Below are 111,420 nucleotides of genomic sequence, written 5' to 3'. Positions count from 1 at the left end.
CCGTTGTTCTGGCGATTCATCGAGGATTGCTTCGATGTCACCCGAACACGGCCGACCGAGTAGACAGACGGAAGCACTTGACGGCCAGATGCTCAGCTCGTTGAAATATTCGAACGATGACCGAATATGAACCGATTGAACTGAACCTCGAAATTGCCCGCAACCTCTTTCCTGTCGGCGGACGCGTAACGGGCAGGGTCACACAGGTTCCGCGACCTGGCACCATCGGGCTGTTCGTCGACTTGGGGCAGCCGCCAACCGGATTCGTCGACGTGCTGAACCTTCCCGATTCGGTAGACGAATGGCCGGTGGTCGGTACCGTCACCGAGTTCGAGGTCGTTCACCATACTCATCAAGGTCATCAGGTCAGACTCCGTCCGCTTAATCCGCCTATCGCGCAAAGCCTCCGGAGCCGATCGGGGAGGTGCGACTGCGCGACCTGAAGCGCCGGTTACGGGGCGACCAGGCATAGCCGTCTCACGCTCCGCGTAGCCGGCACCGTGTACAGGACTCGGTATGTGCGTGCATCGCCGAGAACCGTAAGGCGCTCGGCCTCTTGTTCTTTTTAGCGGTTCCGTACCGGCGCTTCGGTCGGCAGCGCAGGAATCGGCATGACACTCTGTTTTGTCTAGGCTCGGTGCGTGCGGTCATCGGAAGATTTGAAGCAGCGCTGGCTGACGGAAGCGCAGCAAGTGTTTGCCCGGCCTGAGATGTGGGCCCGGTCCGGCCCGGAGATGGAGTCGGTAGCTGGTGGACGGCTTCGAGATCTTTGTTACCTGGACGAGCGCGACGATGAACACGAACACATCCGAGAGTTGTTGCGCGACTTCGGAAAACTCGGAGTCCATGGTCCATTCGCGGCGGTCTTCGGGGTGGAGGGCCGTTGCACAGCCGAGGTGGCGTCGGTGTACGCCGAGTTGTATCACCGCTTGGGGTACCTCCTGGTCGAGCGTTTGCTCACCGCGGATGAGTGGCTGCCGCTGACTCGTCTGCGGGAGTGGGTGGGTGACCGTGACCTGCGCCGCAGCGAGGTCGAGACCGCCTTCGGCGCACCGAGTTTGCGGGTGGGCAAGCGCGTGTTGTGTTACGCCCCGGCAGATGGGGGACAGTGGGTGTTTTTCGATTGCTGGGACGAGCCCCCTCTGCGGTATGTGCCTGGGAAGGGCCGTTTTGATGGTGGATTCGACCCTGATCCGTTGGTACGCGACATTCGTGTACCGGCAGCCGATTTCGAGGAGGGTCTTGTGTTGACCTTGTACGGCAAAGTGTTGCGGTGGGGGCCGGGCTGGTGGATCGATCACCCGAGCGAGACCCAGACTGACGAACAAGCGGCGATCGCGACCCAGCTCCGGCGCATCGAAGCCGCTGACCCGTCTCAGGGGCACCCCCGGTACTGACGATCCTGTCCAGGCACGGTCAGTGGATCGGTCACACTGAAAGTGTGCTTGACGTGCGCAATCAGTGAAGTTTTGGCAGTCGTTGCACTACGCTCGCTCGGCGGGCAAACGATTGACGGTGCGAGCGTAGTGCAACGAGGTTGCATTTCCCGCGTAGGGCCTATAGGCGTGTCGCGACTGAACCCTCTTTAGGTGACGATCCGCGTAGAGAACCCACAGCCAGCTCTCTGGACCGACTACGCTGTGTCCGCATGCGAGTGGGCGTCTACGTCGACGGGTTCAATCTTTACTACGGAGCTCGCGGCCGGTGCGGTCGAGGCACACCAGGGTGGCGGTGGCTTGATCTACGAGGCTTAGCAAGTGCGGCGATTCAACAACATTCGGGTTGGACCAGCGCGTCGATCGATCGGCTGGTGTACTGCGCTGCCCGGATCAGCGGTCGTGACAATCCTATTGGCGCTAACGAACAGGACACCTATCTGCGTGCGCTGAAGCGAGCCAACAGCATTGACGAACTGTCCCTGGGCTCGTATGTCCACCGGGCCACAACCGCTCCACTGGCCACGCCGGGGAACAAAGGGCGACCACAGCTGACCCATCCAAGCTGGCCGGTGATGGTAAAGAACGGAACTGGAGCTGACGAGCCGAATGCCGTCTTCATGGTCTCAATCGCGCGGCGCGAAGAGAAGGGGTCCGACGTCAACGTCGCGTCCCATCTGCTGATCGATGTCCTCGACAAGGTTGTCGATGCGGCGGTGGTGATCAGCAACGACAGTGACCTTGAGTTTCCGGTGAGGCAGGCTCGCACGCGTGTTCCGATTGGGGTAATCAACCCAAGCAAAGGTTTCCCGACTACCCGGCTCGCTGGCGCACCTACCGACGGCGTAGGGCGACATTGGTGGTACCAGTTCACCGAGGCGGACTACCGGGCTGCTCAACTTCCACAGACCGTCGGCCACCTGCACAAACCTGCCGCATGGTGATTGCAAGCTTGCGGTCCTAAGCCCTGGCAGGCATAATGCATGTCATACCGCCCATCCCCTCTGGGGATGGGCTTAATTTTTGGTCCATTCGCACCCTTTAGGGCGTTTAGGGCGCAGGCGGGTCGTGGAACAGCTTAGGCGGGAGGCAACGATCCACCGCGCTAGCCTGCGAAGCCCTCTCCAATATGATCCGCCAGCACGGGAACGCAGTCGCTGAGCCGCCGAAAGACATTGACAGGTCGCTTCAACCGGCGCAGTGATTGCTCGGCTCGGCTGATGAGAGACTTCTCGCCGACAGCGTAGTCACAGTAGGCCGTACCGCAGGTGAGGTAGATCATGTCGGTGAGGTCGTTGCTATTCCACTTCGTTCGCTCGTCTCCAAGCTTGTCATGGAATATTTCTCGAAATAGTCCCAGGCTCGGCATCTTGCAGACCTCAGTCTCCATGCGAGAAGAAACCCAAGAGCGCATCTGATCGGGCGAAACGCCGGCGTTGTACGCAGCTTCAGCGAGTTCGTTGCGTGTGTCGGCGACGAAGAAAGCAAATGTTCGCTTACGGATAAGTTCCCGGCCGCAATTCTCTTCCGCCGCCAGCCAATCGGTGAATTCCTGATTGCGCGTAACCCAGCGGGAGTCGGGGGACTGACTCACTGCCTCAGCATCCAGGAGTGTGTCGAAGCAGGAAGCTAGTGAAACTATTGCTCGAAACTCAAGGCCAACACTCGCCAAATCATCAGGGACCTGGAAGGGCGGCTGCCTCCGTCCAGCATGGGAGGCGAAGGGTTCAAGAGTAACGACATCCCCACCGGGGGGTTGGCCGCTAGTTGCGAAGATGTCGAGCAAGGACGCGGTCAACTCATCCTGACGCACGGCCAGTGGGTCGCGCAGTTGCCATCCGGCGCTGAGCCTCAGCATCTGTACTGCCAGTGCGTATCGCTCGCCATCGTTGCGCCACTGGCAAGTTTCGGCCATGTGTCCCGCGGATAGCGGCAGAATGATCCGCTTACTCTCGGATTGCTCGATTAGCCACTCGGCTGCTCGCTGTTCCCTGGGAGCCAAGCCGCCTATGACGTACTTGGATCTGTAGAGGGCGCTCCACTGGTTTTGATCGAGGTATAGCGAAGGTCGGCCCCCTCGCGGATCAGACTTGTCCCGAGCTGGCAGCTCGGCGACCATCCGATCGCCAGTAGTAGTCTCGATCGTCAGAACGCGCTCGCGCGGTCGGTAAATAGCTCTTGCGACTCGCGATGTTGATTCGAACGGCAAGCCGTCAGCCAGTGGAATGGCTACGGGCAAGCGACCAGGCCGGAGGATCTGGCCAGTTCCAGTCAGCCGATCGAGCACTACTTCATAACCATCGAGGCCTGCGATCGAACGAAAGTCGCTGGATTCACTCACGGATTGCCATGTTGCCATTCAGTATCTGTTTGCTCCAGTCGATTTCGCCCATCAGGGTCACCTCTTGGGCATGCCCCGCCGGGTAGGGCAACAGGGTCGGAATCGCTTGCTTAACCGCGCAGACGAGCCGAGTGCTGTCAGTCGTTATCGGGTGGCGGGATTTCGATCATGATGTCGCGCTCGGGTCCATCGGGGTTAGGCGTGGCTAGCTGGGTTCGGCGAGCATGGAAGAAGTCATGGATCTGTGGGTCGTGGAGCTCGAAGGCGGCTTCATTGTAGGGCTGGATCGTGGTAGGGCGGTGGTCGATCCGCGGGCCGCGTTCGGGCAGGTCGGCCAGTCGGAGCCGGTCGGTGACGACGTCGCCGCTGGTAGCCGTCCACAGGGCTCAGACCGGCCCCGCAGGGCCGTCGGGGTGGGCTAGGTCGCGGGTGGTCGTCGCGATAACCAGGCCAGGGGCGACGCCGCCGAGCCCGCGCCGGAGCGCGGTCCATAGCCCGGTTTCACGGCGCGCTGAATGGACCGAGAACAGCAGGATCCCGAAGTTGTCGGTCAGGAAGTTCTGGTAGGCGGCGAGTTTGGCGATGACGACCTTCAATGACTCTGTGCCGGTGTCGTATTCGAGGAAGAACCGCACCATGCGGCCGTTCTGTTCCCAGCAGCCGTAGCCGTCCGGGCGGAGTTGGTCGTTGCCGGAGATGGCTGTCCAGAACACGTCGGTGCATTGTTTCTCCGACCACCACTGTGTCAGCCCCTGCACCGGGTTTGCGGTCGCGAGGCTGTGGTGGTGGGCCGGGTTGCGGTGGGCCGCCAGGGCGCAGAAGAAGCCGTTGACGCCTAGTCGGTGACCGAGGGCTGGGGAGCAAGCCAGTCGCTCCAAACCGAGGGCGTACGAGGCTGGGGTGGGTGGTTTCTGGGCGCGTTGGGCGGCGATGAGGCGTGCACCGGGATAGCCGAGGGCGTGGCGGGTTTGGCTGGTGCCGCCGCCGTAGAGCGACTCGCGGAACGCGAACAGCATGCCCATCTCCCGTAGTTTCCGCAGCCGATCCTGCGCGCGGCGTACGGAGGCGAACTCAAGCGCGGCAATCTGGTCGGTGGTGAACACCTTATGTTCGGAAAGCAGAGCCAGAAGACGGCGGTCACGTTCAAGTAGACGGAACCAAGGACCGGCGTTCGGGTGCCCGCCCTGGCGCACGCAACGTCCGCTGCGCGGCACTATGGGGGAATATTCATGAGTATTGATATTCATTCTGGATTTCGCCCCCTGACCTCGAATGTGTGCCTGAGCGGCCCGTTTGTCATTGGCGTGTTCGGCGTTTGGGGTGGCGGCTATAGGACGCCGAGCACCCGCCACTCCATCCGCGCCACCAAACGCCACCCCATCCGCAGCTGGTTTGTCGCCGTGGCCGTTCATTGGGCATCACCGTCGACCGGTTGCCGGGTACCCACCGCCCGGATCACGATGTCCGGCCCGTCGACCAGCACCGCGCGGTTCGTATGCTGGTCCGTCAGGTCCACATCGAGAAGGCCGCTCCCAGTGGGAGCGGCCTTCCTTTGTGTTCAACGTGGCGAGACAGCCTGCGGCCGGGTGTAGTCGCCCGTGTCAATTGGCGGTTGCTCGGAGGTCTCCGAAGATGGCGTAGGCGTCGCCGCCCGGGTTCAGGTTGGTGACCTGGAGGCGTAGGCGGAGTGGGCGGTCGAAGTCGATGTGGATGGGGGCGGTGTCGCCGAGTTTGACGGTGGAGTCGGTGATGAGGACCTCGTCGGCATAGATCTGGAAGCGCATGGCCATGCCGGATGGGGTCGCGTCGTCACGGACGCCCAGGACGCCGTCGAGGTGCGCGTACTTCCGGGCGAGGTCGTATTCGACGAAGGCCAGATGACGGCCGTCCGGATCGAGCATGATCGAACGGGTGTAGCTGGTGCCCGACACCTCGGCGGGGCCGGTGTTGAAGTTGAGATAGGTTGCGCCGTCCAGCTTTCGCAGGTCCATCAGGTACTGCACCCCGGGGACCGGGATAACCGAGGCTCCGCTGGTGGGCGTGGTAGAGGTGCGGGAGATCGGAGACGCCGAGGTCACCGTGGTCGAGATATCCGAGCGCCAGCGTCTCCTGCCCGTCCGGCCCCATCCGCGACCAGATCGAACGACACGTCCACGCACTACGAGGGTCACCGTCCACTGACACGGCTGGCATGATCGCGGGGTGGACCTACGATTCGGTATTCAGTTGGCGCCGACGGTGACCGAGCTGCCTCAGCTGCGCGCGATGGCCAAGGTGGCGGACCGGGAAGGACTGGATCTGCTCGGCATCCAGGACCACCCGTACTCCGGCGGGCTGGCCGACACCTTCGCGGTAATCGCCACCGTGCTGGCGGAAACCGAACGGCTGCGGGTGTTTCCGGATGTGGCGAGCCTGCCACTGCGCGGGCCCGCCATGCTCGGGAAGCAGGCTGCGACCTTGGATCTCCTCAGCGGCGGACGATTCGAACTCGCCTTGGGCGCGGGCGCTTTCTGGCCCGCGATCGGCGCCATGGGCGGCCCGATGCGCTCGAATCCCGAAGCGCTGCAGGCACTCGAGGAGGCTACCGCGATCATTCGGGCCATGTGGCATCCGGGGACGAAGGCGAAAGTCGAAGGCACGCAGTACACCGTGAAGGGCGTGCAGTCCGGACCCGCGCCCGCGCATCCGGTCGGGATCTGGTTCGGCAGCGTCGGCCCCAAGGCCAACGCGCTCACCGGGCGCATCGCCGACGGCTGGGCGGCGCCCATCCCGCACTACCTCCCGTACGAGAAATGGCAAGCGACACAGGACATCATCTCTGCCGCCGCCATCGACGCGGGACGTAAACCGGACGACATCACCCGGATGGCACAGCTCGTCGGAACGATCACCGACACTCCGGGGCCGGTCACGCTCCGCGGCGAGGAACCGATTCGCACCGACGCTGCGGGCTGGGCCCGCATTCTGGCCGATCTCGCCACCGAAACCGGCTTCGACACCTTCGTGTACTGGCCGGAGTCCGCCGACGATACCCAACTCCATCGCTGGATCGGTGACGTCGTTCCTTCCACCCGCGCCCTGTGCGCCTGACCATCCAAGGTGCACCGATTCGAGTAGCTTCGCCTCGGCTCAATTCCCGAACGATCGCCCGCGACCCCTGCAGAGGTCGCGGGCGATCGTCGTTTCAGGGCTGTTGGGGATCGCGGTTGGCGGACTCGAGGTCATCCGGACTCGGGACGACATCGGGCACGGTTCCCCACTCAAAACTCGGTCGGTTGTCCGACTGTAAGATAGGTCGGGTCTATGCGGTGTGCAACAGTTGTGCGAAGTTCGTCGGCCAGCGGAGCGAGGAGAACCCGTGGTTTACGTCAAAGCGTCCGAACGCGAGGAGCAGATCGTCGCGGCGGCCGTCACCACGCTCAGCGAATTGGGCGTGCCGGCCACTACGCTGCGCGCGGTCGCCGCCCAGGCCGGACTCGCGCTCGGGACGCTGCACTACGTGTTCCCGACCAAGGACAAGCTGCTGCGCGCGGTCATCACAACGCTCATCCGCGACATCTCCGAGGCCCTGCGGGCGGAACTCGAACTCGACAAGGGCTTCGAGCACGCCCTTCGGCACGGCGTGACCAGCTTCTGGGAAAAGCTGGTGCGCAACCAGATCGGACTGCAGATCATGCAGTACGAACTGATGGCGTACTCCGTGCGCAGCGACGCGGGCGGCAGCCTCGCACAGCTGCAGTTCGAGCGCTACAGCTCGGTCGTCACCGAGTTCTGCGAGCAGGCCGCCCAGGCCGCGGGCGAACGGTGTGCCGTCGGTTTCGACACGCTCGGACGCCTGGCGCTGGCCCAGGTCGACGGGCTGATCCTGCAATACATCTCCAGGCCGGATGACGACCGAGCCAGGCGGGACCTGAACCAGGCTCTGGACATGCTCGTTCTGTTCGCCGACCCGCAGCCGGTCGCACGGAGTACCGCGCGGCGAACGAGCACGACTCACACCGACGCGTCATAGCTGTCCACGGCCTTCGCTTCACCGCCTATTGCGTCCCGGGTCACACCCGACCTATCGTAACCCGTACGGTTGACCGACTTAGTTCGAGGCGATTCCCTGTCCTCGGTCGGCCCGGTTCGCCATCTGGAGTGAGACGAAATGACCCAACAGAATCCTCATGACCTGCCCGGCCCTCGGGATCCCGCACGGACCGTCACGGTTGCCGTCATCGGTGCGGGGATAGCCGGTCTCATCGCGGCTCGCGAGCTGCACCGACGGGGCATCGACGTCATCGTGCTCGAATCCGCGGCGCGGGCCGGCGGGCGGGTGATGGCCGAGACCACCGTGCTCGGCTCGAGAGTCGACCTCGGCGGCCAGTGGATCGGGCACGGGCATCATCGTTTCGCAGACCTCGCCGCAGAGCTCGGCATGACCGTCTTCGAGATGGACACACCCGAGCAGCCCAAGATCGTCGACGGCGACAAGACCATCGGGAACTTCGGGGCGTCGGCCGCGACCGCCAATGTGGTCCTGCTGGCCTGGGAAATCGCGACGCGCCTGGGTCTTCCGCGAGCATGGACCACCCGGAGCGTGCAGTCATGGCTGCGGCGAGTACCGGGCCGGCGCGCGCGCCGGCTGCTGGAAGTTCTTGTCTCGGTGTCCACTACCGCCGACCTCGATCGTTACTCGATGCACGCGTTCCTCGAGATGGTCCGATTCCAAGGCGGACTCACCGCCATGCTCTCCACGGCGGGCGGCGCGCAGGAAAGCCTCGTCGCCGAAGGGGCTGGGACACTGGCCGAACGACTGGCGGCCGACCTCGACGACAGGGTGGTGTTCAACAGCGCGGTAACGGCGTCGCATCGCGACGAAACCGGCGTGACCATCTACTCCGCTTCCGGGGCATACCGCGCCGCCAAGGTGATCGTGACCGTCCCGCCGCCCATGGCTGCTCTCATCGAACACGCGCCCCCGCTGCCCGCCGCGCGAAATCGCCTGCAGAACACGACCTATATGGGTTCGGTGTACAAGGCGATCGCAGTCTATGACCGCCCGTTCTGGCGCGAGAACGGCCACGCCGAATCGCTGATACTGACCGATCCAGGCATGGCGGTGTTCGATACCTCGACGCCCGGCGGGCCTGGCCATCTCTGCGTTCTCATCGCGGGCCCCGAGGCGCGTGGGCTCGATGATCTCACCGCCGACGCGCGCCGCGCGTTGATACTCGGCGCCATTGCCGCACAGCTGGGCGCCGCGGTGCTCACACCACGAGGCTGGCACGAAAAGTCTTGGCACCAAGACCGATACGTCGGCGGTGGTTACTTGGCGCTGCCCGTCATCGGTCACGACGAGGGGTACCTTCCGGTCTCCGCAGAACCGGTGGGCAACATCCACTGGGCCGGCAGCGAGACCGCCGGCGAACACGCCGGATACATCGAAGGAGCAATCGAATCCGGCGAACGCGTCGCGAGGGTGATCGCCGAAATATTGTCCGCCACAAGCGGAAACGACACCGCAACCGGCTCCCGTACCGGTTCGTGACCACAGCCCCGCACTCACGCAAGGAACCCGCATTGGTATCGATCGACAACAGCGAACGTCACCGGCCGGCGGACATCTCGAAGTTCGCCGCCGACATCGAACGCATCACCAACGACGGCCTCGTCGACGAACTCCTGGCCCTGTTCACCCCCGACGCGGTCGCCGACTGGATCATGGACGGCGCCCACGACCGCCACGAAGGCATCGAGGCCATCCGCAAGGCCACCATCGAACTGGTCAGCGTCGGAAAATCACTCGGACTACACGTCCGCAAGACCGTCCAGTGCGCCGACCAAAACAGCATCGTCCTGACCTGGACCGGCGGATTCGGCCCTGCCAACCGCCAATTCGGCACCGAAATCTGGACATTCCGCAACGGTCTGGTCATCCGCCAACAGATGTACACCTACCTCGACATCCGCCCCAGCACCTCACCCCTCGCGAGCCTCCGACTCCTCGGGGTATCCCCCAAAGTTGTTGCTTCCCTGCTCAAATACCGCTGGCGAGCCGGCACACTAATTCGCCACTGACCAACCGCGCAGACCCCCACCGCGGTTGTCGGGGACCTGAATGACGGTACGCCTGCCGACCCGGTCACCCTCGCCAATACCCAAACCACGCAGGGCATGAGCGAGCCGCGTCGCCGGCGACAGCTACTCGTCCTGCATGGTGCTCTTCATCGTTGCCTCGACTCGTTCTCCTTCAGCGACCGGTGAATTGGGCCGGGCGGCGTTCGATGAACGACAACATGCCTTCCTTGGCGTCGTCGCTGACCGAGATGCGTCGCAATTGGTCGCGGATCGCGTCACCGGCGGCGACCTCACCGTCGGTCAGCGCGAGGCGGGCAGAGGCCAAGGTGGTTTGGATACCGAGCGGGGCCTGCGCACTGATCCGGTGAGCCAATTCGATTGCGCGGGTGAGTTGCTGGCCGGTCTCGACAACTTCTTGAACCAGTCCCAACCGCAGCGCCTGGCCGGCGTCGAACGGATCTCCGGTCAGCAGCCAGCGCATCGCGTTGCCCCAGCCGGCTTCCCGTGGCAGCCGGTAGGTGGCGCCGCCGAGAGGGAAGATCCCTCGTTGCACTTCCATCTGAGCGAATTGGGCGTTGGCGGCGGCAATTCGGATGTCGGCTGCCAACAGCAGCTCGATTCCGATGGTCATCGACCATCCGTGCACGGCGGCGACGATCGGGGTGGTCCGGGCGGGGCCGGTGGTGAAGACGGGGTTCCGGAGCAACCGCTGCGCGGTCGCGTAGTTAGGTGCTGGTCCGCGATACGGCCAGTTCGTCATTGCGACCGACGCTACGCAGCACAAATGCCACTGATGCGACACAGAAAGCACCCATTGCGACAAGTCGGTGTGCGGCTTCCGGGCGGCGATGAGAGAGGGCTGACTCGATCGAGATCGTCGACCGGCCTTCAAGTTTCGGTGTTGTCGCGGTCGTCGGTAGTGCTGAGTGCCTTGCGAAGCGCGGCGGTGCTTTGATAGCCGACCATCGGAGCAATCTTGCTCAAGGTGAGATTGGTCGTTCGCTGCAAGTGGCGGGCTCGCTGCGCACGCATTTGCTGCACCAAGGCGTTAGGGGTGGTGCCCAACCGCTCGCGAATGTGACGTTCGAGGGTGCGTCGAGTTGTGCCGATCGCCGCCGCACCATCGGCGATCGAGATGCGTTCAGCAAGGTGCAGCCGCGCCCAGGTCTCGAAGTCGGTGATCAGCCGGTCCGCGGTAGAGAGGTAACCCAGCGCGGATTCGACGCTGCGCGCGGGCCGCTGGTCGATGAGCAATGTCGCGGCCGTGAACTCGGCCAACTGCGGACTGACCCTCGCGACCAGGTTGATCGCGAGGTCGATATGCGCGAATGCTGCTCCCGCAGTGGTGATGTGCCCGTCCTGCACCACCATGCGGGTCATATCCAGATCGACACGGGGATAGCGTCGCTCGAACTCCGTGGTGAGCCACCAACTCGTCGTGGCCCGGCGCCCGTTGAGAATCCCTGACTCCGCGAGCAGTAATGTGCCCGTGCACGCGGCCGCGAGCTGACGACCCTGCTCGGCCCAGTCACGCAGTCGCGCACGCCAATTCGCGATATCGGGGCGCATGAGCGCATCGATCACCCCGGCGGGGCTGTTGGCTCCGAGCGCAGGAACCACCAAGATGTCGAGAGTCGCCATTCGCGAGTCGTCGAAGGTGAAGTCGATCGGGACCAGGAGCCCGCCCTGAGTGGGCACCGGTGCCGATTCGGCGGCGATGACCTGCACCGTGATCGCGGGAATGTCGCGATCGACGCGTTCGCGGGCCGCGTTCGCGGTCCGCAGCACGTCCAGCACGGTGGTCAGGCCGGAATCCCAGCCACCCATGATCGCGGCAACGCCGATCCTCATGTCGCAAACTGTAGCTGTTTTGTCGCAATAGTGATCGCCCGAGCTCATAGGGTCACGGTCATGACAACAAACACAACCAATACCGCCATCCTGGTCACCTGCACCGCAGCCGAGGGCAAAGCCGATGCCTTCGCGGAAATCCTCGAACGCGCCTTGCCCTGCATCCAGGCCGAGGAGGGGACAACCGTCTGGCTCGCTGGACGATCCGCGTCCGAACCGTCGGCGTTCTACCTTGTCGACGTCTTCACCTCTCCGGAGGCACAGCAATCACACATGTCCGGTCAGGCCGCGAAGCTGATCCTGAGTGCAGGCTCGGACCTGCTCACCGAACCGCCGGTCGTATCACCGCTCGCGGTGATCGCGGTCAAGAACGAGTCGGCATGAAAGCCGTCGTCGGCAGGACCGACACCCACTACCGCCGGGTAAACGAGACACCTGGAGTGATCCGCGCCTGGGAAGACGGTCTACGGACCGACGCAGCCGACGGGACATTCGAGTGGTGGTATTTCGACGGACACCTCGACGATGGTTCTGTCCTGACCGTCGAGTTCCACACCAAACCCCCGTACGTGTCACCCAAAGCACCACCGACCCCGTTTGTGCTGGTGACGTTGACCCGCGCTGACGGCAGCCGCGTCGAAAAGACCTACCTGGGCAATCCGGCAGAGTTCTTCGCCGCGACCGACACCTGTGACGTCCGTATCGGCGCAAATGTATTCCGCATTCAGGACCAGCGCTACGAAATCCACGCCGAGATAGACGAACTCACCGTCGACCTCACCCTCACACCGCAGGTCCCGCCGTGGCGTCCGGAATCAGGGTTCCTGTATTTCGGCCCCGACGAAGAGCACTACATTGCCTGGCTGCCAGTAGTGGCGCGCGGCGCGGTCGAGGCCACCGTGACGATGGATGGCCGCACCACTGGCCTGAGCGGGCTCGGCTACCACGATCACAACTGGGGCAATATCGCGCCGCGCAAGGTCCTCGACCATTGGTACTGGGGCCGAGCGCTTCTCGGCGACTACACGATCGTGTCGCTGACCTTCGTCGTCAATGACAGCTACGGCGGCACAACGGTTCCCGTACTGCTGATCGCCAACGGTGACCAGGTCGTCGCCGCCAGAGTGGGGGACGGTGTCGAGGTGATCACCGACGACCGATCGGTTCACCCCGACACCGGGGTTCCGGTCGACCGTCGGGTGCAGTACTCGATCGAGGAATCCGGCAGCAGCTATACCGTCACCTTCCGATACAACGCCGACCTCTTCCGGATCGACTTCGGCCAGCGTGGCGCGTACCACCGCTTCCTCGGCGACGTCGACTTTGTCGAAACCCGTGACGGGCACCGCGACTCCCTGAGTGCGAAAACCGTATGGGAACTGCTGTATTTCGGTGAACGAACCCACTCGCCCAGTGACGTCCTCGCCGATGACCGACCCGCGGTCATCGGCCACCAAGCCTGACGCTCATCCAGGCAACGCACGGTCGGTGTCCACCGGGCCACCAAGTGCCCGACCGTCCGATGCCATGTCACCACCGTCGGTGGACGCATACGCGCTCACCGACACCATGAACTCGACAGAACGATGCAGAGGAAACCTGATCGCCCACGCCAGCGCCACCAAGAATCCCCAGGTCGATGACCTGGGGATTCTTGCGATTCATGCCTCTTACCCAGGGCTGGTCGTCGAGTACTGAACGGCCGGCGTCGGGTCAGCAACCGACTGGGCGGAACGGAATATCCAGTAGTCCATGGGTTTACAGGCCTTCGGTGAGGACTGCTTGCATGTTCACTACTCAGTGTTACTATCTACTAGTAGTCAGCAACACTGAGTAGTACGAGGAGGTGATCCGTGGGCAAGCAGATGACGGAGCTGCTCAAGGGCACGCTGGAAGGCATTGTGCTGGCGATCCTGTCCGTGCGGTCGGCGTACGGGTACGAGATCACGGCGTGGCTGCGGGACCAGGGGTTCTCCGATATCGCCGAGGGCACCATCTACGCCCTGCTGATCAGGATCGAGAAAAAGGGCCTGGTCGACGTCGAGAAGGTCGCCTCGGAGAAGGGGCCGCCGCGCAAGGTGTTCACCCTCAACGCGCAGGGGCAGGAGTATCTCGACGAGTTCCGCAGGAGCTGGAACTTCCTTTCCGAACGGCTCGAACAACTTCACGAAGGCGGCAAATAGTCATGGATATCTCGAAACTCACCGCGAAGGTGATCGGCGACCTCGGCGACAAGCGACGGTGGCGGCAGTACAAGGAGCGCGCACGACGTCTGCCGGCGAACTACCGCACGGCGATCGACGCGTTCGAGCGGTACCTGATGGTGTACGGGCCGGGCGGCAGCGTTGCCATGTTCGAGGACCTCGCCGACCTTTTCGAGCAGAGTGCGGCGGATCGCACCCCGATCCGGGAGGTCGTCGGCGACGACCCGGTGGAGTTCATCGAGACGTTCGCACGGAACTACCAGGAGGACGCCTGGGTCAACCGCGAACGGAAGCGGCTGGTCGACGCCATCGAGCGCGCCATGGGCGACGACACCGGCAGCTGACCATCGCAGCCTGAAGGGAGAGCGCCCGATGGGGAAGATCGTTCATGTCGTCCACCAGTCCCTGGACGGCTACATAGAAGGGCCGAACGGTGAATTCTACTGGCCCACCATGGATTCCGACGTCGACGCGTATTGGCGCGGACTCGCCGACACAGCGGGGACTTTCCTCTACGGCCGAGTCACCTGGGACTTCATGTCCGAGTACTGGCCCCAGGCCGAGCAATGCGCATTCCATTCCGGCGACGCCGACTTCGCGCCGGTCTGGCTGGCCAAGCCGAAGGCCGTCGTGTCACGCACGCTCGACAGTGCGCCGTGGAATACTCGCGTGTTCTCCGACTTCGGGTCGCTGGCCGATGCGGCGGCGCGTGAGCAGGGGGACTTTCTCCTGTGTGGTGGATCCGAACTCGCGTCATCGTTGACTCGCGATGGATTGATCGCCGAGTACCACATTTTCGTGCACCCGGTCCTGTTCGGCGGCGGCAAGCCCGCTTTCATCGATGTGAATGTCGGTGCGGCCTTGCGATTGACCGAATCACGGGTGCTGGACAAACAAGTCGTTCTGCTGCGCCACGAGCGGCCCGAGACATCGAATACACCGGGATGACCAGCGCGACCCAACCGATCAGCGCCACGCGGAACGCAGCGTGGTCGAATGGTCGACCGGGCGGGCCTCACCGCTGATGCGGTCCACTAGTGAGGGGTCATGGCGGACTCGACGGTACCGTGATTCGCCTCGAATGCGCCGACGCCGCTAAGAAATCGAAAATTCTGTGCGCGGGTCGGTGATGGAAGCGTCAAGAGCCACGGGGCGCCTTCCGGGTGGATATCCAATGGGAGCTCAGGCCATGTCGAAGCTGGAGGCAGGTTATGGGCATTATCGGCAGGGAAGTCTGCCTGTCGTCGTTCCATGTGCAATGGTCGCCGGCGGAGGAGGTGTACATCGCGCGCTCCGACCAGCACCCCGGTCTCGCCGCTCGCGATGAGTGGTCCTCCCTCGCCGCCGTCGACACCCTGATCGATCTGATCGAACGCCGAGGGCGGCACGAGGATTGGTCGGGGCGCCCCGCCGCGTGAGATACGCCGGCCCCGGCTCCTATCTCGAGTTCGATCGTCGGCGGGGTGAACGACACGTTCACCGCGCTGACCTCTAGCGAAAACACTGGACATCCTGGGGCTCAGGCAGGCCCCAGCGGACGTCGGACCGGCCTACACCTCGATCTGCGAGCCCATGATGACCGTGCGGTCCCGGGGAAGGCCGAAGTATTCGGCGGCGTCGGCGGTGATGTGGCTGGTGGCGATGAACAGGCGTTTGCGCCAACGGGCCATGGTGGGTTCGGGGCCGGGGCGGAGTTCGATGGTGGACAGGAAATACGAAGCCTGGGCCAAGTCCAGCGGGCCTTCGGTTTCGGCGGGGTCGAGCAATGCGAGCGCGGCTGGGACATCGGGGGTTTCCATGTAGCCGTAGCGGGCGGTGACGTGGATGATGCCGTCTTCGCGGTAGTCCAGGTGGTCGATGGCGATGCGCTGGTCGACCGGAACCCGTGGGACCGGTTCGGTTTTGATCGACAGGAATACGACCTGCTGGTGCCGTACATGGTTGTGCTCGACATTGGCGCGCATGGCCAATGGAGCGGTTTCCTTGCCGCGGTTGAGGAATACCGCGGTGCCGGGGACGGTGACCGTTGCCGGCACGCCTTCCTGCAACTGGTCGATGAACACGCGCAGTGATCCTTCGCGCTGTTCACGGTCTGTGGTGACGATTTCGCGGCCGCGCTGCCAGGTGGTCATGATGGTGAACGCGGTCAGGCCGATCAGCAGCGGTAGCCAGGCGCCGTGCACGAGCTTGGTGAGGTTCGCCGCGACGAACAGTAGGTCGACGATCAGCAGCGGGGTCGCGGCGAGCGCGATCAGCCACATGGGCGTATGCCATTTCGCCCGTGCGACATAGAAGAACAGCAGGGTGGTGATGGTGATGGTGCCGGTCACCGCCATGCCGAAGGCGAAGGCCAAGGCGGCCGAGCTGCGGAAGGCGAACACCAGCGTCAGGACCGACACCATCAGCAGCCAGTTGATCCACGGCACATAGATCTGCCCGATGGTCGATTCGGAGGTGTGCGCGATCCGCAGCCGCGGTAGGTAGCCGAGCTGGGCGGCTTGGGCGGCAACGGAATACGCGCCGGTGATCACCGCCTGCGAGGCGATGACGGTGGCCGCGGTGGCCAGGATGACCATGGGCAGTCGTCCCCAGCCGGGGACGAGCAGGAAGAACGGCGCGCCGGCATTGGCTGGGTCGTCGAGGATCAGCGCCCCCTGTCCCAGGTAGCTGAGCGTGCATGCCGGAAAGACGAGGAACAGCCAGGCCCGCGTGATGGCGCGCCGGCCGAAATGCCCCATGTCGGCGTAGAGCGCCTCGGCGCCGGTGACCGCGAGCACGACCGCGGCGAGTGCGAAGAACGCGATTCCGAAGTGGCCGAACAGGAATCCGAGCGCATAGGTGGGTGAGAGCGCCTTCAGGATTTCCGGATGCGCGGCGATGCCGGTGACGCCCAGTGCGCCGATGGTCACGAACCACACGATCATCACCGGCCCGAACATGCGGCCCACCGCCGCGGTGCCGCGCCGCTGTACGAGGAACAGTCCGATGATGATCACCGCCGTGATCGGCACGACCAGCTCCGCGAGCGAGGGCTGTACGACCTTCAGACCCTCGACGGCCGACAGCACCGAGATCGCCGGGGTGATCATGCTGTCGCCGAAGAACAGTGACGCACCGAAGATTCCGAGCGCCGACAGCGCCAGCGCGGTGCGCCGCCCGCCCGGCGCGACCCAGCGCCGCAGCAGCGTGATGAGCGCCATGATGCCGCCCTCACCCTCGTTGTCGGCGCGCATCGCCAGCAGGACGTAGGTGACGGTGACGATGATCATGACCGACCAGAACACCAGCGACACGACACCGAACACGTTGTCCCGGCTCACCGGAACCGGATGCGGGTCACCGGGATCGAACACCGTTTGCAGGGTGTAGATCGGGCTGGTGCCGATATCGCCGAACACCACACCGAGCGCACCGACGACGATCGCCAGCCGGGCCGTGTCGTGCGCGGCGGATATGCCCGGTGTCGAGTGCGGGGCGGTGGTGTCACCCGTTGCCCCAGTCGGTCGCTGCTCGGTCACAGTGGTACCTCCTCCGAGCGGGCGGCCGTGCGGGTGCCCGCGAATCGTGCCGGACGTTACCGGCTCCTAGGGACAACGTCCGACACGCCCTCATTCCAGCGCGGCGGTGACCACTGCTAGGGCCGAAACGGGTCTCGGCCAACGCGATGTCAGGCTCGAGACGTCGCGGCAAGCCCTCCCGCCCTGTTGCGGCGCAAGCTCAGCACTCGGCCGGCGGCTCTTTCAAGGACCGAGCGATACTCTGCAAGCCGGCCGCCATCGTGAGGAGTCCTTCTTGCGGCGGTGTTCGACAGCGCTCGTGCGACCGCCTCGCCCCGGTCGGTCAGCCGCAGCGGCCCGGGAACCGTCAGGGGCTCGTCCCAACTGCCGTGGTTATCGGTGGCGAGGAGTCCATAGGCCGCGATCAAGCGGAGAGCCGACGCCAGATCCGCGCCCTGCGCCGGCACGAATCTCCGCAGAAGCGCTGTATTGCAACCGGATTCGGAAAGCATGTCGAGGATCTCGACGACGTGGCAATGGGTTGCCAGCTCGTCCAGCAGCATCGGGTCATCGTGATCGCCGACCATTCGAACCATCTCCTCGTTGCCCGGAAATCCTCCGGACGGAAGATGGAAGATAGGCGCGTCCGGCCGGTGACAACAGCTGCCTTGACGCACCCTTGGCGCTGTCGACCTGCTTCTTTGCAAGATCTATACGACCTGATGACGAAGCCGCCGCGGCCCATTCGGGACCGCGAACATACCGCCGGACGCAAGGCCGTCCTGGGCTGCACCACCACCCGCTGACCCTCTACCGCCACACTCTCCATCACCAGCGGCAGCAATCCCGAAAAGGCAAGCCCAACAATGTCATCCGCCTCAACCACCGAGGCATCGTGCCGTCAACCAGCCCATCCGCGCCGCGTGGCCGCAGTCGCGCTCAGCGCCTGATCACAATCAGTTCTCGTCCAGCAGGTGGTTGATCGGTCGCAGCATGGCTGGTTGATTGGTCGCAAAGTTAGTGGTTGATTCGTCGCTATCTGAGCGGTTGATTCGTCGCGATGGATCCGATGGATTGGTCGCTACCTGCCACCGAACTATTCCGGCGATCCCCGGTTCGCTGCCGACAGTGAGGACATGCTCGCCGCGGCATACGACGGGTGAGCTTCCTCGTCGTCAGCGCGTAGGCCGTCATCGCCGCCCCGGCTGCTGCTTCGGGGCGATTGAACCGCCGATAGTCATCGGTGAAAATGGACAGCGCCGCCTTGTACCGATACCGCTGAGAAGAGCGCTGAATGTGGTTGGAGCTCGTCCTCATCGCGCTGCTGGGCATTGCGGTGATCACTGTCTCGCGGCGGCTGTGGCCCGCCCGGAATCGAGGCCTGGGCACCGACGTCGCCGACAGTGACAACGACCCCGGACACGAGTGGGGCGGGCTGGCCGGGCTACTGGTCGCAGGGTTCCGACGCTTCGTAACCCCGAGAGTGTGGCCACGGATCCAGCAACGACTGGACAACCAGCGGGAGCGGCGGGAGCGGCGGCGACGCTGAGCCTCATGGCCTCTCGGCATGGATGGGTCGAATCGGGTGGGTGGTGAATCCTTTTCGCGGTTGGTTGCTCTTATGGGGGTGCGGGCATCCAGGTCGGCACGTGGAGGAAGGGTTCTCATGACCGTAGTGGTCGTTGCCGTGGTTGTTGCGGCTGTGTCGGTTTGTAGTTGTGTGCTGTTCCTGCGTAATCGGAAGCGGTCGCGTGGGTAGGGGCACGCCGTCCTCGTGGCCTGCGGCGGACATTGTGGTCGCGGCCCAGGGCGGGGATGAGGCGTCGATTGCGGCGTTGGTTTCCGGTGCGCATCCGCATGTGCGGCGGTTCGCGTATTCGCTGTGCGCGAGCAGTCAGGATGCCGAGGATGCGGCGCAGGAGGCGATGATCGTGCTGTATCGCAAGATCGGAACTCTGCGGGCCACGGGTGCGCTGGCCTCCTGGATGTTTCGGATCGTGCGCAACGAATGCTTGCGGCGAGTCGCGGATATGGCCCGGCGCTCCGAAACGAGTGCCGAGGCGTGCACCGCCTCGGCCGAGGACGATGTGCTGGCCCGGCTGGAGATCGAGCGGGTGGCCGCGGCCATCGCGTCCTTGCCCGCCGATCAGCGCCGGGTACTGATCATGCGTGACGTTCAGGGCCTGCCGGGAAGTGTGGTGGCCGAATCGGTCGGGCTGAGCACGGCGGCGATGAAGTCTCGGCTGCACCGTGCCCGCACCACCGTGCGCTCCGAGCTGGATGCCTGGAAGGAGGCGGCAGCGGAATGAACAGTCGTCTCACCTCGGGCGAAAGGTCTTTCGCCAGCACGTCCGTCCCTGCCCATCTGGCACGAGGAGTCATCGGATTCGGGCTGCTCGCCGGATCGGTCGCCCTGGCACCGGTTTTCGGCATACCGAGTCTGCTACTGCTGCCGATCGGTGTCCTGGCCCTGCGCGGCTGTCCCATGTGCTGGGCGATCGGCCTGATCCAGACGATCTCACGAGGACGCCTGCAACGCTCCTGCACCGACGGCGCCTGTCACCTGACCCGCGTCGAAGGGAGCGTCAGGCGCGGGCCGCGCGCACCGACACGGTGATCGCGGCCGCGCCCACGATCGCGCCGGCGGCGACGAGAGCCGTTGCCGCCCAGCCGAACCAGCTCACCGCGGCCGCGCCGAACGCGGTGCCCGCACTGCCGCCGACGAAGTACACCAGCATGTACGCGCTGTTGAAACGCGCTGTCGCGGCCGGATCGATGGCGAGCACGGTGCTCTGATTGGCGACCTGAGCGGCGAACAATCCGGCATCGAACAGGCCCAGGCACGCCAGCGTGACAACGGTATTCGACAGGCTCGTCGCGAGAATCACGGTCGCGGCGGCCGCGAGCCCGAGCCCGGCCAGGATCACCCGGCGCGCCCCGACCCGATCGGTCCAGGCCCCGGCGACCCGCGTCGCCACGATGCCGAGCAGTCCGGCGCAGGCGTAAAGCCCGATGCGCTCGGCGGAATACGAGAACGGCGGTTCCGACAGGGCCACCGACAGTCCGGCCCACACCGCACAGAAGGCGAAGAACCACAACGCACCTCGCCCGGCAGCCAGCCGCAACACCGGGAACCGCGCGTACAGCCCCGGCAGTCCGCGCAGCAGCCCCAGGTAGCTGGTGCCGGCGTTCCCGGTTTCGGCGGGCAGCACCGCGCGCGCCGCGACCGCCACCACCGCGCAGGCCGCCGCCAGCAGAAGCAGCATGCCGCGCCACCCGATGGCATCGGCCAGCCACCCGCCCACGATGCGCCCCAATAGAATTCCCGCCGAGATCCCCGCCGTGACCACGCCCAGCACGGTCGCCCGCCGCGCCGGTTCCGCGAATCGGCCTGCCACTGAACTTAATTGGGCCCCGACCGAGGAGCCGGCCCCGATCACGCCGATGGCGAGGCCGAGCAGCCACGGCGACCCCACCGCCGCCGCCCCGGCCAGCGCCACCCCCAGCGACCAGAACTGCGCCGCCACCACCGTCCGCGGCGGCACCCGATCCACCAGCGGCACCAGCAGCGCGAGCCCCACCAGGTACCCCACCGGCCCGCACGCCAACGCTCCCCCGACCTCGGCGAGCGATGACCCGAACGACCCGGCCACCGCCGCGATGGCCGGCTGCAGCGGATAGATACTGGCAGTCCCCAACGCTGCCGCGATGGCCATGAACCACATCACCGGCGTCCGCAAGCCCGTAACCCGTTCAACGGCAATCAGTTCCGTTTCCATACTCCCGACGCTACGAACACCCCACCCGTGCGGCTGGCAAGATTCAGACATCACCGTCACGCCGGCAGCGGCGTGGTGGCAATGTGTCAGCGCATTCCTTCTACTCCGTTGCGGGGATGTCTGTTCCGCGATGACTGGGGCGTCGAGCAGGTGGTCGGTGACGGCACGTCATCTGCCGGCGTCGGTGTCGATCTGCTGGGCACGGCGCAGCAGGAGAGGGTCGTGGGCGTTGATCAGCAGCAGGTCGGGGGACTGTCCGGCCCACAGCTCGGCGAGGCGTTCGTGGTTGGCGCGAACTGCGTTCATGTCGTGTGCGACAAAACGTTCCATTGCGGTCAGGGCTCGTGGCACCGGGGTGAGGCCGTCGATCTGGCCGTGGTGGTAGAAGGAGTCGCCGGCGTGGAAGATCCATCGTTCGCCGGTGTCGACGGCGATGGCGGCGTGGCCGCGAGTGTGGCCGGGCAGGCTGATCATGACGAGGCCGGGGGTGATCTCGGTGAGTTCCTCGGCGGCGGCGAAGCCGTACCAGGGATCGCCGTCGCCGGGGGTGTGGCAGACCAAGGTCGGGTGATGGTCGCGGTGGGTGGGCAGGTAGCGGGCCTTCTCGACGAAACCTGCCGGTTGCCGGGCCGCTTTCTCTTCATCGGCGGTGAGATGCACTCTGGCCCAAGGAAAGTCGGCGAGCCCGCCGGTGTGGTCGGCATCGAAGTGGGTCAGCACGATATCGCGGACATCACGCGGGTCGAAGCCGAGACGTTCGAGTTGCCGAACGGCGGACTCGTTCGCGTCGAACCTGGGGCGCACGTAGAACCGGGCCGGACCGAATCGGGCTGCGGGGTCGGCGGCATCGCGCAGCCCCAGCCCGCTGTCCACCAGCACGAGGCCGGTGCCGGTCTCCAGGAGCAGGACGTGACACACCAAACCTGCGGGGGTGCATGGGGGATGCATGGTGCCGCAGTTGAGGTGGTGGACTTTCATCCCAGCGCCTCGAGCATCGCCGTCATGGCTGCGGGATCGCCCCCGATGAGGCCGGCGTCGATGGTCTGGATCGGATTGCTGCCGTCCCAGTTCGCGGCTGCCATCCGGACCAGGTCGAAGACGAGCCGCTTGGTGCCGCCGACATCGGAGATCTCGATGACGGTGCCGGGGTGATGCTCCGTCTCGAGGTAGGCGAATCGGCCGTCGGCACCACCGATGCGACCCTCCTGCCCGACGGTGAATCCGGCCGCGAGCACCCGATCGTAGAGCTGCTGGTAACGGTCGCTCCAATAGGCGATGTGTTGCACGCCTTCGTGTCCCGCCTCGAGGAAGTCGCGGTACATCGAGGGCGCGTCGTTGACGGGGCTGATCAGCTCGATCTGAATGTCACCGCTGTTGGCGACCGCGACATCCATCACCATCGCCGACGGTTCACCTCGGTAGGTGAAGTCCTCCGGGCGTACACCGCGCAGGAAGAACCACGGACCGATACCGCAGGCGACGAAGTTGCGCATCGATTCCTCGATATCGCGCACCACGTAACCGATTTGGGCGATGCCGCCGAACAGGTTGGCCACCGGGTCGGGGGTCGGCGCCGGACCGGGGTGGGCGTCGGCGAACGACAGGACGATCTTGCCGGTGGCCGCGTTGTCGCGCAGGCGCTGCGCGGCGGCCCGCGCGTCGTCGACCGGGTAGACACTGTCGAGCGTGGGGGTGATCTTCCCGGCGGCGAGCGCGGGCAGGACCCGGTCGGCGAGCGCGCCGACGACGTCGGCGAGTTCGGTGCGGGTGCGAATGCTGAAGGTGGTGCCGAGCACTCGCTGACGGCGGAAGGCCAGGGTGTCGAGATCGAGATCGGTGCCCGCACCGGCGAGCCGGCCGATGCTGATGATCGTGCCGCCGATCGCGGTGGCGGCGGGCAGCTGCGCGAAGAGGTTCCCGCCGACGTGGTCGAGGGTGATGGTCGCGCCCTTGCCGCCGGTGGTCGCGAGCACCACCGCTGCCAGGTCCTCGGCGGTGGTGTCGACCACCACGTCGGCGCCCGCGCGCAGCAGGGCAGGCCGTTTACCCGCGCTGGTCGTGGTGGCGATGACCGTGCCGGCACCGAGGGCCTTGGCGAGCTGGATGCCGATCAGACCGATCGAACTGGCGCCGCCGACGATGAGCACGGTGTCGCCCGGGGTGAAACCCGCCTGGGTGACCAGTGCGTCGTGTTCGGTGATCAGGCCGACGGGCAGGGTCGCCGCGGCGTCGAAACCGAGATTATCGGGGATCGGCACCACCAGACGGGGGTGGCACAGGGCGTAGTCGGCGAAGGCTCCGGCGGTGATGCCCATGACCCGGGTACCGACGGGCAGGTGCGGTGCGAGCAGGCTGGAAGTCTCGACGACTCCGGCGACCTCCATGCCGGCGACGAAGGGCCCATCGCCCTGCGAATTGGCGGTGTAGCTGCCGTCGAGGGCGTAGAGGTCGGCACGGTTGAGACCGGCCGCCATGACCTGGATGCGGATGGCGCCCAACTGCTCTGGCAGCTCGCGGTCCTCACGAACCCACTCGGTTCCCTTGCCGCCGATGAGTGCACGCATTGTGGTCTTCTCCTTGCGTTCGTTCGAGTCCATGGCGGGAGTCAGTCGCCGAGTTCCGGAGGTGTGGTGTTCAGCAGGCGCGGGTCGGGTTCGCCGGTGGTGGTGGCGGCTCCGGCGAGGGCTCGGGCGAGGGTGAGCAGGTCGCGGGGTTTGCGGCGGTCCAGCCCGCCCAGCAGTTGCTTGAGGACGGTGAGCTGGTCGAAATAGATCCGCTCGATCGCCAGGTGCTCGTGCTCGTCGAACACGAAATAGGCCGTCATCCTGGTCCGATGGGCCGATCCGGTGGGCGGGATTTTGCCCAGCGGCCCCAAATGGGTTCCCAGCAGCCAGAATTCGACGATCACCGCGTCGTGGCTGTGGCGCAGGGCGATGATCTCGTGGTCCTGGTCGGGGAAGGCGACGCGGGTGTCGCGGTAGTAGTCGCGGACCTCGGTGTCGCCGTCGTGGACGACCATCGGTGCGATCAGCTCGTAGTGCGGGTGCGGGAACGTCGACAGCGTGGCGTCCCAGTCCTGGGCCACCTCGTCGTGGAAATGATCGAGCACCAGCTTCTCCCGGGCGCGCAGCACGGCTTCGGGCGGCAGGGTGAATCGTGAAGACATGGTTGGTCTCTCCTCAGCGCTGAGGGCCATGAGTGAGGTGGCCGTGGTGGAAGGTGGGGTGGGTACCCGGGTTGGTCCAGACGCCGGTGAGTTCGCTGGACGGGAAGAACTGCAGGAAGCGTGGGTCGGCCTGACTGCGGTCGGCCAGCGTCTTCTCGAGGATGATCGAGTTGTACTGGTCGGCGGTGGTTTCCATGGTGTTGGCGTTGAGCACGATCTCCTGTCGCCATTCCCGCGCCCACCGCGCCAGCCCCGGCAATCGGGAGTGTTCCGGGGTGAGCGCCTCGGCCGCGATCACGTTCTCGCTGCTGACCCAGATCCCGGTCGAGGTGTTGACCACCAGGCTCTGATTGCCGAACACGTGCCCGGGAGTCTTGACCACGGCGACACCGGGCCCGAGGACGACCGAGCCCTCGATGGGCAGGAACGCCTCGACGGGAACATCCCGGTACGCGGCGGGCTGGTACCACGGCTGCTGCAGCGGATGCAGCTCGGCCATGCCCGCGAGCTCGTCGCGTTGCACGATGACCTTGGCGTTGGGGAAGATCGCCGCCGGTGTGGTGTCGAGGTCGGTCTGATGGACGGTGGTCCCGATCCAGCGCCGCAGGTCCTGGGTGTGGAGATGGTCGAACATCAGATAGTCGACCTCGTCGCGCGCAATGCCCAGGCGAGACAGATGGCCCAGCACCGTACCGTGTTCGGTGACCATGCGCCGCTCGATCATCGCCGGGGTCCGCCGGGAGAGATTGTCGAAATACGGTGTGTAGCGGCCGAGTTCGACGTCGGAGGGCTCGAACAGCAGGGTGCGGGGGCGTCCGTCGGAGTCGTGCCAGCGGATCACGAGCATCCGGTTGGTGATCGACAGGAACGGCGCGATCGCCCGCGAGGCGCGGAACAGACCGAACCGCGTCGGATACGGCAGGGTCACCAGATCGCAGGTGGTGATGCTGTCGGGGGTGCCGGTGCCCGGGAATTCGCGACGGAACGCCTGCGCCTGTTCACGCGCGACCCGCAGCCGTGCGCCCGGACCGCCCTCGACGTGCGCGAGATCGGTGAAAGTGTCGATACGGGTTCCAACGGCCGGTAGATCGACCACATCGGAAGTGCCCCAGGGGAAACGCATGCCGGACTCCAATATCCACAGCGTGGGTTTTATGCAGTCGTGACGATATACCCACAGTGTGGATTTAATCAAGGGTGTGCGGCAGAATGGCCGCATGACCAGCCCAGCCCCCTCGACGCGCCGGGGACGGCCCCCGAAAGGGTCCGGCCAGCTCACCCGGGCGGGGATCGTCGCTGCGACCCTCACGGTGATCGACGGCGACGGTATCGACGCTGTCGGGATGCGCGCGGTCGCACGCGAGCTCGGTGTCGACCCGAAGAGCCTGTACAACCACGTGGACGGCAAGGACGGGCTGCTCGATGCGGTCGCCGAGCATCTGCTGGGCTCGATCGAGCTGCCCGCCCGCCGCGGCGATCTCCGAGGTGACCTGCGGGCCATCGCGGAGGCGTTCCGCGATCGGGCCCTGCTGCATCCCGCGGCCGCCGCCCTGGTGCTCACGCGGCAATTGGCATCGGTGGAGGGCCTGGCACCGATCCAGGCCGTCCTGGAAGTACTGCTCGCCGCAGGCTGCGATCCGCGGGAAGCGGTCCATCTGATGCGGACGATGGTGGCCGCCCTCATCGGCACCCTGCTGCGCGAAGTCAATGCCGGCCCCACTTACGGAACCAGCGACATCGCCGGGATCGCCGCGCGCCGGGCGACGCTCGAACAGTCGGGACTGCCCGCCGTCGCGGAAGTCGCTCCCTACCTGGCGAGATTCGACAAGCAGGAGGAATTCGACTACACGATCGATCTGGCGCTCGACGCGGTCATCGCCCGCATCGACGGTTCGACGCGGAACTCCCGGTAGTCGTCCTCACACGGATCCGAGATGAGCCAGGGCCGCCGCGGCGGCATTCGCGCCGCACATGCCGTGGGCACCCGGGCCGGGTGGGGTCGCGGCGGAGCAGATGTACATGCCGGGAATCCCGATCGCATATGGGGACAAGGTGATTCGTGGGCCGAAGACGAGCTGGCGGATGTCCTTGGATCCGGTCATGATGTCGCCGCCCGTGAAGTTCGGGTTGTGGGCGGCGAATTCGGCGGTCGGGCTGACGGTGTAGCCGATGACACGGTCACGGAAGCCGGGAGCGAACTGCTCGATGCGCCCGATGATCGCCTCGGTGGCATCGCCGGTATAGCCGTGCGGGACATGGGCGTAAGCCCAGACGGGGTGGACATCGCCCACCGAGCGTTGCGGGTCGGCCAGATATTGCTGGCCCACCAGGACGAACGGTCGCTCGGGCAGCCGACCGGCATGGATATCGCGCTCCGCGGCGGCGACCTCGGCGAACGGACCGCCCAGATGGACGGTCCCGGCGCGGCGGGCGTCCGGATTGGTCCAGGGCACACCCTCCGCGACCGCGAAGTCGACCTTGAACGCACCCGGTCCACGCCGGAATCGCCGGTACGCGTGGGAGATTCGCGACGGCAGCCGGTCGCCGAGGATCTCGGCCACCGACTCAGGGGCCAGGTCGAACATGGTGAGGTCGGCCTGCGGCAATTGGATGGCCGTCTCGATCCGGACGCCGGTCTCGATCTTGCCGCCGAGGTCGACGAGCAGGGCCGCCAGCGCGTCGGTGATGGCCTGAGAGCCGCCGGCCGCCACGGGCCACCCGTAGCGATGCCCCGCAGTCAGGATGCCCAGGCCGATGGCCGAGGTCAGCGGCAGGTGCAGCGGCCGGAAGGCATGCGCCGCAACACCTCCGAACAAGGCCCGCGCCTCCTCGGTCCGGAAGATCCGGGCCAGCGTCGAGGCGGGCAGCGGGGTCGGTGCGCCGAAGCGGGCCAGGGTCAGCGGGTGCCGGGGCACCCGCAGCAGGGGTTGCAGGATGTCCTCGGCCAGGGCGTCGTAGCGGGCGGCGGGCCTGCCGAACAATGACGTCCACCGCTGCCCGTCGCGGCCGAGCCCGGCGGCGGTGCGCTCGACCGACCGGCGCAGGACGCCGGCCCGGCCGTCGGCGAGCGGGTGCACGCAGTCGATCTCCGTTGTGCGCCAGGACAATCCGTATCGATCGAGTCCGAGTTCACGCAGGAACGGCGAGCCCGCGGCCATCGGGTGGACCGCCGAGCAGTGGTCGTGCAGCAGTCCGGGAACAATGGCCTCGATGGTGCGGGTGCCGCCCCCGATCTCCTGGTCGGCCTCCAGGACGGTGACCCGCACGCCCGCCCGGGCGAGGGCCACGGCGGCGGCGAGTCCATTGGGCCCGCCGCCGACGACGGTCGCGGTGGTCATGCCAGCGCTCCGTGACCGTGCTGCTGCTGGTCGCGAATCTCCGCCGGGCCGGGCACTTCTCGCTGCGGCCGGGTCCAGGTGACCGCCAGCGGGATCGGGCCGTTGGGCAGCCACGGCTGCTCGGCCACGGCGTCGGCGACCTTCCAGGTGCCCCGCTCGATCACCCCGAGTGCGGCGTCGATGACCTGGTAGTGCTGCACCTGGCTGCCCCACGCCTGCGATTCCACCCAGACGACGATCGCCTCGCCCGGTTCGAAGCGGGCTTCGCGCTGTACGGCGGCGATGAAGTCCGCGTTGTGCAGGTGCCCGTCGCCGAAGTTGAAGCCGATCACCGAGTTGCAGAGGAATTCGCCCTCGCGCACGGTGCGGGCATCGATGTCGGGCAGGTTCTTCAGCAGCACCGAGAACAGGCCGCGGCCCTGGCTGTGCATGGTGCGCCAGGCGACGACCTGCTGCATGGTCACCTCGGCCCACGCCGGCTCGTAGCCGAATTCGACGAACTGGTCGACCTGGTTCTTGGCAGAGCGCGTCACCCTATCCAGTTTGCCCTCCGCGCCGGGGGCGAAGGCCCACACCGCCGAGGCCCAGTTGCCGGCGTACTGCCGCATGGACGGCAGGAACGACACCTTGTCGGGCCGGAAATTGCCGAGGATCGGGAAGACCAGCAGTCCGGCGATCAGCCCGAGTGCCAGCCACGGCGAGGAGAGGTCGAAGACGCCGTAGCCGTGCCAGTTCGGGAAGCCCAGGAACAGGAACACCGTCGCGTAGGCGAAGAGCACGTTCCATTCCAGCGGCACCGCCAGCGGGAAGGTCGACACGATGAACAGGTGGAAGATCACCATCACCGCGACGGCCGCCAGGGTGAGCCAGCGGTCGGTGGAGAACAGCAGCACCAGCGGCGTGATCACCTCGACCGTGGTGCCGCCGACGTGCGCCATCACATCGGCGATGCGGGACGGGCGCAGATCGCGCGGGAAGTCCCGGTAGTGCGCGCGTTTGAACCAGGTGAACGGTACCGACGGGCTGTTGCTCACCATGGGCGGCACCACCTGCGAGAAGTGCTTGCCGAACTTGGACACACCCGCGCCCACCCACACGACGACGATGAGCAGCTTCAGCGCGATGATCATGTCGACGAAGGGCAGCACCGCGAAGAAGAACAGTGCGGGCAGATACTGTTCGCCACGGGCGGCCAGGAAAATGGTCTTGTCCCGCAACCCGTTCAGGACGAGCAGCACGATCGGCGCGACGAGCAGCGCCGGATTCACCAGGCCGGAGGTGTTGCCCGGTACCGCCGCCGACAGCGAATCACTGTGCACGCCAGGCGAGAACAGCGCGACTGCCACGCTCACCAGCAACGCGATGTACAGCGTGATGTCGGACCAGCCGCGCCGGTCGCCCGCGGTGAACGGCACCCAGGTCCACGGCCGCAGCCGGATGGTGCGCGGCCGCGCCCAGAACCGGATGCCGCCGGTCATGGGTTTCACCTTGCCCGCCAACGGACCCCACGAGCCGGCGATGCCGATGCTCTCCAGCAGGACGGTCCACAGGATGACCTTCTGGTAGACGATCGGCTGGTTCCACCACTCGCTCACGTGCCAGAACGCGGGCAGGTGCGAGGTGGTGGTGGCGACGACAACGCCGCCGAGGGCGTACATCACGATCAGTTTCAGGATGTAGATCGTGTGCACCATGCGCGGTGAGCCGAAGCCGTGTTCGGCCCAGTTGACGGCCAGGATCCGCATGCGCTCCATGAGCGGCAGCCGCAGGAAGTGCTCGGGCTGCACGGCCGGCAGATCGGGTTCGATGAATCCCATGACGAGGCTCCTTGCTGAAAAGTGGTGGGAATCAGAGCGTTTGCGCGTCGAGGCGGCGCAGCGCGGGTTTGTCGATCTTGCCGACCGCGTTCTTGGGCAGCTGGTCGAGAATCGAGATGGAGACCGGCAGTTTGTATTTCGCCAATCCCCGGCGGGCGTGCTCACGAATGCCGTCGGCGTCCAGGGCAGCGCCGGTGGTGAGGGCGGCGAACAGGATCGGCTGTTCGCCGTAGACCGGGTCGGGCCGGCCCACGACAGCCGCCTCGGCGATCTCGGGCAGCTGGTAGACGACGGTCTCGATCTCCTTGGGGTAGATGTTCTCGCCGCCGCGGATGATCATGTCCTTGGCCCGGTCCACCAGGACCAGATAGCCGTCCTCGTCCAGCCGCCCGATATCGCCGGTGTGCAGCCAGCCGTCCACGACGGTGGCGGCGGTGACCTCGGGCCGATTCAGATAGCCGCGCATGACATTCGGACCGGAGATCAGGACCTCGCCGGCCTCCCCTTCCGGCGCGTCGTCACCGTCCGGACCGAGGATGCGGATGCGCTGGCCCGGCAGCGGCAGACCGACCGTGCCCGGCTTACGCAGTCCGGCAATTGGATTGATCGTGCTGGCACACGTGCCCTCGGACAGGCCGTAGCCCTCCACCACCGGGATGCCGTAACGGGCCTCGAATTTCGCCAGTACCCCGATGCTCGCCGGGGCGGCCCCGCAGATGCCGAAGCGCACCGACGAGGTGTCCGGGCGTACGTCCGCGGGCCGGTCGGCCAGCATGGCGTAGATGGTCGGCACGGCGGAAAAGTATGTGGGCCGCGCCTTTTCGATCCGGTCGAAGAAGCTGCCCGCGTCGAACCGGCCCGCGACAGTGGTGCGCCCGCCCGCCAGTAGCGGGGACAGCACGCTCACCACGATCCCGTTGACGTGGAACAGCGGCAGGACGAGCAGGCTGTGGTCGCTCTCGTCGAGATCCAGCGCGTCGATGACCATGCCGCACATGGCGAGCAGGTTGGCGTGGTCGAGCATGACCCCTTTGGGCCGCCCGGTGGTGCCGCTGGTGTAGATGAGCAGGGCCAGCGCGGCGGGGTCCGCGTCGATCGGCTCGACGTCGATGCCAGGGCCCGCGAGCAGCTCGCCCAGCGGGACGACCGCGCACCCGGGGCCATCGAACGGCGCATCGGTGACCATCGCCTTCGCGCCGGCGTCGGCCACCTGGAAGGCGACCTCGTCGGCGACCAGCGCCGGATTCACCGGTGTGACCGCCGCGCCCAGCCGCCACGCGGCGAACAGCGTCACCACCAGGTCCGCGGTATTGGGCAGCCGCACCGCGACCACGTCGCCGGCGCCGACACCGTGGCCGCGCAGGGTCGCGGCGGCCCGCTGCACCGCCGCGAGGAACCGGGTGTTGTCGAGATCGGCCCAGTCGTCGGCGAGGGCGGGGGCGGTCGGACGGGCAGCGGCCCTGCGATCGGGTAGTGCCGGGAGGTTCATGAGTTATGTCCTTGCGGGAGGAAAAGTGATGGCGACCACGGTAGAAATGGCCGGCCCCCGCGCCACCGTCGTGTGTGAACGAAGTTCCGGGCCGCATTTGTCGCCGGGAGACAAACCCGGTCGGCGAATCCGCCGCCACCGCGCGGTCCCGGATCTACCGTGGAGGGGTGACGGTTGCGCGGCGCGACGGCGAGGTCGCGGTGAGCCGCTATGTGGAAGCGATCGCCGCCCGGTTGAACGCCAGGGTGACGCAGGTGAGCGCCGCCATTCGCGACGCGCTGGAGGACGACATCGTCGTGCTGCGCGGCGATATCCGCACGGTGGACCTGCTCGGCGCGAGCGTCGAGGCCAATGTGGACACCCTGCTGCAGGCCATGCGCCACGACATTCCGGTGGACCGCATCCAGGCCCCCGGCGCGGCCGTCGAGTACGCCAGACGCCTTGCGCAGCAAGGCATTCCGGCCAATGCGCTGGTACGTGCCTATCGGCTAGGGCAGCGCCGGATGACCGAGATGGTGTTCACCGAGCTGCACACCATGGACATTCCGGCGGCCGAGCGGGTCACCGCCATCGAGCGCATCACGGCGATCCTGTTCGAATACATCGACCGCATCACCGAGCAGGTCGTGTTGATCTACGACGACGAGCGTGAGCGGTGGCTGGAGAGCCGGAACAGCCTGCGCGCGCTACGCGTCCGCGAATTGCTGACCAGCCGCAAGACCGTCGACGTGGACGCCGTGTCCACCGCCCTCCGGTATCCGCTGCGCTGGCATCACGTGGCGCTGGTGCTCTGGTATTCGGGCTCCGAGGACGACGAGATCCCCCGCCTGCAGCAGTTCGTCCGCGAGCTCGGGCAGGAGCTGGCCGTGGAGGCGAATCCCCTGTTCGTCGCCACCGATCCGGCCGGCGCGTGGGCCTGGCTGCCCTATCGCGCGGATCCCGGCGATCCGCTCGCGCGCATTCGGGCCCGGGTCTCGGCCGAGTCCGGCCCGCCGGGTATCGCCATCGGCCCGGCCCAGCCGGGCCTCGACGGCTTCCGGGCGTCCCATCGGCAGGCCGAGCGAGCCCACGGCGTAGCGCTCGCCCGCGGACTGGCGAATCCGCTGCTGGCCGCGTGGGAACCGGGTCTCGCGGCGGCGGCGCTGCTGGGCGGCGATCTCGGCGAAACCCGCGAGTGGGTGGGCGAGGTGCTGGGAAATCTGGCCTGCGACACCGGCAATGACGAACGCCTGCGCGAGACGCTGCGCGTATTCCTGCGCAGCGGTTCGAGTTTCAAGGCCGCGGCCGGTGAACTGGATCTGCATTTCAATTCCGTGAAGTACCGCGTCGGCCGGGCCATCGAGCGTCGCGGCCGGCCGATCACCGGCGATCGGCTCGACGTCGAACTCGCCCTGCTGGCCTGCCACTGGTACGGCCCGGCGGTGCTGCGCCCGCAGGGCTGAGATCGCGAGCGGCTGCCGCACGCGGAGGACAAGACCGGGACTCATCTTCGTCTCCGCGACACAATGGCAGCAGCGCGCCGGCGGCCTACCTTTCTCGCCATGAATTCCCCCATTCCCCGAGGAGTGACTCATGGTGACCAATTCCGACTACGCCGCTGAACCCGCACAGGCCGACGAACTGGCCGCACCGCTGGATCTACTGCTGACCGGATCGGCAGTCGGCATCGGCCGTCGGATGCTGCCCAACAATTCCTGGAGCCGGCTGGCCGTGCACCTGGCCCGGCGACCCCGGGTGGTGGGCGGGCGGGTGTCGGCGCTGCGGCACGAGCTGACCGATATCGCGCGCGGACGATCCGAACGGGCTCCGGTCAAGGCCGACAAGCGCTTCGCCGATCCGGCCTGGCAGAGCAATCCCATCCTGAAGCGCAGCATGCAGGCGTATCTGGCCGCCAGCGACACCGCCGAGGAACTGCTCACCGATGCGCACCTGGATTGGAAGGACGAGCAGTGGATGCGCTTCGTGATCGACAATGTCCTCGAAGGGGTGTCGCCGAGCAACAATCCGCTGCTCAATCCGCTGGGCTGGAAGGCGCTGGTCGACACCGGCGGGGCGAGCGCGGTGCGCGGGCTGCGGCGCTTCGTCGGCGATATGGCCCGGGCGCCCCGGGTTCCCGCCATGGTGGAGCCGAACGCCTTCACGGTGGGCGAGAACGTCGCGGTCACGCCGGGTTCGGTGGTGCTGCGCACCGAGGTCTTCGAGCTGATCCAGTACGCACCGCAGACCCCGCGGGTGCACACGGTCCCCTTGCTCATGGTGCCGCCGGTGATCAACAAGTACTACATCATGGATATCGCGCCGCACCGCAGCATGATCGAGTACTTCCTGTCGCAGGGCCAGCAGGTGTTCGCCATATCGTGGCGTAATCCCTCGGCCGTGCAACGGGATTGGGGTTTCGACACCTACGGCCAGGCCATCATCGACGCGCTCGGCGCCGTCGAGACGATCACCGGTTCCGAACGCACCCACCTGCAGGCGTCGTGCTCCGGCGGCATTCTGGCGGCCATGACCGCGGCCCACCTCACCGAGATCGGGCAGGATCACCGGCTGGCCGGGCTGACCCTGATGGTGACCGTCCTCGACCAGGCCCGCGCCGGATTCGCCGCGGCCGCCATCGACGAGGAGACCGCCAAGACGGCCATCGCGGTCTCCCAGCGCCGGGGCTACCTGGACGGCCGCGCGCTGGCGGAGGTGTTCGCCTGGCTGCGGCCCACCGATCTGGTCTGGCGGTACTGGGTCAACAACTATCTGCAGGGCCGCGCGCCCGCGCCCTTCGACGTGCTGTTCTGGAATGCCGACACCACCCGCATGACCGCCGCCCTGCACCGCGACATGGTGCTGATGGGTGTGCACAACTCGCTCACCGTCCCCGGAGGGGTGCACATGCTCGGCACGCCCGTGGACCTGTCGCGGGTGACCGTGGACACCTACGTGGTGGCCGGGCTCGCCGACCACATCTCGCCGTGGCAGGCCTGCTACCGCAGCGCCCGGCTGCTGGGCAGCAAGGATTGCCGATTCGTGTTGTCCACCAGTGGCCATATCGCCGCGCTGGTGAATCCGCCCGGAAATCCGAAGGCCGCCTATCGCGTCGGCGCGCCCGACGACGCCGATCCGGCCGCATGGGTGGACAACGCTGCGCAGCAGGCCGATTCGTGGTGGCCCGACTTCGCGCACTGGCTCGCCGAACGCAGCGGACCGGACCGGGACGCACCGGCGACACTCGGCGCCCCCGATCTGCCGGCACAGGACCCGGCCCCCGGCACCTACGTACTCACTCACTGAAAGGCCTACCGTGACAACACGACTCGACTCACCCGCCGACCTGATCGGCCTGACCGGACAGCAGCTCGGTACCACCGAATGGATCGAGATCACCCAGCCGCAGGTGCAGCTGTTCGCCGACGCCACCGGCGATCACCAGTGGATCCACACCGATCCGCGGCGGGCCGCCGACGGGCCCTTCCACGGCACCATCGCGCACGGCTATCTCACGCTCTCGCTGGCGCCGGTGATGATCGCCGATGTCCTCGAGATCCGCGACCTCACCGCGGCGCTGAACTACGGCCTGAACAAGGTCCGCTTCCCCGCGCCGGTGCCGGTGGGGTCCAAGATTCGGGCGGTGGTGACGCTGAATGCGGCCCAGCGGAAGACCTCCGGCGTGGAGGCGGTGTTCGGCCTCACCTATGAGATCGACGGCAGCAGCCGCCCCGCCTGCGTCGCCGACGTCGTGGTGCTCTACCCGTGAGCACGCCGATGCCCGCCGACGACGTCGAGCAACGGCTCATTCCCGTACTGGGACAGCAGATTCGGATCCGGGTGCACTGGGGCGCGGGTGTTCCGCCGGCCCCGGTCATCGAATCCTTCCGCGCCGGCCTGAACCGGCGGACCGGGCACGGGAATCGCTGGGCGGCAACGACGTCCCGATAGGGCACACAGCGGTGCGAATCGACCGCACCGCCCGCGCCATCAGGAGCGGACGCGGGCGGCATTCGGCTGCCGGAGTGCGGCTTACCTGGTGGGTTCGGGGTGGGTCGTCGGGGTGTGGATGATGTCGAAGTAGACGGTCTTGTCGTCGGCCGTGGGATAGACGCGGTAGGTGAAGTCTTTGTCGTTCAAGGTGACGATGTCGACCGCGCGGGTGAATTGTTCTTGGCCCGCATCATTTTTCGCGACGATGGTGCGAGTTCTGCCGTCCGGGGAGACGGACCAGTCGCCGTGCATTTTCGGGGTGTCGTCGAGGTTGAACATCGTGAAGGTGCCGTCGGACTTGAAGTAGGCGAAGCCGACGTAGTTTTTGACATTGTCGTCGGTGAGGGGGACCGCGGCGCCGTGGGCGTCGGTCGCGGAGGTGGTCTCCCAGGGTGTGGCGGCCAGCATGGCGGCGGGCGAGCCCGGCGTGACCGCCGCGGATGCCGAGGTGGGCGCCGCACCGGAGGTGGTGGTCGGGATCGGCTCGCTGCTGTTGCTACTGCAAGCGCCGAGCAGGCCGACCGCCGCGAGGGCCATGGCAAGAGTCGCGATCTTTTTCGTCATCTCTTTACCTGTCATCGGACTCACTGTAGTTATCCGGTGGCGAGACTCCGCTCGACGAAACGCTGGCAAGCCTGCACCCTCGAGGATGGCGACGCTGTCGTTCTCCCGGACGAAGCGCGCCTGGATGCGCTGCGCCAGCTGGTCGACCAGCGCGGCCTTGCTGCCGAAATGGTGGTTGGCCAGGCCGCGGCTGTACCCGGCCACCTGCCCCACATCGGCCAGCGAGGTCTGGTCGACCCCACGCTGGGCGAACAGTTCTTCGGCCGCGTCCAGCAGCGCCTGCCCGGCCTGGGCGGCGCGTTCCTGCTGGGTCCGGCGCGGGGGCGGGGCCGGCCGGGTCGGGATCGTCGACTCAGTTACCCTGGGCGGCAACCGAAATCGGCTGCCACTTACGCCAGGTCTCCAAGCGCGATTCGTAGTCCGCGGTGGCGATTGCCAGCGGAATCTCGCCGAGGAAGATACGCAGCGGGGGCTCGTCGGCGTCGACCACCGCGAGAATGGCCTGACCGGTGGCGCCGGGGTCACCGCGGCGAACCGACGAACGCTGAGCGGCGCGGGCCGCACGGGAACCGTCATAGGCAGGATTCGGGGCGGCATGCCGCGAGGACGGACCGGCCCAGTCGGTGTCGAAGCCGCCCGGCTCGATGAGGGTCACATGAATGCCGAAGGGCGCGACCTCCTGGGCCAGCGACTGGGACAGACCCTCGAGTGCCCACTTCGAGGCGTGGTAGGCGCCCAGATTCTGGAAGGCGGAGATGCCGCCGATGCTGGAGACCTGCAGGATGTGACCACTGCCCTGCGCGCGCAGGATGGGCAGTGCGGCCTGGGTCACCCACACCGCGCCGAACACATTGGTCTCCAGCTGATCCCGGAGCTCCTGTTCGGTGAGCTCCTCGATCATGCCGAACTGGCCGTAGCCGGCATTGTTCACGACGATGTCGAGGCGTCCGAAATGGTCGGCCGCCTGCCGCACGGCGGCGAAGTCGGCCACGCGGTCGGTCACGTCGAGCCGCAGCGCCAGGAAGGTCTCCGGATACTTGGCGACCAGCTCGTCGAGGGTGCTCAGATCGCGCGCGGTACCCGCGACCCGATCCCCCCGCTCCAGTGCGGCGAGCGCCCATTCCCGCCCGAAACCCCTTGATACACCGGTGATGAACCACACTTTGCTCATGTTCTCCGACCCTAGACAGCTGGAGTGCACTCCAAGCAAGGGCCGAGACGGTCGCGCCCGGATATATATGCCGATTCCGCCACGCGCGCATATTGCGAGCCGGGTCACAGCTGTGGCAAAGTGAGCTCGGCAATATTGAGACTAGACGGTCTCACAATGGGGATCAGGGTGAGGAAGTGGGTCGATGAAGACCAGGCGACTGACCGGGCGGTTACTGCGGCTCGGGACGGTGTTCATCAGTGCACTGGTGGTGACGGGACTGACCGCGGGACCGGCGCCGGCCGATCCCGCCGCGCCCGTCCTGCCCTCGATTCAGCCGGCGCAGATCCTGCCGCTGCCACCGGAACTCGATCCGGGCTTCTACCAACCGCCCGCCGACGTGGTCGCGGCCGCTGTACCCGGTGAGATCATCGCCGCCCGGCAGGTCGATCTCGCCAACTTCGGCCTGATCCCGCTCAATGTGGATGCCTGGCAGGTCTCCTACCGCTCCAACAACGGTCGCGACGAGGCGATCCCGGCGGTGGCCACCCTCATCAAGCCGCGCGGGGTCGCGCCGGCGCCGCGCAAGCTGCTCTCGGTGCAGATCGCCGAGGACTCGACCCAGGGATACTGCAGTCCCTCCTATGCGCTGCAACATCTTTCGGCCGCGCCGTTCCTCGGGCAGATCGTCGCGCCCGCCGAGTTCCTGTTCGCGCAGGCCGCGCTACAGAAGGGCTTCGCGGTGGTGATCCCCGATCACGAGGGCCCGAATTCGGCCTATGCGGCGGGCCCGCTGGGTGGCCGCATCACCCTCGACGGCATTCGCGCCGCCACCTCCTTCACGCCGCTCGAGGTCGGCGCGGGCGCGCCGGTGGCCCTCTACGGCTACTCGGGTGGATCCATGCCCACCATGCACGCCGCCGAACTGCGCAAAACCTATGCGCCGGAACTGAATATCGTCGGCGCGGCCTCCGGCGGCACCGGCGCGGATCTGGGCGCGACCCTGCTCATGGCCAACAACCAGGCGACCGCGGGCCTGGTGCTCGGCGCGGTGCTGGGCCTGTCGCGCGAGTATCCGGACTTCAACGCCCTGCTCGATCAGAAGCTCAATCCGCTCGGGCAGTTGCTGCGGACGGTGAAGGCCCCGTTCTGCGTGCAGTACCAGACGGCGTTGCTGCCGTTCCTGAACATCACCGGCCTGATCGATTCGCCCGACCCGCTCCAGGAACCGGCGGTGCAGGCCATGCTCGAGGACACCCGCCTGGGCAAGAGCCTGCCGGACATGCCGCTGTTCATCTGGCACTCGCACTGGGACGAGATCCTGCCGCTGCCCTCGACCAACCAGCTGGTCGACACCTACTGCCGGCAGCCGGACGCGCAGGTGACCTACACCCGGGACTGGGCCAGCGAGCACATCCTGGCCGAGGTCACCGGCGGCCCCGCCGCGCTCATGTGGCTCTTCGATCGGCTGAACGGCGTTGCGGCACAACCGGGTTGCTCCACCACCGACATGCCGTCCATGCTCGGCACCCCGGGCGAGCTGCAGACCCTCGGCGACACCCTGGGCGAGACCTTCGCCTCCTTCTTCGGCAAGCCCATCGGGGCCTGACCGACCCGGCCCATCGGGCCCGGCCGACGGCGTCGATGCGGGCCCAGTCCAGGTGTAGCAACGTGTCAGCTACCTTGGACTGGGCAGAAGAAACAGACTCCGTGGAGGGTGAGCATGCTGCATACAGATATCCCCACGCGCGGCGAGATTCTGGCGCTGGCGTCGACCACCGGACCGTGGTGCGTATCCGTCTACACCCCGACCGAGGCGGATACCCCGACCCCGGACAAGAACCGGGTCGCCTTCGAAAACCAGGTGAAAGAGGTGCTCGACCGGGTCACCGACAAGCAGGCCCGGATCGCGCTGACCGACGCCTTCGCCGACCTCGTCGACGACGAGGACTACTGGCGCTTCCAGTCCCGCACCCTGGCCGTGCACGCCACGCCCGAGGGCATGCGCACCTACCGCCTGCCCAACCGGCTCGAACCCAGCGCCACCCTCGGTGACCGCTTCTACATCAAGCCGCTGCTGCGGGCGGTGACCTTCCCGCAAACCGCATTCGTGCTGGCCCTGTCCGAGAACGCGGTGCGGCTGGTGGAGGTCGCGGCCGAAGGCCCGGCCGCGGAGGTGGCGGTCGCCGGACTCCCGACCGATCTGAACAAGTACCTGGATCTGCCGCCGCTGGGCCGCAGCCCGCACGGCCGACTGCAGGGCAGCGAGGGCCGCAAGGTGCGGGTGCGGCAGTTCTGCCGGGCCGTGGACCAGGCACTGCGGCCGGTGCTGGCCGGTCACGACATCCCGCTCATCCTGGCTGCGGCCGAACCGACGGATTCGCTGTACCGCTCGGTCGACAGCTACCCGCTGCTGCTGGCCGAAGGCATTCCCGGCAATCCCGAGCATCTCTCCGACGGCGACCTCGCGGCCCGCGCCCGGCAGCTGCTCGATCAGCACTACGCCGCCGAATTGGCCGATGTCCGAGGCGAATTCGAGAAGCGCCGCAGCGACGGCCGCGGCGTCATCGATCTCTCCGACATCGCCCGCGCCGCCACCTACGGCATCGTGCACACCCTCCTCGTCGATATCGACGCGTCGGTTCCCGGCGCCGTCACCCAGGACGGCGCACTCGCCGCCGCCACCGGCGACGGCGAGGCCCCGGGCGTCCTCGACGAAATCTCCAGGCGCGTGCTTCTTGCCAATGGCCGCGTGCTGGCCGTCCGCGGCGACGACATTCCCGACGGCGCGCACGCGGCGGCCATCCTCCGCTACGCGCCCTAGTCCCACCCGGTAACGCCGGGATCACACCCGTCACCCGTACCCGACCGGCCGCCGGAACCGGGTGCGGGTGACCACGTTTTCGCTGCTCCAGCCGCTGTGCCGGGCCCCGGCCCAGGTCCTGATGCGGTAACGACTCATTCGATCAAGTAACGTTCGAATCTCCTGTGACGACGTCTCCGGTGGTAGACGGCCCGGACGCGCGCAGGGCCTGACAGTTCACTTGTCGGGGTGAGATGGGGATTCGGGCATGGATATTCGTGGCTTCATGAAACGACATAAGATCGCGTCGGCGGTGGCGGCGCCGGCGACGCTGGGCGTGGCGGTAGCGGTCGCGGCCACGTTCGCGATCACGTCGTCGCCGGACTCGAAGCAGGCCGATCCGGCGCTGAAGGCCTCGGTCACGGAATGTCACGACATGGTGACCATCTCGGTGGCCGGGCGCAACGATTCGCCGCAGCAGGGCACCACGAAGATGCTGGTCGACGCCAATGGCAACGAGCTGCCCGCGGCCCTGTCGGACGACTACCAGAGCCACTGGGTGGATCCGGTGGTGAACGCGCCCGGCGGATCGGTCGACTCCAACTCGTACTGGGCCGTGTACGTCTCCTATCCGGCGAACCTGAACAGCTACGAGGACGCCGTGAACACCGGTGTCGCCAATACCGAGCAAGTGATGCGCGACATCTCCGCGGCCTGCCCCAACACCAAGTACGCCATCGTGGGCTACAGCGAGGGCGCGGATGTCGCGCGCCGGGTCGCCATGGATGTCGGGCACCAGAGCGCCGGGGCGGACGGCAAGTACGGGATCGTCGATCCGGGCAATGTGGCCGGTGTCGTCATTCTCGCCGACTCGGGCCGGACTGCGGGCGAGGGTCCGTTCCCGGGCGCGCAGGACCCCAGCCATCCCGACAACTTCAACCAGAGCTATCAGACCGGCAAGGACGTCGCCGGCGGCCAGGGCGCACTACCGGACCATTCCGGTGACTTCGGCGCGCTGAACGGCCGGATCGCCTCCTTCTGCTCCGACGGCGACCTCACCTGCGCCGCGCCGAAGAACATCTCGCTGCTCCAGCTGGCCATCAATGTCGGCCGCCAGATCAATGCCGACCAGATGCAGAGCGACGGCCTCACCCCCACCACGGGCATGGATGTGGCGGTGGTGCTGGGCAAGATCGCCGGTAACGCCTTCGCCGACATCGCGCACAACCCCGGCTGGTGGACGAGCAAGGAGACCTTCCTCGACGTCCTGCTCAAGGTCTCGCAGCCGGGCTACAAGCCGAATCAGGACAACCCGACCCCGGTGGCCGCGGACTCGATTCAGGCCGAGACCATGTCGCCGCTGGCGTACCTGCCGCAGAAGGTCTTCAACGAGGTCGTCGGTCTGATCACCACCAACCAGAACACCATCCCGGTGCTCCTGAACGACCCGTACAACCTGACCCTCGGCCCCAACGGCACCGGTCACCACTTCGACTACTGGCGGGATTCCAACCCGGACAACGGCAAGCCCCTGACCTCCGCGGAGTACGCCGCCGCGTGGCTCACCGAGCTCGCCAAGGAGGCCCAGGCCGGCCAGCTGAACCCGAAGACGCTGACCTCGACCGCCACCACGGCCCCCAACGTGCTGGCCGCGGCGCCGAAGAGCGCCACGTCCGGAACCACCACTCCCGCAACCGGTTCCACGACACCGGCCGCCGGAACCACCACCCCGGCCACGACGACGCCCGCCACCACCACGACGACGCCGCCGCCGACCACCACGGTCACCCCGGATGCGGCCACCCCGGCGACCACCACGCCGCCGGTCACGACCACCCCGCCGGTGACCACCACGACGGTTCCGGTCACCACCACTCCCCCGGTGACCACCACGACACCGCCGACCACCACTCCCACGCACTGACCCACCGGCGAAACGAGCATGCGCTGGGGCGTCACCCTTCCGGGTGCGCCCCAGCGCATGCTCGTTTCCGAAGGAGCTCGCCGGTTCCGGCTCAGCGGATGGTGAACCAGACCAGGCTGCCCAGGCCCGCGACCAGGCAGTAGATGGCGAACGGGGTCAGGGTCTTGGTCTCGAAGTAGGCCGTGAGGAACTTGACCGAGATATAGGAGAGGACCCCCGCGACCACACTGCCCGCGAAGGCCGGGCCGAGGATGGCGTGGTTCTCGTGCTTGAAGAGCTCCGGCATCTTCAGCACGCCCGCCGCCAGGATCACCGGCGTGGCCAGCAGGAAGGCGAAGCGGGCGGCATCCTCGTGACGCATGCCCTTGAACAGGCCCGCGACGATGGTGCTGCCGGACCGGCTGATACCGGGGAAGAGAGCGGCGATCTGCGCGGCGCCGATCAGGGTGGCGTCGCGCATGCCGAGGCGGGACAGCCGGACATCGGAGGCGCGGGCCGGGTCGGTCATGGGGAGCACGACGGTGTCCTCCATGGAGAGGTCGCCGGTGCGGCCGGTGGGGCTGGCGAGCTGGAACTCGGGTTCGTGTTCACGCTTGCGCATGAGCTCGGCCGACAGCAGCACGAAGCCGTTGATCGCCAGGAAGATCGATGTCGGAACGGGCGTGCCGAGATAGTTGCGAACCGCCTTCTCCAGCAGCAGGCCGGCCAGGCCGACCGGAATCGTGGCGATCACCAGCAATACGCCCAATCTCGCTTCGGGCGTTCGTATTTGGCGTGTCAGCACCACATCCCACAGCCCCTGAACGATGCGTACCCAGTCCCGCCAGAAGAAGATCACCAGGGCGAGCGCGGTGGCGACGTGCATGGCCACCAGCAGCGCCAGATACGGGGAGTCCTTGGCGGACATGCTCAGATCGTCGGCCCATTTACCGCCGACCCAGGCGGGCAGCAGGATGCTGTGGCCCAGGCTGGATACCGGGAAGAGCTCACTCACCCCCTGGAGCGCGCCGACGATGATCGATTCCAGGTAACTGATGGCCATTCGAATTCCTGTCGGGGGCGGTGCGGGGATCCGAACACCCCGGGCCGATACACGGGCATTGTGTGATCGCGCCGGGGCAGCTCGCTTGGCGAGGCTACTCGATGCCGTGTCGGCGTGCGCACACGTGGTGGATCGGCGGAGGATGCGGCAGGATGAGAACGATCGGTATACCGGCGATGGGCGGGAGACGGAAATGCGAGCGGAACTCACCGAGTGGATGTCGCGGGGGAGCTACTTCGACTTCGACGGGCATCGGATCTTCTACATCCGAGAGGGGAAGGGACCGACGCTGCTATTGATCCACGGCTATCCCTTCAACTCCTACGACTGGCATCGCATCTGGCCGGACCTGACCGCCCACTACGACGTCATCGCGCCCGACATGCTCGGGATGGGCTTCTCCGACAAGCCCATTCGCCACCACTACAGCGTGCTCGAGCACGCCGATATGCACGAGGCGCTGCTGCGACGGCTCGGCATCGGCGAAACCCTGCTGCTGGCACACGATCTCGGTGTGAGCGTGGCGCAGGAGCTGCTGGCCCGCCGCCTCGACGGCACCGCGGCGGCCGACATCCGGGCCGTGGTGTTCCTCAACGGCGGTCTGTTCGTGGAGGCGTATCGCCCGCGCCTGGTGCAGAAACTGCTGGGCACACCCCTCGGCCATCTGGTGGGCCCGCTCATGACCGGCGGGGTCATCGCGCCGGCGGTGCGCGAGGTGTTCGGCCCGGACACCAAGCCCACCGCCGACGAGATGCGGACACTGCAGGAGGTGCTGTTCTACGGCAACGGCCGCTTCGTCAATCATCTGGTCGGTCGCTTCGTGGCCGAGCGCACCACCTACCGCGACCGCTGGGTCGAACCGCTGCTGCGCAAGGAGATTCCGATGCGGCTGATCAACGGCCCGCTCGACCCGAACTCCGGCGCGCACATGGTGGCCCGCTACCGCGAACTGGTCGCCGACCCGGATGTGGTGAGCCTGGACCGGATCGGGCACTGGCCGCAGCTCGAAGACCCCGCGGGGGTATTCGATGCGGCGCACGCATTCCTGCGCGCCGCGAATTCGGCCTAGACGCAATCCATTTGCGCGACGCGGAGCCCGGCTGCGTGGAATACTTCCGCGATATGCAGTACAGGGGATTCGACAATCCCGACGCCGGCGAGGATCCCGAGTTAGCTCAGGCCCGCATCTTCCTGGACGAATTGGAAAGGCATGTAGTCAAACTGACCCGGCGATTGCAGACCGCACCCACCCTCGAAGCCCGGCAGTCGATCAGTGCCGAACTCTCCACGGTGCGCCGGTATGTGGATCGCATTCACCACAGATTCCCGGGAATTGCCGTCGCGAATCCATTTCGCGGCTCACCACCCGGAGCACCCGCGCTCTAGGCCGGCTACCGGGCCGGATTCGATTGCGGCTCAACCGGTAGGCCTCGATCGCCGCTCACCGGGCCAGGTGTGCGCGCCAGCGTTCGGCGGAGCGGACCATATCCAGGCCCACCCGCTCGAGATACTCGCTCATGCCCAGCAGCCGCACCCCGGCGGGCGTGGCCGAACCCAGTGCGCCGGCGCCGTCGCGTGCCGTGGCGGCCAGCCGCTCATTCGTGCGCGCACCGGCGAGAGTAGCTCGGTACCAGGCGGATTCGTCGATCACATAGCGGTCGCGCCGACTGCCCGGATCCCGGTCCCGCCGGATCAGCGCCTGCTCCTGCAGGTAGCCCACGGCCGCGGACACCGTCGCGGGACTCACCCGCAGCCGGGCCACCAGCTCGGCGGCGGTGAGGCTGCCCGAATCCGCGGCGTACAGGCGGGCCAGCACGGCCGACGCCATGCGCGGCATGCCGGACTGCGCGAACAGCGCCGCGAACTGGGCGCTGAAATCGGCCAGCAACACCGGGTTGCGGCCGTATTCATCGACGGCAGCGGCCTTTTCGACGGGTCTGGGCCGGGATGCGCGACGGCGTGAGCGCACCACGGTGGCGGCCTGCGCCAGATCGGCGCGATAGCGACCGGGCCCGCCATTGCGGGTCACCTCGCGGCTCACGGTGGACGTCGGCCGTTCGAGGCGGCGGGCGATCTCGGCATAGCCGAGCCCATGGGCCAGCCCCGCGGCGATGAGACGGCGATCCTCCTGGCTGAGTCTTCCTCCGGGCATCGGAGCGGCTCCTTCATCAGATGCCGCCGAGGCGGCGCGGCTCACCCTATTGCAACACACCACGTGCGGAATCGGCCTGGGATATGGTCGCGTTGGGACACGAATTCCCTTGTGACACAGTCGTTATCCTGTGCATGACGGCATCTCCTCATTGCCATCGTTGTGAACGCAACGTAGCGTTCGCCCTCATTCGAACGAGCCACCCGGGGGCGAACGGCGGACGAGGACAGCCGATTCAGAGCCCGGTCAGATCGGCGATCACGCTGAAGTCCATGACATCCGTCCCCGCCAGGTACACCGGCTGGGTCGTGTGCGCCCCGCGCACCCGCACCTCACCGCGCGGACCCCCGTAACTCACCCGCGCCGCTTCGCGCTCGATGACCCGCACATCCAGGCTGCGCGCCGCCTCCGCCAGCGAGGCGAACAGCAGCAGGCCCTCGTAGCAGGATTCGCCGATATTGTTCAGCGCCGGGGCCAGTTGCCCGAAGCGGGCCGTGTAACGGCCGCCGAACGCCATACCCTCGCGCGACACCAGACTCTCGAAATAGCCACAGGCCGTGAACAATCCGCGCGCGCTCTCCGGACCGCCCGCGTACAGCACGTCCTCCCCGATCATCATGCTCAGCCGCAGCCGCCCGTCGTCCAGCCCGGCCGCCGCGAACGCCTGATTGAAGGCCGCGCAGTCCGCGCCGACCATGAACACCAGCACCCCCTGCGCAGGCGAGCGCCGGATCAGGTTCAGGGCGGCGGTGAAATCGCGGCCGCCCAGCGGGACGAACACCTCGCCGACCACGTCGATATCGGTGCTGCGCACGAATTCCCATGTGGCCCTGGATGTTTCACGCGGCCACACGTAGTCGTTGCCGACGACGCACCAGCGCCGCACCCCCAGTTCGGAGCGGAACCAGCGCAGCGCGGGGAACAATTGCTGGTCGGGCGTCTCCCCCACCATGTAGACGCCGTCGGAATCCTCGCCGCCCTCGTAGAAGGTGGTGTAGACGTAGGGCACCCGGCCCGCGGTGTGCGGCGTGATCACCTTGCGGGCATTGGACAGGTGCCAGCCGACCACCCCGTCGATCATGCCCAGGCTCACCATCCGGTCGATCTGCGCGGCCAGCACCGGCAGCGGCGCACCGGCGTCCACCGGGTGCAGCCGGACCGGCCGGCCCAGAATGCCGCCGACGGCATTGATGTCCTCCACGGCGAGCGTCGCACAGGCTTCACAGGACGGCCCGAAGATGCCCGCGGGACCGCTCAGCGGCACCACCAGCGCGAGGTCCACCGTGGCCCGGCGCGACCGGAAATCCCGTCGCGTCATCGAATATCACCACCGTCATCGCTGCCTGCGTCCGCCCGGTACGGGGCGGTACATGCCGAAGAGGCACGATAGTACCGTTTCGCCGCGAACCGGGAAATCACTACAGCCCGGCCCCGCCCTATAGTGGCCCCGGTGAACAGTCCTGACGCGCGCGAGCTGATCCTGCTCGCCGGTGAGCGCACCATCGCCGAACGCGGACCGGACGCGGCCCTGCGCGATATCGCGGTGGCGGCGGGACAGCGCAACAACTCCGCGGTGCACTACCACTTCGGTTCCCGGGACGGGCTCATCGCGGCCATCATCGAACGGCATCAACCGGCACTGGAATCCCGGCGCACCGAACTGCTGGCCGAGCACGAGGCCGCAGGTGCGCCGGACAGCGTGGCCGCGCTGGTCGCCATTCTGGTGCGGCCCATGTTCGACGTGCCCTACGCCGAGGGGTCGACGCACTACGCGCGATTTCTCGAGCAGGCGCGCGCACATCCCGCCGTGACCGGACCGAACCTGCACGAGAAGCGCTGGGCCGCAACACGAGTCCTGGTCGCCCGGCTCTACCGCGCCATGCCCGACAGCACCCCGGCGCAGCGCCGATACCGGCTGCAGGCCATGACCACCGTCATGTTCGCCCTGCTCGCCGACTACGAACGCCAGGACCTGCCCAACGCGGCCGAGCGCGCGGACGCCCGGGACAGCATCATCGCCATGATCGTCGGGCTACTGACCGAACCGGTCGGTCAGGACGCCGCGGTCCGGGCATCCGGGTCGAAGCCGCCGGGCATCTCGTAGACCATCCCGCTGAAGGTGATGCCGAACAGCCGCCCGGCCGAGAAGCCCTGGCCGCCACGGCCGTACTGCACCTCACTGGTCAGCTGCGGTCCGGAGCCGAGCACGCAGTATCGCCCCGGTGCGTCGATACGGACCACCTGACCGGACGAATTGAACGGCAGCACCGGGCGTTCCAGCGAATCCAGCGTCAGCCCGTCGGGCGCGGCGAGCAGATCACCGCCGGACAGGTCCAGTAGCGACTGCGGGGCCCACGGGGCATTGGTGGGAATCCGGCTCACGCCCGGGTTCACGAAGGTGCGCGACACGTAGAGGTACGAGTCGTCCTGGTCGAGCACCGCGCCATTGGCACTGGGGAAGCTCGCCCAGTTCGGCTGCACCACACCGTTCGGGTACACCTTGCCCACCAGGGAACCGAAATCATTGGTGGCATAGACGGTTCCGTCGTGCGCCACGTCCATGCCGTCGGCCGCCGAGAGGCCCGTCGCGAAGGGAGCCACCGCCCCGGTGTCCGGGTCGACGGTGACGATCCCGGCGTGCCGCAACGCATCACCCACGAACACCCGGGGATCCGCGCCGTAGCCGACCAGCAGCCGGCCGTCCGGCAGCCAGGCCAGCGCGCCCGCGCCGCCACTGGGCACCTTGGCGATCGGCACCGCCGGCGCACCCGGCGCGTCGATGCGAAAGACCTGCCCGCTGACCAGATCGGTGACGAACGCCCGCCCGGCGGGGTCGATGGTCAACCCCTCGAGCGCCGCGCCCGGCAACGAGGCCACCACCGCGGTCGGCTGTCCCGCGCCGGGACAGACCGGCGCGGCCGAGGCCGGCGCCGCGGCGAAAGACGACAGCGCCGCGCAGGCGAGCATCGCGCCGGCGAGCGCAGCGGATTTCCTGATCCCCATGTCGTACCTCGTCCATGTCGGCCGGTAAATCCCTGCATCGTATGACGTATCAGGAGCCCGAAGAGTTCAATTGTGGCCGTGCTCGGGATTTCGATTCGCCCCACTCGCCATTTCCGTCGCCTCGCCGCCGGTCTCGCGCTGGCAACCTCCTGGACTTTCGTCCATACGTCCCTGATTCACGCGGATACTGTTGCAGAACAACAACTTCCAGCGACGGTCCCGAGTATTCGGCATTGGACGCCGACCGGATCGGACAAGACCGGATTCGTTCTCGGCTCCGAATCCCGCATTATCGCCGACGCCGGCTCCACCGAAATCGCGGAACACCTTGCCGAGGACCTGATCCGGGCCGGAAAACCGATTTCCCTGGCCGACGGTAGCGACCGGCCGGGCGATATCGTGCTGCGCACAGGCGATATCGACGACCCGGCCGCGCAGTCGTATCGCATCGCCGTCACCGATCGGCTCACCATAACCGCCGACAGCCAGACCGGCATCGTGCACGGCACCCAGACCGCCCTGCAATGGCTGCGGCAGACCAGCACCCTGCCCGGCGGCGTCGCCGAGGACCGGCCGGACTACAGCGAGCGCGGGCTCATGCTCGACACCGGGCGCGAGTTCTTTCCCGTCGACTGGGTGAAGGCCCGCATCCGCGACGCCGCGTACCTCCGGATGAACCTGGTGCAGCTGCACCTGTCGGACTCGCAGGGCTTCCGGCTGGCGAGCGTCATGCACCCGGAGATCACCTCGCCCGAGCACTACAGCGCCGACGATATTCGCGAAATCGTCTCCTATGCACGATCTTTCGGCATCGATATCGTGCCCGAAATCGACATGCCCAGCCACATGAACACCATCCTGGCCCAGCATCAGGACCTGGTCCTGCGCCCGGCCCGCACCACACCGCGGGACGCGGTGCTGGACAGCGTGATCGTCGGCGGTGCCGGCGGCAAGATCGATCTCACCAATCCCGGTGCCCGCCAGTTGATCAGCGACATTCTGCACGAGTTCGTACCTCTGCTCCCGGGGCGCTACTGGCACCTGGGCTGTGACGAGTACATTTCCGACTACACGCGCTATCCCCAGCTGGGTGACTACGCCACACGGACGTTCGGCCCGGAAGCCGCACCCGGCGATATCCTCATCGACTTCGCCAACTGGGCCGCGGATCTCGTCGAATCGCTCGGCAAGACGCCGCGGGTCCGGAACGACGGCTTCGACCATCCGGGTGTCCTGACACCGAAACCCGAACTGGTGGTGCAGTACTGGTCGGCCGGCGCCGGTGGGCTGCCGTGGCTGCCCGGCGGTCGCACACCCGCCGACTTCACCCGGGACGGGCATCCCGTCCTCAATGCGGCCTTCACGCCCACGTACTTCACGACCGGCGGGCCGGCCGCGGCGCTCAACGCTCCGCCGGAACTGCTGTGGGCCTGGGACCCGGGGCTTTTCGTGAACGGGCAGCGGCTGCCCGATTCCGATCGCCCGCTGTTGCGTGGCTCCATGCTCTTCCTCTGGTGCGATGATCCTGCCGCCCTGGCTCCGGAGCAGATCGTCGCTCCGCTGCGGGCCCGGCTGCCGGTCATGGCCCAGCAGTTGTGGGCGGGCACCGGCGGGATCGGGTATCCGGACTTCCTCGGCCGCGCGTCCGCGGTCGGGTGGCCCTGATCAGAAGCGTCTGGCGCCGGCCATCGGCATGGTGGTCAGTGGTGAGACCTTCACGCCGGAACCGTAATCGCTGGCGTGGATGACCTTTCCGTCACCGAGATACAGAGCGGAATGGCCGCCGCCGTAATAGGAGACCAGATCACCCGGTTGCAGGTCGTCCACCGACACCGGCGTTCCGGCGGCCAGCTGTGAATAACTGGTGCGCGGCACTTCGACTCCGGCCTCACGATACGACCACTGCACCAAACCCGAGCAGTCGAAGGTGTCCGGGCCATCACCCCCCATGGCGTAGGTCGCGCCGAGCTTGGTGCGGGCGGCCTCCACGGCGCGTTCGCCGACGGTCTTCTTCGGCATGGCCGCGGGTACCGGCGCGCGGGGCGCCGCGGGATCGGTCACGCCGGGGATTCCGACCAGCGGGGGCAGGCTGCTCGGCACTGCGAAGGTGCCGAGACCGGCCACCACCACCGAGCGGGATTCCGGAGCTGGCATGACGGGGTACAGCGGAACGGGCGAAAGCGCCTGGACCGGAATCTGATCCGGTACGGGGTCGGCCGGGGCGATAGTGATGTGCCCCGGAATCCCGACCATGCGCGAGGCATCCGCCCAGCCGACAGCGGAGGTCTCGCCGACCGCGGGCAGCGGCGCGATATCCACACTCGGCGGCAAGATATCCACACTCGGCAGCGTGACATCCACACTCGGCACGGAAGCGAGGCCGAACGGGGTCGCGATCTCGGTGGGAATCTCGATCTCCCCGATACCGGGGATCGAGACCGGCGCTGCGTGCGCCTGGCCCGCTGTGAACAGCAGGGCCGCTCCGACGGCTGCCGCGCCGAGGACTCCTGTCGCCAGGGCCCGCATGCTCAGCCGCGGTAGCACTCGAACCTTCTGTCTATCACCGTTGGTTTCCATGAGCGGTCGTCCTCCGATCAAGCCGTGAAAGCTATACGGTTTCCGTCCATCACACTCGAACTCTTCGGTCCTGCAGCAGATCCGAGAGTGCATATTTCGCCCGAATTGCACAGGGTGCAACAAGTGACGTGCGTGTTATCGATAACGAAACAGTAACCATTGACGGCTGTGTCCAATTGGACACAGCCGATTTTCATCGAATTCGACGACATCGCGCGAGCCTTCACTGGCCTGGACGCGCGCCCGTGTGAGACTGATCGACGGAAAAACAGCCCTCCCCATCATCAGGAGGATGATCGATGACCAAATCCGGTGCGCTACCGAATCTTCCCGAGCCCCTGGTTGTCACACTGGGGAATCTCAAAGGCGGCGTGGGTAAAACGACCTCCGCCTTCTTCCTCGCCTCGTATTTCGCCACGGTGCACGAACTTCGGGTACTCGTGATCGACGCCGACCCGCTCAGCCAGACCGGTTACTCCTGGTATCGGCGGCTACAACGGGCCGAGGTCGGCATTCCCTTCGAATTGCTCGCCTTCCCGTCCCGGCACGTGAACGACTGCATCACCGACAATTCCGCGAATTACGACGTGATCATCGTCGACGCCGGCGGCGAATCGGCCGACATCTTCAAGGCCGCCGTCACGGTGAGCGATGAGCTCGTTCTCGTCACCAGCGTCAGCCCGTCGGAGGTCAAACGCGTGCCCAGTACCTATCGCGCCGCGGAAGAGGCGGCCGCCGAACACGAAAAGGCCATTCGGGTGCGGGTGCTCATGACCAAGGTGCCGGTCACCATGAAGAACGGCGTCAATGTCTCCACCGAATACCGCACGCAGCGCGCCAATCTGGAGGACGCCGAATACGACGTATTCGAATCCTATGTGAGCGCCTGGAAGTGGTACCGCGAAGCCGCCGACGGCGAAGTCGGCGACGGCGCCGAGAATCCGATCGAGGATCTCGGCGAATACCGTGCCGTCGGTGACGAATTGATACAGCCCTATCTGGAGGCCGCGCAGTCCACCCGCATGCCGGCGGAGGTGTCGGCCTGATGCCGCCCCAGCGCCGCAAGAGTTCCATCGGCGGGGGCCTGGGCCGTAACCCGCTCTCCGACGAGGCCGAGCACACTCCCCCGGTCTCGCCGCTGCGCGACGCCAAATGGCCGCGGACCCCGAAGCTGTCCCAGGCCGCGACCACGGTACTCATGGCCCCGGCCAAACCCGCACAGCCGGAGGCGGACTCGGCGATATCGGCACCGGAACCAGCGCAGTCGACACCGGCTCCGGAGCCGGCCGCACCCGCCCCGCCACAGCCCGAACCGGTGGCGACCGCACCCGAACCGGTTGCCGCCCCGGCCGCTTCGGCACCGTCCGGACCCGCGCCGGTCCGGGCGGCCGCCCCGCCGGAGGTCGAGTCCGCGCCGAGCGTGCTCGATCTGCCGCTGCCCAGTGCGGGTGGCGAGGGACCGCTCAGCCGGACCGAATCCGATCAGCTCGAGCTCTGCGAGTCCTCCATCGACGCGCTGCGGGTGGCCTTCTGGACCGCCGGGCGCGCCCTGCAGATCGTGCGCGACGGGCGGCTCTACCGCGCTGATCACGCCACCTTCGACGAGTACGTCGAGAAGCGGTGGGACATGCAGCGGTCCTACGCGCACAAGCTGATCCGGGCCTGGCCGCTGGCCTCCCGCCTGCACCCGCTCGCGCCCGCCATCAACGAGGGACAGATCCGCGAGCTGCTGCCGGTGGCCGCGGCCCACGGCGAGGACGCGGCGGTCACCGTCTACACCACGCTGGCCGCCGACGTGAGGGTCACCGCGGGCAAACTGCGCGAAGCGGTCGCGGTGCTGCCCGACGACTACGACGAGAGCACGGTGGTGCAGCGGCTGCGGGCGTGGCTGCGCGGCGACCTCATCGAGGAGCAGACGCAGACACCCGATCTGTTCAGCTCGGTGGAGTCGCGCCTCACCGCGCTCACCCAGAAGGTGGTCAAGGGCTCCACCGACCATCCGGTCGCGGCCCGCGAATTCGCGGCCAAACTACGGACGCTGGCCGAACTCATCGAGCGCCAGATTCCGCTTGCCGGGCGAATGCCCGACACCGAATAGCGTTACTCCGCAGCGTCACAGCGCTACTCCGCAGCATCGAAAGGGCCCGGCCGAGTGCCGGGCCTTTTCGATGTCCGCGCTCGCCGCCGCGAATTCGATAGGAATGCGATCTTTCTGAAATAGCAAAAACCTATCAACGCGGACTTTGCCCACACGGCACGACTTTGCCCGCACAGCGAAAAGGCCCCCCGATCGCTCGGGGAGCCCTCGCACTGTGTCCGGTAGGTTATTCGCCCACCGCGTGGCGTTCGCGGGCGCCGGCGGCGCGCTGGCGGGTGGCACGGGCGGCCGCGGCGTCGAACAGCTCCAGGTGCTCGAACAGCGGGTCCTCGTCATCGGATTCGACCAGGACCGCCCGGCGCAGCTGGGTACGGGTCTGCTCGCGATCCGGGCGCGGGCGTTCGCGGCGGCGCGACTCCTCCTCGTCGTCCTCGGCGCGCTTGCGGGCCAGGCGGGCGGCGCGGCGGCGGCGGATGTCCTCCTCGATGCGGACCTGTCTGCGTAGGTAACCCAGGTACGCCACCAGGACCGCGCCGGACAGGGCGCACAGCCACCACAGCACCGGCGAGACGGCGAGACCGGCGGCAGCCACGACCAGGGTGGACAGCACCAGGCCCAGCACGGCGCGCTGACGGAAGGTGTACCGGGCCGCCCGGGCGGCGGCGTCGGCCTCGGGATCGAAACCGCCGCGGCCGCGGCGGGACGGCACGAAATCCGCGTCCTCGTCCTCGTCCTCGGATTCGGGCTCCGGTTCCGGTGCCGGATCGGGCTCGCGCAGCGCGGGGGTGCGGGCGCGCTGAGGCGCCTCCTGCCGTTCTGCGCGCTCGGCCTCGCGGTCGGCGTCGTCTGCCACCGCCCCATCGTTCTCGGATTCACCCTCGGCCGTGGCGGTTTCGGGGAGCGTCTCGGACTCGGCCGGCTCGGACTCGGATTCGGCCGCGATCTCCGCCGCCTCGACACCGTCGGCCGAATCCCCCTCGGGCCCGGGCACTTCGGTGGGCGGCGTCTGCGCTTCGGCGATGGGCGCAGCCTCGGTGTCGACTTCCTTCTCGTCCGATGCAGCTGCGTCGTCCGATCTGGTCATCCGATCCTCCGGATCCTCGCTCGGGTGCTGAAGCTTTCTGCGAACCGGCACGTAGTCCGGGTCGGTGTCATGTCCGGTCGCCGGACCTTTCCTGGTGCGCTGTGCGGCACCACCGCGATGCAGGATCCGCGTGGAGAGCGCGGCGTCGGTGTGCTGCCGGATACGGGGATGACGGTTGGCCAGCATCGGAAACAGGACGAAGACCCAGAGCACCACCAAACCGATCCACAAGATCGAATTCGGCATTGCCGTCACACCTCCGTCCCGCCCAGCTCATAGTCCCTTCGACGTGCACCGCAGCGCCAACCGGCGGGTACACAGACGCACCACCGGCGTCCGTAGGTTAATTCCACACCGGGGTAATTCCCCACAGGCGCGCCGACCACACAGGTAACACTAGTAACAGCCAACCCCTCGGTCGTTCTCCGGGTCGGGCCCCGGAAACCCGATTCGGCGGGGCAATTCTGGTGAGCCGCAGGCAGAGGCGGTAATCGGGCCGCCGAAATACACAGCGAGTTATCAGGCTCTGGTGGCGCGTCCGGCGCGAATCAGCCTGTCCACCACCGTTCCTGAGACCTCTTCGACCGTCATGCCGACCAGCAGGTGATCGCGCCAGGCCCCGTCGACATCCAGGTAGCGCTCCAGCAGGCCCTCCTCGCGGAAGCCGACATTGCGCAGAACCGCCTGGCTCGCAAGGTTTTCCGGACGCACCGTGGCCTCCACCCGATGCAGGCCCACCTCACCGAAGCAGTGGTCCAGCCCCAGCGCCAGCGCCGCGGTGGCCACGCCCTGCCCGCTCAGCTCGCTCGACACCCAGTAGCCGATCCACGCCGAACGCAATGCGCCGCGCACGATATTGCCCACCGTGAGCTGCCCGCTGAACACGCCGTCGACCTCGATGACCAACGGGATCATGGCGCCGCGCCGGGCCTCGGCCTTCAGCGCCGACCACAGCGCGGGCCAGTTGCTCGAGTGGTTGCGCGCCTCCCACGGGCCGCGGCCGGTCGGCTCCCACTTCTCCAGATAGTCCCTGTCCCGGATACGAATCCGGCTCCAGGCGGAGGCATCACGCAAACGGATCGGACGCAGGGTGACGATGCCCGCGGCGACCCGCACCGGCCCCAGATGCGCCGGCCAGCCCGGATGCTGGGCGGTCCGGAAGACATTCACGCTGTGCCCATTCGACATGCTCGGGGGCCCTCCGTGGTTACGCTCGCAAGCACAGGGTGGTGGAGCGACGCCTGCGGGCCCTGACCGATCATGTCGGGCCTCACCCTCGCTGCGCAAGGAACGCGACCTGCACCTCGTCACCGGTGCGCACCTCGGTGACCTCGGGATCGATCACGATCAGGCTGTTGGCCTCCGCCATGGTCGCCAGCAGATGCGAGGACGCGCCGTTCGGGCCGCCCAGCGGCTGCACCAGGTAGTCGCCGGTCTGCTCGTCGCGCATGAGCTGTGCGCGCAGATACCCGCGCCGGCCCGGAATCGAGGCGATCGGCAGGATGGTGCGCGCCCGCACCATGCGCCGCATGGGATGGCGGCGGCCCAGCGCGATCCGGATCAACGGACGCACCATGACCTCGAAAACCACCAGCGCGCCAACCGGATTCGACGGCAGCAGGAAGGTCGGCACCTCGTCGCGGCCCAGCAGGCCGAAACCCTGCACCGAGCCCGGATGCATGCCCACCCGGGTGATCTCCAGCTCGCCCAGGCCCTCGAGGGCCTCGCGCACCTGCTCCGACGCCCAGCCGCCGACCGCGCCCGCGATCACGACCACCTCGGAGCGAACCAGCTGGCCCTCCACCACATCTCGCAGCCGCTTGGGATCGGCGCTGACGATGCCGACCCGGTTCACGTCCGCACCCGCGTCGCGCGCGGCGGCGGCCAGCGCGTAGGAGTTCACGTCATAGACCTGGCCCGGTCCGGGGGTACGGTCGATGTCGACCAGCTCGCCGCCGACCGACAGCACCGACAGCCGCGGCCGCGGATGCACCAGCACCTTGTCCTTGCCCACCGCGGCCAGCAGACCCACCTGGGCCGGGCCGATGATGGTGCCCGCACGCACGGCCAGATCGCCGGGCTGCACATCGTCGCCGATGCGGCGCACGTAGTCACCGGAGCGCACCGACTCGAAGACCTTCACCCGGGCCCGGCCGCCGTCGGTGTTCTCCAGCGGCAGCACCGCATCGGCGAGGGTGGGCAGCGGCGCGCCGGTGTCCACGCGCACGGTCTGGCGCGGCTGCAGCCGGATCGGCTGCCGCGAGCCGGCGGCCACCTCACCCACCACCGGCAGGCTCAGGTGCACCGAATTACCGTCCTCGTCACGGATATTCGCGCCCGCGCCGGCCACATCCACACTGCGCACGGCGTATCCGTCGATGGCGGCCTGATCGAAGCCCGGCAGTGGACGTTCGGTCACCACGTCCTCGGCACACAGCAGTCCCTGGGCCTCGCTGATCGCGACCCGGACCGGCCGCGGGGCCACGGCCGCAGCGGTCACCTTGATCTGCTGATCCTCAACCGAGCGCATGCCGCCCTTCCGTTGTCTCGCCCGCCGCCGTCGACGTGTCGCCCGCCGGGCCGCCCACGCGACCCCGGCGCCTGTCCTTCACTTCTGCCCGTTGCGGCTATTCGTACGAGGTCAGCTGGGGATTCCAGCCGGACCCGAGCCGCTGCTCGAGCCACTCCCGCAGGGCGGGACCGTATTCCTCGCGTTCCAGAGCGAAATCGACCGCTGCTCGAAGATAACCGCCCGGGTTCCCCAGATCGTGTCGCGACCCACGATGCACCACGACGTGTACCGGGTGACCCTCGGCGATCAGCAGCGCGATGGCGTCGGTCAGTTGCAGCTCACCGCCCGCGCCGGGGGCGATGCGGCGCAGCGCGTCGAAGATGGCGCGGTCCAACAGGTATCGCCCGGCCGCGGTGAAGGTGGACGGGGCGTCGGCGATGGCGGGCTTCTCCACCATGCCGTTGACCTTGAGCACGTCCTGCGGGCCGCCGGGCAGCTCCTCGACGTCGAAAACGCCGTAGGCACTGACCTCTTCCTTCGGCACGTCGATGGCGCACAGCACCGAGCCGCCGTAGGTGCTGCGCACCTTGGCCATCAGCTCGAGCACGCCGCCGGGCAGCACCAGGTCGTCGGGCAGCAGCACCGCGATGGCGGACTCGTCGGCGTCGAGCACCGATTCCGCCTGTGCCACCGCGTGACCCAGGCCCAGCGGCTCCTCCTGCACCACCGAGGTCACGTCCAGCAGCGCGGGCGCCTTGCGCACCTTCTCCAGCAGATGGAACTTGCCGCGCTCGGCCAGGGTGCTCTCCAGCACCAGGTCCTCGACGAAATGTGCGACCACACCGTCTTTTCCGGGCGAGGTCACGATCACCAGCCGGTTGGCGCCGGACTCCGCGGCCTCGGCGGCGACCAATTCGATGCCCGGGGTGTCGACCACCGGCAGCAACTCCTTGGGCACCGTCTTGGTCGCGGGCAGGAACCTTGTGCCGAGCCCCGCCGCGGGAACCACCGCGGTACGGAAGCACGACTCGGCTGCGCCGCCGTTCGACGACTCGGCTCCGCCGCCATTAGCTGTCATGAATTCACCCTATCCATCCGTCACACGCCCGAGACCGGCTCAGGGCCGCCTCGATATCCCCGAGAGCCTAAGGGGCGGGAGCGTCGGGAGCGCACCGAACGCCGGACCGGAGCGGAACTGGCAGACCGACCTGTTCATTTCATTTCAAGTTCGCCGCACTGTGACCTCTCACGTACCCAGCGGTTGTTAGCTGACACCTATGACCGATCGTGAGGATTCCCACAGCCCCGATTCCACCTCGGACAACCCGGCGGCGTCCGCCGCGAACTCGCCCGACGCCGCGCGCGGGCTGAGCCGCCGCCGGCTGTTCGGCGCGTCCGCGGTGGCCGGGCTGGCCGGGCTCGCGGTCGGCGCCGGCGGCGCGGTCGCGCTGCGCGGCGGCGCATCGAACTCCGAGGCGTGGCCGCGCTCGGCCGAACTGGTGACCACCCCCGACCGCGCGGCCGCGCCCCGGGTCGCGGGCCTGCACCTGCAATTCGGATCCGACACCACCCGCGAGGTGGTGGTCAGCTGGCACACCACCGGATCGGTCACCAAGCCCACCGTGCGCTACGGCACCGCCGACGCCGGCTTCGGCAAGAGCGTGCAGGCCGAGACCCGGACCTATCGGGATGCCAAGTCCGGCATCGAGATTCAGGCCCACCACGCCCGGATCACCGGCCTGTCCCCCGACACCGACTACGTGTACGCCGCCGGGCACGACGGCGCGCCGCCCGAACTCGGCACCATCCGCACCGCCCCGGCGGGCCGGGCCAAGTTCCGGTTCACCAGCTTCGGCGACCAGGGCACGCCCACCGTCGGCAAGATCGTCGACGGCAAGGCCCTCAACGACAACCTCGGCTCCCAGTACGCCGGCGACGTCACCTCGGCGGTGGAATCGCTGGCCCCGCTGTTCAACCTGGTCAACGGCGACCTCTGCTACGCCAATATCGCCACCGACCGCATCCGCACCTGGAACGACTGGTGGGCCAACAACTCTCGCTCCGCCCGCTACCGGCCCTGGATGCCCGCACCCGGGAACCACGAGAACGAGCTCGGCAACGGGCCCATCGGATATCAGGCGTTCCAGACCTACTTCACCGTCCCGGACTCCGGTGGCGAGGACCACGCCAAGGGCCTGTGGTACTCGTTCACCGTCGGCGGCGTGCGGGTGATCGCGGTCGCCAATGACGACATCTGCCTGCAGGACGGCGGCAACTCCTATGTCAGGGGCTACTCGGGCGGCGCCCAGAAGCGTTGGCTGGAGGGCGAACTGGCCCGGGCGCGGGCCGACCGGGGCATCGACTGGGTGGTGGTGTTCATGCACCAGGTCGCCATTTCCTCGGCCGACAAGTTCAACGGCGCGGACCTGGGCATCCGGCAGGACTGGCTGCCCTTGTTCGACAAGTACCAGGTCGATCTCGTGCTGTGCGGGCACGAACACCATTACGAGCGTTCGCATCCGGTGCGCGGGGTGACCGGGTCCGAGACGCTGACCCCCAGGCCCGCCGACACGCGTAAGGACGTCGTCGATACCAGTAAGGGCACCGTGCACCTGGTGATCGGCGGCGGCGGCACCTCCTCGCCGTCGAATCAGCTGTTCTTCCCCGGCGACAAGTGCCGGGTCATCACCGCGGTCGGCGAGGTGGATCCGGCGACCGGCAAGAAGGCGCCGGTGTACGTCCTCGAGGACGCGCCCTGGTCGGCCTTCAAGGACGCCGAACACCCTTACGGTTTCTGCGCTTTCGACGTGGACCCGGGTCAGCCGGGCGGTAACACCACCATCACCGGCACCTACTACGCTCTCACCGGGCCGACCAGCGACCTGAAGGCCGTCGACACCTTCACCCTCACCCGGCCGCGCTCGGACCGCTGACCCGCCCGTCCTAGGGTGGAGGCGTGACCGACGAGCGGGACAAGCGCGCCTGGCGCGAGGAGATCCTCGCGCGGCGCAAGGCGTTGCCCGTCGCCGACCGGGAGCGTGAGGCGGCGGCACTGGCTGCGGCGGCCGGGGCGCTCGCCGACGCGGAGTGGGTGTGCGCCTACGTGCCCATCGGCGGTGAGCCCGGCTCGCTCGCCATGCTCGACGCGCTGCGGGCCGCCGGGGCGCGGGTGCTGCTGCCGGTCACCGGCGAACCCGGTCCGCTGGAATGGGCCGAGTACACCGGTCCGGCGGGGCTGCGGCGCGGGCGCTTCGGACTCCGGGAACCGGAAGGCGCGCCGGTCACGAATGGGATCGCGAAGGCCGCGGCGATTCTGGTTCCGGCATTGGCGGTGGATCGCCGCGGGGTTCGATTGGGGCGCGGGGCCGGTTATTACGATCGAAGTCTGAGCGCCTGCCGCGCCGACGCGCGATTGATCGCGGTGGTGCGCGACGACGAACTCGTGGAGCGTTTGCCGGAAGAGCCGCACGACCACCGAATGGGGTGGGCACTGACCCCGCTCGGGGGCCTGCGACGGCTCGAAGATCGGGTCGGGAATTGACACCCGATTGGCAGCGTTGGCACTGCCAGCTGTAGAGTGCTAATTCGACGAAGAGCGTGGAGGTTTCCCGATGCCTACTTACTCGTATGCATGCACCGAGTGCGACAACAAGTTCGACATCGTGCAGTCCTTCTCCGATGACGCGCTGACCACCTGCGACCAGTGCAACGGCAAGCTCCGCAAGCTGTTCAACTCGGTCGGCATCGTCTTCAAGGGCAGCGGGTTCTACCGCACCGACAGCCGCAACGGATCGACCTCCTCCGAGCCGGCCAAGTCCTCGTCCACCTCCTCGGAGAGCTCCAGCTCCACGGCGCCGAGCTCCTCGACCTCGGCCACGTCGACCAGCGGCTCCAGCACCTCCGCCGCCTGATCCGAGTTTCTCCACAGGCTTTTCGTTATCCACAGCCCGGGTTCCGCCCGGGCCTGTCGGTATCGGGGCGACCGTACGCTGCCCCGCATGACGCGACCGTATCGAGCCATCCTGCAGGACTTCCGTAGCCGCCTGATCTGGGCGGACGCGGTGCTACTGCGGCGGGCCGGGGCGGTCGCGCTGCTCGTTCTGGCGGGGTTTCTGGCCGTGCGCGCCGACCCCGCGGCCGGACACACCCAGGTCCTGGTCGCCACCCGGGATCTGCCACCCGGACAGGTACTGGGCGACGGCGATGTGCGGGTCGCGGCACGGGAGACGGCGACCCTGCCCGCCGGCACCGTGCGGGAGGCCGCCCGGCTGCGCGGAGCCACCCTGGCGGGCGCGCTGGCGGCGGGTGAGATCGTCACCGAGGTCCGGGTGGTGGGGCCGCGGCTGGCGGCGGTGGCAGCGCAGTCCGCCGATGCGCGCATCGTCCCGATTCGCTTGGCGGACAATGCCGTTGCCGAAATCCTGCGGGCCGGGGACCGGGTGGACGTGGTGGCCGGCGAGGACTCGGGCGGGGGCGGCCGGCCCGCGCGGCTGCTCGCGGCCGACGCGGCCGTGGTGCTGGTGTCGGGGACGGAGAACTCACGCGGGCGCACCGACCGGATCGTGCTGCTGGCATTGGATTCCCGGCGGGCCGCCGCGGTGGCCGCGGCCTCGCTGCGGACGGCACTCACCGTCGTGTTCCACTGAACCGGCCCGCGGGTGAACTAGCATCCCGTATACCCCCATTACTCTGCGTTCGATCCCTCAGGTAGAGGAGCTTCCGCAATGCTCAAGGGTTTCAAGGATTTCCTGATGCGCGGCAATGTCATCGACCTGGCGGTGGCCGTGGTCATGGGTACCGCCTTCGTCGCCATCGTCACCGCGTTCAGCGACGGCATCATCACCCCGCTGCTCGCCGCATTCGGCGGCACCAGCCAGCTCGGCCTGGGCTTCCAGCTGGTGGCCGACAAACCGGCGACCTATGTGGCCGTCGGCCCGATCATCACCGCGGCCATCAACTTCGTGATCATCGCGACTCTGCTCTACTTCGCCCTGGTGCTGCCGTACAGCAGGGCCAAGAAGCTGTGGGGCACCGCGGAGGACCCGGTCACCGATACCGAACTGCTGACCGAGATCCGGGACCTGCTGGCCACGCGCAGCGCCGGCGGCAAACACGAGATGTGAACGGGGACATAGCAATATCGGATCGGGATACAGCAAACGGACCCGGCGCGAAAAGCGCCGGGCCCGTTGCCATTACCAGCTAGCGGGTTTTACCCCAGGCTGAAGGGCTGGCCCCACAGGGTGACCCAGCTGATGACGTTGTCGGTCTCGACCTCGACGCTCACGAAGGAGCGCGCCTGGGCGTAACCGGCACAGCCGTTCAGGCCGATGGTCTCATCCGACCAGGTCACCGAACCGTCGGTGCCCTTGAAGGCGTTGCGGGTCTTGTGGGCTTCCTTGCCGTAGTCGTCCGGCATTTCCAGGTCGAGGATGTAGAACGACTTGGCCTGGCCCGGACCCAGGGTCAGGTTGGCGCCGGTGTTGGCGCCGGCCTGCGGGGTGACATTGCCGGAGTTGTCCCAGCTGGCACCGCCGGTCGCGCCACCGTTGACGTTGCCGCCATCGATGGTGACCTGGCAGCCCACCACGTAACCCGGGTAGATCTTGCCGCCGGTGGCGGTGGTGTCACCGTCGATGTGGACCTGCGCCGACGCCGAGACCCAGGCGTTGCGGTGCACGGGGGTGGCACCCAGCGACGGGCTGATGTTGGCGGACTCGCCGACCAGCTTCACCGTGACAACGGTGCCGTCGGACAGAGTCTGGGTGATTTCGCCGCCCGGCAGCGGCACGAAGGTGTCGGCGTTCGCCGCACCGGTGGAGAGCAGGCCAAGGGCGGCGGTGGCAACGGCACCTACACCGGCCGCCCGCGCCACGGTCTTACGGATACTCATTTCTGTTGTCCCTCGTGGGTCGAATTCGCTTATGCGAGAAAGGATTTGGCGGGTCGAGACCACGGTCAGCCGATGCTGAACGGCTGTCCGTAGAGCGTGGTCTTCGAGTAGTCGTTGCCGATGATTTCGACGGTGGTGTACGCACGCGCCTGGGCGTACCCCGCGCAACCCTGAATCTGCATCTCCGCGTCCCGGTACTCGACCGAGTAGGTGCCGGACTTGGTGATGTCCTTGGAGTCGATCTGAACGAAGGCGACCTGGCCGGGGCCGAGGTTGACGCCGATGGAACCACCGACGCCCGCGCTGTTCAGGCTGACATTGCCGGAGATACCGGCGGAGATGGCGTCCTCACCGATGCTGATCTGGCAACCGACGATGTAGCCGGTGCTGATGATCGACGAACCATGGGTGGACGAATTGTTCGAACCCGGGCTGTTGGTCGGGCCGTTCCACGGACCGACGGTGCCATCCGGAGTGTCGACGACGGCGCTCGCGGCGCCGCTGACCCATACGACACGACCCGCGCCATTGGCGGCGAGCGACGGCGACACGATCGCGTGCTCACCGGTGCGGGTGATGGTGACGGTGCCCGCCGGGTTCACCTTCTGGCCGTCCGGCAACGGCACGAAGGTGTCGGCGTTAGCGGCACCAGTGGAAAAAAGGCCGAAGGCCACGGCCGCAGCCGCGCCGATGCCCGCAATGCGGGCAGCGGTACGCGCACCGTGGGTGCGGTTCTCGCTCATACTTCCCCTCATCAGGTTTCAAGCAGTTCAACCTCGACCACCGAGGTTGAAATGGGACCCTTCCGAATCCCCGGTTGAGTTTGTCGCCACATTGTTGCCACCGTGTTACTGGTCACAAATTCTTTTGGCGTAGCGACGCAGGGCACTTTACATCACAAGAGTGGGCTCTGAGACGTGAGCGAACAGAGTCGACCACTCGCCAACACAAACCCGCAGGTATGTCGAGAAAGTCGCGGATAGCAAAAGGGGCCCGGCGCTAATCGCACCGGGCCCCTTCGGAATCCGCTGAGCGGAAACTGATCAGCCGAGACTGAAGGGCTGACCCCACAGCGTGTAGGCGGTGATGACGTTGTCGGTCTCGACCTGGACCGCGACGAACGAGCGCGCCTGGGCGTAGCCGCCGCAGCCGCTCAGGTTGATGGTCTCGTCGGACCACGTCACCGAGCCGGAGTTGCCCTGGAACTTGTTGCGCAGATTGTGCGACTCCTGGCCGTAGTCGTCCGGCGCTTCCTCATCGAGCAGGTAGAACGCCTTCGACTGACCGGGGCCCAGGGTCAGGTTGCCACCGACGTTGGCGCCGGCGGACGGGCTGGAACCGTCGTAGTTGGCGCCCACGCTGGGGCCGCCACTGGCGCCGCCACCGGCGATGTTGACCTGACAGCCGACCACGTAACCGGGCACGATCTTGCCGCCGACAGAGCTGTTGGTGCCGGACAGCTGCACCTGCGCGCTGCCCGACACCCAGGCATTGCGGTGCAGCGGGGTGTCGCCCATGGACGGGTTGATGTTGGCGGACTCGCCGGTCATGGTGATGGTCACGACGGTGCCGTCGTCCATGGTCTCGGTGATGGAGCCGCCGGGCAGCGGCACGAAGGTGTCGGCATTGGCAGCGCCGGTCGAGAACAGGCCCAGGGCGGCGGTGGCGACAACGCCGACGCCGGCGGTCCGCGCCAAGGTCTTGCGAACGTTCATGATCAAATCCCTCTGGGGTCGAATTCGCTTACGCGAGAAATGAATCGAGTGGTCGACCACACGTCAGCCGAGGCTGAACGGCTGCCCGTAGAGGGTGGTCTTCGAGTAGTCGTTGCCGATGATCTCGACCACGGTGTAGGCGCGCGCCTGGGCGTAGCCCGCGCAGCCCTGCACGTCGACCGGCACATCCTGGTAGTCGATCGAGTAGGTACCCGGCTTCAGGATGTCCTTGGAATTGATCTGAACGAAGGTGACCTGACCGGGGCCGAGGTTCAGGCCGATGGAGCCGCCCGCATTGGCGCCGGTGAGGCTCACGCCGCCGGAGACGCCGGCGGAGACGGCGGTGTCGGAGATGTTCACCTGGCAGCCGATGAGGTAGCCGGTGTTGATCTGCGACGCACCGTGGGTGGACGAGTTGTTGGAGCCCGAGCCGTTCTTGGGTCCGTTGTTCGGTCCGACGGTGCCGTCCGGGGTGGCGGTGACCTCGGCGACGGCCTTGCCCGAGAGCCAGGCGGTGCGGCCCGCGCCGTTCGCCGACAGCGACGGCGAGATCACGGCGTGCTCGCCGACCCGGGAGATGGTGACGCCGGGTCCGACCTTCTGACCGTCCGGCAACGGCACGAAGGTGTCGGCGTTGGCGGCGCCGGTCGACAGGAGGCCGAAAGCCACGGAGGCCGCCGCGGCAACGCCCGCGACACGGGCGGCGCGACGCAAACCGGCGGTCCGGTTCTCGCTCATAGTTCCCTCATCAGTTTTCTTGCGGACAACCCCGACCACCGGGGCTGAAGAGGCCACTACGACACGAGATTCCGACAGAAGCAACGCTCGAGCACGCAACTCAAACTCGTTCGAGCCGCAACTTTGGTGACCAGCGAGAGATATTAGCCACAGCAGCTACCAGATGGCAACAACCAAATAACGGACGTATCAAGTCAGATAACAAGAGGCGTGGCAATTATCTGGCGAATGGCACCGCCAGACCGTGAACAGGCATGCGGGATCTACGGCGTATAGCCGGATATGAATACGTCGCGAGCGCGACTCGACCGCGATACGGCAGCAGGATCAGCCGTGATGCGGCGGAACTTGGGAGCGCAGCCAATCATCGGAGGATCGGCCGGATTCGGGCTCGGGAGTGCGCTCGTCCGTGGTCGTGGACGGCAGCTCGTCACCGAAGATGCGCGCCAGCCGGGCGCGCTCGGCGGGTGTCAAACGACGAGACCCCGCCCGGCGCTCGGCCGGACGGGGTGGTTCCGAGGTCTCGGATGACCCGGATGACTCGGAAGGCTGCTCGGCGTCGATCATTCCGACAGGCCGGACAGTTCATCGATGACCCGGCTGGCCAGCGGGCCCAAGGTGGCCATGCCGTCCCGGATCGCGGCGCGCGAACCCGGCAGGTTCACCACCAGCGTGCTGCCGGAAACCCCGGCCAGACCGCGGGACAGCCCCGCGTCCAGCGAACCCGAGGCCAGCCCGGACGAACGCAGCGCCTCGCTGATACCGGGCAGCACCCGGTCCAGCACCTCCTCGGTGGCCTCCGGGGTCACGTCACGCGGTGACATGCCGGTGCCGCCGACCGAGATGACCAGGTCGACACCACCGATCACCGCGGTATTGAGCGCATTGCGGATCTCCACCTCATCGGCCTGCACCGACACCGAGGCGTCCACCAGGAACCCGGCCTCGGTGAGTAGCTCGGTGACCAGCGGACCCAGCGAGTCCACCCCGCCATGGGCGGTTCGATCGTCGACGACCACGACAAGAGCACGGCCCGCGACAGCGGTATCGATTTCCATGGTGCTCACCGTAGCGCCCTTGTCCGACAACAGCTCCCAGCCCCCGTCACCGGTGACGCGAATCGCCGGGGTCGGTTCTCTACCGCTCTCGTGAATCATCATCGGCCGCCCTCCGCAGCTGCCTCGCCGAGGGTCACCTCGACGGTCTTGGGGTTCTTGCCCTGGTCGTCGGTGTAAGTCACCTTGACCTTGTCGCCGGGCCGGTGCGAGCGCACCCCGGCGATCAGCGAATTACCCGAATCCACAATCTGATCATCGATTTTCGTGATGATCGCGTTCTTCGGAATGCCGGCCTTGGCGGCCGGGCCGTCGGGCGACACGTCCATCACGCGCGCGCCGTTGACGTCGTCCTGCGCCCGCACGGTCACCCCGATCTGGGCGTAGGTGGCCTTGCCGTTCTTGATCAGCTCGTCGGCCACCCGGCGCGCGGTGTCCACCGGAATGGCGAAGCCGAGGCCGATGGAGCCGCTCTGCGCGCCCGCCGACTCGGCGGTGCCCATGGTCGCGATGGCGGTATTGATGCCGATCAGCTTGCCGGTCATATCGACCAGCGCGCCGCCGGAGTTGCCCGGGTTGATGGCCGCGTCGGTCTGGATGGCGTCGATGACGGTGCCCTGCGCGCCCGGCTCACCGCTGGTGGAGACCGGGCGATTGAGCGAGGACACGATGCCGCTGGTCACGGTGCCCGCCAGGCCCAGCGGCGAACCGATCGCCACCACGCCCTGGCCGACCTGGAGATTCGCCGACTGGCCCAGGTCGATCGGCTGGAGACCGGTCTTGCCGGTGACCCGGATGACCGCGATGTCCGACACCGGATCCGCGCCCACCACGGTGGCCGGGGCGGTCGTGCCGTCACTGAAGGCCACATCCATCTTGGCGTTCTGGCCCGCGCCACTGACCACGTGGTTGTTGGTGAGGATCAGGCCGTCCGAGGACAGGATCACGCCCGACCCCTCACCCTCGGCCCGCGCGCCGGCGACCCGGATCATGACCACGCTGGGCAGCACCTTCTGCGCCACCGCCTGCACCGAACCTTCCGGCGCGGGCGCGGTCTTGCCATTGCCGACCGGCTGATCGAGCGCGTTGGTCACCATGGAGCGGGTGTCGTTGTGGTGGGTGGCCAGCGCGCCGACCGCGCCGCCGATGCCGCCGCTGAGCAGCGCCAGCACCACCGCACCCGCGACCAGACCGGCGCGCCCGGATCGCTTGGGCGCGGGCGCGCCCGCGTAGGGCATCCCCGGCGCGCCCGACATACCCGGCATGCCCGGGCCGCCCGGAATCACCTGTGTCGGATGTTGTCCGGTGGCGTACCCGGCCCCCGACGCCACGTACGCCTGTCCGTAGAGGCCGGCCGGAATCTCCTCGGTCGGATGCTTCCCGGCGCCGTACTGCGCCGAATAGGGCTGTGCCCCACCGAAAGCCGCGCCGTAGGCCGGGGCGCCCTGCGGCGCACCGTAACCCGCGCCGGGCAGGATCTGGGTCGCCGGATCCGCGCCGTAGGCGGGGCCGGGGCCCGGCCCCTGGGCGGCGCCGGGGGAAAAGGACTGCGCCGCACCGAATCCGGCGGGAGCCGCGGGTGCGGGGGTGGCCGATCCGGGGGCTGCGACCGGTCCGGCGGGGGCGGGATGGCCCGGCTGCGCCGGTGGCATCATTCCGCCGGGGGCGGGTGCGACCGGCTGCGGGGCCGCGGAGGCGGCGAAGCCGTCGAAGGGCTGGGATCCGGCCTCGGGGGTGGCGGAGCCTGCGGGGTCGCGCTTGGGCAGGCCGGAGGCGGTGGTATCCGGGGCGTCGCCTTCGGGCTCGGGGCCCTGCCCGCCAGCGGGGGATACTGTCGAATCCTCGGTCATTTCTCGTTTTCTCCTCGAGTCTCGTCGCCAAGCCTGGCGGTAACGACTGAGAGTGGACTGAGACCGTGCTTGCTTTTCGCCGAGCTTTCCGGCGCTCAGTCCGGCGCCGAGTCGGGCAGCGGCGGTGCGCCTTCTCCAGGCAGCACGATACGGATCAAAGCGCCGCCGCGGTCGGAAGTATCGATGTTGATGGTGCCACCGTGTTTGGTCACCACCTGCTTGACGATGGCCAGCCCGAGTCCGGAGCCGGGCATGGAGCGCGAGGCGGTGGTCCGGTAGAAGCGTTCGAACACCAGTTCCCGCTCGGCCGGCGGAATGCCGGGCCCGGCGTCGTCGACGGCGAACTCCAGCAGCCCGCGTCCGCTCTCGCGCATGGCGACGAAGACCTTGGCGCCCTCGGGGCTCCATTTGGCCGCATTGTCGAGCACATTGAGCAGTGCGCGTTCCAGTCCCGGTTCGTCGCCGTAGATGAACCAGGGGCGCAGCTCGGCGTCGAATTCGATTCCGGTGCGCCGCCGCCGGACTCGTTCCAGCGCCCGCTCGGCCACGTCGCCGAGGTCGATCTGCTCGTAGACGGTCTCGGGCGCGTCCTCGCGGGCCAGGTCGACCAGATCGCCGACCAGCGTGGACAACTCCTCGATCTGGGCCATCACGTCGGAGCGCAGTTCGGCCATGTCCTCGTCGGGGATGCGGGGCGCGCCCGGCCGGGAGGAGGCGATGAGCAGTTCCATATTGGTGCGCAAAGAGGTCAGTGGCGTCTTCAGCTCATGACCGGCGTCGGCGACCAATCGGCGCTGCCGTTCCCGGGATTCGCCCAGGGCCCGCAGCATGGTGTTGAAACTGTCGGTGAGCCGGGCGAGTTCGTCGTCGCCGGTGACCGGGATGGGGGTGAGGTCGTCGGTGCGGGCGATGCGCTCGGTGGCGGCGGTGAGCCGGGCGATGGGCCGCAAGCCGGTGCGGCCCACGGTGGTTCCGGCCGCCGCGGCCACGATGACCCCGCAGCCGCCGACCACGAACAGCAGCCAGGCCAGCCGGTCCAGCACCTCCTTGGTGGGCTGCAGCCGCTGCGAGACGACCAGGGTGGATCCGGAGTGGGTGCGCCGCGCCAGCACTCGCTGATCCTCGACGGTGCGCAGCGAGAAGCTGATCTCGCCGCGGGCCACCGCGCGCTCCTGATTGCCGATCGGCGGAAGCGTGGTCTGCGGGGGCACGTATTGCGACTGATCCGGGAAGACCAGGGCGACGCCGACATCGCTGGAGTACAGCCCGGCGAACACCAGCGACTGGAAACCGAGGCTGTCGAGGTTGTTGTCGATCATCACCGAAGCCCGCGCCCGCAGTTGCGAATCCACGTCCGCGTACAGCGAGCGCGCCACCATGGCGTAGGCGGCGATGGAGGTGAAGGCGACCGCGACGGCCACCACGGAGGCGGCCAGCAGCGTGACCCGCCAGCGCAGCGAGACCGACCGGGTCAGCGGCATGGGCGGCCGCAGTTCGGCCGACTCCGGACGCGACCCGAGTCCGGCGACCACCGGCCGCCGGGGAACGGTTCTTCCCACGAGCACGGCTCCTACGGCGGGGTCTCGCGCAGCACATAGCCGACGCCGCGCACGGTATGGATGAGACGCGGTTCACCGTCGGCCTCGGTCTTGCGGCGCAGATAGCCGATGTACACCTCGAGCGCATTGCCGGAGGTGGGGAAGTCGTAGCCCCACACCTCCTCCAGAATGCGACTGCGGGTGAGCACACGACGGGGGTTGGCCATCAGCATTTCCAGCAGCGAGAACTCGGTGCGGGTCAGGCTGATCTGGCGTTCTCCACGGGTGACCTCGCGGGTGACCGGATCCAGCGACAGGTCGGCGAAGGCCATGGCCTCCGAGAAGGCGTCGGCCGGATCGCCGGCGGTGCGGCGCAGCAGCGCGCGCAGCCGGGCCAGCAGTTCCTCCAGGGCGAAGGGCTTGGGTAGGTAGTCGTCGGCGCCGGCGTCCAGTCCGGCGACGCGTTCGGAAACCGAATCCCGTGCCGTGAGTACCAGAATCGGCAGATCGTCGCCGGTGCTGCGGAGCCGGCGGCACACCTCGAGCCCGTCGAGCCGGGGCATCATGACGTCCAGGACGAGGGCGTCGGGTCGCTGACTGGCGGTCTTCTCCAAGGCGTCCAGACCGTCGACCGCGAGGTCGACGGTGTACCCGTTGAAGGTCAGCGAGCGACGCAGCGATTCCCGGACCGCGCGGTCGTCGTCGACTACCAGAATGCGCATGGCAACCAGTCTGCCCACAGCGACTGAGAGGTGACTGAGAAGGTCCCCTTCGACACGCCGGACGAGTGAGGCAGATGACCTGCGCGTTTCACGGCGGGCCGACGCCAAGTGGTTGCGGTGTCACCCAAATTCGCGCGAAACCCGTTGCAGGAAGGCCGCATTCGGGAACTAAACCTCAAAGTCCTACGAATTGCCGTTGGACAGCTCACGCGGTATGTTGCAGGCCGTAAAAGAAGACCCTTAGTTGGTTCCGCGCGGGTTCGACCCCAAAGCCGTACAACCGCATACGTACCCGAGGGTCAATCGTGAAGCGGAGGCGACGGAAGCGGGATGGAAGCAGCACCCCGGTCCTGGCAATTCAGCCTGTCCAACTGGCCCGTTACCCGCAAGGTCGGGATCGTGCTGGTGCTCCCGGTGCTCCTCGCCGCGACCTTCGCGGTGCTGCGCATCAACAGCGAATTGCAGACCATTTCGAAACTGAGCGCGGCGAGCGAGCAGATGGACGTGCTCCGCCCCACGATCAAATTCCTCGTCACCAGCAACGAACTCGCGGTCGCCGCGATCATCGGCGGCAATCAGGACGTCGACCCCGACCTCGACGCCGCCACGGCCAAGTTCGATCAGGCCGAGGCGGAACTCGAAACAGTCCTCAAGTCCTCCAACGCCGATCCGGGTGTCACCAAGGAACTCGGCGCCTCCATCGCCGTCGCCAAGACCATGCGCAACAGCCTGCGCACCAGCTCCCCGCAGACCATCGGAGATCAGGTCGACGAGGTGCAGACCCGGGCGCAGAACGCGCTCGCGGGCGCGCCCACCGTCGGCGACCTCCGGGTGCAGCAGTCCTTCCTGCAGTTCGGTGCCGCCGAGACCGCCTCCCGCATGCTCACCCAGGAGCGGATCATGCTCGCCGCGCCCGGGGCGGGTTCCAATCCGGCGCTGCGGACCAAGCTGCTCACCGCCATCGGCGCCGAGATCACCATGATCGAGGTGTATCGCGGCATGGCGCCGGACGCGGCGCAGAACGCGAACACGCTGAAGGACAATGCCGGCGCGCGTGTCGGCATCCTGATGCAGAACGTGCCCGATCCGGGCAGCCTGCCGGCCATGCAGGACTCGTTGCGCGGCAGTGCCGACGCCTACGAGAAGGAAGTGTCCACGGTCGCGAACTCGATGGACTCCAAGCTGGCCGCGCTCACCACCGAGGCGCGCAACAACGTGCTGCGCGACACCTCCATCGTGATCGGCATGCTGCTGGCCGGTCTCGCGCTGGCGCTGGTGGTGGCCCGCTCGCTGGTCGTCCCGGTCCGCCGCCTGCGGCGAGACGCCTTGCAGGTGGCCCACATCGACCTGCCGCAGGAACTCGAGGTGGTGCGCGCCGGCGGCGCGACCCCGGAGATCTCGCCGGTCGACGTGCACACCACCGAGGAGATCGGGCAGCTGGCCCGAGCCGTCGACGACATCCACTCCCAGGCCCTCCACCTGGCCGCCGAACAGGCGCGACTGCGCCTGCAGATCGGCAACATGTTCGAAACCCTCTCGCGCCGCAGCCAATCCCTCGTGGAGCAGCAGCTGTCGCTGATCGAGGAGCTCGAACGCGACGAGGACGACTCCGAGCGCCTGCAATCGCTGTTCCGCCTCGACCACCTCGCCACCCGCATGCGCCGCAACGGCGACAACCTGCTGGTGCTGGCCGGAACCGCGCTGCGCCGTGGCCATCTCGCGCCGGTGCCGCTGTCGGACATGCTGTGGTCCTCGGTCTCCCAGGTGGAGGACTACCAGCGCGTGGAGATCGGCACCGTGCCCGACGGCATCGTCGCCGGTGAGCCCGCCGTCGACATCGAGCACCTGCTGGCCGAGCTGATCGACAACGCGCTGCGCTACTCCCCGCCCACCACCCCGGTGGCGGTATCGGTGGCGCGGGCCGTGGACGGCGGCTACCTGATCGAGATCACCGACCGCGGCCTCGGGATGAACGCCGAGGACCTGCAGGGCATCAACGACCGCCTGGCCTCCGGTGGCGAGGTCAATGTCGAGACCGCCCGCCGCATGGGTCTTTTCGTCGTCGGCCGCCTGGCCAAGCGGCACAACATCACCGTCAGCCTGCGCCGCACCTCCGCCATGGTGCAGCAGCCGGGCATCACCGGCAGCGTGCACCTGCCGGGCAGCCTGGTCTCGCCCGCGCCGGAGCGCGTCGGCGACCCCACCGGTCAGTACCCCGTCGCCTCCCCGTTGCCGGTGCCCCCGGCGGCCCTGGTCTCCGGCCCGATCGCGATGCCGTCCGGGCCGATTCCGGTACCGTCCGCCCCGATTCCGGCGTCCTCGGGCCCGATCACGGGCCCGCAGCCCGTGCAAGCCCCGCCGCGGCTGACCCCGGTGCCGAACCTGCCCGAGCCCGCCGCGGCCACCACCGCGCGTTTCACCAGTTCCGGCCTGCCGCAGCGCAAGCCGGGCCCCGACACCGGTGAGCACCCGATCGTTCCCACGTTCACCGAGGCGCCGCAGCCGGCGCAGGTGCAGGACCGGTTCTCCGACGGCTTCACCGACGCCTTCACCGAACCCGAGGACGCGCGCGCCTACAGCGTGTCCGCGCTGCGGCCGGAACCGGCTGCGCCGCAGCAGAGTCCCGCGCCGATGCACTACTGGGGCGAGGCGCGCACGCTCGAGCCGGAGCCGGCCCCCGAGTCCGTCTGGGTGCCCGAGACCGTCGCGCCCACCCCCGAGCCGCAGATCACGGAGCCGGCGCGGGGCTGGAATCCGAACGGGCCCGACACCGGCAGCTACTTCGGCAACGGGTACAGCGCCTTCGGCGACAACGATCGGCCCACGATCCCGGCCGCCGACACCAACGGCAGCACGAACGGCAGCGGGAGCACGAACGGCAACGCCGACACCATTGTTCGCGGCGACGAGGCCGCACCCGCCGCCGCGCGGCCGGTCGCTCCCCCGCCCGGCCTGCGGCCGGTCGGCGCGGCCCCGACCCCGATCTATCAGCGCATGGTGTCCGAGTGGCTGGTGGAACCGGCCGACGGGAACCAGGACGGCGCTGCATGGTCGTCGACTTCGGACAGCGGCTGGGCCGCGGCCGAAGAGGCGGCCAATCCGACCACAACCAGTCGCACCGAGGGCGGCCTGCCGATTCGGCGACCCGGCGCCCAGCTGGTGCCCGGTGCCGTCGCCCAGGAGGACGACGGCAGCGGCCGCAATCCGGACGAGATCCGCGACAGCCTCTCCAGGCATCTCAGCGGCGTCCGCTCCGGGCGGGCCGACTCCCAGTACAACGACGGAGGGCATGCATGACCGACACCCAGCGCACCACCACCGATGAGAATCTGAACTGGCTGGTCACCCGCTTCACCCGGGAGGTACCGGGCGTCTCGCACGCCGTCCTGGTCTCCGCGGACGGTCTGCTGCAGGCCACCAGCCCGCACCTGCCGGCCGACCGCGGTGAGCAGCTGGCCGCGGTGACCGCGGGTCTGGCCAGCCTGTCCGCCGGGGCCGCACAGCTTTTCGAGGGCGGCAAGGTGATGCAGTCCATCGTCGAGATGCAGCGCGGCTACCTGCTGGTCATGAGTGTCGGCAATGGCTCGCACCTGGCGGTGCTGGCCAACAAGCAGCACGACATCGGCCGCATCGGCTACGAAATGGCCCTACTGGTCGACCGGGTCGGGTCCGTGGTCTCGGCCACCGCCCGCACTGCCTAGATGAGCTGCGCATGACCAATCCCCTTGGCGGCGGCGGTAATCGGCCACCGACCACACGTGTTCGTCCCTACGCACTGACCTCCGGCCGCACCGAGCCGGCGGTGGAGCTACCGCTCGAGGCGGTCGTCGAAACCCTGTCCTACACCGCCCATTTCGACTGGCCGGCCGGTGACGTGCGCACCGAGATCCTGCGACTCGGTACGGCGCGGCTCTCGGTTGCCGAGATCGCGGCCCATCTGGGCCGCCCACTGGGTATGGTGCGGGTCGTGATCGGCGATCTCGTCGTCGCCGGAACCCTGCGTGTGCATTCGACTTTGAGCGATCAGGCGACCTTCGACGAGCGCCGGTCACTAATGGAGAGGACACTGCATGGACTCCGCGCCCTATGACGGCGGAGGCTACCCCGGTGGCCCGCACGGGGCCCCCGGGTACACAACCGGGCAGTTCCCGAACCTGGCGCTGCAGTACCCGCCACGACCGGGTGAGGAGTCCCGCACGGCGTCGACCAAGATCGTCGTAGCCGGCGGTTTCGGCGCCGGCAAGACGACCTTCGTGGGCGCGGTCTCGGAGATCGTGCCGCTGCGCACCGAGGCCATGGTGACCGGCTACTCCGACGGGGTCGACGACCTCGCCGCCACGCCGGGCAAGGAAACCACCACGGTGGCCATGGATTTCGGCCGCATCATCCTGCCCGGCAACCTGGTGCTGTACCTGTTCGGCACGCCCGGGCAGCGGCGGTTCTGGTTCATGTGGGACGACCTGATCCGCGGCGCCATCGGCGCGGTGGTGCTGGTCGACACCCGCCGCATCGAGGACAGCTTCGCGGCCGTGGACTTCTTCGAGGCCAAGTCGCTGCCGTTCCTGATCGCGGTCAACCGCTTCCCGGACGCGCCGCGCTTCCCGGTCACCGAGCTCCGTGAGGCGCTCAGCGTGCGCGAGGGCGTGCCGATCGTGGACATCGACGCGCGCGACCCGGCCGAGGTGCGCCGGGCACTGGCCGCCGTCACCGAGTACGCGATCGAACGGCTGACGGCCGCACAGCGCGAAACCGCGCAGCACGGTTAGCGGTTCGCGCGTCCAGGGTCGCAGCAGACGAAGACAGAGGTGTCGGGATGATCTACTTCTCCATGGGCTACTGGGTGCTGGCGCTGGCCTTGATCGTGTCGTTCGCGGGCGCGGCGTGCGGTCTGGCCTGCATTCGCCAGTCCACCAAGTCGGTGACCCAGCGGTTCCGGATCGTGTGGCTGTTCGTGGCGGCGGTGTCCATCGGCGGCGTCGGTGTCGCCATGCCGGTCTTCGTGTCGATGCTCGGCTTCGACGTGCGGGGCAGCCAGCTGCGCTACGACAACGTGTCCATCACCCTGTTCTCGGTGCTGTCGGCGGCCACCGTGTTCGCCGCGCTGCTCATCAACGGGCGGCGGCTGGTCTGGTGGCGGCTGCTGGTGGCGGCGGCCGTGATGGCCTTCGGTTTCGGTGACGTCCACCAGCTGCTGCTGGGCGCCATCCGGATTCAGGGCAGCGTCGATCGCAGCCTGGTGTCCTCGGTGGCGGTGTACGTGATCGCCTTCGTGCTCTCGGCGCTGATGCTGTGGTTCAGCCTGTGGGTCGCCTCGGTGCCGATGGTGCTGGCCGGCGCGGTGCTGTACGCGATCCTGGTGATCGGCATGCACTATGCCGGGCTGACCGGGCTCGAGGTGCACGTGGACCCGGCCGCGGCCACTCCGCACGGCAACGTGCTGTTCAACTTCTTCGTGCCGACCTTCATCATCGGCACGCTGTCGCTGGCGATTCCGATCACGGCCATTCTGGTCGCCCCGGACCGGCGTGCGGCGCGGACCCCGATGAGGACCGCGAATCCGCAGGCTGCGCACGGCACTTCGCTGCAGGCGGCCTCGCAGCAGGCCACGGCGCAGCAGGGTCCGCGGCGGCCGGAATCGGTGCGCTGAACGTTGTTTTCGCGGCGCGACCGTTCCTTCTCGGAGCGCGTGACGCGCGAGTGGGTCTCGGGCCGGGTCGATGCCGATCGACCCGGCTCGACTCGTCTCCGGATCAGCCTGCGGCCGCGGGCGGCTCGGCGGTGGCGGGATCGAGCAGGCCGAACAGTTCACCCTGCGGCGCGGCCATGATGGCCATCCGGCCGAAGGGTCCGTCGGTGGCGGACATGAGCACGGTCGCGCCCAGCTCCACGGCCCGGGTGAGGCCGGAGTCGATGCCCTCGAACTGGAACCAGGTCAGCCAGTAGGGCTGGGCGGCGGCCACGCCGTTGACGCTGTCGTCGTTGATGCCGCCGACCGACTCGGTCCCGCCGGGCGGGGTGAAGGTGGCGTAGCGCATGGCCTCGTCGTCGAATTCGGTGAAGGTGAAGCCGAAGACCTCGCCGTAGAAGGCCTTGGCGGCGGCGAAATCGCCGGTGTGCAGGTCGTTCCAGACGTAGGCGCCGTGTTCGTTGTACACCGCCGCGCCGTCGTGCGCGCGGGCCTGCCAGACCGCGAAGGGCGCGCCGGAGGCGTCGGCGGCCACGAACATGCGGCCGGACTCCAGCACGTCGAAGGCCGGCACCAGCAGGCTGCCGCCCGCCGCGGTCACCTGCTCGGCGGCCTTGTCGGCGTCGGCGACCGCGAGGTACGTGGTCCACACCGACGGCACCCCGGCCTCCGGCTTGGGCCCGATGCCCGCCACCGCGTGTCCGTCGCGCAGGGCCATGAGGTATCCCCCGGCGTCCTCGCCGCCGCCTTGCATGTCCCAGCCGAAGAGCGCGGCGTAGAATTCACCGGCCTTCGCCGGATCGTCGACCTGACAGTCGACCCAGCACGGTGTTCCCGGGGGCCAGGCCTCATTGCGTATCGGCATCGGTCATCACCTTTCCGCCTCTCCGCGACTTTCGCTCATAGCCGACCAGTCAACCACCGCAATCCGGCACAGTCGGCGTGTCCGCCGAATTACAGTGGGAACCATGCGTTTCGGGCTGGACTACGCCGCAGGTCGTCCCGCACCGAGTGCCATCAGGGCGGCCGGATACGACTTCGTCATCCGCTACCTGTCCGACGGCGGGCCCACCCTGCCGGGCAAGCTCCTCACTCCCGCCGAGGCGGACGGCCTGCGCGCACAGGGCATTTCCATCGTCTCCAACTGGGAGACCACCGCCGCCCGCATGCTCGACGGCTACGGCGCGGGCGTCACCGATGCGCGTGCCGCACTGGCCCAGGTGCTGCGGTGCGGGGGCCGGGCCGACCGGCCCATCTACTTCTCCGCCGATTTCGACGCCACCCCGCAGCAGCAGGTGCCCATCGACGCCTACCTGGACGGCGCGGCCAGCGTCATCGGACGCGCGAATGTCGGGATCTACGGCGGATATTGGCCGGTGAGCCGGGCGCTGGACAGCGGGACCGCGACCTGGGCGTGGCAGACGGTGGCCTGGTCCGGGGGGAATATCGATCCGCGTATCGCCCTCTATCAGACCGGCGAGCAGGTCACGGTCGACGGCGTGCAATGCGATGTGAACCAAACCGACCGAGCCGACTTCGGCCAGTGGGATGTGGAAACGGAGGAACCCGACTTGACTCCCGAACAGGACGAGGTGTTGCGCGACATCCAGACTCAGCTGCGCGGTCCCGGTCTGCAGGGCTGGCCGCAGCTGGGCACCGATGCCCAGGGCCGCGACCGGACGGTGGTGGACGGGCTGGCGGCGGCACTCGCGCAGATCGACGAACTGCGCACCGAGATCAGCGATCTGGAGACCACGACGGCCGAGCTCAAGGACGAGGTGGCGCGGCTGTCGGGTCAGCATCGCTGGCCGTTCCCCTTCTCGCTGGTGGAGGGTCCGGCCACGGCGATCGCCGATCAGCTGGCAAAGCTCGAGCAGTTGCTGCCCGGAGTGCCGCTGCCCGGCTGGGGCACCGGCCCGAACGACCATCCGGCCGCCGCGGAACAAGCTCCGGCGGAGCAGCAGCCGAAAGTGGTATCCGACAGTTGATTTGGCCGATTTGTCGGATTTATTCCAGCATACGGCCGGCGACCGACCGGACCGCATGTTATTGCGGAACAGTGCGTGAACTGGCGTGAAAGCGAGCCTGAACCGGCCCTGAAGTGGCGATGAGCGGGTTCTTCTGTGATCAGAAGAACCCGCCCTCAAGGCACGAGAATACCGTCGCCAGGCTACGAGTTCACAACTTCGGGGAAACTTTTTCGCACCCACGCCACATTCGGACGACCGAGCGCGGTAGGGGCAACACCCGAGCAGATGCCCGGTGGGACAGCAACTTCGGGGCTATTGTCCGGATCGTCCGATCAGGCCGCGCTCCACCGCCCGCGCGAGCCGGCGCGGCACCCGGTACACCACTCCCCCGACCTCGACCGGAATCAGATCCGGCGGAGTCGCCTTCCACTGCGAGCGCCGGCTGCGGGTATTGGCCCGCGACATTCTGCCCTTCGGAACGGCCATGGTCAGTTCTCCTCATCCCTGGTCGAATTGCGATTGCCGCGAACGCGTTTGCCGTAGCGGCGCTCGAACTTCTCCACGCGGCCCGCGGTGTCGAGCACACGCTGATTCCCGGTCCAGAACGGATGCGAATCCGAGGTCACATCGACCACCAGCAGCGGGTAGGTATTGCCGTCCTCCCACTCGATGGTGCGAGTGGACACCGCGGTGGAACGGGTCAGGAAGCACTTTCCGGTGCTCACGTCCTGGAAGACCACCGGATGGTAGTCGGGGTGAATTCCCTGTTTCATCACTTCACCTTTCGTTGTTGCGCGTGGCGCCGTCCCCGGCGCTGGGCACGGATCGGGTTGTGTCACATGGCTCTTCGTGCTGATCGCCGAACGGGTCCGCCCACAGCGCGACCCGTTCGGGCGCGAAGCGCACCTGCCGCAGTTCGTCCTCGTCCACCAGCGCCCAGTGCAGCGCGTGGCGGACCTCCTCGGGATCGGCGTCGGCGACCAGGATCACCAGCGAGGTGTGGCGGTCGCCGAAGTGCTCGTGCCAGCGCAGCGAGGCCAGCGCGCGCCGCTCCGGATCCACCTCGTCCAGTTCCCCGGATGCCATGGCCGCCAGCCACTTCCCGGCGCCGCCGACCCGCAGCCCGCCGCCCGCCGACTCCAGCCACACCACCTCGTCCGGCTGGGTGGCCAGCCACACCCGGCCCCGGGCACTCACCACGCCGTCCAGCAGCACGTCGATGGCCGAGTGCAGCCGATCGGGGTGAAAGGGGCGGTCGGTGGCGAATTCCACCAGTGCCACACCGCAATCCGGCTCCAGCGGCGGACCGCCGGCCAGCAGCGGGGCGTGCGGATCGAAGGGTGCGCCGCGGCGCGCGTCCGCGGGTACCCGGCGCAGCAGCCAGGTCAGGTCGTCGGCACCCAGGGCGGGCGGCCCGGCCATCCAGGCGACCGGGGCGCGCGGGGCCAGCCGGGCCAGCACTGCGGCGGTGCGCTCGCGGTCCAGCAGATCGGCGTCGCCGTCGAAAACCACCAGGGCATCGGCGAATTCGACCTGGCCGACGGCCAGCTGCGCCACCGTGCGCTCGTCCTCCGCGGTGGCGTGGCCGCGCTCGGACAGCGTCTCGTCGCCGATGGCGTCGGCCAGCCAGTCGCGGGCGTCGACACAGGTGAGGACGGTGTCGACGCGCACGCTGCGCCCGGCCGGGCCGTCGACCCGGCCGACCACGCCGGTCACCGTCACGTCGGCGATGGCCTGGCACACCGCCTCCGCCTCGAAGGCCGGATCCAGCGCGAGCACGATGCGCCGCACCGAATCCCGCTCGGCCAGCAGGCACAGGTAGGGCAGCAGGTCGGCGCGCAAGGTGCAGGAGACGCAGCCGTGCGCGAGTTCCAGCACGGTCGTGGTCTCCCGGCCGTCGATGCGGACGATGCGCCGCACCACGCCCTGGCGTAGCTCGCTCAGGTCGTGCCGGACCACGACCGTTCCGGGCTTCCCGCCCAGCAGGCGGGCGGCCTGCTCGACACCCTCGGCGGCGCGCCCGGGGAGTCCCGCGAGGACGAGCACGGGCTTGCGTTGGGACGGCACCGGTCCCCCTTTCGACAATGATTTTCAATTACCGAGGACCGAGGGTACCGTGGAATAGATTCGTTGTCGAAAACGATTGTCATGTACATCTACCACTGGAAGGGGTGCCCATGTCGGCCATCTGCCAGGTCACCGGCCGCAAGCCGGGCTTCGGCAAGTCCGTATCGCACTCGCACAAGCGGACCAACCGGCGCTGGGACCCCAATATCCAGCGCAAGACCTACTACCTGCCCAGCGAGGACCGGCGCATCACGCTGACCGTCTCCACCAAGGGCATCAAGACCATCGACCGCGACGGCATCGAGGCAGTGGTAGCCCGGCTGCGTGCCCGCGGCGAGAAGATCTGAAAGGGAGAACAATGGCATCGAAATCGACCGACATCCGGCCCGTCGTCAAGCTGAAGTCCACGGCCGGGACCGGCTACACCTACGTCACCCGCAAGAACCGGCGCAACGATCCCGACCGGATGATCCTGAAGAAGTACGACCCGGTCGCCCGCAGGCACGTCGACTTCCGTGAGGACCGGTGACGTGGCCAAGAAATCGAAGATCGCCAAGAACGAAGCGCGCAAACTCGTCGTGGCACGGTGGGCGCAGCGGCGCGCGGAATTGAAGGAGATCATCCGCAAACCGGCGAGCAGCGACACCGAACGGGCGGCCGCTCAGGCCGCCCTGCAGAAGCTGCCGCGGGATGCCAGTCCGGTACGATTGCGCAATCGGGACGCCGCGGACGGACGCCCGCGTGGTCATCTCCGCAAGTTCGGTCTCTCGCGTGTGCGCGTTCGCGCGATGGCCCATCGAGGAGAGCTGCCCGGTGTGCACAAATCGAGCTGGTAAGCATCCACGATTCGTGAGTGAGGAACCGCTGACATGGCAGTGAAGCGAGCACCGTCGAAGAAGGTCCGTGCCGAGCAGGCCCGTCGCCCGAAGAAGAATCCCCTCATCGCCGCCGGCGTCGAGACCGTCGACTACAAGGATGTGAACCTGCTCCGCACGTTCATCTCCGACCGTGGCAAGATCCGCAGCCGCCGTGTGACGGGGCTGACCCCGCAGCAGCAGCGCCAGGTCGCCGTCGCGGTCAAGAACGCCCGCGAGATGGCGCTGCTCCCCTTCACGAGCCGCTAGCGATCGCCTGAAACGACGAAAAGAAAAGAGGCTCCGATGCTTTCGCATCGGAGCCTCTTTCTTTGATCCCGAAATCCTTGGCGGAGCGCCGATTACGGGATGGTCAGCACCTGGCCGGGCTGGATGAGGTCGGGGTTGTCGATGCCGCTGGCGTTGGCGATCTCCTGGTAGCGGTTGCCGTCGCCGTAGAAGCGCTCGGCGATGGCCCACAGGGTGTCACCCGGCTCGACGGTGTAGGTCTGGGCGGCGGGCGGCGGCGGGGGCACGTCCTCGACGACCGCGGCGGGCTGGGCCTGGACCGGCTCCGGTGCGGGGAGCGGGTTGTCGGTGTTGGTGCCCGACGACCAGACGGCGCCTTCGGGGCCATACAGCACCACATTGCGGTCGGGCTGGACGACCAGACGGTCCACGTTCTTGCCATTGGTCTCGGTGGACCAGGCGGCGCCGTCCTCCTTGTAGAGAACGAAGTTGCCGTCGTCTTGCAGGGTGGCCCGGACGACGCCCTGGCCGTTGGTGCCGGTGGCCCACACGACATTGCCGCTCGGTTCGGACAGCACCAGGTTGCCATCATCTTGCAGAGTCAGGGTGTAGGCACCGCCTTGCAGCGCCTCTCCACGACCGAGTTCTTCGCCGACCTTCAACGAGTCGCCCACGGTGCGTCCTTTCGGGAGGGGGGATCATGAGATAAGCCGATGGCGCGGAACTGCATTCGCACATCGGTCACGACACTACCGATCGCGCGCCGGTCACCGCACGGTTACGCGCCGGTTCTGCGAAGATTTCGGCGTGTCTTCGCCAGAAATTCGCCAGGGGGCCGAAACCGGCGCGCGCGCCTGCCGTGCGGTCGCGGACACTAGGGTGTCAGCCATGTACGGGACACGGGGACGCCGCCTGATCGCTGCCGCCGCAGCCACTCTGATCGGGCTCACCATCACGGCGTGCGGAAGCACGGAGAGCAACGGCGACCAATCGAAGACCGGCGCCGCCGCGACCAGCACCAAGACCACGCCCACCGAGGCGCCCAACGGGCAGATCGGACGGGCTTTCACGGCGGATCCGAGTATCGTGAGCCCACACGGCATTTCGTTCGACAGCTGGACCCGGGTCGCACCCGACCGGATCGCGGTCAACTTCCAGACCGGCTCCCCCGAGTGCTACGGCGTGAACGCCACCGTCACCGAAACCTCCTCGACCGTCACCGTCGACCTGAAGTCCGGCACCCTGCCCGACGCGGTCGGCAAGATGTGCACCATGATCGCCGTCTTCGGCACCCTCGAAATCCAGCTGAAGTCCCCGCTGGGTGATCGAAAAGTCCTCAGCGCCACCTAGTTTCCCGGCGCTGCGGCGGAGGCGGTCCATGCACGCGACAGGGGCCCGGATCGATGTGCGATCCGGGCCCCTGCCCCGATGTTGTTGCCCCGCTGCACGACTCGCGTCAGCAGGGCGCATCCTCAGTGCGCGAAGTGCCGGGAACCGGTCAGGTACAAGGTCACTCCGGCCTCACGGCACAGCTCGATGGTGTCCTTGTCACGGATCGAACCACCCGGATGCACGATGGCGCGCACGCCGGCGGCCACCAGGATCTGCGGGCCGTCCGAGAACGGGAAGAACGCGTCCGAGGCCGCCACCGAACCCTTGGCGCGGTCACCGGCCCGCTCCACCGCCAGCTTGCAGGAGTCGACCCGGTTGACCTGACCCATGCCGACGCCGACGGCCGCGCCGTCATCGGCCAGCAGGATGGCGTTGGACTTCACGGCGCGGCACGCGCGCCAGGCGAATTCGAGATCGCGCAGGGTGGCCTCGTCGGCGGCCTCACCCGCGGCCAGCGTCCAGTTGGCGGCGCTGTCACCCGCGGCGTCGAGGATGTCGCGCTCCTGCAGCAGCACACCGCCACTGACCGGACGCAGCTCCGCACCCTTGCGCTGGGCCGGCTCGGCCACCAGCACACGCACGTTCTTCTTGCGCTGCAACACCTCGACCGCGCCATTGGCGTAGGACGGGGCCACGATGACCTCGGTGAAGATGTCGGCGACCTGCTCGGCCATCTCCACGGAGACCTCGCGGTTGGCCGCGATCACGCCGCCGTACGCGGAGACCGGGTCGGTGGCGTGCGCCTTGCGGTGCGCCTCGGCGATATCCGCGCCGACCGCGATGCCGCACGGGTTGGCGTGCTTGATGACCGCCACGGCCGGCTCGTCGAAGTCGTAGGCGGCGCGCCAGGCGGCGTCGGCGTCGGTGTAGTTGTTGTACGACATCTCCTTGCCGTGCAACTGCTGCGCCTGCGCCAGCCCGACCGGGCCACCCTGGTTGGTGTACAGCGCGGCCGCCTGATGCGGGTTCTCGCCGTAGCGCAGCACATCCGCGCGCTGCCAGGTGCCGCCGATCCACTCCGGGAACTGCTGCGCGTCTTCGGGTTCCGGCGCGACGGCCGGGACCGCCACACTGGTCATCCAGCTGGCGACGGCCACATCGTAGGTGGCGGTGTGCTGGAAAGCCTTGGCGGCCAACGCGGTCCGCTCGGCCAGGGTGAAACCGCCCTGCTGCACGGCGGCGATCACGTCGGCGTAGTCACCGGTGTTCACCACGACCGCGACCGACGGGTGGTTCTTGGCGGCGGCGCGCACCATGGACGGCCCGCCGATGTCGATCTGCTCGACGCACTCGTCGACGCTCGCGCCGGACGCGACCGTCTGGGTGAACGGGTACAGGTTCACTACGACGAGCTGGAAGGCCTCGACACCCAGCTCGACGAGCTGGTCGACGTGCTCCTCCTTGCGGGTGTCGGCCAGGATGCCGGCGTGCACCCGCGGGTGCAGCGTCTTGACCCGGCCGTCCAGGGTCTCCGGGAAACCGGTCAGGTCTTCGACCTTGGTGACCGGAATGCCGGCGTCGGCGATCTTGCCGGCGGTCGAGCCGGTCGACACCAGCTCCACGCCCGCACTGTGCAGACCGGTGGCCAGTTCGATCAGACCGGTCTTGTCGTAGACGCTTACGAGGGCCCGCTTGATCGGCTTGCGTTCACTCACCGGAGAACTCGCTCATCTGGGATAACTGCCTTTCGTCCATCGGAGACAATGCCTCGGGTAGCGACAGCGGCGACGACCTCCGCCAGCAGCCGGCGCTCCACGACCTTGATGCGCTCGTGCAGGGTGTCCTCGTCGTCATCGGGCAGCACCGTGACCGCCTCCTGCGCCAGGATCGGCCCGGTGTCGACACCCGTGTCGACCAGATGCACGGTGGAACCGGTCACCCGCACGCCGTAGGCGAGCGCGTCCCGCACCCCGTGCGCGCCCGGGAAGGCGGGCAACAGCGCGGGATGGGTATTGATGATGCGACCGCCGAAACGGTCCATGAAAGCGGGGCCGAGAATCTTCATGAAGCCCGCGGACACCACCAGATCGGGTTCGAAGGCGGCGACCACCTCGGTGAGCGCGACATCCCACGCGGCGCGGTCCGGGAAATCGCGCAGCGCGACCTTGAACGACGAGACATCGAAGGCCGCGGCGTGCTCGGTGGCGGCGCAATCGCGATCCACCCCGACGGCGACCACAGTGGCCGGATAACCCGGCTGCTGCGTCGCTTCCAGCAGCGAACGCAACAGGGATCCGGTGCCGGAAGCCAGCACCACGACGCTCGCGGGCGCGGTCGGCGGCAGCTGCGGGGCGGGCGTGGACGTCAGCGCACTACTCCCTGTCGATCGGAGCGGGATGGGGACGGCGGAAACGAACCCGCCGCCTCAAGCCTAACGACCGTCCACTTGCTACTTGTCCGGCAGGTCTCCCTCTACCACTTCCGCGTCGACGATGTCGGGGTTGTCGGTGGATTTCACAGCGGCCGCGGCGGCGTACTCGTCCTGGTCGTCGACCAGTTCGGCGTCGAGGGCGCCGTCGAGATCCTCGTCGCCGTACCAGCCGCCCTCGTCGTCGAAATCCTCGTCGTAGTCGTCGTACTCGTCATCGTCGTACTCGTCATCGTCGTAGTCGTCGTCCGCGTACTCGGCGTCGTCGTCCGCGTAGTAGTAGTCGTCCTCGTAGTCATCGTCATAGGCGTCGTCGAAGGCCGCCGGGGCCACCACGGCCGGGCCGCCGAAGAACCGGGCGCCCAGCATGCCCACGTATCCGGCGACGGCCAGCCAGACGAACACCAGCGCCGCGCCCACCGCGTTCGGCGCGATCCGGCCGAAGGTGCCCAGCTCGCCCCCGGCCACCACACCCAGCAGCGCCACCACGACGGCCGCCACCCCGGCGGCGGTCAGCGTCGCCCAGGGCGCGGTCGCCCGATCATGCGAGGTGCGTCCGCACTCCAGGCCCGACAGCACCCCGATCGCCGCGGGCGCGAGGAGCAGCACCAGCCACCACACCGCCACCGGACCCGACGGCACCGCGGCCGCCACCGGCACCGCGGGTACCGGCGCGCCCTGAATCGCGAACAGGCTCAACGATCCCGGGCCGATCTGTACCTGGCCGCCGGCCAGCACGCTCACCGCGTCGACCGCGACATTCGGCAGGTAGGCCAGCGACAGCAGCGTCAAACCCAGTGCGCCGACCGCGTTTCCGGCCGCATGGTAGGTGTCGCCGAGGCGGGACCAGTGCAGCAGGAACGACACCACGGTCACCGCGGTCGCCGCCAGCAGCAGGCGGCCCACTGCCCGCAGCCCCGTCCGGAAACCGGGAACCACCCAGTCCGGCAAGGGAATCGGCAGCAGATCGGCGAAGTCGCGCCAGCGTCGCGCACCGATGCCCACGAGCGCCGCCAGTAGATTCAGCCCGAGCACCCAGGCGAAGGCGGCCAGGGTGTCCGGCGGCTGCAGCGACACCACCGCCGCCGCGTCCTCGGCCACCGCGAGGCACACCGCGGTGATCAGCAGCGGGCCGCCCACCGCGGCGCCCAGCACCCAGCCCAGCTCGGCGGTCTCGCACTCGGGCCCGGCCGCCTGCGCGCTGTCCCGCGCCACCAGCCACAGCATCAGCAGGGTCGGCAGCAGCGGCCACAGCCCGATCCCGGTCTTGCCGATCACCAGCGGAACCTGGTGCACCGCAAGCCAGCTCGCGGCGATCGCGCCCGACGAACCGCTCATCCCGCTGCCCGCCGCGAACAGGGTGGCGTACACCAGGCCGAAGATCACCAGCAGCGTGATGGCCGAGGCGCGCGCGGCGACCAGCATCAGCACCCGGGCGCGTTCCGGGGTCAGCGATCCGAAACCCCCGCCGCCCCCGACGCGCCGCCGGACCGGGGGCCGCGGCGGCTCCCGGAGATCGGGATCGCTCAGGCGAGCCAGGGCAGTTCTGGGGGCATTCATGGACATCCAGCGTGGCAGCATCTCGGAAACCGTGGGGTCAGGCGCGCCGGAACGACCGGCGCGCTGGCAAAAGAGAACGGCCCCCGGTCACATACCGGAGGCCGCTCCTGACGGGAGGCGAAACTACTTGTCGTCCTGGCCCGGCCGGAAGGCCCGGGTGGCGTCCGCCGACGGATCCGCCGCCTGCTCGCCGCCGAACGGCTGCGCCGGGCGCTGCGCCTGGGCGCCGAAATGCTGGGTCGCGTCCGCACTCCCGGCCGGCTGCTGCGGCGTGCCGTACGGCGACGGCTGGCCGTAACCGGGCTGGGCGGGCTGCTGACCGTAGGACGGCGGCTGCTGGCCGTAGGTCGGCTGGGAACCGGTGCCGTAGCCCGCGGGCTGCTGACCGTAACCGGCCGGCTGACCGTAGGACGGCTGCTGCGGCTGCTGACCGTACCCCGCCGGCTGACCGAACGACGGCTGCTGACCGTAGCCGGGCTGCTGACCGAACGCCTGCTGCTGATACTGCGGACCGGTGGAGCTGAACGGCTGCGGCGGCTGCTGACCGTAACCACCCTGCGGCGCGGCCGGTTTCGGCTCCGGCGCCTTCACGATGCCGAGCTCGAACAGCAGCGCCAGCACGGCCACCACGGCCTGCACGAACGACAGGAACAGGATCACCCAGCCGCCCCACTTCAGCGTCACGCTGTCGCCGAGGTCGAAGGAGCCGAACAGGATGCCCAGGAACGCGCCGAACGAGGCGACCGCCACGATGCCGGTGTTGCCGCTCTGCTTGGGCAGCAGCGACAGGCCGGCCAGCAGACCCGCGATCAGCAGGATCGTCACCAGCGCCGCGGAGCCGGTGCTCTCGAACAGGCTGAAGCTGGTGTCGCCGCCGACCCGGGTGTTGCCGATCTCGACGGCCTTGGTGCCGATATAGGGCGCGAAGCCGAGCAGGAAGTTGATGACGCCGAGTGCGGCCACGCCCACGGCGAGGAAGAACGGCAGGCCCTTGCCCGCAACGGGCGACGTGCCCGACCCGGCAGCAGGGGCGCCCATGGGCTGCGAGCCGTAGCCGGGTACGGAGGAGGGCGTCGGCTGGGGCGCGTTGTATCCCGAGCCCCCGGTCGGGTATGACATGTCGTCGTCTCCTATCGAGTCGTTCACGAACCTCCACCGACGCTACTGCACTCGACGGCAGCGGGCACCATCTACCACCAGCCGTGGCTCGACCGCAATACCCGAATCGGCGCGGTGCACAACCGCGTTACCCGGACCGTCGCACCCGCAAACCCCCGCCCCGGGCCGGTTTCGTCACAGGACCGCGAATCACGAAGGCCGCCCGTCGAATTCGACAGGCGGCCTTCGTATTCAGCCAATCAGATCTCGCCCTGTGCCCTGCTTCCGCCAGGAAACAGGGCACAGGCATTCATCAAGCGCTGATGCTCGCCTTCTCCAGGATCTCGCGCGCCAGGGCGGCGGTCTCGGACGGGGTCTTGCCGACCTTCACGCCCGCGGCCTCGAGGGCGTCCTTCTTGGCCTGGGCGGTACCGGCGGAGCCGGAGACGATGGCGCCGGCGTGGCCCATGGTCTTGCCCTCCGGCGCGGTGAAGCCCGCGACGTAGCCGACGACCGGCTTGCTGACATTGGCCTGGATGTAGGCCGCGGCCCGCTCCTCGGCGTCGCCGCCGATCTCGCCGATCATGACGATGAGCTTGGTCTCCGGGTCCTTCTCGAACGCCTCGATGGCGTCGATGTGGGTGGTGCCGATGACCGGGTCGCCGCCGATGCCGATGGCGGTGGAGAAACCGAAGTCCCGCAGCTCGTACATCATCTGGTAGGTCAGGGTGCCGGACTTGGAGACCAGGCCGATCGGGCCCTTGCCGGTGATGTTGGCCGGGGTGATGCCGACCAGCGACTCACCCGGGGTGATGATGCCGGGGCAGTTCGGGCCGATGATGCGGGTCTTGTTGCCCTTGTCCACGTTGTAGGCCCACGCGTAGGCGGTGTCCTGCACCGGGATGCCCTCGGTGATGACCACGAGCAGCGGGATCTCCGCGTCGATGGCCTCGATGATGGCGTCCTTCGAGAAGGCCGGGGGAACGAACGCGATGGAGGTGTCCGCGCCGGTCTTCTCCATGGCCTCGGCGACGGTCGCGAAGACCGGCAGCTCGACCTCGTTGCCCTGGGCGTCGACGTGCTTGACGGTGGTGCCCGCCTTGCGCGCGTTGACACCGCCGACCACGTTGGTGCCCGCCTTCAGCATCAGGGCGGTGTGCTTGGTGCCCTCGCCGCCGGTGATGCCCTGGACGATGACCTTGTTGTCCTTGTTCAGGAAGATAGACATGTTGGTTCGTGTCCTTACTTGGCCGCAGCCAGCTCGGCGGCCTTGTCGGCGCCTTCGTCCATGGTCTGAGCGAGGGTCACCAGGGGGTGGTTGGCGTCGACGAGGATCTTGCGACCCTCCTCGACCTTGTTGCCGTCGAGGCGGACGACCAGCGGCTTGTTGGCCTCGGCGCCCAGGATCTCCAGGGCCTGCACGATGCCGTTCGCGACCGCGTCACAGGCGGTGATGCCACCGAAGACGTTCACGAACACCGACTTGACCTGCTCGTCGTTGAGGATGACGTCCAGGCCCGCGGCCATGACGGCGGCCGAAGCGCCACCGCCGATGTCGAGGAAGTTGGCGGGCTTGACGCCGCCGTGGTTCTCACCGGCGTAGGCGACGACGTCCAGGGTCGACATGACCAGGCCGGCGCCGTTGCCGATGATGCCGACCTCGCCGTCGAGCTTCACGTAGTTGAGGTCGTTCTGCTTGGCCTTGAGCTCGAGCGGGTCGGTGGCGTCGATGTCCGCGAACTCGGCGTGGTCGGGGTGGCGGAACTCGGCGTTCTCGTCCAGGGTCACCTTGCCGTCGAGGGCGAGGATCTCGTCGTTGGGGGTACGCACCAGCGGGTTGACCTCGACCAGGGTCGCGTCCTCCTTGATGAACACCTCCCACAGCTTCTGGATGGTCACCGCGGCGGCGTCGAGGATGTCGGCGGGCAGGTGGCCCTGCTCGGCGATGGAACGGGCGAAGGCCAGGTCCACGCCCTTGACGGCGTCGACCGGCACCTTGGCCAGGCGGTCCGGCTTGGTGGCGGCCACCTCCTCGATCTCCATGCCGCCCTCGACCGAGCACATGGCCAGGTAGGTGCGGTTGGAGCGATCGAGCAGGAAGGAGATGTAGTACTCCGAGGCGATGTCCTTGGCCTCGGCAACCAGGATCTTCTTGGTGATGTGGCCCTTGATGTCCAGGCCCAGGATGTTCTGCGCGTGGGTGAAGGCGTCGTCGGGGGTGGCGGCGTACTTCACGCCACCGGCCTTGCCGCGGCCACCGACTTTGACCTGCGACTTGATCATCACCGGCTTGCCGATTTCTTCCGCGATCGCACGGGCGTCCTCGGCCGAGTCCGTGACGCGGCCCTCCGACGAAGGCACTCCGTGCTTCACGAAGAGTTCCTTCGCCTGATATTCGAAGAGATCCATGTACTCACCGTCTCGTCTGCGTTGTTGTGACAACGTCTTGGTTGGCGGCCCGTCGTCGGAGGCGGGTTGGCTCGGACTCTAATCAGTCACATGGAGCGGAAATCAGCCGCATACAGCCTAAGTGGCGCAGGTCACGGTACTGTCTCCGCGGCCGCAAAAGCCCTAGTCAATGCTACTCATCGGTAGCTTGTTGACCCCGCGCCAGGTGGGACACACGAATCCCGGACCGTGATACTGGCTACTACGTTGCGTCGTTGACAAAACTCACTCGGTTACCCGAAGCACAGTGAGCGCATTCCCGCTCGGAACGTGATCAATATCACAGCAGCGTGTCGAACCAAGTCCATCGCTTGCTGAGCCGCAATCGTTTCGTTACCGTCGTTGCGGTCGATGTCACAACCCGGTCACGGACAGGAGGACGGCAGGCTTGACGCAGCACAGCGCTCCCAAGGTAATGAGCCGCTTCGCAGGCGACTTGTCGGCCCCGCAGCACTCTCCGGACCGGCGCAAATGAGCGACGGCCCCTTCCCCTCGCAGCCCCGCGCCCGTCGCGGACACCGCTATCGCGAGGACGCAGAGAATTACGGCGGCGCGACCACCTTCGATGCCCCGTCCCCGACGCACAGCGGGGTCGCCCACGGCGACTGGGATGCCACCCAGGCCTGGAACGGCGACACGCAGTGGGATTCCGGCTCCGAGTGGAATTCCGATGCGGACTGGAACGGCGGTCAGCAGTGGGGTGAGACCCCGCAGTGGGACGAATCCGCCGACTGGCAGCCCGAACCGAGCTGGGACTACAACGCCCAGACCACCGTGAACGGCTGGGCCGCACCGAATCCGAGTGATTGGGCCCCGCAGTCGCGGACCAACTGGGATCCGACCGCGGACCCGACCCCCTCCGACGAGTACCGGCCGGTCTACACGTTCAAGACCGCGTCCGGCGAGAAGCTCCAGTTCTCCGGCGACGGCGCCCGCCTGAATCGCAGTGCGCGGGCGGCCGATGTCGAGCACGACGCCGACTACGACGACGAGCCGCGCCCGACCCGCTCCGGCGGCAAGCGCCGCTCCGGCGGCACCCACCGCCTACCCGCCCCGCCCACCGCCCTCAAAGGCCGCGCCGCGGTCGTGGCGGTCGCGGCCGGTGCGGTCGTGGCCGCGGGCCAGGCCACCATCGAGTCCACGGGCCATGACAACAGCAATGTCGACTACCAGGCCGCCAACCAGGTCAAGGAGGTCGCTGCGACCTCGGTGGTCGGCGACGGCGCCCCCGGATCGCCCCAGGTGGTGAGCCCGAACGCGCCCGCGAGCCTGGACCAGTTCAACGACATTCTGGCCAAGGGCAAGCAGTTCGCCGCCGACATGGCCAACCAGGAGGCGTCGAAGAACCGGCCGCTGTGGACGAAGTTCGCCGCCGGCACCTTCACCTCCGGCTTCGGCATCCGCTGGGGCGTCGCCCACCAGGGCGTGGACATCGCCGCCCCGATCGGCACCCCGATCTACGCGGTCGCCGACGCCACCGTGCTCGAGGCCGGTCCCGCTTCCGGTTTCGGCATGTGGGTCCGGCTGCTCCACGATGACGGCACCGTCACCATCTACGGCCACATCGACACCGCGACCGTCTCGCAGGGCCAGCGCGTGCTGGCCGGCGACCAGATCGCGACCGTCGGTAACCGCGGCTTCTCGACCGGCCCGCACTGCCACTTCGAGGTCTGGCTGAACGGCGTCGACAAGATCGACCCGCTGCCCTGGCTGGCCTCGCGCGGCATCTCGCTCGGCCCCGAACGGGACTGACCCGCAACCGAACCCGATCCGAAAGGCGCGCCCGGCAGGGCGCGCCTTTCGGCGTTCCGGGCGGCTCCCCGCGGAATCGGGCTGACCGGCGACCGGATCGAACCCGTTATGCGGACCGTGCCGATCGATGTATGCGGACCGTGCCGATCGATGTATGCGGACCGTGCCGATCGACGTATGCGGACCGTGCCGATCGACGCCGAGGCGTCGTGGCGGACGGCCCCATCGCGCGGCCCTGACGGCCCCGGAGCGGGTCAGGCTGCTGCGCGCCGAGGTCACCGTCGGGGTGATTGGATCCCGTTGCGGTACGGGCGATTCTGGACGCTCTGCTCGGGCCGGCAGGCGGGCATTGCCGACGAGTGACGCCCGATCAACGCGGTCCGGGCCCGATCAGCCGCGGTTGGAGCGGTACCAGCGGATCAGCGCGTCGGTGGACGAATCCGATTGCGGCGCGGGCTCTTCCGCCGCGGTCAGCAGCGGTTCCAGGGCCAGCGCCTGCTGCTTGCCCAGTTCCACGCCCCACTGGTCGAAGCTGTCGATGCCCCAGATCGCGCCCTCGGTGAAGACCTGGTGCTCGTAGAGGGCGATCAGCTGGCCCAGCACCGACGGGGTCAGCTGCGGCGCCAGGATGGCCGTGGAGGGCCGGTTACCGGGCATCACCTTGTGCGGCACCAGGTTCGGGGCGGTGCCCTCGGCCGCGATCTCCTCGGCGGTCTTGCCGAAGGCCAGCACCTTGGTCTGGGCGAAGAAGTTGCTCATCAGGATGTCGTGCATGCTACCCGAGCCGTCCATGGTGGGCAGATCGCTGACCGGACGGGCGAATCCGATGAAGTCGGCGGGCACCAGCCGGGTGCCCTGGTGCAGCAGCTGGTAGAAGGCGTGCTGGCCGTTGGTGCCGGGCTCGCCCCAGAAGATCTCGCCGGTGGAGGTGGTGACCGGGGTGCCGTCGGCGTGCACGGACTTGCCGTTGGACTCCATGGTCAGCTGCTGCAGATAGGCCGGGAAACGGGCCAGGTCGTTGGAGTACGGCAGCACCGCGCGGGACTGCGCGCCGAAGAAGTTCGAGTACCAGACGCCCAGCAGGCCGAGCAGGATCGGGCCGTTCTCCGCCAGCGGCGCATTCGCGAAATGCTCGTCCACGGCGTGCATTCCGGCCAGGAACTCGGCGAAGCGCTCCTTGCCGATGACCGCCATGACCGACAGGCCGATGGCCGAGTCCACCGAGTAGCGGCCGCCGACCCAGTCCCAGAAGCCGAACATGTTGGCGGTGTCGATACCGAAGTCCGCCACTCGCTGCGCGTGGGTGGACACCGCGACGAAATGCTTTGCGACAGCGTCCTCGCCGAGCGCGGCCACCAGCCAGCGGCGGGCCGCGGTGGCATTGGTGAGCGTCTCCAGGGTGGAGAAGGTCTTGGAGGCGACGATGAACAGCGTGGTGGCCGGGTTCAGGCCGTCCAGCTTCGCCACCAGATCCGACGGATCGACATTCGAGACGAACCGCGCCGAGATGCCCGCGTCCGCGTAGTGCCGCAGGCCCAGCGTCACCATGGCCGGGCCCAGATCCGAGCCGCCGATGCCGATGTTCACCACCGTGGCGATGCGCTCGCCGGTGGCGCCGCGCCACTGCCCGGAGCGCACCTGGTCGGTGAATTCGCCCATGCGCCGCAGCACTTCGTGCACGTCGGTCTCGACGTCCTGGCCGTCCACCGTGAGCGGCCGGCCGACCGGCCGGCGCAGCCACACGTGCCCGACCGAGCGGTCTTCGGAGGTGTTGATGCGCTCGCCCGCGAACATGGCGTCGCGGCGCTGCTCGACCCCGGCGGTCTGCGCCAATTCGGCCAGCAGGTCCAGGGTTTCGCGTGTCACCCGATGCTTGGAGTAGTCGATGTGCAGGTCGGCGACCTGCACGGTCAGCTCACGACCACGCTCGGGATCCTCGGCGAAGAACTCACGCAGATGCCGCCCGGCGAGAGAGGCGTGGTGATCGTGCAGTTTCCGCCAGACCGCCGATGCGGTGATGTCGCTGCTCACGATCGCCGAGGTTACAACCTTCACCTTGCGACGCGCAGGTAACAAGACGTCATTCGCGGGATTCTCCCAGCGCAGAGCGATTTTCGGCCGACAGCGGGGGTGCGGATTCCACGGACTCCGGCGGCTCGGACACACACGCGCCTAGGCTCGTCTCATGGTGACCGAAAGCGCCCTACTCTCGTCCATTCCCACGCGACTTTGGATCGGCGGACCGGTGGATGCCACCGGTGGCGCGACCTTCCCGGTGCACAATCCGGCGACGGGTGAGGTCATCGCCCAGGTCGCCGACGCGACACCCGAGGACGCGGTGCGCGCCCTCGACGCGGCCGCGGCCGTGCAGGCCGAATGGGCCGCTACCCCGGCCCGGCAGCGCGGGGAGATCCTGCGCGCGGTGTTCGAGGCGATCACGGCGCGGGCCGAGGAGTTCGCCCTCCTCATGACCCTCGAAATGGGTAAGGCCCTGCCGGAGAGCCGCAATGAGGTTCGCTACGGCGCGGAGTTCTTCCGCTGGTTCAGCGAGGAGGCGGTCCGCATTCACGGCCGCTACCAGCCCGCTCCGGCCGGGACCGGGCGAATCCTGGTGCACAAGCAGCCCGTCGGCCCGTGCCTGGCCATCACGCCGTGGAACTTCCCGCTGGCCATGGGCACCCGCAAGATCGGCCCGGCGCTGGCGGCGGGCTGCGCCATGATCGTGAAGCCCGCGGGTGAGACCCCGCTGACCATGCTGCTGCTGGCTCAGCTCTGCAGCGAGGCCGGCCTGCCCGACGGCGTGCTGTCGGTCATCACCACCTCGCACTCGGGTGCGGTCACCGCGCCGCTGCTGAACGACCCGCGGCTGCGCAAGCTGACCTTCACCGGTTCCACGCCGGTCGGCAAGAAACTGGTCGAGCAGTCCGCGCACGGCCTGCTGCGCACCTCGATGGAGCTCGGCGGCAATGCCCCGTTCGTGGTCTTCGACGATGCCGACGTGGATGCCGCCGTGCAGGGCGCGCTGCTGGCCAAACTGCGCAATGGCGGTGAGGCGTGCACCGCGGCCAACCGCTTCCACGTCCAGAATTCGGTTCGCCAGGAATTCACCGACAAGCTGGTGACGGCCATGGCGGAGTACCGGCTCGGCAATGGCGTGGACCCGGACACCACGCTGGGCCCGCTCGTCAACGAGAACCAGCTCGACACCGTGAGCGAGCTGGTCGACGACGCGGTGTCGGCGGGCGCGCAGGTGAAGCTGGGCGGCAAGGCCCCCGGCGGCCCGGGCTGGTTCTATCCGGCCACAGTGCTCACCGATATCCCGGCGCAGGCCCGCATCCTGCGCGAGGAGGTGTTCGGCCCGGTCGCCCCGATCGTCGGCTTCGACACCGAGGAGCAGGGCCTGGCCGCGGCCAACAACACCGAATTCGGCCTGGTCGCCTACGTGTACACGCGCAGTCTGGACCGGGCGCTGCGGGTGGCCGAGGGTCTGGAGAGCGGCATGGTCGGGGTGAATCGGGGCGTCATCTCCGACCCGGCCGCGCCCTTCGGCGGCGTGAAGGAATCCGGTTTCGGCCGGGAGGGCGGCTTCGAGGGCATCGAGGAATACCTCGACACCAAGTACATCGCCCTGCCCTAGACAGGAAAGAGCCGCCCCGGGGTCGAGACACCCGGGGCGGCTTTGGGGAGGCTGCATCCGTGGCACGCATGCAGCGCGGTCTGTGTGGGGCCGCACTTCGCGACGCACCGCATGATGTATCGAGCATGCGATGCCCGGCGTTAACGGGCCCTGCCGAAGGCGGCGGGGCCGGGGGTTTCAGGGGTTCCGGGTGCGCAGCAGGCCCCCGAGAGCCTTACGAGAGTTGTCAGTGTCCGAGGCGGCCGCGGCCCAGGCGCAGCAGCAACATCGCGAGGGTGTGGCCCTCCTGGCCCAGCTCGCTGAATCGCTCGAGCACCTTCATCTCGCGGGAGTGGACGAGCTTGGGCCCGCCGTTCGCCATACGCGTTCGCCCGATGATGCGCGAGACCTCGGTGCGGCGCTTGATAGCGGCGAGGATTTCGGCGTCCAGCTTGTCGATTTCCAAGCGCAGCTTGTCGATCTCAGCCTCGGAGGGCAGGGCGGAGTCCGAGCCGGTGGCAGACTCGGAATGTCCCGTCGTCGAGATGCTCATTCTTCAACTCCTCGTGGTCCAGAACGTCGATCGGCGGGTGGACCCAACCTGTTACCGATCGGTTCTTCACCAAGAATCAGACCTGTTGGCCATACATTGTCCCCCTGGGACCGCACCACATTGTCCCCCCGGGATCGGGCTCAGGTGCAATGCGTCGCCTTGGAGCCGGTCATGCGACGAGTGTGCCATGCATAGGGACCTATGCAAAACAGGTACGTTTGTGAATCTCCTGAGTTTCCCGACCTGGTGCGGTTCACCGGATGTTCGCCGGACCGGCACTTATCGGACACCTGCGCGGTCCGCCCCGCCGTCTGTCGGTGCGCGCCGGTAGCGTGGATGGGCGATGAATACGACGGTGGCACAGGACGAGCAGAAGACCGAGCGGTTGCTCGAGGGATTGAATCCGCAACAGCGCGCCGCGGTGATGCACACCGGCACCCCGCTGCTGATCGTGGCCGGGGCCGGATCCGGAAAGACCGCTGTCCTCACCCGTCGCATCGCCTATCTGCTCGACGCTCGCGGGGTGCGGCCCGGCGAGGTGCTGGCCATCACCTTCACCAACAAGGCCGCCGCCGAGATGCGCGAACGGGTGGCCGGGCTGGTCGGCCCGCGCGCGGCCGGCATGTGGGTGTCCACCTTCCACTCCAGCTGCGTGCGCATCCTGCGCACCCAGGCGTCGCTGCTGGCGGGGCTGAACTCCAACTTCTCCATCTACGACGCGGACGATTCCCGGCGGCTGCTGGGCATGATCATTCGCGATTTCGAGATCGACGCGAAGAAGTACTCGCCGCGCCTGCTGGCCACCGCCATCTCGAATCTCAAGAACGAGCTCATCGACCCGCCGCAGGCCGCGGCCGACGCCGAGACCGAGGACAGCGAGCTGCCGCGCATCGTGGCCCGGGTCTACGACGAGTACCAGCGGCGGCTGCGCGCGGCCAATGCCCTCGACTTCGACGATCTGATCGGTGAGACGGTGTCGCTGCTGCAGCGGCATCCGCAGGTGGCCGAGTACTACCGGCGGCGCTTCCGGCACGTGCTGGTCGACGAGTACCAGGACACCAACCACGCGCAGTACGTGCTGGTGCGTGAACTGGTGGGCCACCATCGGGGCGGGCCGGGTGACGATGTCGCTGCCGAGGATCGGGTGCCGCCCTCGGAGCTGTGCGTGGTGGGTGACGCGGACCAGTCCATCTATGCCTTCCGCGGCGCCACCATCCGCAATATCGAGGAGTTCGAGCGCGACTTCCCGGATGCGGAAACCATTCTGCTGGAACAGAACTACCGCTCCACCCAGTACATCCTGACCGCCGCCAACGCGGTGATCGCCCGCAACGAGGGCCGCCGCGAGAAGAAGCTGTGGACCGACCAGGGCGACGGCGATCTGATCGTCGGCTATGTGGCCGACAACGAGCACGACGAGGCCTCGTTCGTCGCCCGCGAGATCGACAGGCTGGTGGATCAGGGCGACGCCAACTACGCGGATGTGGCGGTCTTCTACCGCACCAACAACAATTCGCGGGCGCTGGAGGAGATCTTCATCCGCATGGGGCTGCCCTACAAGGTGGTCGGCGGGGTGCGCTTCTACGAGCGCAAGGAGGTTCGCGACATCGTGGCCTACCTGCGCGTCCTGGAGAACCCGGATGACGCGGTGAGCCTGCGGCGGGTGCTCAACACCCCGCGCCGCGGCATCGGCGACCGCGCGGAGGCCTGTGTGGCCGTGCACGCCGAACAGCGGAATATCGGCTTCGCACAGGCGCTCCGGGACGCGGCCGCGGGCAAGGTGGCGCTGCTCAACAGCCGCTCGCAGCGGGCCATCGCCGGATTCCTGGAGCTGCTGGAGGAGATCCGGGCGGCGGGCGCGCAGGCCGACATGGACTTCCCGGATGTGGGTTCGGTGGTGGAGGCGGTCCTGGACCGCACCGGCTATCGCGCCGAGCTGGAGGCCTCCGACGATCCGCAGGACGGCGCGCGCCTGGACAATCTCAACGAATTGGTCAGCGTCGCACGCGAATTCAGTTCCGAGGCGCGCAACAATGTGGAGGCCGCGCGGGCCGAGGGCATGCTGCCCGAGCAGGCCGAGGGCGAACCGGAACCGGGTTCGCTGGCGGCGTTCCTGGAGCGCGTCTCGCTGGTGGCCGACGCGGACCAGATTCCCGAAGAGGGTTCGGGCGTGGTCACGTTGATGACCCTGCACACCGCCAAGGGCCTGGAGTTCCCGGTCGTGTTCGTGACCGGCTGGGAGGACGGCCAGTTCCCGCACATGCGCGCCCTGGGCGATCCGACGGAGCTGCAGGAAGAGCGCCGGCTGGCGTATGTGGGCATCACGCGCGCCCGCAAGCGCCTGTATCTGACCCGGGCCGTGGTCCGTTCGGGTTGGGGGCAGCCGGTCTCCAATCCGGAATCCCGCTTCCTGCAGGAGATTCCGGGCCATCTGGTGGATTGGCGGCGGCTGGAGCCGGCCCCGTCGCAGACCTCGCGCGGTTTCCGCCGGCGCGGCGAAGACGAAGGGCTGGAGCGGGATTGGACCCGCGGTGACGGCTGGTCGGAGCCCCGCCCCGGTCTGCGCGATCGCGGCGAGCGGCGGCCCGCGCCGGCCGCCGCGGGGGTCAAGCGCAACAACACCGGTCTGGTGCTGGCCGTCGGCGACCGGGTCAACGACGACAAGTACGGCCTGGGCCGGGTGATCGCCGCCGAGGGCTTCGGCTCGCTGGCGACGGTCACCATCGACTTCGGCACGGCCGGCAAGATCCGGCTGATCCCGCAGTACAGCCGGACCCTGACCAAGCTCTGATCAGTTGGTGTGGCGGCTGAGGACGGCGTAGGCGCGCACGGCGTCCTCGGGAAAGACCAGGATCCGGAAGCGGTCCTTGATATTTCGCCAGCGGTGGATGCGCGCCCGGCCCATGGTGGCGCGTACCCCGTGAGAGTGCAGCAGCTGCCGGACGGCGCGCGCGGACTGCATGTCGTAGACGGTGGCGGCGGGCACCAGCAGCCCGTATTCCTCGTCGCCGGTGCGTGTCCGGAGTTTCATCCTCGACTCCCGTTGTCCTGCTTGGCTTTCAGCATTGCGAGCTGTGCGTGCTCCTCATCATGATGCTGGGCGGCCAGGAGCGCGCGCTCCTCGGGTGGGTCGGCGGTGAGGAACCCGCCGGGTCCGGGTTTGCCCGCGGAGCCGAGCTTGCTCATCTTCTTGGGGACGGCCGCGCCCTGGTACGCCAGGGGAATCGGATGGCCGTGCCGGTCCACCGGCCCGAGCGCCTGGTGCACCTCGATGTACTCGCCGTGCGGCAGCCGTTTGATGATGCCGGTCTCGATGCCGTGCTCGAGCACCGCCCGGTCGCCGCGCTGCAGGCCCAGGCAGAACCGGTAGGCCACGGCGTAGGCCAGCGGCGGCAGGGTCAGCAGCGCGATCCGGAAGAACCAGGTGGTCGCGTTGAGGGAGACGTCGAACTTCAGCGCGATGATGTCGTTCACGCAGGCGAAGGTGAGCACCAGGTAGAAGGCGATGGCCATGGCTCCGATCGCGGTGCGCACCGGCACATCTCGCGGCCGCTGCAGCAGATTGTGGTGCGCGGTGTCCTTGGTCAGCCGCTTCTCGATCCACGGGTACAGCGGAATCACCGCCAGCACGATGCCCATCACCACCGCCACCCAGAAGGGCGCGGGAATGGTGTAGCGGCCCAGGTAGATCTCCCAGGGCGGCATGAGCCGGGCCAGGCCGTCGGTCCACATCATGTAGAAGTCGGGCTGGGATCCGGCCGACACCTGGGCGGGGTTGTAGGGCCCCAGATTCCAGATCGGGTTGATCTGGAACAGCCCGCCCATGAGCGCGACGGTGGCCAGGGTGAAGGCGAAGAACGCGCCCTGGTCCAGGGAGAACACCGGAACGATGCGCGCGCCCACCACATTTCGCTCGGTGCGGGCGGGCCCGGGGAACTGGGTGTGCTTCTGGTACCAGACGAGTGCGATGTGAGCGCCGATGAGCGCCAGCATGATTCCCGGGAACAGCAGCACGTGGGTGATGTAGAGGCGCGGGATCAGGACGGTGCCGGGGAATTCCCCGCCGAAGAGGAAGAAGTGGATCCAGGTGCCCACCACCGGGACCGCCATGGTGATGCCGCCCAGCGGTGACCGCAGGCCGGTGCCGGAGAGCAGGTCGTCGGGCAGCGAATAGCCGAAGTAGCCCTCGAACATGGCCAGGATCAACAGGACCGCGCCGATCACCCAGGTGGCCTCGCGGGGTTTGCGGAAGGCGCCGGTGAAGAACACCCGGAACATGTGGATGATGATCGACGCCGCGAACAGCAGGGCGGCCCAGTGGTGGACCTGCCGCACGAACAGCCCGCCGCGCACGTCGAAGGAGATGTCCAGCACGCTGCGGTAGGCGGCCGACATCTGGACGCCGCGCAGCGGCTGGTAGCTGCCGTTGTAGGTCACCTCGGTCATGGACGGCTCGAAGTAGAGCGTCAGGTAGACCCCGGACAGCAGCAGGATGATGAAGCTGTAGAGCGCGATCTCCCCGAGCAAGAACGACCAGTGGGTCGGGAAGACTTTGTTGATGGAGCGTTTCAGACCCGCGGCCAGGTGATACCGCTGGTCGGCGGCATCGGCGCGGTTCGCGGTGGCATTCATGAACATGAGACGCCGGAGCGGGCCGAAACGTGACACCTGGATCGAGGGGTTGTCCCGGATCACACCCCGCGCGGTGTCGTCGGGGCGGGTGTCAGCCGATGCTGGTCTCGGTGCCGAGGGTGAAGGTATGGCCGTGCGACGTGCAGGTCATGCCGCCGCCGTGCGGACGCCCGCCGAGGCAGTTCGCGCCCGCGTAGTCGAACTGGGTTCCGGCGTAGACGTTTCCGGGCGGGCGCGGCACGTCCCAGAGCTGACGGGCATTCGGATTGCCGTGCCGGCCGCCGAGGCCGAAGGTCGGGTGGGCGGGGCACAATAGTCGTGCGCCGCGGGCGCATTCCGAACAACAAAGGCACAGATCTGGCTGGACTACTGGTTCGGCTGATGCCGGGGCGGCTATCGATCGCCGCCCACGGCCATGACCTCGTGTCAGCTCAGTCGACGTAGGCGCGCTGGATGATCGCCTCGGTGTCGACGCCGGTGGGCAGCGTGCCGAAGGCGATGCCCCAGTCGCCGCCGAACCTGGTGCTGCAGAAGGCGTCCGCGACGGCCTGGTGGCCGTGCCGCACCAGCTGCGCGCCCTGCAGCACCAGCGCCATCAGCTCCACCACGCGGCGGGCGCGGTACTCGATATCGGCGAAGTCGGTGAGCTCCTTGCCGATTCGGTCGATGGCCTCGTCCAGGTGGCGGTTGGCGCCGCGGGACAGGTTCACCTCGGTGAAGAACGCCTCGACCGTCTCCGGCTGCCGGCCCATGGCGCGCAGCGCGTCCAGCGCGGCCACGTTGCCCGAGCCCTCCCAGATGGACATGAGCGGGGCCTCCCGGTACAGCCTCGGCATGCCGGACTCCTCGGCATAACCGTTGCCGCCGAAGCATTCCAGCGCCTCGGCCGCGTGCGCGGGGGCACGCTTGCACACCCAGTACTTGGTGACCGCCAGCGCGATGCGGCGCAGCGCCGCCTCGGCGGGATCGGTGTCGGCGCGATCGGTGGCCCCGGCCAGGCGCATCATGACGGTGGTCGCCGCATCGGATTCGATCACCAGGTCCGCCAGCACATTCCGCATGGCGGGCTGGTCGACCAGGTGCTTGCCGAACACCTGGCGATGCCGGGCGTGGTGGGTGGCGTAGACGGCCCCGGCCCGCATGCCGGTGGCCGAGCCGATCACGCAGTCCAGCCGGGTCATATTGACCATTTCGATAATGGTCTTCACGCCCGCGCCCTCCTCGCCGACCAGCCAGCCGATGGCGTTCTCGTACTCCAGTTCCGAGGAGGCGTTGGACTTGTTGCCCAGCTTGTCCTTGAGCCGCTGGATGCGCAGCGCGTTGCGGGTGCCGTCGGGCAGCACCCGGGGCAGCAGGAAGCAGGACAGGCCGCCCGGCGCCTGGGCCAGGGTCAGGAACAGGTCGCCCATGGGGTGCGAGGTGAACCACTTGTGGCCGACGATGCGGTAGGTGCCGTCGGCGAGCGGGGTGGCCGTGGTGGTGTTGGCGCGGACGTCGGAGCCGCCCTGCTTCTCGGTCATGGACATGCCCGCGATGAGACCGGCCTTGCTGGACGGCTCGCGCAGGCCGAAGTCGTAGACGCGGGAGGCCAGCAGCGGCTCGAACTTCGCGGCCAGTTCGGGGTTGTGGCGCAGCGCGGGCACCACTGCGTAGGTCATGGAGATCGGGCACATGTGCCCGGCGTCGGCCAGGCCCCAGGTGAAGAACTTGGCGGCGCGGGCCACGTGTGCGCCGGACCGGTCGTCCTGCCAGGGCGAACCGTGCAGACCGTGCGTCACCGCGGTGTCCATGAGGTTGTGCCAGTACGGGTGGAACTCCACCTCGTCGATGCGGTTGCCGTAGCGGTCGTGGGTGTGCAGGATCGGCGGGTTCTCGTTGGCCAGCCGGCCCCACTCCTGCGCGGCCGCGCCACCCGCGAGCACGCCCAGCTCCCGCACCTCGGCCTCGGCCCAGCCCGCGCCTTCCCGGTGCAGGCCCTCGAGCAGCGCGGGATTGCGCGAATTGTCGAAGGGGACGATGGGCGGCACCTGGTTGAAGACGTCGTGCGTGTGCATTGCGGGTGACTCCTATTCGTGTGGGACGCCGCGAGATTCGGGGTGGTCGCCGGAGGCGTATGGCTGGACGCCGAGGGCGCGCAGGGCGAAGGCGACCAGTTCCGGCAGCACCGATTCGCTCTGGAGTTGTTCGGAGAGCGGGCCGACGAGCACCTCGCCGATGGCCCCGACCAGCGCGGTCGCGGAGGTGCGCGGATCCTGCGGCGGCAGTTGACCGGTGGCGATGCCGTCGGAGATGGCGGACACGTAGGTCTCGGCGAAGGCCCGGCGGAAGCGCAGGCGTTCAGCGTCGACGGCGGCGTCCACCGGTTCGGCGAGCAGCACGTAGGCGAGTTTGGGGTTCTTGAGGGCGCGGCCGGCGAAGGTCTCGACGGCGGCGGTGACCCGGTCCGGGGCAGTACGCCCCTCCCCCGCCGCCCCGGCCGCGGCGACGGCGTCGACCTCGCGGGTGACGACCTCGCGGAAGACGGCGGTGACGAGCTCGGCCTTGCCGCTGAAGTTCTTGTACACCGTCCCGGTGGCGACTCCGGCCTCGGCGGCGACCGCGGCCATGGACAGTCCGGCGAACCCGTCGCGGGACAGCACGGTCATGGCGGCGCGCACGATCGACCCCGCCTGAGCATCCAGGCGGGCCTGGACAGCGGGGGTTCTGCGATAGGCCACACAAGAAGTGAACCACCAATTCATTTCTTGACGCAAGCCCACCTGTCGCCCACGACCACCCTCGACCGAGGCGCTCCGCGCCGCTGTGCAGAACCCACTGACGGCGTACTGTCGGCCACGTGACAGTACGAGTCGAGCGCAACGGCCCCGTCTACACCGTGATCCTGCACCGCCCCGAAGCCCGCAACGCGGTCGACGGCCCCACCGCGAAAGCCCTGGCCGACGCCTTCCGCGACTTCGACGCCGACCCCACCGCCGCGGTCGCCGTGCTGTGGGGCGACGGCGGCACCTTCTGCGCCGGCGCCGACCTCAAGGCCCTCGGCACCGAACGCTCCAATGCGGTCACCGAGGACGGCGACGGACCCATGGGCCCGACCCGCATGAAGCTGTCCAAGCCCGTCATCGCCGCGGTCTCCGGGTACGCGGTCGCGGGCGGCATCGAGCTGGCACTCTGGTGCGATCTGCGAATCGCGGAGCAGGACAGCACCTTCGGCGTGTTCTGCCGCCGCTGGGGCGTACCGCTGATCGACGGCGGCACCGTGCGGCTGCCCCGCATCATCGGCGAGGGCCGCGCCATGGACCTGATACTCACCGGCCGGGCCGTCGGCGCCACCGAGGCGCTGCAGATCGGGCTGGTCAACCGGGTGGTGCCGAACGGCGAATCCCGCCGCGCCGCCGAGGAACTCGCGCTCGAGCTGGCCACGCTGCCGCAGACCTGCCTGCGCTCGGACCGCATGTCGGTGCTGGAGCAGAACGGCCTGGAGGAGTCCGAGGCCATCGCCAACGAGCTGCGCCACGGCATGAAGGCCCTGATGGACGGCGCGCTGGACGGGGCGCAGCGCTTCACCTCGGGCGCGGGCCGCCACGGCCACCCGGCCTGATCCGGGCTCCGGTTCGCCGGTCGTGCGAAAGCCCCGAATACGCGCGGCAGCAGCCCATGGAACCGATCGGTACGCTAGCCGTTCGATGGATCGGCTGAGCGTGCTGGACGAGATCTTCCTGCGGTCGCATCGGGGCATGGGCACCCCGATCGTCCTGCAGGGACTCTGGCGTACCGCCGAACCGGTACATCCGGCCCTGCTCTGGCGGGTGCACCGCGATCTGCGCACCGGGCCGCTCGGCCGCCGGGTGGTGCGCTCGCGGGTGCCCGGGGCACGGCGGCGCTGGCAGCCGAACGAGACCGCGCACCCGTTCACCATGACGCCGGAGCCGATTCCGCGTGCGGCCGTACTGGATTGGGCCGACCGCCAGGGCGCGGACCTCGATCCCGAGGCCGGGCCGGGCTGGCGGCTGTCGGCGGCACGCCTCGACGACGGCGGCTGCCTGGTCGCGCTGACCTGTTCGCACGCGCTGGCCGACGGCCGCGCGCTGACCCTGGCCATCGACAACGCACTGTCCGGCAGCCCGCTCGCGGCGCCCCTTGCGGGACATTCGGATTGGGCCGACGCCCGGCGCATGTGGGCCACGGTCCTGGGTGGGACCGCTCGCGCGCTGCGGCGCGGCCTTCCCGCACGCCCGGCCACACCCGAAGCGCGAAAGGTGGTGCCGGGCACCGCGAATGCCCTGCCCGGAACCGCCACCACCTGCGGGACGGTGCTGGAGATCCCGGCCCGGGACTGGAACCGCGTCGCGGTCGCGCACGCGGGCACGGCCAACAGCCTGTTCGTCCATCTGATCGCGAAGATGCTGTGGTCCAGCGGTTTTCCCGCCGACACCATAGCCGCCAGCCTCCCGGTCGACACCCGTGACGAGCCGCGTGTGGACAACGACATGTCCATGACCGAGGTCGCCATCACCCGCGACGACACCCCGGCGACCCTGCGCCGCAAGGCCCGTGCGGCCTACGAGCACCGCATGACCAGCCCGGGCGGCATCCCCGAGGAGATCCTCCAGGTCATGCCCGACCGGTGGGCGTATCGGCTGGCCCGGGGCGCGGGCGAGCGAGACGTCCTGTGCTCCAATATCGGCAACCTGCCCGAGTCGCTGCTGGCGCTGGGCCCGCACTCGTGCACCGGGGTGGCGGCCCGCGCCATCCACCCCGGGCTCCGGCCCGACGCCCTGCCCCGGACCCGGCTCTCGGGGTACCTGACCCGGATCGCCGACACCTACACACTGTCGCTGATCGGCCTGGATCCGGACGCCATCCCGACCTCCGCCGCGCTCACCGCGCTGGCCGAGACGGAACTGTCCGCACTCGGCCTGTCCGGTACGGCCTGGTGACCGCCGCTCAGGTGAGGGCGGGGATCCGAACCCCCTGCCACGCCAGGCGTTTGGTGCGGTCCGGGTCGAGTTCGACGCGGCCGGGCGAATCGATGATCAGCGTCGCGCGCTGCTCCTCGGTGTAGGCGGGCCAGGCCGGCAGCGGAGTTCCGGTGCGGGCGAAGGCCAGCCAGTTGTCCTGGAACTGGCTCGACACCTCACGGAAGCCGCGGTGGCCGCCGAGCGCGGTCATGGCACGGCCGAAGGACGAATCGACCGCGCCGAAGACGGGGATCAGATCCAGGGCGTGCGTGGCGCCGAAACCACTCAAATGGATTGCGCGCGGGGCGAAATCGTAGCGGTACGCGTAGGTCGGCGCGTACCGGCTGTGTGCCTCCATGACGCGGACGGAGGGCCGCCAGAAGGTGAAGTCGCCGCCCATCCGGACGGAGGCCCGCTTGCCCGGAAAACCGGGATAGGCTGCGGTGACCCGGGATTCGACGGCCGCGCCGAACTCGGCCAGCGTCTGGTGCAGCCGCTCCTGCGAGGTCGGCATGGACTGGCCGAGTTTGGTGAAGATGGGGCTGTCGCCGCCCTCGCCCAGGGCCTGATCCACATGGCGCAGCAGCCAGCGCATGCGATCGGGGGTGGTGGGCAGGGTGTCGTCGAAGCGCACGAAAAGGGTGGCCTCGTCCCGGTTGGTCCCGATGATGAGCGGCACCCGGTGCGCGGTGCCGGTGGCGAACGCGGCCAGCGGTGCGGCGGGCAGGAATTCGCCGTCCACCACCGGGGCCACCGGAAACAGGCCCGGCTGCTGGTGCATGATCCGGGCGACCGCGTGATCGACGGCCTTGCGGATGTCGTTCGCACCGGCGGTGCGCAACGCCTTGGCGGCGTCCCCGGGGGCGATGCCGAGGTCGTCGAGGCAGCGGCGGGCGAACAGCCGGGCTTCGGCCTGACTCGGGGCCCAGTCCGCGGGCGCGCTCTGGGCGATGCCGCGGTGGAACAGCCCGGCCGCGGCGGGGGTGGCCATGAGGGCCAGCACCGCGTGCGCCCCGGCCGATTCGCCGAAGATGGTGACATTGTTCGGGTCGCCGCCGAACGCGGCGATATTGCGCTGCACCCATTCCAGGGCCGCGACCTGATCGCGCAGGCCCAGGTTGGAGTCGAATCGGCTGTCGGGCGTGGAGTATTCACCGAAGTCGACGTAGCCGAAGGCGCCGAGCCGGTAGTTGACCGACACCACGATGACATCGCCGCGAAGCGCCAGCCGGGCGCCGGAATACAGCCGCAGCGCGGAGGTTCCGATCATGTAGCCGCCGCCGTGGATGAACACCATGACCGGGCGGGGCGTGGCCGACGGCGCGTTCGGCGCGGTCACGTTCAGCGTGAGGCAATCCTCGCCGGTCGGCTGTGCCTGCCGCGGCCCGATCCGCGCGCCGTCCCGGTGTTGCATTGCGGCATAACCGAAGTCGGTGGCGTCGCGCACCCCGCTCCACGGTTGCACCGGTCGCGGCGCCCGGAAACGGAACTCCCCGACCGGAGCCGCCGCGAAAGGAATGGACCGCCAGCGTGAAACGCGGCGGCCCCGGAGTCCGCGAACCGTGCCGTCCGCGGTCGTGATGTCTGTCGTTGCCACCATTCACAAAGGGTAGTCCCAACTCTCGGGGGCTCCCAGGGCCTCGGACCACGGAGCAGAGGGTGGCGGGAACGGACGACCCGCCGGCCGGCGGGAACGGCCGGACGGCGGGGTGGGCGGTTACTGCAGGTAGCCCTCGACCTGGCGGGCGGGGTTGACCTGGGCCTCGTCGGGGTTGCGCCCCTGGTCCATGCGGGCGCGGCGCTGACGCAGCAGGTCCCAGCACTGGTCGAGCTGGACCTCGATCTCGGCCAGCTGGCGGCGCTCGGCCTCGGGGTCGAGTTCGCCACCGGTGGTCTTGGCCCGGAGCTCGTGCTCACGATCCACGAGTTCCTTGATGCGCGCGTGGATGTCCTTTTCGGTCATGCGGACCACTCTACGACCCGGGCCAGCGCCGTCCCCGCCGACCGAACCGCGCGTGGCAGCTCCGCCGCAGGCAGCGCGGCATATCCGAGGGCGATGCCGAAGGTGTGCCGGGCGCCCAGATGGTGGCGGGCCAGCGCGTCGAGGTGGACGCCGAGCTCGCGGGCGGTGGCCACCGCGCGGTCCTCCTGCTCCGGGGCGGCGAGCGGCACGAAGACGTGTGATCCGGCGTCATCGCCACGCACGTCCAGGCCACGGCCGCGCAGCTCGTCCACCACCAGGGCGCGGCGGGCCGGCATGTCGCGGCGCAGGCGGCGCAGATGCCGGGCCAGGTCACCGTGCCGGGCCAGTTCGGCCACCACCTGCTGCCCCGCCGGGGCCGGACCGGTGCCGGTGAGTTCGCGATGGGCGAGCACCGCCGCGGCGACGGCCGGATCCGCCACCAGCCAGCCGATGCCGAGGGTGGGCGTGAGGATCTTGCTGGTGGTGCCCAGATGTACGACCACATCGGGGGCCAGGGTGGCCAGCAGTGGCAGCGGCGCGGTGTCGTACCGCAGTTCGCCGTCGTAGTCGTCCTCGACCACGAGTGCGCCGGTGCGGCGGGCGAATTCGATGAGCTCGACCCGGCGGGCGGCGGGCATGCGCGCGCCGAGCGGAAACTGGTGCGCGGGAGTGCAATACACCAGGCGCGCGTCCTCGGGTAGCAGCTCCACCCGCAGGCCCTCGGCGTCCACGGGCACCGGGACCGGCCGCATGCCCGCCGCCCGGAACGCCCCGGCCGCCCGCTGATAGCCGGGATCCTCGATGGCCACCACGTCGCCGGGCCGCAGCAGCGCCGCCGCGAGTTCGCCTGCGGCCGCGCTGGTTCCGGCGGTGGCCAGCACGGTGGTCCCACTGCCCGCGCCCAGCCCGCGATGCCGCAGCAGGTGTTCGGCGACGGCCTCCCGATAGTCGGGCTCCCCGCGCCGGTCCTTGCGGATCAACGGCATTCGATCCGAGGCGGCCCGCCACGCCCGCCGCCAGGCGGCGGGGTCGATGGCCTCGATGGACGGCGCGCCCGCGCCGAGATCCAGCAGTCCCGCCAGCGGTTCGGGCAGGTCGGGCCCGCCGGTCTGCGCGCCGACCGGTGCCGGCGCGGCCGTCAGGTAGGTGCCCGAGCCGTGCCGCCCGTCCAGCCAGCCCTCGGCGTGCAACTGGTCGTAGGCGGCGGTGACGACGGTCCGGCTCACCCCCAGCCGATTGGCCAGCTCACGGGAGGACGGCAGCCGATCACCGCCGCGCAGCGCACCGGTGGTGGCGGCCCGGCGCAGTCCGTCGGCCACCTGAACGGCCAGCGGCACGCCGCTGTCCCGTTCGACGATGAACGGTAGATCGTCGTCGACCAGCCGATTCACTCGCAAGTGGCCTCCTGATCATCCGGCAACTGGTGGATATCAGAATGCCACTCCGCGCACGACAGTGCGATCAACGATGTCCCCTGGCGGCCGAAGTTGCCGTGGAAACGACCGCGTACACCACGAAACCCGTTGCAGCGCTGGTGATTGCGTAGATCAGCACGTGCCGCACGCAGTCGTAGAGACTGACGTGCGCCACCGGATCGGTTCGGGCGACGAGACCGGCGAGCACCGCCACCGCGAGCAACGCAGCCAGCACCAGGGCGCGCCGGGGATCCGGCGCGACCGGCCGGGCTCGCCGGTACCAGGCGGCGAAATAGCCCGCGAGCAGCAGCATTCCGCCGATCGAGGAGATGTAGCCGATCACGTTGTACACCCGGTGCGGTCCGATCACGGACTCCCGCAACACGTCCCAATGACGCACGGCCGGACCGTCGGTATGAGTGAAGGCATCCCAGGCGAGGTGGGTGAGCGCCCCGATGAGGAGAGCCGCCACCGCCGCCACCGGCCCCGGCCTACTCGCGGTGATCTCCTTGCCGATCATGCCCGAGACGGTGCCGCGCAGCGCCCACCCGATGGCCACCAGGATCGCGCCCAGCAGCACGTCCACCGGAAGCCCCCGGAGCGCATGCGTCAACTCGCCATCCACGCCTATCCGCAGGTAGTACGGAAGGTCGGGCGCGATGCTCCCCGCGACAAGTCCTGGAAACCAGAGCACCCGGCGCATGGGCAGCACAGCGGCCGGATGTGCGAGCGTGAACGGCACGGATCCCCCCAAGTGGTCTGTACATCTTGCGGAGAATTGGCTATTCAGGAATGCCATTTCCCCCTCGAAACTGGTCCTATGAGTGAGACAGCTTCGAACCGGACCCCATTGTCACCGACCCCGCGCAGCAGCCTCACCCGGTCCAAGGAGCGGGGTCGCACCGAGCGCGCCGAACTGGACGCGGTCCTCGACGCCGGGCTCATCTGCCACCTGGGCGTGGTCCTGAACGGCAGCCCGGTGGTCATCCCGACCATCTACGGCCGCGACGGCGACACGCTGTACCTGCACGGCTCCACCGGCTCCGGCAATCTGCGGGCCGCCCTGACCGGCGACGTCTCGCTGACCGTGACGCACGTGGACGGCATCGTCTACGCCCGCTCCGCCATGCACTTCTCCATGAACTACCGCTCGGCGGTCATCCACGCCCGGCCGGTCGAGCTGACCGACCCGGACGAGCGCAGGCACGCGCTGCGCGTCATCGTCGAACAGGCCGCACCCGGCGCGTGGGACGCGGTCCGCTCGCCGAACAAGAAGGAGCTGGCCGCGACCATGGTCCTGGCCCTCGACCTGACCGAGGCCTCGGTCAAGGTCCGCACCGGCGGCCCGCGCGACGAGCAGGCCGATATCGACACCGGTGGCGTCTGGGCCGGCGTCCTGCCGCTGCGTCAGGTCTTCGATGCCCCGATCCCGGCCGCGGATCTGGAAGCGGGAGTGGAGATTCCGGCACACGTGCTGGACCGCCGCACCGACGCGGTGGCCGTGGTCTAGGGGCTACTTCAGCAGCCGGGACATGCGGCGGTCGGCCAGGATCTTGCCGCCGGTCTGGCAGGTCGGGCAGTACTGGAACGACTTGTCCGCGTAGGAGACCTCGCGGACGGTGTCGCCGCACACCGGGCACGGCAGGCCGGTGCGGGCGTGCACCTGGAAACCGGAACGCTTCTCGCCCTTGAGGCGGGCGGCGTCCTGGCCCACCGAGCGCAGGATGGCGTCGGACAGCGTGGCACGCATGGCCGCATACAGGCGCGCCACCTGTCCGGCGTCCAGCGAGCCGGAGGCGGCGAACGGCGAAAGCCTTGCGGTGTGCAGGATTTCGTCGGAGTAGGCATTGCCGATACCGGCCAGCAGGCTCTGATCGGTGAGCGCGTTCTTGACGCGCTGCGAGGTGCCGCGCAGGATCTCGGCGAATTCCGGTTCGCTCACGGCCAGGGCGTCGGGTCCCAGCCGCGCGATGCCGGGCACCGAGAGCGGATCGCCGGTGACCCACACGGCCAGCCGCTTCTTGGTGCCGGCCTCGGTGAGATCGAAAGCGGGGGTGGCGCCTTCAGGAGTGAAGAAGTGCACGCGCAGGGCCAGCGGTCCCTTGCCGGGCTTGGGCGGACCGACCCCGGGCTCGTCGATCCACCGCAGCCAGCCGCCGCGCGACAGGTGCGTGATCAACCACAGCCCGTCGCAATCCAATCCGAGGTGCTTGCCCCAGTGCCCCACCCCGGTCACGTCGCGCCCCGACAGCGCGGTCACCGGCGGATCGAAGGTCTTCAGCACGCTCAGGGCCGCCACGTCGACCCGCCCGACCACCGCCCCCACCGCATGCTCGGCCAGGAACTGCTCGAGCGCCACAATCTCCGGTAGTTCGGGCAACGGATCTCCTCCAATGGGCGACCATTTCCGTCGTCCACCCTAACCGCACACCCCGACACCCGGCGGATTCAGCGCGCGGCGCCCGCCTGCCGCAGCAGGTAGATGTCCATGATCCAGCCCTTGGCCTCGCGCAGGGCCGCCCGCCGGCGGGCGATACGGCCCTCGACCACGCGCAGCGGGCCCTCCACGATCACCTCGTCGGGCATGCCCAGGTACGCGCCCCACCAGATGTAGACATCGTCGCCCGGCACCTGCGTGAACGAGCACTCGCCGTCCAGCATCACCAGCGTGGACTGCCCCGGGACCAGCCCCTCCTCACGCAGCCGCCGCCCGGTGGTGATGTGCAGCGGCTCGCCGATCTCGTGCAGCACGATGCGGTGCGCGGCGGCCAGCGCCTGCGCGCTGGTGACGCCGGGAATCACCTCGTACTCGAACTGGATGCGCTCGCGTTCGAGCACCCGCTCGACGATGCGCAGCGTGCTGTCGTACAGCGACGGGTCGCCCCACACGAGGATGCCGCCCACCCCGTCGGTTTCCGTGAAGGCCCGCTCCAGCAGCTCGGCCCGCGCCTCGTGCCAGTCCGCGACCGCGCCCTGGTAGACGGCGTCCGCGCCGCTGGCGGGCACGCCCCGGTCGCGCGGCGGGTCGACGATCTCTACTATCGAGTGCGGCTGGCGCGCGTACTCGGCCAGGATGGCCGACCGCACGTCGGTGAGCTCCTGCTTCTCGGCCCCCTTGCCGATGAGAAAAAACACGTTTACCTGGCACATCGCCTTGATGGCCTGCACCGTCACCTGGTCCGGGTCCCCCGCCCCGATTCCGATCACAAACAACTTCCGCACGGTGCGTAAGCTTGCCAGGCGTGGAGAGCGCCCGAGATACCCAGTACGAGGACCTGCTCCGACTGGTGCTGGAGTCCGGCACCGCCAAGGCGGATCGGACCGGAACCGGCACCCGCAGCATTTTCGGGCATCAGCTGCGCTACGACCTGTCGCAGGGCTTTCCCCTGATCACCACCAAGAAGGTGCACCTCAAGTCGATCGTCTACGAGTTGCTGTGGTTCCTGCGCGGTGACTCCAATGTGCGGTG

At 68.1% G+C, this 111,420-nt stretch carries 113 protein-coding genes (2 of these 113 running past the window's edge); 54 read left to right on the top strand and 59 right to left on the bottom strand.

What is annotated here, in order from left to right:
- The 4 genes from ACWEKS_RS21980 to ACWEKS_RS21965 form a co-directional block, all read left to right on the top strand.
- Positions 1-63: the final stretch of a hypothetical protein gene (locus ACWEKS_RS21980; RefSeq protein WP_452341795.1), read on the top strand. 345 nt of this gene lie to the left of the window's left edge; the window shows 63 of its 408 coding nt (coding positions 346-408); its start codon lies beyond the left edge, outside the window; it ends in the stop codon at positions 61-63.
- 53 nt (positions 64-116) lie between these two features.
- Entirely contained in the window at positions 117-443 is a 327-nt protein-coding gene (locus ACWEKS_RS21975) for a hypothetical protein (protein WP_452341794.1), read from the top strand.
- 198 nt (positions 444-641) lie between these two features.
- On the top strand, positions 642-1,397 hold the full coding sequence (locus tag ACWEKS_RS21970; RefSeq protein ID WP_452341793.1) for a hypothetical protein: 756 nt from the start codon (positions 642-644) through the stop codon (positions 1,395-1,397).
- A gap of 251 nt (positions 1,398-1,648) precedes the next feature.
- Positions 1,649-2,380 (top strand): NYN domain-containing protein, encoded by a 732-nt coding sequence (locus ACWEKS_RS21965; protein ID WP_452341792.1) that lies wholly within the window; start codon positions 1,649-1,651, stop codon positions 2,378-2,380.
- 161 nt (positions 2,381-2,541) lie between these two features.
- Here ACWEKS_RS21965 and ACWEKS_RS21960 read toward each other — a convergent pair whose 3' ends face one another.
- From ACWEKS_RS21960 to ACWEKS_RS21950, 3 genes are all read right to left on the bottom strand, one after another.
- Positions 2,542-3,777 carry a hypothetical protein gene (locus ACWEKS_RS21960; protein WP_452341791.1) on the bottom strand — a complete coding sequence of 412 codons (1,236 nt, stop codon included), beginning with the start codon at positions 3,775-3,777 and terminating at the stop codon, positions 2,542-2,544.
- Positions 3,778-4,163: 386 nt separating this feature from the next.
- Complete coding sequence (locus ACWEKS_RS21955) at positions 4,164-5,024, bottom strand: replication-relaxation family protein (RefSeq protein WP_452341790.1); 861 nt, start codon at positions 5,022-5,024, stop codon at positions 4,164-4,166.
- A gap of 354 nt (positions 5,025-5,378) precedes the next feature.
- The gene (locus tag ACWEKS_RS21950; protein ID WP_452341789.1) at positions 5,379-5,855 is read right to left on the bottom strand and encodes an NPCBM/NEW2 domain-containing protein; all 477 of its coding nucleotides are present in this window, start codon (positions 5,853-5,855) and stop codon (positions 5,379-5,381) included.
- 160 nt (positions 5,856-6,015) lie between these two features.
- Between ACWEKS_RS21950 and ACWEKS_RS21945 the strand changes: the two genes are divergently transcribed.
- The 4 genes from ACWEKS_RS21945 to ACWEKS_RS21930 all read left to right on the top strand — a co-directional run bounded on the left by ACWEKS_RS21945 (position 6,016) and on the right by ACWEKS_RS21930 (position 9,840).
- Positions 6,016-6,867 carry an LLM class flavin-dependent oxidoreductase gene (locus ACWEKS_RS21945; RefSeq protein WP_452341788.1) on the top strand — a complete coding sequence of 284 codons (852 nt, stop codon included), beginning with the start codon at positions 6,016-6,018 and terminating at the stop codon, positions 6,865-6,867.
- Between the two features lie 268 nt (positions 6,868-7,135).
- Positions 7,136-7,789, top strand: coding sequence for a TetR/AcrR family transcriptional regulator (locus tag ACWEKS_RS21940; RefSeq protein WP_452341787.1), 654 nt, complete (start codon positions 7,136-7,138; stop codon positions 7,787-7,789).
- Positions 7,790-7,927: 138 nt separating this feature from the next.
- The gene (locus ACWEKS_RS21935; protein WP_452341786.1) at positions 7,928-9,310 is read left to right on the top strand and encodes a flavin monoamine oxidase family protein; all 1,383 of its coding nucleotides are present in this window, start codon (positions 7,928-7,930) and stop codon (positions 9,308-9,310) included.
- Positions 9,307-9,840, top strand: a complete 534-nt coding sequence (locus ACWEKS_RS21930; RefSeq protein ID WP_452341785.1) for a nuclear transport factor 2 family protein — start codon at positions 9,307-9,309, stop codon at positions 9,838-9,840. Before ACWEKS_RS21935 ends, ACWEKS_RS21930 begins: the two co-directional genes overlap by 4 nt.
- A gap of 172 nt (positions 9,841-10,012) precedes the next feature.
- Here the strand turns inward: ACWEKS_RS21930 and ACWEKS_RS21925 are convergent, their stop codons facing one another.
- Complete coding sequence (locus tag ACWEKS_RS21925) at positions 10,013-10,600, bottom strand: crotonase/enoyl-CoA hydratase family protein (protein WP_452341808.1); 588 nt, start codon at positions 10,598-10,600, stop codon at positions 10,013-10,015.
- Positions 10,601-10,728: 128 nt separating this feature from the next.
- Positions 10,729-11,691, bottom strand: a complete 963-nt coding sequence (locus ACWEKS_RS21920; RefSeq protein WP_452341784.1) for a GlxA family transcriptional regulator — start codon at positions 11,689-11,691, stop codon at positions 10,729-10,731.
- A 60-nt stretch (positions 11,692-11,751) separates the two neighbouring features.
- Between ACWEKS_RS21920 and ACWEKS_RS21915 the strand changes: the two genes are divergently transcribed.
- The 6 genes from ACWEKS_RS21915 (at position 11,752) to ACWEKS_RS21890 (ending at position 15,313) form a co-directional block, all read left to right on the top strand.
- Positions 11,752-12,075 (top strand): putative quinol monooxygenase, encoded by a 324-nt coding sequence (locus ACWEKS_RS21915; RefSeq protein ID WP_452341783.1) that lies wholly within the window; start codon positions 11,752-11,754, stop codon positions 12,073-12,075.
- Positions 12,072-13,154 carry a lipocalin-like domain-containing protein gene (locus ACWEKS_RS21910; protein ID WP_452341782.1) on the top strand — a complete coding sequence of 361 codons (1,083 nt, stop codon included), beginning with the start codon at positions 12,072-12,074 and terminating at the stop codon, positions 13,152-13,154. The genes ACWEKS_RS21915 and ACWEKS_RS21910 overlap by 4 nt, the downstream gene beginning before the upstream one ends.
- 390 nt (positions 13,155-13,544) lie before the next feature.
- Positions 13,545-13,874: a PadR family transcriptional regulator gene (locus ACWEKS_RS21905; RefSeq protein ID WP_452341781.1), complete on the top strand. Its 330-nt coding sequence runs from the start codon at positions 13,545-13,547 to the stop codon at positions 13,872-13,874.
- Between the two features lie 2 nt (positions 13,875-13,876).
- The gene (locus ACWEKS_RS21900) at positions 13,877-14,239 is read left to right on the top strand and encodes a DUF1048 domain-containing protein (RefSeq protein WP_364614538.1); all 363 of its coding nucleotides are present in this window, start codon (positions 13,877-13,879) and stop codon (positions 14,237-14,239) included.
- A gap of 28 nt (positions 14,240-14,267) precedes the next feature.
- Positions 14,268-14,843 (top strand): dihydrofolate reductase family protein, encoded by a 576-nt coding sequence (locus ACWEKS_RS21895; RefSeq protein ID WP_452341780.1) that lies wholly within the window; start codon positions 14,268-14,270, stop codon positions 14,841-14,843.
- Positions 14,844-15,106: 263 nt separating this feature from the next.
- Positions 15,107-15,313, top strand: a complete 207-nt coding sequence (locus ACWEKS_RS21890) for a hypothetical protein (RefSeq protein WP_379426496.1) — start codon at positions 15,107-15,109, stop codon at positions 15,311-15,313.
- Between the two features lie 132 nt (positions 15,314-15,445).
- Here ACWEKS_RS21890 and ACWEKS_RS21885 read toward each other — a convergent pair whose 3' ends face one another.
- The gene (locus ACWEKS_RS21885; RefSeq protein ID WP_452341807.1) at positions 15,446-17,350 is read right to left on the bottom strand and encodes a potassium transporter Kup; all 1,905 of its coding nucleotides are present in this window, start codon (positions 17,348-17,350) and stop codon (positions 15,446-15,448) included.
- Positions 17,351-17,562: 212 nt separating this feature from the next.
- Entirely contained in the window at positions 17,563-17,979 is a 417-nt protein-coding gene (locus ACWEKS_RS21880; RefSeq protein WP_452341779.1) for a hypothetical protein, read from the bottom strand.
- Between the two features lie 707 nt (positions 17,980-18,686).
- Between ACWEKS_RS21880 and ACWEKS_RS21875 the strand changes: the two genes are divergently transcribed.
- The 3 genes from ACWEKS_RS21875 to ACWEKS_RS21865 all read left to right on the top strand — a co-directional run bounded on the left by ACWEKS_RS21875 (position 18,687) and on the right by ACWEKS_RS21865 (position 20,009).
- A complete protein-coding gene (locus ACWEKS_RS21875) occupies positions 18,687-18,941 on the top strand; it encodes a hypothetical protein (protein WP_452341778.1) in 255 nt (84 codons plus the stop codon).
- A 202-nt stretch (positions 18,942-19,143) separates the two neighbouring features.
- Entirely contained in the window at positions 19,144-19,701 is a 558-nt protein-coding gene (locus ACWEKS_RS21870) for an RNA polymerase sigma factor (protein WP_452341777.1), read from the top strand.
- On the top strand, positions 19,698-20,009 hold the full coding sequence (locus ACWEKS_RS21865; RefSeq protein WP_452341776.1) for a hypothetical protein: 312 nt from the start codon (positions 19,698-19,700) through the stop codon (positions 20,007-20,009). Before ACWEKS_RS21870 ends, ACWEKS_RS21865 begins: the two co-directional genes overlap by 4 nt.
- Here ACWEKS_RS21865 and ACWEKS_RS21860 read toward each other — a convergent pair.
- From ACWEKS_RS21860 to ACWEKS_RS21840, 5 genes are all read right to left on the bottom strand, one after another.
- Positions 19,978-21,171 (bottom strand): MFS transporter, encoded by a 1,194-nt coding sequence (locus ACWEKS_RS21860; RefSeq protein WP_452341775.1) that lies wholly within the window; start codon positions 21,169-21,171, stop codon positions 19,978-19,980. The genes ACWEKS_RS21865 and ACWEKS_RS21860 overlap by 32 nt on opposite strands.
- Positions 21,172-21,339: 168 nt before the next feature.
- Complete coding sequence (locus ACWEKS_RS21855) at positions 21,340-22,149, bottom strand: MBL fold metallo-hydrolase (protein WP_452341774.1); 810 nt, start codon at positions 22,147-22,149, stop codon at positions 21,340-21,342.
- On the bottom strand, positions 22,146-23,735 hold the full coding sequence (locus ACWEKS_RS21850; RefSeq protein ID WP_452341773.1) for a zinc-binding dehydrogenase: 1,590 nt from the start codon (positions 23,733-23,735) through the stop codon (positions 22,146-22,148). The genes ACWEKS_RS21855 and ACWEKS_RS21850 overlap by 4 nt, the downstream gene beginning before the upstream one ends.
- A gap of 41 nt (positions 23,736-23,776) precedes the next feature.
- Positions 23,777-24,337, bottom strand: a complete 561-nt coding sequence (locus tag ACWEKS_RS21845) for an ester cyclase (RefSeq protein WP_452341772.1) — start codon at positions 24,335-24,337, stop codon at positions 23,777-23,779.
- 13 nt (positions 24,338-24,350) lie between these two features.
- A complete protein-coding gene (locus tag ACWEKS_RS21840; protein ID WP_452341771.1) occupies positions 24,351-25,460 on the bottom strand; it encodes a hypothetical protein in 1,110 nt (369 codons plus the stop codon).
- Between the two features lie 94 nt (positions 25,461-25,554).
- Between ACWEKS_RS21840 and ACWEKS_RS21835 the strand changes: the two genes are divergently transcribed.
- Entirely contained in the window at positions 25,555-26,250 is a 696-nt protein-coding gene (locus ACWEKS_RS21835) for a TetR/AcrR family transcriptional regulator (RefSeq protein WP_452341770.1), read from the top strand.
- Between the two features lie 6 nt (positions 26,251-26,256).
- On the opposite strand, the gene ACWEKS_RS21830 is transcribed toward ACWEKS_RS21835, so the two are convergent.
- From ACWEKS_RS21830 to ACWEKS_RS21820, 3 genes are read right to left on the bottom strand one after another with little or no spacing between them, the layout of a single operon-like run.
- A complete protein-coding gene (locus tag ACWEKS_RS21830) occupies positions 26,257-27,675 on the bottom strand; it encodes a phytoene desaturase family protein (protein ID WP_452341769.1) in 1,419 nt (472 codons plus the stop codon).
- A complete protein-coding gene (locus ACWEKS_RS21825; protein ID WP_452341768.1) occupies positions 27,672-29,492 on the bottom strand; it encodes a DUF3556 domain-containing protein in 1,821 nt (606 codons plus the stop codon). The genes ACWEKS_RS21830 and ACWEKS_RS21825 overlap by 4 nt, the downstream gene beginning before the upstream one ends.
- A 31-nt stretch (positions 29,493-29,523) precedes the next feature.
- Positions 29,524-30,981 (bottom strand): class I adenylate-forming enzyme family protein, encoded by a 1,458-nt coding sequence (locus tag ACWEKS_RS21820; RefSeq protein ID WP_452341767.1) that lies wholly within the window; start codon positions 30,979-30,981, stop codon positions 29,524-29,526.
- A 167-nt stretch (positions 30,982-31,148) separates the two neighbouring features.
- Here ACWEKS_RS21820 and ACWEKS_RS21815 point away from each other — a divergent pair, with 167 nt between their 5' ends.
- The 4 genes from ACWEKS_RS21815 (at position 31,149) to ACWEKS_RS21800 (ending at position 34,908) form a co-directional block, all read left to right on the top strand.
- Entirely contained in the window at positions 31,149-32,423 is a 1,275-nt protein-coding gene (locus ACWEKS_RS21815; protein WP_452341766.1) for a PucR family transcriptional regulator, read from the top strand.
- 130 nt (positions 32,424-32,553) lie between these two features.
- Positions 32,554-34,263, top strand: coding sequence for a PHA/PHB synthase family protein (locus tag ACWEKS_RS21810; protein ID WP_452341765.1), 1,710 nt, complete (start codon positions 32,554-32,556; stop codon positions 34,261-34,263).
- Positions 34,264-34,273: 10 nt separating this feature from the next.
- On the top strand, positions 34,274-34,726 hold the full coding sequence (locus ACWEKS_RS21805) for a MaoC family dehydratase (protein WP_452341764.1): 453 nt from the start codon (positions 34,274-34,276) through the stop codon (positions 34,724-34,726).
- The gene (locus tag ACWEKS_RS21800) at positions 34,723-34,908 is read left to right on the top strand and encodes a hypothetical protein (protein WP_452341763.1); all 186 of its coding nucleotides are present in this window, start codon (positions 34,723-34,725) and stop codon (positions 34,906-34,908) included. Before ACWEKS_RS21805 ends, ACWEKS_RS21800 begins: the two co-directional genes overlap by 4 nt.
- A gap of 81 nt (positions 34,909-34,989) precedes the next feature.
- On the opposite strand, the gene ACWEKS_RS21795 is transcribed toward ACWEKS_RS21800, so the two are convergent.
- Both ACWEKS_RS21795 and ACWEKS_RS21790 read right to left on the bottom strand, forming a co-directional pair.
- Positions 34,990-35,886 carry a DUF4822 domain-containing protein gene (locus ACWEKS_RS21795; RefSeq protein WP_452341762.1) on the bottom strand — a complete coding sequence of 299 codons (897 nt, stop codon included), beginning with the start codon at positions 35,884-35,886 and terminating at the stop codon, positions 34,990-34,992.
- On the bottom strand, positions 35,867-36,685 hold the full coding sequence (locus ACWEKS_RS21790) for an SDR family oxidoreductase (RefSeq protein WP_452341761.1): 819 nt from the start codon (positions 36,683-36,685) through the stop codon (positions 35,867-35,869). The genes ACWEKS_RS21795 and ACWEKS_RS21790 overlap by 20 nt, the downstream gene beginning before the upstream one ends.
- Positions 36,686-36,869: 184 nt before the next feature.
- Here ACWEKS_RS21790 and ACWEKS_RS21785 point away from each other — a divergent pair, with 184 nt between their 5' ends.
- From ACWEKS_RS21785 to ACWEKS_RS21775, 3 genes are all read left to right on the top strand, one after another.
- Complete coding sequence (locus ACWEKS_RS21785; RefSeq protein ID WP_452341760.1) at positions 36,870-38,273, top strand: lipase family protein; 1,404 nt, start codon at positions 36,870-36,872, stop codon at positions 38,271-38,273.
- 114 nt (positions 38,274-38,387) lie between these two features.
- Positions 38,388-39,488: a baeRF11 domain-containing protein gene (locus tag ACWEKS_RS21780; protein ID WP_452341759.1), complete on the top strand. Its 1,101-nt coding sequence runs from the start codon at positions 38,388-38,390 to the stop codon at positions 39,486-39,488.
- 247 nt (positions 39,489-39,735) lie between these two features.
- The gene (locus tag ACWEKS_RS21775) at positions 39,736-41,391 is read left to right on the top strand and encodes a cutinase family protein (RefSeq protein WP_452341758.1); all 1,656 of its coding nucleotides are present in this window, start codon (positions 39,736-39,738) and stop codon (positions 41,389-41,391) included.
- 91 nt (positions 41,392-41,482) lie between these two features.
- Here the strand turns inward: ACWEKS_RS21775 and ACWEKS_RS21770 are convergent, their stop codons facing one another.
- On the bottom strand, positions 41,483-42,439 hold the full coding sequence (locus ACWEKS_RS21770) for an undecaprenyl-diphosphate phosphatase (RefSeq protein ID WP_379387505.1): 957 nt from the start codon (positions 42,437-42,439) through the stop codon (positions 41,483-41,485).
- 187 nt (positions 42,440-42,626) lie between these two features.
- Between ACWEKS_RS21770 and ACWEKS_RS21765 the strand changes: the two genes are divergently transcribed.
- Together ACWEKS_RS21765 and ACWEKS_RS21760 are read left to right on the top strand one after the other, a co-directional pair.
- Complete coding sequence (locus ACWEKS_RS21765; protein ID WP_452341757.1) at positions 42,627-43,502, top strand: alpha/beta fold hydrolase; 876 nt, start codon at positions 42,627-42,629, stop codon at positions 43,500-43,502.
- A 53-nt stretch (positions 43,503-43,555) separates the two neighbouring features.
- Entirely contained in the window at positions 43,556-43,819 is a 264-nt protein-coding gene (locus tag ACWEKS_RS21760; RefSeq protein ID WP_354836231.1) for a hypothetical protein, read from the top strand.
- Positions 43,820-43,874: 55 nt separating this feature from the next.
- Here the strand turns inward: ACWEKS_RS21760 and ACWEKS_RS21755 are convergent, their stop codons facing one another.
- Complete coding sequence (locus ACWEKS_RS21755) at positions 43,875-44,585, bottom strand: helix-turn-helix domain-containing protein (RefSeq protein WP_452341756.1); 711 nt, start codon at positions 44,583-44,585, stop codon at positions 43,875-43,877.
- Between the two features lie 235 nt (positions 44,586-44,820).
- Entirely contained in the window at positions 44,821-45,903 is a 1,083-nt protein-coding gene (locus ACWEKS_RS21750) for a substrate-binding domain-containing protein (RefSeq protein ID WP_452341755.1), read from the bottom strand.
- Between the two features lie 132 nt (positions 45,904-46,035).
- Here ACWEKS_RS21750 and ACWEKS_RS21745 point away from each other — a divergent pair, with 132 nt between their 5' ends.
- On the top strand, positions 46,036-46,689 hold the full coding sequence (locus ACWEKS_RS21745; protein WP_452341754.1) for a TetR family transcriptional regulator: 654 nt from the start codon (positions 46,036-46,038) through the stop codon (positions 46,687-46,689).
- Here the strand turns inward: ACWEKS_RS21745 and ACWEKS_RS21740 are convergent.
- Positions 46,638-47,588, bottom strand: coding sequence for an SMP-30/gluconolactonase/LRE family protein (locus ACWEKS_RS21740; RefSeq protein ID WP_452341753.1), 951 nt, complete (start codon positions 47,586-47,588; stop codon positions 46,638-46,640). The genes ACWEKS_RS21745 and ACWEKS_RS21740 overlap by 52 nt on opposite strands.
- 78 nt (positions 47,589-47,666) lie before the next feature.
- Between ACWEKS_RS21740 and ACWEKS_RS21735 the strand changes: the two genes are divergently transcribed.
- Positions 47,667-49,253: a family 20 glycosylhydrolase gene (locus tag ACWEKS_RS21735; RefSeq protein WP_452341752.1), complete on the top strand. Its 1,587-nt coding sequence runs from the start codon at positions 47,667-47,669 to the stop codon at positions 49,251-49,253.
- Here the strand turns inward: ACWEKS_RS21735 and ACWEKS_RS21730 are convergent, their stop codons facing one another.
- Positions 49,254-50,165, bottom strand: coding sequence for a C40 family peptidase (locus ACWEKS_RS21730; protein ID WP_452341751.1), 912 nt, complete (start codon positions 50,163-50,165; stop codon positions 49,254-49,256).
- A 299-nt stretch (positions 50,166-50,464) separates the two neighbouring features.
- Here ACWEKS_RS21730 and ACWEKS_RS21725 point away from each other — a divergent pair, with 299 nt between their 5' ends.
- Both ACWEKS_RS21725 and ACWEKS_RS21720 read left to right on the top strand, forming a co-directional pair.
- Positions 50,465-51,211, top strand: coding sequence for a ParA family protein (locus tag ACWEKS_RS21725; RefSeq protein WP_452341750.1), 747 nt, complete (start codon positions 50,465-50,467; stop codon positions 51,209-51,211).
- The gene (locus ACWEKS_RS21720; RefSeq protein WP_452341749.1) at positions 51,211-52,263 is read left to right on the top strand and encodes a hypothetical protein; all 1,053 of its coding nucleotides are present in this window, start codon (positions 51,211-51,213) and stop codon (positions 52,261-52,263) included. Before ACWEKS_RS21725 ends, ACWEKS_RS21720 begins: the two co-directional genes overlap by 1 nt.
- 226 nt (positions 52,264-52,489) lie before the next feature.
- Here ACWEKS_RS21720 and sepX read toward each other — a convergent pair whose 3' ends face one another.
- The 4 genes from sepX to ACWEKS_RS21700 form a co-directional block, all read right to left on the bottom strand.
- Entirely contained in the window at positions 52,490-53,593 is a 1,104-nt protein-coding gene (sepX, locus tag ACWEKS_RS21715; protein ID WP_452341748.1) for a divisome protein SepX/GlpR, read from the bottom strand.
- 273 nt (positions 53,594-53,866) lie between these two features.
- The gene (locus ACWEKS_RS21710; protein ID WP_452341747.1) at positions 53,867-54,535 is read right to left on the bottom strand and encodes a GNAT family N-acetyltransferase; all 669 of its coding nucleotides are present in this window, start codon (positions 54,533-54,535) and stop codon (positions 53,867-53,869) included.
- An 82-nt stretch (positions 54,536-54,617) separates the two neighbouring features.
- Positions 54,618-55,877: a molybdotransferase-like divisome protein Glp gene (gene glp, locus ACWEKS_RS21705; RefSeq protein ID WP_452341746.1), complete on the bottom strand. Its 1,260-nt coding sequence runs from the start codon at positions 55,875-55,877 to the stop codon at positions 54,618-54,620.
- A gap of 97 nt (positions 55,878-55,974) precedes the next feature.
- Positions 55,975-56,937, bottom strand: a complete 963-nt coding sequence (locus ACWEKS_RS21700) for a UTP--glucose-1-phosphate uridylyltransferase (RefSeq protein ID WP_452341745.1) — start codon at positions 56,935-56,937, stop codon at positions 55,975-55,977.
- 199 nt (positions 56,938-57,136) lie between these two features.
- Between ACWEKS_RS21700 and ACWEKS_RS21695 the strand changes: the two genes are divergently transcribed.
- The 5 genes from ACWEKS_RS21695 to mscL all read left to right on the top strand — a co-directional run bounded on the left by ACWEKS_RS21695 (position 57,137) and on the right by mscL (position 60,982).
- On the top strand, positions 57,137-58,792 hold the full coding sequence (locus ACWEKS_RS21695) for a purple acid phosphatase family protein (protein ID WP_452341744.1): 1,656 nt from the start codon (positions 57,137-57,139) through the stop codon (positions 58,790-58,792).
- A 23-nt stretch (positions 58,793-58,815) separates the two neighbouring features.
- Positions 58,816-59,400: a 5-formyltetrahydrofolate cyclo-ligase gene (locus ACWEKS_RS21690; protein ID WP_452341743.1), complete on the top strand. Its 585-nt coding sequence runs from the start codon at positions 58,816-58,818 to the stop codon at positions 59,398-59,400.
- 70 nt (positions 59,401-59,470) lie between these two features.
- A complete protein-coding gene (locus tag ACWEKS_RS21685; protein WP_452341742.1) occupies positions 59,471-59,770 on the top strand; it encodes an FmdB family zinc ribbon protein in 300 nt (99 codons plus the stop codon).
- A gap of 87 nt (positions 59,771-59,857) precedes the next feature.
- Complete coding sequence (locus ACWEKS_RS21680) at positions 59,858-60,505, top strand: SAF domain-containing protein (protein ID WP_452341741.1); 648 nt, start codon at positions 59,858-59,860, stop codon at positions 60,503-60,505.
- A gap of 78 nt (positions 60,506-60,583) precedes the next feature.
- Positions 60,584-60,982, top strand: a complete 399-nt coding sequence (gene mscL / locus ACWEKS_RS21675) for a large conductance mechanosensitive channel protein MscL (protein ID WP_452341740.1) — start codon at positions 60,584-60,586, stop codon at positions 60,980-60,982.
- 89 nt (positions 60,983-61,071) lie between these two features.
- Here the strand turns inward: mscL and ACWEKS_RS21670 are convergent, their stop codons facing one another.
- From ACWEKS_RS21670 to ACWEKS_RS21630, 9 genes are all read right to left on the bottom strand, one after another.
- Entirely contained in the window at positions 61,072-61,752 is a 681-nt protein-coding gene (locus ACWEKS_RS21670) for an MspA family porin (RefSeq protein ID WP_379442255.1), read from the bottom strand.
- Between the two features lie 65 nt (positions 61,753-61,817).
- Positions 61,818-62,495 carry an MspA family porin gene (locus tag ACWEKS_RS21665; protein ID WP_379442256.1) on the bottom strand — a complete coding sequence of 226 codons (678 nt, stop codon included), beginning with the start codon at positions 62,493-62,495 and terminating at the stop codon, positions 61,818-61,820.
- Between the two features lie 300 nt (positions 62,496-62,795).
- Positions 62,796-63,467, bottom strand: a complete 672-nt coding sequence (locus ACWEKS_RS21660; protein WP_452341739.1) for an MspA family porin — start codon at positions 63,465-63,467, stop codon at positions 62,796-62,798.
- Positions 63,468-63,530: 63 nt separating this feature from the next.
- Positions 63,531-64,205 (bottom strand): MspA family porin, encoded by a 675-nt coding sequence (locus ACWEKS_RS21655; protein ID WP_452341738.1) that lies wholly within the window; start codon positions 64,203-64,205, stop codon positions 63,531-63,533.
- 327 nt (positions 64,206-64,532) lie between these two features.
- Positions 64,533-64,679 carry a hypothetical protein gene (locus ACWEKS_RS21650; RefSeq protein WP_379397343.1) on the bottom strand — a complete coding sequence of 49 codons (147 nt, stop codon included), beginning with the start codon at positions 64,677-64,679 and terminating at the stop codon, positions 64,533-64,535.
- An 89-nt stretch (positions 64,680-64,768) separates the two neighbouring features.
- Positions 64,769-65,263: a MogA/MoaB family molybdenum cofactor biosynthesis protein gene (locus ACWEKS_RS21645; protein ID WP_354836561.1), complete on the bottom strand. Its 495-nt coding sequence runs from the start codon at positions 65,261-65,263 to the stop codon at positions 64,769-64,771.
- Positions 65,264-65,361: 98 nt separating this feature from the next.
- Positions 65,362-67,110, bottom strand: a complete 1,749-nt coding sequence (locus ACWEKS_RS21640) for a trypsin-like peptidase domain-containing protein (RefSeq protein WP_452341737.1) — start codon at positions 67,108-67,110, stop codon at positions 65,362-65,364.
- Positions 67,111-67,205: 95 nt separating this feature from the next.
- A complete protein-coding gene (locus tag ACWEKS_RS21635; protein ID WP_364614579.1) occupies positions 67,206-68,591 on the bottom strand; it encodes a HAMP domain-containing sensor histidine kinase in 1,386 nt (461 codons plus the stop codon).
- 89 nt (positions 68,592-68,680) lie between these two features.
- The gene (locus ACWEKS_RS21630; RefSeq protein WP_354836271.1) at positions 68,681-69,370 is read right to left on the bottom strand and encodes a response regulator transcription factor; all 690 of its coding nucleotides are present in this window, start codon (positions 69,368-69,370) and stop codon (positions 68,681-68,683) included.
- A gap of 330 nt (positions 69,371-69,700) precedes the next feature.
- Here ACWEKS_RS21630 and ACWEKS_RS21625 point away from each other — a divergent pair, with 330 nt between their 5' ends.
- The 5 genes from ACWEKS_RS21625 to ACWEKS_RS21605 are packed head-to-tail and all read left to right on the top strand — an operon-like array spanning position 69,701 to position 75,017.
- Positions 69,701-72,667 (top strand): ATP-binding protein, encoded by a 2,967-nt coding sequence (locus tag ACWEKS_RS21625; protein ID WP_452341736.1) that lies wholly within the window; start codon positions 69,701-69,703, stop codon positions 72,665-72,667.
- Positions 72,664-73,071 carry a roadblock/LC7 domain-containing protein gene (locus ACWEKS_RS21620; RefSeq protein WP_154789962.1) on the top strand — a complete coding sequence of 136 codons (408 nt, stop codon included), beginning with the start codon at positions 72,664-72,666 and terminating at the stop codon, positions 73,069-73,071. The genes ACWEKS_RS21625 and ACWEKS_RS21620 overlap by 4 nt, the downstream gene beginning before the upstream one ends.
- 11 nt (positions 73,072-73,082) lie before the next feature.
- A complete protein-coding gene (locus ACWEKS_RS21615) occupies positions 73,083-73,460 on the top strand; it encodes a DUF742 domain-containing protein (protein ID WP_040812792.1) in 378 nt (125 codons plus the stop codon).
- Positions 73,441-74,136, top strand: coding sequence for a GTP-binding protein (locus ACWEKS_RS21610; protein ID WP_354836276.1), 696 nt, complete (start codon positions 73,441-73,443; stop codon positions 74,134-74,136). Before ACWEKS_RS21615 ends, ACWEKS_RS21610 begins: the two co-directional genes overlap by 20 nt.
- A 47-nt stretch (positions 74,137-74,183) precedes the next feature.
- Complete coding sequence (locus ACWEKS_RS21605; RefSeq protein WP_452341735.1) at positions 74,184-75,017, top strand: MHYT domain-containing protein; 834 nt, start codon at positions 74,184-74,186, stop codon at positions 75,015-75,017.
- A gap of 103 nt (positions 75,018-75,120) precedes the next feature.
- On the opposite strand, the gene ACWEKS_RS21600 is transcribed toward ACWEKS_RS21605, so the two are convergent.
- Entirely contained in the window at positions 75,121-75,921 is an 801-nt protein-coding gene (locus ACWEKS_RS21600; protein WP_452341734.1) for a VOC family protein, read from the bottom strand.
- A gap of 103 nt (positions 75,922-76,024) precedes the next feature.
- Between ACWEKS_RS21600 and ACWEKS_RS21595 the strand changes: the two genes are divergently transcribed.
- Entirely contained in the window at positions 76,025-77,044 is a 1,020-nt protein-coding gene (locus ACWEKS_RS21595) for a DUF1906 domain-containing protein (RefSeq protein WP_452341733.1), read from the top strand.
- Positions 77,045-77,338: 294 nt separating this feature from the next.
- Here ACWEKS_RS21595 and rpmF read toward each other — a convergent pair whose 3' ends face one another.
- From rpmF to mrf, 3 genes are read right to left on the bottom strand one after another with little or no spacing between them, the layout of a single operon-like run.
- Positions 77,339-77,512: a 50S ribosomal protein L32 gene (gene rpmF / locus ACWEKS_RS21590; protein ID WP_452341732.1), complete on the bottom strand. Its 174-nt coding sequence runs from the start codon at positions 77,510-77,512 to the stop codon at positions 77,339-77,341.
- A gap of 2 nt (positions 77,513-77,514) precedes the next feature.
- Positions 77,515-77,799: a type B 50S ribosomal protein L31 gene (locus ACWEKS_RS21585; protein WP_354836286.1), complete on the bottom strand. Its 285-nt coding sequence runs from the start codon at positions 77,797-77,799 to the stop codon at positions 77,515-77,517.
- A gap of 4 nt (positions 77,800-77,803) precedes the next feature.
- Positions 77,804-79,093, bottom strand: coding sequence for a ribosome hibernation factor-recruiting GTPase MRF (gene mrf, locus ACWEKS_RS21580; protein WP_452341731.1), 1,290 nt, complete (start codon positions 79,091-79,093; stop codon positions 77,804-77,806).
- Positions 79,094-79,203: 110 nt separating this feature from the next.
- Here mrf and rpmB point away from each other — a divergent pair, with 110 nt between their 5' ends.
- From rpmB to rpsR, 4 genes are read left to right on the top strand one after another with little or no spacing between them, the layout of a single operon-like run.
- On the top strand, positions 79,204-79,440 hold the full coding sequence (gene rpmB / locus ACWEKS_RS21575) for a 50S ribosomal protein L28 (protein WP_354836567.1): 237 nt from the start codon (positions 79,204-79,206) through the stop codon (positions 79,438-79,440).
- A gap of 11 nt (positions 79,441-79,451) precedes the next feature.
- On the top strand, positions 79,452-79,622 hold the full coding sequence (rpmG, locus tag ACWEKS_RS21570) for a 50S ribosomal protein L33 (RefSeq protein ID WP_354836290.1): 171 nt from the start codon (positions 79,452-79,454) through the stop codon (positions 79,620-79,622).
- Position 79,623: 1 nt separating this feature from the next.
- Entirely contained in the window at positions 79,624-79,929 is a 306-nt protein-coding gene (gene rpsN / locus ACWEKS_RS21565; protein WP_354836292.1) for a 30S ribosomal protein S14, read from the top strand.
- Positions 79,930-79,962: 33 nt separating this feature from the next.
- A complete protein-coding gene (gene rpsR, locus ACWEKS_RS21560; protein WP_040695439.1) occupies positions 79,963-80,217 on the top strand; it encodes a 30S ribosomal protein S18 in 255 nt (84 codons plus the stop codon).
- Positions 80,218-80,309: 92 nt separating this feature from the next.
- Here rpsR and ACWEKS_RS21555 read toward each other — a convergent pair whose 3' ends face one another.
- A complete protein-coding gene (locus tag ACWEKS_RS21555; protein ID WP_452341730.1) occupies positions 80,310-80,870 on the bottom strand; it encodes a LysM peptidoglycan-binding domain-containing protein in 561 nt (186 codons plus the stop codon).
- A gap of 214 nt (positions 80,871-81,084) precedes the next feature.
- Between ACWEKS_RS21555 and ACWEKS_RS21550 the strand changes: the two genes are divergently transcribed.
- A complete protein-coding gene (locus ACWEKS_RS21550) occupies positions 81,085-81,546 on the top strand; it encodes a hypothetical protein (RefSeq protein ID WP_452341729.1) in 462 nt (153 codons plus the stop codon).
- Between the two features lie 122 nt (positions 81,547-81,668).
- Here ACWEKS_RS21550 and purH read toward each other — a convergent pair whose 3' ends face one another.
- From purH to sucC, 6 genes are all read right to left on the bottom strand, one after another.
- Complete coding sequence (gene purH / locus ACWEKS_RS21545; RefSeq protein WP_452341728.1) at positions 81,669-83,243, bottom strand: bifunctional phosphoribosylaminoimidazolecarboxamide formyltransferase/IMP cyclohydrolase; 1,575 nt, start codon at positions 83,241-83,243, stop codon at positions 81,669-81,671.
- A complete protein-coding gene (gene purN, locus ACWEKS_RS21540) occupies positions 83,240-83,872 on the bottom strand; it encodes a phosphoribosylglycinamide formyltransferase (RefSeq protein WP_354836569.1) in 633 nt (210 codons plus the stop codon). The genes purH and purN overlap by 4 nt, the downstream gene beginning before the upstream one ends.
- 105 nt (positions 83,873-83,977) lie before the next feature.
- Positions 83,978-85,516 (bottom strand): cell division protein PerM, encoded by a 1,539-nt coding sequence (locus ACWEKS_RS21535; RefSeq protein WP_452341727.1) that lies wholly within the window; start codon positions 85,514-85,516, stop codon positions 83,978-83,980.
- Between the two features lie 123 nt (positions 85,517-85,639).
- Positions 85,640-86,635, bottom strand: coding sequence for a DUF5336 domain-containing protein (locus ACWEKS_RS21530; protein ID WP_452341726.1), 996 nt, complete (start codon positions 86,633-86,635; stop codon positions 85,640-85,642).
- Between the two features lie 292 nt (positions 86,636-86,927).
- On the bottom strand, positions 86,928-87,842 hold the full coding sequence (gene sucD, locus ACWEKS_RS21525; protein WP_379387303.1) for a succinate--CoA ligase subunit alpha: 915 nt from the start codon (positions 87,840-87,842) through the stop codon (positions 86,928-86,930).
- Between the two features lie 14 nt (positions 87,843-87,856).
- Positions 87,857-89,023: an ADP-forming succinate--CoA ligase subunit beta gene (sucC, locus tag ACWEKS_RS21520; protein WP_154789973.1), complete on the bottom strand. Its 1,167-nt coding sequence runs from the start codon at positions 89,021-89,023 to the stop codon at positions 87,857-87,859.
- 813 nt (positions 89,024-89,836) lie between these two features.
- Here sucC and ACWEKS_RS21515 point away from each other — a divergent pair.
- On the top strand, positions 89,837-90,814 hold the full coding sequence (locus tag ACWEKS_RS21515) for a M23 family metallopeptidase (RefSeq protein WP_452341806.1): 978 nt from the start codon (positions 89,837-89,839) through the stop codon (positions 90,812-90,814).
- Positions 90,815-91,204: 390 nt separating this feature from the next.
- On the opposite strand, the gene pgi is transcribed toward ACWEKS_RS21515, so the two are convergent.
- Positions 91,205-92,845: a glucose-6-phosphate isomerase gene (gene pgi, locus ACWEKS_RS21510; RefSeq protein ID WP_452341725.1), complete on the bottom strand. Its 1,641-nt coding sequence runs from the start codon at positions 92,843-92,845 to the stop codon at positions 91,205-91,207.
- Positions 92,846-92,999: 154 nt separating this feature from the next.
- Here pgi and ACWEKS_RS21505 point away from each other — a divergent pair, with 154 nt between their 5' ends.
- The gene (locus ACWEKS_RS21505; RefSeq protein ID WP_452341724.1) at positions 93,000-94,451 is read left to right on the top strand and encodes an NAD-dependent succinate-semialdehyde dehydrogenase; all 1,452 of its coding nucleotides are present in this window, start codon (positions 93,000-93,002) and stop codon (positions 94,449-94,451) included.
- A gap of 226 nt (positions 94,452-94,677) precedes the next feature.
- Here ACWEKS_RS21505 and ACWEKS_RS21500 read toward each other — a convergent pair whose 3' ends face one another.
- Positions 94,678-94,983 (bottom strand): chorismate mutase, encoded by a 306-nt coding sequence (locus ACWEKS_RS21500; RefSeq protein WP_354836317.1) that lies wholly within the window; start codon positions 94,981-94,983, stop codon positions 94,678-94,680.
- A 343-nt stretch (positions 94,984-95,326) separates the two neighbouring features.
- Here ACWEKS_RS21500 and pcrA point away from each other — a divergent pair, with 343 nt between their 5' ends.
- A complete protein-coding gene (gene pcrA, locus ACWEKS_RS21495) occupies positions 95,327-97,774 on the top strand; it encodes a DNA helicase PcrA (protein WP_452341723.1) in 2,448 nt (815 codons plus the stop codon).
- Here the strand turns inward: pcrA and ACWEKS_RS21490 are convergent, their stop codons facing one another.
- The 5 genes from ACWEKS_RS21490 to ACWEKS_RS21470 all read right to left on the bottom strand — a co-directional run bounded on the left by ACWEKS_RS21490 (position 97,775) and on the right by ACWEKS_RS21470 (position 102,332).
- Positions 97,775-98,014 carry a hypothetical protein gene (locus ACWEKS_RS21490; protein ID WP_452341722.1) on the bottom strand — a complete coding sequence of 80 codons (240 nt, stop codon included), beginning with the start codon at positions 98,012-98,014 and terminating at the stop codon, positions 97,775-97,777.
- The gene (qcrB, locus tag ACWEKS_RS21485) at positions 98,011-99,615 is read right to left on the bottom strand and encodes a cytochrome bc1 complex cytochrome b subunit (protein ID WP_452341721.1); all 1,605 of its coding nucleotides are present in this window, start codon (positions 99,613-99,615) and stop codon (positions 98,011-98,013) included. Before qcrB ends, ACWEKS_RS21490 begins: the two co-directional genes overlap by 4 nt.
- A gap of 91 nt (positions 99,616-99,706) precedes the next feature.
- Entirely contained in the window at positions 99,707-99,928 is a 222-nt protein-coding gene (locus ACWEKS_RS21480) for a hypothetical protein (RefSeq protein WP_452341720.1), read from the bottom strand.
- Between the two features lie 118 nt (positions 99,929-100,046).
- Positions 100,047-101,669, bottom strand: a complete 1,623-nt coding sequence (locus ACWEKS_RS21475; RefSeq protein WP_452341719.1) for an acyl-CoA dehydrogenase family protein — start codon at positions 101,667-101,669, stop codon at positions 100,047-100,049.
- A 12-nt stretch (positions 101,670-101,681) separates the two neighbouring features.
- Entirely contained in the window at positions 101,682-102,332 is a 651-nt protein-coding gene (locus ACWEKS_RS21470) for a TetR/AcrR family transcriptional regulator (protein WP_452341718.1), read from the bottom strand.
- Between the two features lie 119 nt (positions 102,333-102,451).
- On the opposite strand from ACWEKS_RS21470, the gene ACWEKS_RS21465 reads away from it, so the two are divergent.
- Positions 102,452-103,213: a crotonase/enoyl-CoA hydratase family protein gene (locus ACWEKS_RS21465; protein ID WP_452341717.1), complete on the top strand. Its 762-nt coding sequence runs from the start codon at positions 102,452-102,454 to the stop codon at positions 103,211-103,213.
- An 85-nt stretch (positions 103,214-103,298) separates the two neighbouring features.
- Positions 103,299-104,552 (top strand): hypothetical protein, encoded by a 1,254-nt coding sequence (locus tag ACWEKS_RS21460; protein ID WP_452341716.1) that lies wholly within the window; start codon positions 103,299-103,301, stop codon positions 104,550-104,552.
- Between the two features lie 7 nt (positions 104,553-104,559).
- Here ACWEKS_RS21460 and ACWEKS_RS21455 read toward each other — a convergent pair whose 3' ends face one another.
- From ACWEKS_RS21455 to ACWEKS_RS21440, 4 genes are all read right to left on the bottom strand, one after another.
- The gene (locus tag ACWEKS_RS21455; protein ID WP_452341715.1) at positions 104,560-106,173 is read right to left on the bottom strand and encodes a carboxylesterase/lipase family protein; all 1,614 of its coding nucleotides are present in this window, start codon (positions 106,171-106,173) and stop codon (positions 104,560-104,562) included.
- A 117-nt stretch (positions 106,174-106,290) separates the two neighbouring features.
- Positions 106,291-106,536, bottom strand: a complete 246-nt coding sequence (locus ACWEKS_RS21450) for a DUF2630 family protein (protein ID WP_354836333.1) — start codon at positions 106,534-106,536, stop codon at positions 106,291-106,293.
- Positions 106,533-107,927, bottom strand: coding sequence for a MocR-like pyridoxine biosynthesis transcription factor PdxR (gene pdxR, locus ACWEKS_RS21445; protein WP_452341805.1), 1,395 nt, complete (start codon positions 107,925-107,927; stop codon positions 106,533-106,535). Before pdxR ends, ACWEKS_RS21450 begins: the two co-directional genes overlap by 4 nt.
- Before the next feature lie 70 nt (positions 107,928-107,997).
- Positions 107,998-108,693 (bottom strand): DUF4184 family protein, encoded by a 696-nt coding sequence (locus ACWEKS_RS21440; RefSeq protein WP_452341714.1) that lies wholly within the window; start codon positions 108,691-108,693, stop codon positions 107,998-108,000.
- A gap of 78 nt (positions 108,694-108,771) precedes the next feature.
- Here ACWEKS_RS21440 and ACWEKS_RS21435 point away from each other — a divergent pair, with 78 nt between their 5' ends.
- Positions 108,772-109,461, top strand: coding sequence for a pyridoxamine 5'-phosphate oxidase family protein (locus ACWEKS_RS21435; RefSeq protein ID WP_452341713.1), 690 nt, complete (start codon positions 108,772-108,774; stop codon positions 109,459-109,461).
- A 3-nt stretch (positions 109,462-109,464) separates the two neighbouring features.
- Here ACWEKS_RS21435 and ACWEKS_RS21430 read toward each other — a convergent pair whose 3' ends face one another.
- Positions 109,465-110,331 carry an Fpg/Nei family DNA glycosylase gene (locus ACWEKS_RS21430; protein ID WP_452341712.1) on the bottom strand — a complete coding sequence of 289 codons (867 nt, stop codon included), beginning with the start codon at positions 110,329-110,331 and terminating at the stop codon, positions 109,465-109,467.
- A gap of 68 nt (positions 110,332-110,399) precedes the next feature.
- Positions 110,400-111,173, bottom strand: a complete 774-nt coding sequence (cobF, locus tag ACWEKS_RS21425) for a precorrin-6A synthase (deacetylating) (RefSeq protein WP_452341711.1) — start codon at positions 111,171-111,173, stop codon at positions 110,400-110,402.
- Positions 111,174-111,193: 20 nt separating this feature from the next.
- Between cobF and ACWEKS_RS21420 the strand changes: the two genes are divergently transcribed.
- On the top strand, positions 111,194-111,420 hold the start of the coding sequence (locus ACWEKS_RS21420) for a thymidylate synthase (protein ID WP_452341710.1). It continues 580 nt past the right edge of the window; 227 of the gene's 807 nt are visible here — the first part of the coding sequence; the start codon lies at positions 111,194-111,196; the stop codon falls past the right edge of the window.

This window comes from Nocardia sp. NPDC004711 (genome assembly GCF_053601595.1).
This window is presented reverse-complemented; position numbering and strand designations above follow the sequence as displayed.

Coding starts and splice junctions, on each gene's coding strand:
- ACWEKS_RS21975 (WP_452341794.1), top strand. CDS start 117: ATGACCGAATATGAACCGATTGAACTGAACCTCGAAATTGCCCGCAAC.
- ACWEKS_RS21965 (WP_452341792.1), top strand. CDS start 1,649: ATGCGAGTGGGCGTCTACGTCGACGGGTTCAATCTTTACTACGGAGCT.
- ACWEKS_RS21955 (WP_452341790.1), bottom strand. CDS start 5,024: ATGAATATCAATACTCATGAATATTCCCCCATAGTGCCGCGCAGCGGA.
- ACWEKS_RS21935 (WP_452341786.1), top strand. CDS start 7,928: ATGACCCAACAGAATCCTCATGACCTGCCCGGCCCTCGGGATCCCGCA.
- ACWEKS_RS21925 (WP_452341808.1), bottom strand. CDS start 10,600: ATGACGAACTGGCCGTATCGCGGACCAGCACCTAACTACGCGACCGCG.
- ACWEKS_RS21920 (WP_452341784.1), bottom strand. CDS start 11,691: ATGAGGATCGGCGTTGCCGCGATCATGGGTGGCTGGGATTCCGGCCTG.
- ACWEKS_RS21915 (WP_452341783.1), top strand. CDS start 11,752: ATGACAACAAACACAACCAATACCGCCATCCTGGTCACCTGCACCGCA.
- ACWEKS_RS21910 (WP_452341782.1), top strand. CDS start 12,072: ATGAAAGCCGTCGTCGGCAGGACCGACACCCACTACCGCCGGGTAAAC.
- ACWEKS_RS21900 (WP_364614538.1), top strand. CDS start 13,877: ATGGATATCTCGAAACTCACCGCGAAGGTGATCGGCGACCTCGGCGAC.
- ACWEKS_RS21895 (WP_452341780.1), top strand. CDS start 14,268: ATGGGGAAGATCGTTCATGTCGTCCACCAGTCCCTGGACGGCTACATA.
- ACWEKS_RS21890 (WP_379426496.1), top strand. CDS start 15,107: ATGGGCATTATCGGCAGGGAAGTCTGCCTGTCGTCGTTCCATGTGCAA.
- ACWEKS_RS21880 (WP_452341779.1), bottom strand. CDS start 17,979: ATGGTCGGCGATCACGATGACCCGATGCTGCTGGACGAGCTGGCAACC.
- ACWEKS_RS21875 (WP_452341778.1), top strand. CDS start 18,687: ATGTGGTTGGAGCTCGTCCTCATCGCGCTGCTGGGCATTGCGGTGATC.
- ACWEKS_RS21865 (WP_452341776.1), top strand. CDS start 19,698: ATGAACAGTCGTCTCACCTCGGGCGAAAGGTCTTTCGCCAGCACGTCC.
- ACWEKS_RS21860 (WP_452341775.1), bottom strand. CDS start 21,171: ATGGAAACGGAACTGATTGCCGTTGAACGGGTTACGGGCTTGCGGACG.
- ACWEKS_RS21855 (WP_452341774.1), bottom strand. CDS start 22,149: ATGAAAGTCCACCACCTCAACTGCGGCACCATGCATCCCCCATGCACC.
- ACWEKS_RS21850 (WP_452341773.1), bottom strand. CDS start 23,735: ATGCGTGCACTCATCGGCGGCAAGGGAACCGAGTGGGTTCGTGAGGAC.
- ACWEKS_RS21845 (WP_452341772.1), bottom strand. CDS start 24,337: ATGTCTTCACGATTCACCCTGCCGCCCGAAGCCGTGCTGCGCGCCCGG.
- ACWEKS_RS21840 (WP_452341771.1), bottom strand. CDS start 25,460: ATGCGTTTCCCCTGGGGCACTTCCGATGTGGTCGATCTACCGGCCGTT.
- ACWEKS_RS21835 (WP_452341770.1), top strand. CDS start 25,555: ATGACCAGCCCAGCCCCCTCGACGCGCCGGGGACGGCCCCCGAAAGGG.
- ACWEKS_RS21830 (WP_452341769.1), bottom strand. CDS start 27,675: ATGACCACCGCGACCGTCGTCGGCGGCGGGCCCAATGGACTCGCCGCC.
- ACWEKS_RS21825 (WP_452341768.1), bottom strand. CDS start 29,492: ATGGGATTCATCGAACCCGATCTGCCGGCCGTGCAGCCCGAGCACTTC.
- ACWEKS_RS21820 (WP_452341767.1), bottom strand. CDS start 30,981: ATGAACCTCCCGGCACTACCCGATCGCAGGGCCGCTGCCCGTCCGACC.
- ACWEKS_RS21810 (WP_452341765.1), top strand. CDS start 32,554: ATGGTGACCAATTCCGACTACGCCGCTGAACCCGCACAGGCCGACGAA.
- ACWEKS_RS21790 (WP_452341761.1), bottom strand. CDS start 36,685: ATGAGCAAAGTGTGGTTCATCACCGGTGTATCAAGGGGTTTCGGGCGG.
- ACWEKS_RS21785 (WP_452341760.1), top strand. CDS start 36,870: ATGAAGACCAGGCGACTGACCGGGCGGTTACTGCGGCTCGGGACGGTG.
- ACWEKS_RS21780 (WP_452341759.1), top strand. CDS start 38,388: ATGCTGCATACAGATATCCCCACGCGCGGCGAGATTCTGGCGCTGGCG.
- ACWEKS_RS21775 (WP_452341758.1), top strand. CDS start 39,736: ATGGATATTCGTGGCTTCATGAAACGACATAAGATCGCGTCGGCGGTG.
- ACWEKS_RS21765 (WP_452341757.1), top strand. CDS start 42,627: ATGCGAGCGGAACTCACCGAGTGGATGTCGCGGGGGAGCTACTTCGAC.
- ACWEKS_RS21760 (WP_354836231.1), top strand. CDS start 43,556: ATGCAGTACAGGGGATTCGACAATCCCGACGCCGGCGAGGATCCCGAG.
- ACWEKS_RS21755 (WP_452341756.1), bottom strand. CDS start 44,585: ATGCCCGGAGGAAGACTCAGCCAGGAGGATCGCCGTCTCATCGCCGCG.
- ACWEKS_RS21750 (WP_452341755.1), bottom strand. CDS start 45,903: ATGACGCGACGGGATTTCCGGTCGCGCCGGGCCACGGTGGACCTCGCG.
- ACWEKS_RS21740 (WP_452341753.1), bottom strand. CDS start 47,588: ATGGGGATCAGGAAATCCGCTGCGCTCGCCGGCGCGATGCTCGCCTGC.
- ACWEKS_RS21730 (WP_452341751.1), bottom strand. CDS start 50,165: ATGGAAACCAACGGTGATAGACAGAAGGTTCGAGTGCTACCGCGGCTG.
- ACWEKS_RS21725 (WP_452341750.1), top strand. CDS start 50,465: ATGACCAAATCCGGTGCGCTACCGAATCTTCCCGAGCCCCTGGTTGTC.
- ACWEKS_RS21720 (WP_452341749.1), top strand. CDS start 51,211: ATGCCGCCCCAGCGCCGCAAGAGTTCCATCGGCGGGGGCCTGGGCCGT.
- sepX (WP_452341748.1), bottom strand. CDS start 53,593: ATGCCGAATTCGATCTTGTGGATCGGTTTGGTGGTGCTCTGGGTCTTC.
- ACWEKS_RS21710 (WP_452341747.1), bottom strand. CDS start 54,535: ATGTCGAATGGGCACAGCGTGAATGTCTTCCGGACCGCCCAGCATCCG.
- glp (WP_452341746.1), bottom strand. CDS start 55,877: ATGCGCTCGGTTGAGGATCAGCAGATCAAGGTGACCGCTGCGGCCGTG.
- ACWEKS_RS21700 (WP_452341745.1), bottom strand. CDS start 56,937: ATGACAGCTAATGGCGGCGGAGCCGAGTCGTCGAACGGCGGCGCAGCC.
- ACWEKS_RS21695 (WP_452341744.1), top strand. CDS start 57,137: ATGACCGATCGTGAGGATTCCCACAGCCCCGATTCCACCTCGGACAAC.
- ACWEKS_RS21685 (WP_452341742.1), top strand. CDS start 59,471: ATGCCTACTTACTCGTATGCATGCACCGAGTGCGACAACAAGTTCGAC.
- ACWEKS_RS21680 (WP_452341741.1), top strand. CDS start 59,858: ATGACGCGACCGTATCGAGCCATCCTGCAGGACTTCCGTAGCCGCCTG.
- mscL (WP_452341740.1), top strand. CDS start 60,584: ATGCTCAAGGGTTTCAAGGATTTCCTGATGCGCGGCAATGTCATCGAC.
- ACWEKS_RS21670 (WP_379442255.1), bottom strand. CDS start 61,752: ATGAGTATCCGTAAGACCGTGGCGCGGGCGGCCGGTGTAGGTGCCGTT.
- ACWEKS_RS21665 (WP_379442256.1), bottom strand. CDS start 62,495: ATGAGCGAGAACCGCACCCACGGTGCGCGTACCGCTGCCCGCATTGCG.
- ACWEKS_RS21660 (WP_452341739.1), bottom strand. CDS start 63,467: ATGAACGTTCGCAAGACCTTGGCGCGGACCGCCGGCGTCGGCGTTGTC.
- ACWEKS_RS21655 (WP_452341738.1), bottom strand. CDS start 64,205: ATGAGCGAGAACCGGACCGCCGGTTTGCGTCGCGCCGCCCGTGTCGCG.
- ACWEKS_RS21645 (WP_354836561.1), bottom strand. CDS start 65,263: ATGGAAATCGATACCGCTGTCGCGGGCCGTGCTCTTGTCGTGGTCGTC.
- ACWEKS_RS21640 (WP_452341737.1), bottom strand. CDS start 67,110: ATGACCGAGGATTCGACAGTATCCCCCGCTGGCGGGCAGGGCCCCGAG.
- ACWEKS_RS21635 (WP_364614579.1), bottom strand. CDS start 68,591: ATGCCGCTGACCCGGTCGGTCTCGCTGCGCTGGCGGGTCACGCTGCTG.
- ACWEKS_RS21630 (WP_354836271.1), bottom strand. CDS start 69,370: ATGCGCATTCTGGTAGTCGACGACGACCGCGCGGTCCGGGAATCGCTG.
- ACWEKS_RS21625 (WP_452341736.1), top strand. CDS start 69,701: ATGGAAGCAGCACCCCGGTCCTGGCAATTCAGCCTGTCCAACTGGCCC.
- ACWEKS_RS21620 (WP_154789962.1), top strand. CDS start 72,664: ATGACCGACACCCAGCGCACCACCACCGATGAGAATCTGAACTGGCTG.
- ACWEKS_RS21615 (WP_040812792.1), top strand. CDS start 73,083: ATGACCAATCCCCTTGGCGGCGGCGGTAATCGGCCACCGACCACACGT.
- ACWEKS_RS21610 (WP_354836276.1), top strand. CDS start 73,441: ATGGACTCCGCGCCCTATGACGGCGGAGGCTACCCCGGTGGCCCGCAC.
- ACWEKS_RS21605 (WP_452341735.1), top strand. CDS start 74,184: ATGATCTACTTCTCCATGGGCTACTGGGTGCTGGCGCTGGCCTTGATC.
- ACWEKS_RS21600 (WP_452341734.1), bottom strand. CDS start 75,921: ATGCCGATACGCAATGAGGCCTGGCCCCCGGGAACACCGTGCTGGGTC.
- ACWEKS_RS21595 (WP_452341733.1), top strand. CDS start 76,025: ATGCGTTTCGGGCTGGACTACGCCGCAGGTCGTCCCGCACCGAGTGCC.
- rpmF (WP_452341732.1), bottom strand. CDS start 77,512: ATGGCCGTTCCGAAGGGCAGAATGTCGCGGGCCAATACCCGCAGCCGG.
- ACWEKS_RS21585 (WP_354836286.1), bottom strand. CDS start 77,799: ATGAAACAGGGAATTCACCCCGACTACCATCCGGTGGTCTTCCAGGAC.
- rpmB (WP_354836567.1), top strand. CDS start 79,204: ATGTCGGCCATCTGCCAGGTCACCGGCCGCAAGCCGGGCTTCGGCAAG.
- rpmG (WP_354836290.1), top strand. CDS start 79,452: ATGGCATCGAAATCGACCGACATCCGGCCCGTCGTCAAGCTGAAGTCC.
- rpsR (WP_040695439.1), top strand. CDS start 79,963: ATGGCAGTGAAGCGAGCACCGTCGAAGAAGGTCCGTGCCGAGCAGGCC.
- ACWEKS_RS21550 (WP_452341729.1), top strand. CDS start 81,085: ATGTACGGGACACGGGGACGCCGCCTGATCGCTGCCGCCGCAGCCACT.
- ACWEKS_RS21535 (WP_452341727.1), bottom strand. CDS start 85,516: ATGAATGCCCCCAGAACTGCCCTGGCTCGCCTGAGCGATCCCGATCTC.
- ACWEKS_RS21530 (WP_452341726.1), bottom strand. CDS start 86,635: ATGTCATACCCGACCGGGGGCTCGGGATACAACGCGCCCCAGCCGACG.
- sucD (WP_379387303.1), bottom strand. CDS start 87,842: ATGTCTATCTTCCTGAACAAGGACAACAAGGTCATCGTCCAGGGCATC.
- sucC (WP_154789973.1), bottom strand. CDS start 89,023: ATGGATCTCTTCGAATATCAGGCGAAGGAACTCTTCGTGAAGCACGGA.
- ACWEKS_RS21505 (WP_452341724.1), top strand. CDS start 93,000: ATGGTGACCGAAAGCGCCCTACTCTCGTCCATTCCCACGCGACTTTGG.
- ACWEKS_RS21500 (WP_354836317.1), bottom strand. CDS start 94,983: ATGAGCATCTCGACGACGGGACATTCCGAGTCTGCCACCGGCTCGGAC.
- pcrA (WP_452341723.1), top strand. CDS start 95,327: ATGAATACGACGGTGGCACAGGACGAGCAGAAGACCGAGCGGTTGCTC.
- ACWEKS_RS21490 (WP_452341722.1), bottom strand. CDS start 98,014: ATGAAACTCCGGACACGCACCGGCGACGAGGAATACGGGCTGCTGGTG.
- qcrB (WP_452341721.1), bottom strand. CDS start 99,615: ATGAATGCCACCGCGAACCGCGCCGATGCCGCCGACCAGCGGTATCAC.
- ACWEKS_RS21475 (WP_452341719.1), bottom strand. CDS start 101,669: ATGCACACGCACGACGTCTTCAACCAGGTGCCGCCCATCGTCCCCTTC.
- ACWEKS_RS21460 (WP_452341716.1), top strand. CDS start 103,299: ATGGATCGGCTGAGCGTGCTGGACGAGATCTTCCTGCGGTCGCATCGG.
- ACWEKS_RS21455 (WP_452341715.1), bottom strand. CDS start 106,173: ATGGTGGCAACGACAGACATCACGACCGCGGACGGCACGGTTCGCGGA.
- ACWEKS_RS21450 (WP_354836333.1), bottom strand. CDS start 106,536: ATGACCGAAAAGGACATCCACGCGCGCATCAAGGAACTCGTGGATCGT.
- ACWEKS_RS21435 (WP_452341713.1), top strand. CDS start 108,772: ATGAGTGAGACAGCTTCGAACCGGACCCCATTGTCACCGACCCCGCGC.